110 protein-coding genes, 1 tRNA gene and 9 pseudogenes (2 of these 120 running past the window's edge) are annotated in these 113,992 nt (G+C 63.6%); 61 read left to right on the top strand and 59 right to left on the bottom strand.

Annotation, left to right across the window (positions count from 1 at the left end):
• From queE to U5S82_07445, 14 genes are all read right to left on the bottom strand, one after another.
• Positions 1-152: the beginning of a 7-carboxy-7-deazaguanine synthase QueE gene (gene queE / locus U5S82_07510; protein MDZ7751494.1), read on the bottom strand. The gene continues 514 nt to the left of window position 1, outside the view; 152 of the gene's 666 nt are visible here — the first part of the coding sequence; the start codon lies at positions 150-152; the stop codon falls past the left edge of the window.
• A gap of 13 nt (positions 153-165) precedes the next feature.
• On the bottom strand, positions 166-927 hold the full coding sequence (ybgF, locus tag U5S82_07505) for a tol-pal system protein YbgF (GenBank protein ID MDZ7751493.1): 762 nt from the start codon (positions 925-927) through the stop codon (positions 166-168).
• A gap of 2 nt (positions 928-929) precedes the next feature.
• Positions 930-1,502, bottom strand: coding sequence for a peptidoglycan-associated lipoprotein Pal (gene pal, locus U5S82_07500; GenBank protein ID MDZ7751492.1), 573 nt, complete (start codon positions 1,500-1,502; stop codon positions 930-932).
• Positions 1,503-1,546: 44 nt separating this feature from the next.
• A complete protein-coding gene (gene tolB, locus U5S82_07495; protein MDZ7751491.1) occupies positions 1,547-2,854 on the bottom strand; it encodes a Tol-Pal system beta propeller repeat protein TolB in 1,308 nt (435 codons plus the stop codon).
• Positions 2,855-2,857: 3 nt separating this feature from the next.
• On the bottom strand, positions 2,858-4,000 hold the full coding sequence (tolA, locus tag U5S82_07490; GenBank protein MDZ7751490.1) for a cell envelope integrity protein TolA: 1,143 nt from the start codon (positions 3,998-4,000) through the stop codon (positions 2,858-2,860).
• Complete coding sequence (gene tolR, locus U5S82_07485; GenBank protein MDZ7751489.1) at positions 3,997-4,425, bottom strand: protein TolR; 429 nt, start codon at positions 4,423-4,425, stop codon at positions 3,997-3,999. The genes tolA and tolR overlap by 4 nt, the downstream gene beginning before the upstream one ends.
• A gap of 23 nt (positions 4,426-4,448) precedes the next feature.
• Positions 4,449-5,129, bottom strand: coding sequence for a protein TolQ (tolQ, locus tag U5S82_07480; protein ID MDZ7751488.1), 681 nt, complete (start codon positions 5,127-5,129; stop codon positions 4,449-4,451).
• A complete protein-coding gene (ybgC, locus tag U5S82_07475; protein MDZ7751487.1) occupies positions 5,119-5,535 on the bottom strand; it encodes a tol-pal system-associated acyl-CoA thioesterase in 417 nt (138 codons plus the stop codon). Before ybgC ends, tolQ begins: the two co-directional genes overlap by 11 nt.
• Positions 5,532-6,587, bottom strand: coding sequence for a Holliday junction branch migration DNA helicase RuvB (gene ruvB, locus U5S82_07470; protein MDZ7751486.1), 1,056 nt, complete (start codon positions 6,585-6,587; stop codon positions 5,532-5,534). Before ruvB ends, ybgC begins: the two co-directional genes overlap by 4 nt.
• Positions 6,584-7,186 carry a Holliday junction branch migration protein RuvA gene (gene ruvA, locus U5S82_07465; GenBank protein ID MDZ7751485.1) on the bottom strand — a complete coding sequence of 201 codons (603 nt, stop codon included), beginning with the start codon at positions 7,184-7,186 and terminating at the stop codon, positions 6,584-6,586. Before ruvA ends, ruvB begins: the two co-directional genes overlap by 4 nt.
• Positions 7,183-7,713, bottom strand: a complete 531-nt coding sequence (gene ruvC / locus U5S82_07460) for a crossover junction endodeoxyribonuclease RuvC (GenBank protein MDZ7751484.1) — start codon at positions 7,711-7,713, stop codon at positions 7,183-7,185. Before ruvC ends, ruvA begins: the two co-directional genes overlap by 4 nt.
• Before the next feature lie 214 nt (positions 7,714-7,927).
• Entirely contained in the window at positions 7,928-8,674 is a 747-nt protein-coding gene (locus U5S82_07455) for a YebC/PmpR family DNA-binding transcriptional regulator (GenBank protein ID MDZ7751483.1), read from the bottom strand.
• Positions 8,675-8,761: 87 nt separating this feature from the next.
• Positions 8,762-9,772, bottom strand: coding sequence for a glycosyltransferase family 1 protein (locus U5S82_07450; protein MDZ7751482.1), 1,011 nt, complete (start codon positions 9,770-9,772; stop codon positions 8,762-8,764).
• Positions 9,729-10,541, bottom strand: coding sequence for a UDP-2,3-diacylglucosamine diphosphatase (locus U5S82_07445; GenBank protein MDZ7751481.1), 813 nt, complete (start codon positions 10,539-10,541; stop codon positions 9,729-9,731). The genes U5S82_07450 and U5S82_07445 overlap by 44 nt, the downstream gene beginning before the upstream one ends.
• Positions 10,542-10,739: 198 nt before the next feature.
• Here U5S82_07445 and U5S82_07440 point away from each other — a divergent pair, with 198 nt between their 5' ends.
• On the top strand, positions 10,740-11,132 hold the full coding sequence (locus U5S82_07440) for a diacylglycerol kinase (protein ID MDZ7751480.1): 393 nt from the start codon (positions 10,740-10,742) through the stop codon (positions 11,130-11,132).
• Between the two features lie 19 nt (positions 11,133-11,151).
• Here the strand turns inward: U5S82_07440 and U5S82_07435 are convergent, their stop codons facing one another.
• The 3 genes from U5S82_07435 to U5S82_07425 all read right to left on the bottom strand — a co-directional run bounded on the left by U5S82_07435 (position 11,152) and on the right by U5S82_07425 (position 14,452).
• On the bottom strand, positions 11,152-12,063 hold the full coding sequence (locus U5S82_07435; GenBank protein MDZ7751479.1) for a PfkB family carbohydrate kinase: 912 nt from the start codon (positions 12,061-12,063) through the stop codon (positions 11,152-11,154).
• A gap of 155 nt (positions 12,064-12,218) precedes the next feature.
• The gene (aspS, locus tag U5S82_07430; GenBank protein MDZ7751478.1) at positions 12,219-13,991 is read right to left on the bottom strand and encodes an aspartate--tRNA ligase; all 1,773 of its coding nucleotides are present in this window, start codon (positions 13,989-13,991) and stop codon (positions 12,219-12,221) included.
• Positions 13,992-14,113: 122 nt separating this feature from the next.
• Entirely contained in the window at positions 14,114-14,452 is a 339-nt protein-coding gene (locus tag U5S82_07425) for a zinc ribbon domain-containing protein (protein MDZ7751477.1), read from the bottom strand.
• A gap of 145 nt (positions 14,453-14,597) precedes the next feature.
• Between U5S82_07425 and U5S82_07420 the strand changes: the two genes are divergently transcribed.
• From U5S82_07420 to U5S82_07400, 5 genes are all read left to right on the top strand, one after another.
• Positions 14,598-14,673, top strand: a tRNA-Lys gene (locus U5S82_07420).
• Between the two features lie 181 nt (positions 14,674-14,854).
• Positions 14,855-15,085 carry a hypothetical protein gene (locus U5S82_07415; protein MDZ7751476.1) on the top strand — a complete coding sequence of 77 codons (231 nt, stop codon included), beginning with the start codon at positions 14,855-14,857 and terminating at the stop codon, positions 15,083-15,085.
• Between the two features lie 426 nt (positions 15,086-15,511).
• Positions 15,512-15,850 carry a thermonuclease family protein gene (locus U5S82_07410; GenBank protein MDZ7751475.1) on the top strand — a complete coding sequence of 113 codons (339 nt, stop codon included), beginning with the start codon at positions 15,512-15,514 and terminating at the stop codon, positions 15,848-15,850.
• Positions 15,851-15,892: 42 nt separating this feature from the next.
• Positions 15,893-16,099 (top strand): carbon storage regulator CsrA, encoded by a 207-nt coding sequence (gene csrA / locus U5S82_07405; protein ID MDZ7751474.1) that lies wholly within the window; start codon positions 15,893-15,895, stop codon positions 16,097-16,099.
• A 226-nt stretch (positions 16,100-16,325) separates the two neighbouring features.
• Positions 16,326-17,330, top strand: a complete 1,005-nt coding sequence (locus U5S82_07400) for a PIN domain-containing protein (GenBank protein ID MDZ7751473.1) — start codon at positions 16,326-16,328, stop codon at positions 17,328-17,330.
• Positions 17,331-17,843: 513 nt separating this feature from the next.
• Here U5S82_07400 and U5S82_07395 read toward each other — a convergent pair.
• Positions 17,844-18,035, bottom strand: a complete 192-nt coding sequence (locus U5S82_07395) for a hypothetical protein (GenBank protein MDZ7751472.1) — start codon at positions 18,033-18,035, stop codon at positions 17,844-17,846.
• A 342-nt stretch (positions 18,036-18,377) separates the two neighbouring features.
• Here U5S82_07395 and U5S82_07390 point away from each other — a divergent pair, with 342 nt between their 5' ends.
• From U5S82_07390 to U5S82_07375, 4 genes are all read left to right on the top strand, one after another.
• A complete protein-coding gene (locus tag U5S82_07390) occupies positions 18,378-18,914 on the top strand; it encodes a hypothetical protein (protein MDZ7751471.1) in 537 nt (178 codons plus the stop codon).
• Between the two features lie 140 nt (positions 18,915-19,054).
• Positions 19,055-21,040, top strand: a complete 1,986-nt coding sequence (locus tag U5S82_07385) for a TRAFs-binding domain-containing protein (GenBank protein ID MDZ7751470.1) — start codon at positions 19,055-19,057, stop codon at positions 21,038-21,040.
• A 149-nt stretch (positions 21,041-21,189) separates the two neighbouring features.
• A complete protein-coding gene (locus tag U5S82_07380; GenBank protein MDZ7751469.1) occupies positions 21,190-22,368 on the top strand; it encodes a patatin-like phospholipase family protein in 1,179 nt (392 codons plus the stop codon).
• A 139-nt stretch (positions 22,369-22,507) separates the two neighbouring features.
• On the top strand, positions 22,508-23,896 hold the full coding sequence (locus U5S82_07375; protein ID MDZ7751468.1) for an IS66 family transposase: 1,389 nt from the start codon (positions 22,508-22,510) through the stop codon (positions 23,894-23,896).
• Between the two features lie 47 nt (positions 23,897-23,943).
• Here U5S82_07375 and U5S82_07370 read toward each other — a convergent pair.
• From U5S82_07370 to U5S82_07345, 6 genes and pseudogenes are all read right to left on the bottom strand, one after another.
• A pseudogene (locus tag U5S82_07370) lies at positions 23,944-24,135 on the bottom strand (transposase).
• A 799-nt stretch (positions 24,136-24,934) separates the two neighbouring features.
• Positions 24,935-27,727: an SUMF1/EgtB/PvdO family nonheme iron enzyme gene (locus U5S82_07365; GenBank protein ID MDZ7751467.1), complete on the bottom strand. Its 2,793-nt coding sequence runs from the start codon at positions 27,725-27,727 to the stop codon at positions 24,935-24,937.
• A complete protein-coding gene (locus U5S82_07360; protein ID MDZ7751466.1) occupies positions 27,699-27,968 on the bottom strand; it encodes a helix-turn-helix domain-containing protein in 270 nt (89 codons plus the stop codon). Before U5S82_07360 ends, U5S82_07365 begins: the two co-directional genes overlap by 29 nt.
• Positions 27,969-28,192: 224 nt before the next feature.
• Positions 28,193-28,774, bottom strand: coding sequence for a methyltransferase domain-containing protein (locus U5S82_07355; protein ID MDZ7751465.1), 582 nt, complete (start codon positions 28,772-28,774; stop codon positions 28,193-28,195).
• 758 nt (positions 28,775-29,532) lie between these two features.
• Complete coding sequence (locus U5S82_07350) at positions 29,533-30,153, bottom strand: FlhC family transcriptional regulator (GenBank protein ID MDZ7751464.1); 621 nt, start codon at positions 30,151-30,153, stop codon at positions 29,533-29,535.
• Between the two features lie 44 nt (positions 30,154-30,197).
• Positions 30,198-30,494, bottom strand: a complete 297-nt coding sequence (locus U5S82_07345; GenBank protein ID MDZ7751463.1) for a flagellar transcriptional regulator FlhD — start codon at positions 30,492-30,494, stop codon at positions 30,198-30,200.
• A gap of 136 nt (positions 30,495-30,630) precedes the next feature.
• Here U5S82_07345 and U5S82_07340 point away from each other — a divergent pair, with 136 nt between their 5' ends.
• The 16 genes from U5S82_07340 to U5S82_07265 all read left to right on the top strand — a co-directional run bounded on the left by U5S82_07340 (position 30,631) and on the right by U5S82_07265 (position 42,431).
• Positions 30,631-31,005 (top strand): helix-turn-helix transcriptional regulator, encoded by a 375-nt coding sequence (locus U5S82_07340; protein ID MDZ7751462.1) that lies wholly within the window; start codon positions 30,631-30,633, stop codon positions 31,003-31,005.
• 11 nt (positions 31,006-31,016) lie between these two features.
• On the top strand, positions 31,017-31,802 hold the full coding sequence (locus U5S82_07335; GenBank protein MDZ7751461.1) for an HDOD domain-containing protein: 786 nt from the start codon (positions 31,017-31,019) through the stop codon (positions 31,800-31,802).
• Positions 31,799-32,476: a response regulator transcription factor gene (locus U5S82_07330; protein MDZ7751460.1), complete on the top strand. Its 678-nt coding sequence runs from the start codon at positions 31,799-31,801 to the stop codon at positions 32,474-32,476. Before U5S82_07335 ends, U5S82_07330 begins: the two co-directional genes overlap by 4 nt.
• Before the next feature lie 845 nt (positions 32,477-33,321).
• Complete coding sequence (locus U5S82_07325; protein MDZ7751459.1) at positions 33,322-33,606, top strand: hypothetical protein; 285 nt, start codon at positions 33,322-33,324, stop codon at positions 33,604-33,606.
• A 54-nt stretch (positions 33,607-33,660) separates the two neighbouring features.
• Positions 33,661-33,954 carry a hypothetical protein gene (locus U5S82_07320; protein MDZ7751458.1) on the top strand — a complete coding sequence of 98 codons (294 nt, stop codon included), beginning with the start codon at positions 33,661-33,663 and terminating at the stop codon, positions 33,952-33,954.
• A 12-nt stretch (positions 33,955-33,966) separates the two neighbouring features.
• Entirely contained in the window at positions 33,967-34,626 is a 660-nt protein-coding gene (locus tag U5S82_07315) for a FlhC family transcriptional regulator (protein MDZ7751457.1), read from the top strand.
• On the top strand, positions 34,623-35,693 hold the full coding sequence (locus tag U5S82_07310; protein ID MDZ7751456.1) for a ParB family protein: 1,071 nt from the start codon (positions 34,623-34,625) through the stop codon (positions 35,691-35,693). The genes U5S82_07315 and U5S82_07310 overlap by 4 nt, the downstream gene beginning before the upstream one ends.
• The gene (locus tag U5S82_07305; GenBank protein ID MDZ7751455.1) at positions 35,662-36,270 is read left to right on the top strand and encodes a hypothetical protein; all 609 of its coding nucleotides are present in this window, start codon (positions 35,662-35,664) and stop codon (positions 36,268-36,270) included. The genes U5S82_07310 and U5S82_07305 overlap by 32 nt, the downstream gene beginning before the upstream one ends.
• A complete protein-coding gene (locus U5S82_07300) occupies positions 36,267-36,902 on the top strand; it encodes a DUF2857 domain-containing protein (GenBank protein ID MDZ7751454.1) in 636 nt (211 codons plus the stop codon). The genes U5S82_07305 and U5S82_07300 overlap by 4 nt, the downstream gene beginning before the upstream one ends.
• 9 nt (positions 36,903-36,911) lie before the next feature.
• Complete coding sequence (locus U5S82_07295) at positions 36,912-38,144, top strand: STY4528 family pathogenicity island replication protein (protein MDZ7751453.1); 1,233 nt, start codon at positions 36,912-36,914, stop codon at positions 38,142-38,144.
• Between the two features lie 218 nt (positions 38,145-38,362).
• On the top strand, positions 38,363-39,130 hold the full coding sequence (locus tag U5S82_07290) for a TIGR03761 family integrating conjugative element protein (GenBank protein MDZ7751452.1): 768 nt from the start codon (positions 38,363-38,365) through the stop codon (positions 39,128-39,130).
• 105 nt (positions 39,131-39,235) lie between these two features.
• Positions 39,236-39,628 carry a hypothetical protein gene (locus U5S82_07285; protein MDZ7751451.1) on the top strand — a complete coding sequence of 131 codons (393 nt, stop codon included), beginning with the start codon at positions 39,236-39,238 and terminating at the stop codon, positions 39,626-39,628.
• 27 nt (positions 39,629-39,655) lie between these two features.
• Positions 39,656-40,675 (top strand): ParM/StbA family protein, encoded by a 1,020-nt coding sequence (locus tag U5S82_07280; protein ID MDZ7751450.1) that lies wholly within the window; start codon positions 39,656-39,658, stop codon positions 40,673-40,675.
• Positions 40,676-40,900: 225 nt separating this feature from the next.
• The gene (locus tag U5S82_07275; protein ID MDZ7751449.1) at positions 40,901-41,296 is read left to right on the top strand and encodes an STY4534 family ICE replication protein; all 396 of its coding nucleotides are present in this window, start codon (positions 40,901-40,903) and stop codon (positions 41,294-41,296) included.
• 104 nt (positions 41,297-41,400) lie between these two features.
• On the top strand, positions 41,401-41,916 hold the full coding sequence (locus tag U5S82_07270) for a JAB domain-containing protein (protein ID MDZ7751448.1): 516 nt from the start codon (positions 41,401-41,403) through the stop codon (positions 41,914-41,916).
• Between the two features lie 86 nt (positions 41,917-42,002).
• The gene (locus U5S82_07265; GenBank protein MDZ7751447.1) at positions 42,003-42,431 is read left to right on the top strand and encodes a DUF6573 family protein; all 429 of its coding nucleotides are present in this window, start codon (positions 42,003-42,005) and stop codon (positions 42,429-42,431) included.
• 351 nt (positions 42,432-42,782) lie between these two features.
• Here the strand turns inward: U5S82_07265 and U5S82_07260 are convergent, their stop codons facing one another.
• Complete coding sequence (locus U5S82_07260; protein MDZ7751446.1) at positions 42,783-43,880, bottom strand: PepSY-associated TM helix domain-containing protein; 1,098 nt, start codon at positions 43,878-43,880, stop codon at positions 42,783-42,785.
• Positions 43,868-45,937: a TonB-dependent receptor gene (locus tag U5S82_07255; GenBank protein ID MDZ7751445.1), complete on the bottom strand. Its 2,070-nt coding sequence runs from the start codon at positions 45,935-45,937 to the stop codon at positions 43,868-43,870. The genes U5S82_07260 and U5S82_07255 overlap by 13 nt, the downstream gene beginning before the upstream one ends.
• 318 nt (positions 45,938-46,255) lie before the next feature.
• On the opposite strand from U5S82_07255, the pseudogene U5S82_07250 reads away from it, so the two are divergent.
• From U5S82_07250 to U5S82_07180, 15 genes and pseudogenes are all read left to right on the top strand, one after another.
• Positions 46,256-46,647, top strand: a pseudogene (locus tag U5S82_07250) (hypothetical protein).
• A gap of 59 nt (positions 46,648-46,706) precedes the next feature.
• On the top strand, positions 46,707-47,009 hold the full coding sequence (locus U5S82_07245) for a Na+/H+ antiporter subunit E (GenBank protein MDZ7751444.1): 303 nt from the start codon (positions 46,707-46,709) through the stop codon (positions 47,007-47,009).
• A gap of 277 nt (positions 47,010-47,286) precedes the next feature.
• Positions 47,287-47,568, top strand: a complete 282-nt coding sequence (locus U5S82_07240) for a type II toxin-antitoxin system Phd/YefM family antitoxin (protein MDZ7751443.1) — start codon at positions 47,287-47,289, stop codon at positions 47,566-47,568.
• On the top strand, positions 47,565-47,867 hold the full coding sequence (locus tag U5S82_07235; protein MDZ7751442.1) for a type II toxin-antitoxin system RelE/ParE family toxin: 303 nt from the start codon (positions 47,565-47,567) through the stop codon (positions 47,865-47,867). The genes U5S82_07240 and U5S82_07235 overlap by 4 nt, the downstream gene beginning before the upstream one ends.
• Positions 47,868-47,924: 57 nt before the next feature.
• Positions 47,925-48,089 (top strand): annotated as a pseudogene (locus U5S82_07230) (prevent-host-death family protein).
• Between the two features lie 358 nt (positions 48,090-48,447).
• On the top strand, positions 48,448-48,732 hold the full coding sequence (locus U5S82_07225; protein MDZ7751441.1) for a CopG family transcriptional regulator: 285 nt from the start codon (positions 48,448-48,450) through the stop codon (positions 48,730-48,732).
• Positions 48,733-48,744: 12 nt separating this feature from the next.
• On the top strand, positions 48,745-49,041 hold the full coding sequence (locus U5S82_07220; protein MDZ7751440.1) for a type II toxin-antitoxin system RelE/ParE family toxin: 297 nt from the start codon (positions 48,745-48,747) through the stop codon (positions 49,039-49,041).
• Between the two features lie 1,489 nt (positions 49,042-50,530).
• Positions 50,531-51,397 carry a phage integrase N-terminal domain-containing protein gene (locus tag U5S82_07215; protein ID MDZ7751439.1) on the top strand — a complete coding sequence of 289 codons (867 nt, stop codon included), beginning with the start codon at positions 50,531-50,533 and terminating at the stop codon, positions 51,395-51,397.
• A 91-nt stretch (positions 51,398-51,488) separates the two neighbouring features.
• A complete protein-coding gene (locus U5S82_07210; protein MDZ7751438.1) occupies positions 51,489-51,935 on the top strand; it encodes a pili assembly chaperone in 447 nt (148 codons plus the stop codon).
• A gap of 2 nt (positions 51,936-51,937) precedes the next feature.
• Positions 51,938-52,180, top strand: coding sequence for a hypothetical protein (locus U5S82_07205; protein MDZ7751437.1), 243 nt, complete (start codon positions 51,938-51,940; stop codon positions 52,178-52,180).
• Complete coding sequence (locus U5S82_07200) at positions 52,173-52,952, top strand: TIGR03759 family integrating conjugative element protein (protein MDZ7751436.1); 780 nt, start codon at positions 52,173-52,175, stop codon at positions 52,950-52,952. The genes U5S82_07205 and U5S82_07200 overlap by 8 nt, the downstream gene beginning before the upstream one ends.
• Positions 52,953-53,041: 89 nt before the next feature.
• Positions 53,042-53,506, top strand: a complete 465-nt coding sequence (locus U5S82_07195) for a lytic transglycosylase domain-containing protein (GenBank protein MDZ7751435.1) — start codon at positions 53,042-53,044, stop codon at positions 53,504-53,506.
• A gap of 7 nt (positions 53,507-53,513) precedes the next feature.
• Positions 53,514-54,047 carry an integrating conjugative element protein gene (locus tag U5S82_07190; protein MDZ7751434.1) on the top strand — a complete coding sequence of 178 codons (534 nt, stop codon included), beginning with the start codon at positions 53,514-53,516 and terminating at the stop codon, positions 54,045-54,047.
• Positions 54,044-56,170, top strand: coding sequence for a type IV conjugative transfer system coupling protein TraD (gene traD / locus U5S82_07185; GenBank protein MDZ7751433.1), 2,127 nt, complete (start codon positions 54,044-54,046; stop codon positions 56,168-56,170). The genes U5S82_07190 and traD overlap by 4 nt, the downstream gene beginning before the upstream one ends.
• Before the next feature lie 28 nt (positions 56,171-56,198).
• Complete coding sequence (locus U5S82_07180) at positions 56,199-56,897, top strand: TIGR03747 family integrating conjugative element membrane protein (protein ID MDZ7751432.1); 699 nt, start codon at positions 56,199-56,201, stop codon at positions 56,895-56,897.
• A 741-nt stretch (positions 56,898-57,638) separates the two neighbouring features.
• Here the strand turns inward: U5S82_07180 and U5S82_07175 are convergent.
• Together U5S82_07175 and U5S82_07170 are read right to left on the bottom strand one after the other, a co-directional pair.
• Positions 57,639-57,884, bottom strand: a complete 246-nt coding sequence (locus U5S82_07175; GenBank protein MDZ7751431.1) for an amphi-Trp domain-containing protein — start codon at positions 57,882-57,884, stop codon at positions 57,639-57,641.
• A 50-nt stretch (positions 57,885-57,934) separates the two neighbouring features.
• Entirely contained in the window at positions 57,935-58,192 is a 258-nt protein-coding gene (locus tag U5S82_07170; protein MDZ7751430.1) for a DUF533 domain-containing protein, read from the bottom strand.
• 255 nt (positions 58,193-58,447) lie between these two features.
• On the opposite strand from U5S82_07170, the gene U5S82_07165 reads away from it, so the two are divergent.
• The 6 genes from U5S82_07165 (at position 58,448) to U5S82_07140 (ending at position 68,459) form a co-directional block, all read left to right on the top strand.
• On the top strand, positions 58,448-60,055 hold the full coding sequence (locus U5S82_07165) for an AAA family ATPase (protein MDZ7751429.1): 1,608 nt from the start codon (positions 58,448-58,450) through the stop codon (positions 60,053-60,055).
• A complete protein-coding gene (locus U5S82_07160; GenBank protein MDZ7751428.1) occupies positions 60,042-61,094 on the top strand; it encodes a UvrD-helicase domain-containing protein in 1,053 nt (350 codons plus the stop codon). Before U5S82_07165 ends, U5S82_07160 begins: the two co-directional genes overlap by 14 nt.
• Positions 61,095-62,118: 1,024 nt before the next feature.
• Positions 62,119-65,451, top strand: coding sequence for a toll/interleukin-1 receptor domain-containing protein (locus tag U5S82_07155; GenBank protein ID MDZ7751427.1), 3,333 nt, complete (start codon positions 62,119-62,121; stop codon positions 65,449-65,451).
• A 344-nt stretch (positions 65,452-65,795) separates the two neighbouring features.
• A complete protein-coding gene (locus tag U5S82_07150) occupies positions 65,796-67,067 on the top strand; it encodes an IS4 family transposase (protein MDZ7751426.1) in 1,272 nt (423 codons plus the stop codon).
• A 442-nt stretch (positions 67,068-67,509) separates the two neighbouring features.
• The gene (locus tag U5S82_07145) at positions 67,510-68,013 is read left to right on the top strand and encodes a TIR domain-containing protein (GenBank protein ID MDZ7751425.1); all 504 of its coding nucleotides are present in this window, start codon (positions 67,510-67,512) and stop codon (positions 68,011-68,013) included.
• Between the two features lie 5 nt (positions 68,014-68,018).
• Positions 68,019-68,459 (top strand): DUF4231 domain-containing protein, encoded by a 441-nt coding sequence (locus U5S82_07140; GenBank protein MDZ7751424.1) that lies wholly within the window; start codon positions 68,019-68,021, stop codon positions 68,457-68,459.
• A gap of 11 nt (positions 68,460-68,470) precedes the next feature.
• Here the strand turns inward: U5S82_07140 and U5S82_07135 are convergent, their stop codons facing one another.
• The 3 genes from U5S82_07135 to U5S82_07125 all read right to left on the bottom strand — a co-directional run bounded on the left by U5S82_07135 (position 68,471) and on the right by U5S82_07125 (position 70,426).
• Positions 68,471-68,836, bottom strand: a complete 366-nt coding sequence (locus tag U5S82_07135) for a transposase (GenBank protein ID MDZ7751423.1) — start codon at positions 68,834-68,836, stop codon at positions 68,471-68,473.
• A 32-nt stretch (positions 68,837-68,868) separates the two neighbouring features.
• Complete coding sequence (locus U5S82_07130; GenBank protein ID MDZ7751422.1) at positions 68,869-68,991, bottom strand: hypothetical protein; 123 nt, start codon at positions 68,989-68,991, stop codon at positions 68,869-68,871.
• A 157-nt stretch (positions 68,992-69,148) separates the two neighbouring features.
• Positions 69,149-70,426, bottom strand: coding sequence for a tyrosine-type recombinase/integrase (locus U5S82_07125; protein ID MDZ7751421.1), 1,278 nt, complete (start codon positions 70,424-70,426; stop codon positions 69,149-69,151).
• Between the two features lie 470 nt (positions 70,427-70,896).
• On the opposite strand from U5S82_07125, the gene U5S82_07120 reads away from it, so the two are divergent.
• The 5 genes and pseudogenes from U5S82_07120 (at position 70,897) to U5S82_07100 (ending at position 75,853) form a co-directional block, all read left to right on the top strand.
• Positions 70,897-73,737, top strand: a complete 2,841-nt coding sequence (locus tag U5S82_07120) for a type I restriction-modification enzyme R subunit C-terminal domain-containing protein (GenBank protein MDZ7751420.1) — start codon at positions 70,897-70,899, stop codon at positions 73,735-73,737.
• 55 nt (positions 73,738-73,792) lie between these two features.
• Positions 73,793-74,125, top strand: coding sequence for a type II toxin-antitoxin system RelE/ParE family toxin (locus tag U5S82_07115; protein ID MDZ7751419.1), 333 nt, complete (start codon positions 73,793-73,795; stop codon positions 74,123-74,125).
• Positions 74,126-74,130: 5 nt separating this feature from the next.
• Complete coding sequence (locus tag U5S82_07110) at positions 74,131-74,457, top strand: transcriptional regulator (protein ID MDZ7751418.1); 327 nt, start codon at positions 74,131-74,133, stop codon at positions 74,455-74,457.
• A gap of 140 nt (positions 74,458-74,597) precedes the next feature.
• Positions 74,598-75,617 (top strand): ATP-binding protein, encoded by a 1,020-nt coding sequence (locus tag U5S82_07105; protein MDZ7751417.1) that lies wholly within the window; start codon positions 74,598-74,600, stop codon positions 75,615-75,617.
• Positions 75,614-75,853: pseudogene (locus U5S82_07100) on the top strand (type I restriction-modification system subunit M N-terminal domain-containing protein). The gene U5S82_07105 and the pseudogene U5S82_07100 overlap by 4 nt, the downstream one beginning before the upstream one ends.
• 76 nt (positions 75,854-75,929) lie before the next feature.
• On the opposite strand, the gene U5S82_07095 reads toward U5S82_07100, so the two are convergent.
• On the bottom strand, positions 75,930-77,174 hold the full coding sequence (locus tag U5S82_07095) for a Fic family protein (GenBank protein ID MDZ7751416.1): 1,245 nt from the start codon (positions 77,172-77,174) through the stop codon (positions 75,930-75,932).
• 457 nt (positions 77,175-77,631) lie between these two features.
• On the opposite strand from U5S82_07095, the gene U5S82_07090 reads away from it, so the two are divergent.
• A complete protein-coding gene (locus tag U5S82_07090) occupies positions 77,632-77,988 on the top strand; it encodes a hypothetical protein (GenBank protein ID MDZ7751415.1) in 357 nt (118 codons plus the stop codon).
• Positions 77,988-79,241 carry a type II toxin-antitoxin system HipA family toxin gene (locus tag U5S82_07085; GenBank protein ID MDZ7751414.1) on the top strand — a complete coding sequence of 418 codons (1,254 nt, stop codon included), beginning with the start codon at positions 77,988-77,990 and terminating at the stop codon, positions 79,239-79,241. The genes U5S82_07090 and U5S82_07085 overlap by 1 nt, the downstream gene beginning before the upstream one ends.
• Before the next feature lie 211 nt (positions 79,242-79,452).
• Here the strand turns inward: U5S82_07085 and U5S82_07080 are convergent, their stop codons facing one another.
• The 7 genes from U5S82_07080 to U5S82_07050 all read right to left on the bottom strand — a co-directional run bounded on the left by U5S82_07080 (position 79,453) and on the right by U5S82_07050 (position 88,399).
• Complete coding sequence (locus U5S82_07080) at positions 79,453-81,558, bottom strand: DEAD/DEAH box helicase (GenBank protein MDZ7751413.1); 2,106 nt, start codon at positions 81,556-81,558, stop codon at positions 79,453-79,455.
• Positions 81,555-82,862, bottom strand: coding sequence for a BREX system ATP-binding protein BrxD (gene brxD, locus U5S82_07075; protein MDZ7751412.1), 1,308 nt, complete (start codon positions 82,860-82,862; stop codon positions 81,555-81,557). The genes U5S82_07080 and brxD overlap by 4 nt, the downstream gene beginning before the upstream one ends.
• A 4-nt stretch (positions 82,863-82,866) precedes the next feature.
• The gene (pglZ, locus tag U5S82_07070) at positions 82,867-83,757 is read right to left on the bottom strand and encodes a BREX-2 system phosphatase PglZ (protein ID MDZ7751411.1); all 891 of its coding nucleotides are present in this window, start codon (positions 83,755-83,757) and stop codon (positions 82,867-82,869) included.
• 999 nt (positions 83,758-84,756) lie between these two features.
• Positions 84,757-86,859: a hypothetical protein gene (locus U5S82_07065; GenBank protein ID MDZ7751410.1), complete on the bottom strand. Its 2,103-nt coding sequence runs from the start codon at positions 86,857-86,859 to the stop codon at positions 84,757-84,759.
• Positions 86,790-87,362, bottom strand: a complete 573-nt coding sequence (locus U5S82_07060; protein ID MDZ7751409.1) for a hypothetical protein — start codon at positions 87,360-87,362, stop codon at positions 86,790-86,792. The genes U5S82_07065 and U5S82_07060 overlap by 70 nt, the downstream gene beginning before the upstream one ends.
• Positions 87,337-87,843, bottom strand: coding sequence for a DUF6079 family protein (locus U5S82_07055; protein MDZ7751408.1), 507 nt, complete (start codon positions 87,841-87,843; stop codon positions 87,337-87,339). The genes U5S82_07060 and U5S82_07055 overlap by 26 nt, the downstream gene beginning before the upstream one ends.
• A gap of 433 nt (positions 87,844-88,276) precedes the next feature.
• The gene (locus U5S82_07050) at positions 88,277-88,399 is read right to left on the bottom strand and encodes a hypothetical protein (GenBank protein MDZ7751407.1); all 123 of its coding nucleotides are present in this window, start codon (positions 88,397-88,399) and stop codon (positions 88,277-88,279) included.
• Between the two features lie 212 nt (positions 88,400-88,611).
• Between U5S82_07050 and U5S82_07045 the strand changes: the two genes are divergently transcribed.
• Entirely contained in the window at positions 88,612-88,806 is a 195-nt protein-coding gene (locus tag U5S82_07045) for a type II toxin-antitoxin system VapB family antitoxin (GenBank protein MDZ7751406.1), read from the top strand.
• Positions 88,803-89,227, top strand: a pseudogene (locus U5S82_07040) (PIN domain nuclease). The gene U5S82_07045 and the pseudogene U5S82_07040 overlap by 4 nt, the downstream one beginning before the upstream one ends.
• A 54-nt stretch (positions 89,228-89,281) precedes the next feature.
• Here U5S82_07040 and U5S82_07035 read toward each other — a convergent pair.
• The 6 genes and pseudogenes from U5S82_07035 to U5S82_07010 all read right to left on the bottom strand — a co-directional run bounded on the left by U5S82_07035 (position 89,282) and on the right by U5S82_07010 (position 91,472).
• The gene (locus tag U5S82_07035) at positions 89,282-89,470 is read right to left on the bottom strand and encodes a type II toxin-antitoxin system HicA family toxin (GenBank protein ID MDZ7751405.1); all 189 of its coding nucleotides are present in this window, start codon (positions 89,468-89,470) and stop codon (positions 89,282-89,284) included.
• Positions 89,467-89,679, bottom strand: a complete 213-nt coding sequence (locus U5S82_07030; GenBank protein ID MDZ7751404.1) for a type II toxin-antitoxin system HicB family antitoxin — start codon at positions 89,677-89,679, stop codon at positions 89,467-89,469. Before U5S82_07030 ends, U5S82_07035 begins: the two co-directional genes overlap by 4 nt.
• A 78-nt stretch (positions 89,680-89,757) precedes the next feature.
• Positions 89,758-90,057: a hypothetical protein gene (locus U5S82_07025; GenBank protein ID MDZ7751403.1), complete on the bottom strand. Its 300-nt coding sequence runs from the start codon at positions 90,055-90,057 to the stop codon at positions 89,758-89,760.
• Complete coding sequence (locus U5S82_07020) at positions 90,047-90,313, bottom strand: BrnT family toxin (protein MDZ7751402.1); 267 nt, start codon at positions 90,311-90,313, stop codon at positions 90,047-90,049. Before U5S82_07020 ends, U5S82_07025 begins: the two co-directional genes overlap by 11 nt.
• A gap of 419 nt (positions 90,314-90,732) precedes the next feature.
• Positions 90,733-91,119 carry a hypothetical protein gene (locus U5S82_07015; GenBank protein ID MDZ7751401.1) on the bottom strand — a complete coding sequence of 129 codons (387 nt, stop codon included), beginning with the start codon at positions 91,117-91,119 and terminating at the stop codon, positions 90,733-90,735.
• A 68-nt stretch (positions 91,120-91,187) separates the two neighbouring features.
• Positions 91,188-91,472: pseudogene (locus U5S82_07010) on the bottom strand (transposase).
• Positions 91,473-91,872: 400 nt separating this feature from the next.
• Between U5S82_07010 and U5S82_07005 the strand changes: the two are divergent.
• From U5S82_07005 to U5S82_06995, 3 genes are read left to right on the top strand one after another with little or no spacing between them, the layout of a single operon-like run.
• A complete protein-coding gene (locus U5S82_07005; protein ID MDZ7751400.1) occupies positions 91,873-92,718 on the top strand; it encodes a TIGR04255 family protein in 846 nt (281 codons plus the stop codon).
• Positions 92,705-93,205, top strand: coding sequence for a hypothetical protein (locus U5S82_07000; GenBank protein ID MDZ7751399.1), 501 nt, complete (start codon positions 92,705-92,707; stop codon positions 93,203-93,205). Before U5S82_07005 ends, U5S82_07000 begins: the two co-directional genes overlap by 14 nt.
• A gap of 42 nt (positions 93,206-93,247) precedes the next feature.
• Positions 93,248-93,592, top strand: coding sequence for a hypothetical protein (locus U5S82_06995; GenBank protein ID MDZ7751398.1), 345 nt, complete (start codon positions 93,248-93,250; stop codon positions 93,590-93,592).
• A 480-nt stretch (positions 93,593-94,072) separates the two neighbouring features.
• Here the strand turns inward: U5S82_06995 and U5S82_06990 are convergent, their stop codons facing one another.
• From U5S82_06990 to gltB, 4 genes are all read right to left on the bottom strand, one after another.
• Positions 94,073-94,987, bottom strand: coding sequence for a DUF368 domain-containing protein (locus U5S82_06990; protein MDZ7751397.1), 915 nt, complete (start codon positions 94,985-94,987; stop codon positions 94,073-94,075).
• Between the two features lie 368 nt (positions 94,988-95,355).
• Entirely contained in the window at positions 95,356-96,429 is a 1,074-nt protein-coding gene (gene hemE, locus U5S82_06985; protein MDZ7751396.1) for a uroporphyrinogen decarboxylase, read from the bottom strand.
• A gap of 144 nt (positions 96,430-96,573) precedes the next feature.
• A complete protein-coding gene (locus U5S82_06980) occupies positions 96,574-98,016 on the bottom strand; it encodes a glutamate synthase subunit beta (GenBank protein MDZ7751395.1) in 1,443 nt (480 codons plus the stop codon).
• A 2-nt stretch (positions 98,017-98,018) separates the two neighbouring features.
• The gene (gene gltB / locus U5S82_06975) at positions 98,019-102,659 is read right to left on the bottom strand and encodes a glutamate synthase large subunit (GenBank protein ID MDZ7751394.1); all 4,641 of its coding nucleotides are present in this window, start codon (positions 102,657-102,659) and stop codon (positions 98,019-98,021) included.
• A 291-nt stretch (positions 102,660-102,950) separates the two neighbouring features.
• Between gltB and U5S82_06970 the strand changes: the two genes are divergently transcribed.
• Both U5S82_06970 and U5S82_06965 read left to right on the top strand, forming a co-directional pair.
• The gene (locus U5S82_06970; protein MDZ7751393.1) at positions 102,951-104,057 is read left to right on the top strand and encodes a DUF4338 domain-containing protein; all 1,107 of its coding nucleotides are present in this window, start codon (positions 102,951-102,953) and stop codon (positions 104,055-104,057) included.
• Positions 104,058-104,095: 38 nt separating this feature from the next.
• The gene (locus U5S82_06965) at positions 104,096-104,773 is read left to right on the top strand and encodes an ISAs1 family transposase (protein MDZ7751392.1); all 678 of its coding nucleotides are present in this window, start codon (positions 104,096-104,098) and stop codon (positions 104,771-104,773) included.
• Between the two features lie 119 nt (positions 104,774-104,892).
• On the opposite strand, the gene U5S82_06960 is transcribed toward U5S82_06965, so the two are convergent.
• The 10 genes and pseudogenes from U5S82_06960 to U5S82_06915 form a co-directional block, all read right to left on the bottom strand.
• The gene (locus U5S82_06960) at positions 104,893-105,360 is read right to left on the bottom strand and encodes an SPOR domain-containing protein (protein ID MDZ7751391.1); all 468 of its coding nucleotides are present in this window, start codon (positions 105,358-105,360) and stop codon (positions 104,893-104,895) included.
• Entirely contained in the window at positions 105,357-106,538 is a 1,182-nt protein-coding gene (locus U5S82_06955; protein ID MDZ7751390.1) for an AAA family ATPase, read from the bottom strand. The genes U5S82_06960 and U5S82_06955 overlap by 4 nt, the downstream gene beginning before the upstream one ends.
• A gap of 113 nt (positions 106,539-106,651) precedes the next feature.
• Positions 106,652-107,811 (bottom strand): annotated as a pseudogene (locus U5S82_06950) (deoxyguanosinetriphosphate triphosphohydrolase).
• Positions 107,811-108,927, bottom strand: a pseudogene (gene aroB / locus U5S82_06945) (3-dehydroquinate synthase). Before aroB ends, U5S82_06950 begins: the two co-directional pseudogenes overlap by 1 nt.
• Positions 108,924-109,408 (bottom strand): annotated as a pseudogene (gene aroK, locus U5S82_06940) (shikimate kinase AroK). The pseudogenes aroB and aroK overlap by 4 nt, the downstream one beginning before the upstream one ends.
• Positions 109,409-109,819: 411 nt before the next feature.
• Positions 109,820-111,619: a type IV pilus secretin PilQ gene (pilQ, locus tag U5S82_06935; protein MDZ7751389.1), complete on the bottom strand. Its 1,800-nt coding sequence runs from the start codon at positions 111,617-111,619 to the stop codon at positions 109,820-109,822.
• A 35-nt stretch (positions 111,620-111,654) separates the two neighbouring features.
• Positions 111,655-112,218: a pilus assembly protein PilP gene (locus tag U5S82_06930; protein MDZ7751388.1), complete on the bottom strand. Its 564-nt coding sequence runs from the start codon at positions 112,216-112,218 to the stop codon at positions 111,655-111,657.
• 17 nt (positions 112,219-112,235) lie between these two features.
• On the bottom strand, positions 112,236-112,829 hold the full coding sequence (gene pilO / locus U5S82_06925; GenBank protein ID MDZ7751387.1) for a type 4a pilus biogenesis protein PilO: 594 nt from the start codon (positions 112,827-112,829) through the stop codon (positions 112,236-112,238).
• Positions 112,826-113,410 carry a PilN domain-containing protein gene (locus U5S82_06920; GenBank protein MDZ7751386.1) on the bottom strand — a complete coding sequence of 195 codons (585 nt, stop codon included), beginning with the start codon at positions 113,408-113,410 and terminating at the stop codon, positions 112,826-112,828. The genes pilO and U5S82_06920 overlap by 4 nt, the downstream gene beginning before the upstream one ends.
• Positions 113,410-113,992, bottom strand: partial view of a pilus assembly protein PilM gene (locus tag U5S82_06915; GenBank protein ID MDZ7751385.1) — the 3' portion only. It continues 479 nt past the right edge of the window; only the last 583 of its 1,062 coding nucleotides appear in the window; the start codon falls outside the window, past its right edge; it ends in the stop codon at positions 113,410-113,412. The genes U5S82_06920 and U5S82_06915 overlap by 1 nt, the downstream gene beginning before the upstream one ends.

Raw genomic sequence — 113,992 nt, 5'->3', positions numbered from 1 at the left:
TAGGCGGTGTCGCAGTAGCCGCAGCGCAAAGGGCAGCCGGTGAGGCGCACGAAGGTGGTGGGGATCCCCACGCTGCTGCTCTCCCCCTGGAGGGAGAAGAAGATCTCGGTGATCCTGACTCGCTCCTCCGGCCGCGGCCTATGCTCCGCCATGCCCGCTCCCGGACTAGCCGCGCTCGGCGCGGATCCGCTTGAGGCGCTCGTGGGCGAGTCGGGCGGCGGTGCTGTCGGGATGCCCCTTCACCAGCTCCGTGAGCACCTCTTCGGCCTGGTCCAGTGCGCCCTGTTCGTGGAGGATGTAGCCGATCTTGAGCCGGGCGTGGGTGGTCTTGTCGCTGTTTGGGTGCTCCGCCACCACCCGGCGGAAGGCGGCCGCCGCGGCATCGAAGTCGCGGATGACATAGTGGCTCTCCCCCAGCCAGTAGAGGGCGTTGTCGGCGTAACCGCTGGCGGGATACTCGTCGAGAAAACGATTGAAGGCCTCGCCCGCGCGCTTGTAGCGGCCGTCCCGCAACAGCCCGAAGGCCCCCTCGTAGGCCGCCTGCTCCTCCAGGGGGTCCACCGCGGCCGCGGGGGCGGGCGCGCGGTCCGCCGGCTTCGCGGGGGCGACGGGCGTGGTGGGGGGCACCGGCTCGGCCGTGGCAACGGGCCGGCCCGCTTCCATGCGCTGCAGGCGCCGGTCCACATCCACGTAGAGCTGTTTCTGGCGCTCGCCCATCTGGGACAGGCGGTGGCCCTGCTCTTCCACCTGGCCGCGCAGCTCCCGCACCTCTTTCTGCAGGCCCTCCACGCGCTCCAGGAGTTCCATCAGGGCACCGCTGGAGGCCATGCGTTCCAGGCGTTCCAGCCTCTCCTGCACGCTGCCCTGGGCCCAGGCGGAAGCCGGGGCCAGGGCCAGGCACACTAAGATCGTGGTGAGTCTGTTCATGGCTAGCGGGATTTATAGATGATCTCGACCCGGCGATTGGCGGCCCAGGCCGCCTCGTCGTGGCCGAACTCGGCGGGTTGCTCCTCGCCGTAGCTCACCACCCGCAGCTGGGCCGGGGAGGCCCCGAGGAGTTCCATCACCCGCTGCACCGACTGGGCCCGGCGCTCGCCGAGGGCGAGGTTGTACTCCCGGGAGCCGCGCTCGTCCGTATGGCCCTCGAGGGTCACCGAGGCCCCGCCGTTGCGGGCCAGGTAGGCGGCATGGGCGTCGACGATATCCCGGTACTCGTTTTTGATCTCGGCGCGGTCGAAGTCAAAGTAGATGGTGCGCTGGGCCAACGGCCCTTCCGGGTTGTCCAGGGGATGGCCCTGGAAGGCGCCACCGCCGGTCATGGCGCCGGCGCTGGCCCCTTCGGCCTCCATCTCATCGGCCGTGAGGCCCCGGTCTTCCACCGTCGCCGCGCCCGCGGCGGCATCGTCGTCCCTGCCCCCCATGGTCTCGCAGCCGGTCAGCAGGGCGAGGGCCAGGCCGGCGGCCAGCAGCGACCGCAGCAGTGTGTAAGGTGATGGACCCATGGTGTTGTTCTCCGGCATTGGTGGTGACGAGGATGGCAGAATGTCTATTCGATGAACGGCGACCACGCGGGCTCCCTGACCCGTCCTTGTTGTACCGACAGGCGCTGGCGGGTGCGGCCGTCCACGGACACGGCGGCCAGCACGGCCCCCGAGGCGTCGTTGGTGGCGTAGATGACCATGCTGCCGTTGGGGGCGAAGCTGGGTGTCTCGTCCAGGGACGAGTCGGAGAGGATCCGCAGGCTGCCGGTAGCCATGTCCATGATGGCCACATGATAGGCGCCTTTGAGGCCGTGGACCATGGCCAGGCGCTCGCCGTCCGGGGAGTGGCGGGGGCGGGCGTTGTAGTCACCCTCGAAGGTGATGCGCGCGGGTCGTCCACCGCCCGCGGCGACGCGGTAGATCTGGGCGCGGCCGCCGCGATCCGAGGTGAACACGATATGGCGGCCGTCGGGGGACCAGTTGGGTTCCGTATCGATGGCACCGTGGTCGGTGATGCGCCGGAAGGTGCCGCCGTCGAGGGCCAGGGTGTAGATCTCCGGGTTACCGTCCCTGGACAGGGTGAGGGCCAGAAAGCGGCCGTCCGGGGACCAGGCGGGGGCGCTGTTGATGCCCTCGAAGCCCGCTACCTGCTCCCGCTCGCCCGTCCTCACCTTTTGAACGTAGACCGCCGAGTTGCCGGACTCGAAGGAGACGTACGCCAGGCGGCTGCCGTCGGGGGACCAGGCGGGTGACATGATGGGCTGGCCGGAGGTGAGCAGGGTCTGGGGGTTGGCGCCGTCGCTGTCGGCCACCTCCAGGGTGTAGCGCCGCTTGCCGGCGGGATCCTGGTCCTCGGTGACGTAGGCGATGTAGGTGGCGAAGGCGCCGCGCTCGCCGGTGAGTTTCTGATAGATGATGTCGCTGATGCGGTGGGCGGTGAGGCGCAGGTCCTCCCCCGCCACGGGGATGCTGTAGCCGGCGAGCTGGGTCCCCTTGTAGACGTCGAAGAGCTGGAACTCCACCCGGTAGCGGCCGCCGGGCTGGGCCTGGAGACGCCCCACCACCAGATTGTCCACCCCGAGCTTGCGCCAGGTGCCGAAATCCACCTCGCTGCCCTGGTGGGGGCGCGCGGGCAGGTCGCTCTCCGCCACGGGCCGGAAGCGCCCGCTGCGCCTGAGATCATCGCCGATGATGGCGTGGAAGCGCTGGGGCGGCACGCTGGTGGCGCCCTGCCACTGGAAGGGCACCACGGCGATGGGCAGGGCCCCCTCCGTACCCTGGGTGATCTTCACCGTCAGCACCGCCTGGGCGGGGGCCCAGGCCAGGCACAGCAGGAGGATGGCCGTCAGCGGGCCTGGGGTTTTATGGAACAAGGGTCATCCCTCCGGTTCGAAAACAAACTTGAGTTCACGCTGGAACAGACTGGGGTTGCCGGGCTGGGGCAGGGGCGAGGCCTTGGCCAGGGCCTTCTCCACTGAGCTGTCGAAGGCAATGTTGCCACTGCTACGGGTGATCCGGTAATTGATGATTTCCCCCCCGGGGATCTGGGTCACCCGTACCTCCACCTTGAGACCATCGGGGGTGCCCGGAGGTTTCAGCCAGAAGCGCTCCACGCGATCGGCGATGGCCTGGCGGTACTCATCCAGTTCCCGGGCCTCCAGGCTCTGGCGGCGGCGCGCCAGTTCGCCCTCCTCCGCGGCCAGGATGGCCTGCATGCGCTCTTCTTCTTCTTTGCGCCGGGCCGTCTCTTCGCGGCGGCGTTGCTCCTCGGCGCGGCGCCTGGCCTCGGCCTCCTCGCGTTTCTTCTCCTGCGCCTTGCGTTTGGCCTCGGCCTCCCGCTGCTTGCGTTCCTCCGCCAGGCGCATGGCCGCCGCCTCACGCAGGCGCTGCTCCTCGGCCTCACGCCTGGCCTCCTCCTCCTGGCGTCGTTGCTGCGCGGCGAGGCGGGCCTGCTCCGCCTCCTGGCGCCGCTGCTCCTCGGCCCGGCGCGCGGCCTCGGCCTGTTGCAGCTTCTGTTCCTCGGCGCGTCGTTTCGCCTCCTCTTCCCGGCGCCGCTGCTCCGCGGCCCGTTGCGCCGCCTCGGCCTGCTCGCGTTTCTGCTCCTCGGCGGCGCGCCGGGCCTCGGCCTGTCGGGCCTGTTCCACGGCGGCCTGCTGTCTGGCCTCGTCCGCCTTGCGTTGGGCCTCGGCGGCGCGGCGGCGCTCCTCCTCTTGTCGGCGCTCGGCGGCTGCTTCTGCAAGCTTGCGCTCCTCGGCGAGGCGGGCCTCGCGGGCGCGGGCGGTCTCGGCGGCCAGCTCGTCCTTGCGTTTTTGCTCCAGGTCCTCGAGGCGTTGCACCTCCTGTTCCACCCGCTTGCTGTCCACCGCCACCGCCTTGATGGGCTCGCCCGTGGGCGGGCCGGCGGCGGGTGGATCCGGGGTCCACTCCAGGCTCACCACCAGCACCGCCAGCACGGCCAGGTGGATGCCGACGGCCAGCACCACGGCGCGGGCCTTGTCCCAGGGACCGACGGTGGTCATCGCGGCTCGGGATCGGGCGGGTCGGTCATGAGGCCGATGCCCTTGGCACCGGCTCCCTGGAGCAGGCTCATGACCCGCACCACGGCACCGTAGGCGGTGCCCTCGTCGCCCTTCACCAGTACCGGGATGTCGGGCTGGTTGCGCAACAACGCGGCCACGCGCGCCATCAGGGTCTCCTCGCCGATGGGAGTGTCCTGGTCGTCGCCGTAATTGACGAACACCCGGCCCTCGCGATCCACGGTGACGATGAGGGGCTCGCGCTCGCTGGGGGGCAGGGGCTCCGAGGCCACTTTGGGCAGGTCTACCTTGACCCCCTGGCTCAGCAGCGGCGCGGTGATCATGAATATCACCAGCAGCACCAGCATGACGTCGATGTAGGGCACGACGTTGATCTCGGACATGGGGCGGCGGCGCTGTCTTCGCATGGGGACTTCCGGCACTCGAGGGCTTATTGCGGGTCGTGGACCTTGCGGTGGAGGAGGTTGGAGAACTCCTCCATGAAGGTGTCGTAGCGGTTCAGGAGGCGGTCCACGTCGTGGCTGAAACGGTTATAGGCGATGACCGCCGGGATGGCGGCGAACAGGCCCATGGCGGTGGCGATGAGGGCCTCGGCGATGCCCGGCGCCACCATGGCGATGGTGGCCTGGTGGACGTTCCCGAGGGCGCGAAAGGAGTTCATGATGCCCCACACGGTACCGAACAGGCCGACGTAGGGGCTGGTGGAGCCCACCGTGGCCAGGAAGCTCAGGGAACTCTCCAGGGCGTCTACCTCCCGCGACAGCGCGATACGCATGGCCCGCTGGGAATTGTCGAGGATGGCGTTAGGCTCCAGGCCCGGCTGCTTGCGCAGGCGCGCGAACTCGCGAAAGCCGGCCTCGAAGATGCGCGCCATGCCGTCCGAACGCACGTGGCTGGCGGACACGCCGTTGTACAGGCGCACCAGGTCCTTGCCCGACCAGAAGCGGTCCTCGAACTGCACCGCCGCGGCGCGGGCACGGCGCAGGGTGATGTACTTGAGGATGATCATGGACCAGGAGACCACCGAGGCCAGCAGCAGCAATAGCATCACCAGCTGCACCAGCAGGCTGGCTTCGGCCACCAGGTGGAAGAGGGATAGATCAGTGCTCACGCGTTACTTCCTGTCGGATGGCGGGCGGAATGGCCCGGGGTTTCAGGGTCTGGTTGTGGACGCAGGCGATGCGCACGCGGCCGTGGCACAGGATGCGGCCGGCGGGTGGCCCCCACACCGCCTGGCTGAGTTCGAAACTAGCCCGCGCCAGGCGTTCGAGTTTAACACCCACGTCCAAGCGGTCATTGAAACGGGCGGGGGCCAGGTAGTCCACGGCGATGTGCGCCACCATGAACAGCACCCCTTCGGCCGCCAGCCGGTCCTGTTCGAAGCCCAGGACCCGCAGCCATTCGGTGCGCGCCCGTTCCATAAATTTCAGGTAATTGGCGTAGTAGACCACGCCGCCGGCATCGGTATCCTCGTAGTAGACCCGCACCGGCCACAGGAACTCCGCGGCCGCCGTCACGGCTCCTCGCCCCGGGGGGGCGGGGCCCCGAACAGATCCCCCGGGGTGCCCTCGCCCGCCGCCAGGCCGAAGTGGCGCCAGGCGTGGGCCGTGGCCACCCGTCCCCGGGGCGTGCGCATCAGGTAGCCCTGCTGGATCAGGTAAGGCTCGAGCACGTCCTCGATGGTGCCCCGTTCCTCGCCGATGGCCGCGGCCAGGCTGTCCACCCCCACCGGTCCGCCGTCGAATTTCTCGATGATGGCGAGCAGCAGCTTGCGGTCCATGACATCGAAGCCCAGGGGGTCGACGTCCAGCATGTCCAGGGCCGCCCGCGCCACCGGCGCGGTGACGCGACCGTCGGCCCGCACCTCGGCGTAGTCCCGCACCCGGCGCAGCAGGCGGTTGGCGATGCGCGGCGTGCCGCGGGAGCGCCGCGCCAGCTCGTGGGCGCCGTCCTCCGCCAGGTGGATGCCGAGGATGGAGGCGGAGCGCCGGGCGATGGTGGCCAGTTCCTCGTGGCTGTAGAACTCCAGGCGCTGGACGATGCCGAAGCGGTCCCGCAGGGGCGATGTCAGGAGGCCGGCGCGGGTGGTGGCCCCCACCAGGGTGAAGGGGGGGAGGTCCAGCTTGATGGAGCGGGCGGCGGGGCCCTCGCCGATCATGATGTCGATCTGGTAATCCTCCATGGCCGGGTAGAGCACCTCCTCCACCATGGGACTCAGGCGATGGATCTCATCCACGAACAGGACGTCGTTGGGCTCCAGGTTGGTGAGGATGGCGGCCAGGTCCCCGGCCTTCTCCAGCACCGGCCCCGAGGTCTGGCGCAGGGCTACCCCCATCTCCTCGGCCACGATGTGGGCGAGGGTGGTCTTGCCGAGGCCCGGCGGCCCGAACAGCAGCACATGGTCCAGGGCCTCGGCGCGGCCACGGGCGGCGGTGATGAAAATGGTCATCTGCTCGCGCACCGCTTCCTGGCCCACGTAATGGTCCAGCAGGCGGGGGCGCAAGGCGCGGTCCACCGCGCGGTCGTTGCCGTCGGCGCTGGCGGCCACCAGGCGGTCGGGCTCGATCACGGGTTACGCTCCTTGAGGGCCTGGCGGATGAGGTCCTCGCAGGCGAGGCCGGGGGCGGTGACGGCGTTGATGCGCCGGCTCGCCTCCTGGGGCTTGTAGCCGAGGGCCACCAGGGCGTTGATGGCGTCCCCCACCGGGTCGTCCGCCTCCAGGGCGGTGGTGGCCGCGGGCCCCATCACCGGCGGCGCGTCGGCCAGGGTGTCCAGGCGGTCCCGCACCTCCATGATGAGGCGCTCGGCGGTCTTCTTCCCGACCCCGGGGAGGCGGGTCAGGGCGGCCACGTCGCCGGCGTGGACGCACAGGGAGAACTGGCGGTGGTCCATCCCCGAGAGGATGGCCAGGGCCAGCTTGGGTCCCACGTTGCTGATGCGGATGAGAGTGCGAAAGAGGGCCCGGTCGGGCTCCCGGAGGAAGCCGTACAGCAGTTGGGCGTCCTCCCGTACCACGTGATGGATGTGGAGCTCCACGGGCTCTCCCAGGTTGGGAAGCTCGTAGATGGTGGTCATGGGGGCCTCCACCTCGTAGCCGATGCCGTGGACATCGATGAGCAGCAGGGGCGGGTGCTTGGCCCGCAGGATGCCGTGGATGCGCCCGATCACCGCCAGCGCCTCCCGCTGGGCACCTTGATCTGGGGCAGGCGGGCGAAGGTGGCCTCGGTGTTGCCATGGCACAGGGCCACCGCCAGGGCATCGGCGGCGTCCTCCTGGGGGGCCTCGGAGAGCCCGAGCAGATGTCGCACCATGTGTTGCACCTGTTCCTTGCTCGCCCGGCCGCTGCCCACCACTGCCTGCTTTATCTGGCTGGGGGAGTATTCGAACACCGGCTGCTGATGGAGCATGGCGGTGAGGATGGCGCCGCCGCGGGCCTGGCCCAGCTTGAGGGCGCTGCCGGCGTTGCGATGGACGTAGATCTGCTCGATGGCGGTGGCATCCGGTTGGTAGCGGGCGAGCACCGTTTCCAGGCCCTCGTGGATCAGCAGCAGGCGCCGGGGCATGTCCGTGACCGCGGTGCGGATGCAGCCGCTGGCCACATAGCCGTTGCCCCCCTTGTGGACGTCGATGATGCCATAACCCGTGATGCGGGAACCGGGGTCGATGCCCAGGATGCGGGATGCCTCCGCGCTCACGCGCGGCCCAACTTAACGTGAAAGACGTGCCGCAGGCACACTACCGCCCCCTCTCCCTCTGGGACAAATCCGTCGGGAACGGATTTGAACGCGCCCTGGCGCGGCCCGCAGGGCGAAGGGCAGGATGCCCGGAGTACAGGGATGGGGTGAGGGAACGAGCCGGGGCGAGGTGGCCTTTCATCTCTTTGGTATGGGGCGCCTCGCCCCATGCGCGTCAGGCGACGGCCTCAAAGGCCTCGTCCGGGATGTCCGCATTGGAGTACACCTGCTGGACGTCGTCCAGGTCTTCCAGGGTGTCCAGCAGGCGCAGCATCTTCGCGCCGTCGTCGGCGTCGAGGACACTGGCGGTGGTGGCCCGCATGGTGACCTCCGCCTCCTCCGTCGCCAGCCCCGCCGCTTTAAGCGCGTCCCGCACGGCGGCGAAGGCGTCGGGGGACGTGATGACTTCGATGGAGCCGTCCTCGTTGCCGATGACGTCTTCGGCGCCGGCCTCCAGGGCCACCTCCATCACGGTGTCCTCGTCGTTGCCGGGGGCCAGGCTGATCTGGCCCACATGGTTGAACAGGAAGGCCACCGAGCCGTCGGTGCCGAGGTTGCCGCCGGCCTTGGAGAAGGCGTGGCGCACCTCGGCCACGGTGCGGTTGCGGTTGTCCGTGAGGCAATCCACCATCACCGCCGTACCGCCGGGGCCGTATCCCTCGTAGCGCACCTCCTCGAGATTGTCGCTGTCCTGGTCGCCGGCGCCGCGCTTGATGGCGCGCTCGATGGTGTCCTTGGTCATGTTGCCGGCCAGGGCCTTGTCCACGGCGAGGCGCAGGCGCGGATTGGTCTCTATGTCACCGCCGCCGTGGCGGGCCGCCACGCTGATCTCGCGAATGAGCTTGGTGAAGAGCTTGCCGCGCTTGGCGTCCTGCGCCTTCTTGCGATGCTGGATATTGGCCCACTTGCTGTGTCCCGCCATGGCGTCCTCGAACCCTCGCTGTAAAGCGCAGGATTCTAACACCGGCGCGGGGGGCCCCCAAACGTCCGGCGCGGGCGGCGGCGGGCATTACACCGCGGCGGTCACGCGGGGAGCGAGGTTGGCGAGGAACTGGCGGGTGCTGGCCTCCCAGGAATAGCCCTCGGCGAAGCCGCGGCAGGCGTCCCTGTCCACCTCCAGGGCGGCCAGGGCGGCGGCCCTCAGGTCCTCTCCCACGCAGCCGTTGACGCCGTCCCGCACCAGGTCCCGGGGGCCGGGGACGGGAAAGGCCGCCACCGGCACGCCGCTGGCCATGGCCTCCAGCAGCACCAGCCCGAAGGTGTCCGTGAGGCTGGGGAACACCATGACGTCCGCGGAGCCCACATGGGCGGCCAGTTCCTCGCCCATCTTGTAGCCCGTGAAGTGGGTGTCCGGATGGCGCCGCCGCAACTCCGCCAGGGCCGGGCCGTCCCCCACCACCACCTTGGTGCCCGGCAGGTCGAGGGCCAGGAAGGCCTCGATGTTCTTTTCCACCGCCACCCGCCCCACATACATGAACAGCGGCCGGGGCAGGTCCAGCACCGGCGACTCGCGGGGGCGGAACAGGGAGATGTCCACCCCCCGGGTCCAGCGCACCAGGTGGCGGAAGCCCCAGGCCTCGAGTTCCTGCTCCATGGAGCGAGTGGCCACCATGGTGCGGGCCGCGCGGCCATGGAACCAACCCATGAAACGGTAGCTCCAGGCCAGGGGCACGGGCGCCCGCAGCCGCAGGTACTCGGGGAAGCGGGTGTGATAGGAGGTGGTGAAGGGATGGCCCTGCCTCACGCACCAGCGCCGCGCCGCCAGGCCGATGGGGCCCTCGGTGGCGATGTGTATGGCCCCGGGGTCGAAGGCCCGAATGGCCCGGGGCACGCCGTGGCCCGCCCCCAGGGCCAGGCGGATCTCCGGATAGGTGGGGCAGGGAATGGTGCGGAAGCGCTGCGGCGCCACCACCTCCACCTCGTGACCCAGGTCGCCGAGGATCCCTGCGGTGGTGGAGAGGGTGCGTACGACGCCGTTAACCTGCGGGAACCACGCGTCCGTCGCTATCAATATTCTCATGGTTCTGCAGGTCGTCCAGCAGTCGGGCGCTGTCCGTGACCCAGTGGATGAGGGTCAGCTCGCCATCCTCGCGCTCGGCCAGGGCGGTGCAGCTCTCCACCCAGTCGCCGCTGTTGGCATAGAGCATGTCGCCGTACTGGGTGATGGTGGCGTGGTGGATGTGGCCGCAGATGACGCCGTGGGCGCCCTTGGCGCGGGCGGCCTTCACCACCGCCTGCTCGTAGTCGCCGATGTAGCTCACCGCCTCCTTGACCTTGTGCTTGAGGTACTGGGACAGGGACCAGTAGTGAAAACCCAGGCGGCGGCGCACCACGTTGTACCAGCGGTTGAGCCGCAGCAGCATGTCGTAGGCCCAGCTGCCGAGCTCCGCCAGCCAGCGGCTGTTCATCACCACGCAGTCGAAGACGTCGCCGTGGAGCACCAGCAACCGCCGGCCGTCGGCCGTCTCGTGGACCGCCTCCTCCATCATCTCGATGCCGCCGAACAGGTGGTCCGAGAAGTCCCGCAACAGCTCGTCATGGTTGCCCGGGATGTAGATCACCCGCGTGCCCTTGCGGGCCTTCTTCATCACCAGCCGCATGATGTCGTTGTTGATGCGGGGCCAGTACCAGCGGGCCTTTAGTTTCCACATGTCGATGATGTCACCCACCAGGTAGAGGTAATCGGATTCGGTGTGGCGCAGAAAATCGTAGAGGTATTCCGTTTTGGCGTCCCGGGTGCCGAGATGGATATCGGACAGCCAGATGGAACGGTAGCGCAGGGTTTCCATGTCGGTGTTCACCATGTGCGGACATGGATATGGTATATACCCGTCATATGAAGCTTGGGTTGCAGTTCGGTGATGCTTTTCTTGCCATGTGTCCGTTGGCCGTTTCCGGGCGCCGATCTTTGCCGTTCCGTGGCCCATTAATGAAAGTTTCATGAAGGTCCGATAGTTTCACCACCCTGGCATGACGACGAGAGGCCCATGAACGTACCGGACGGGGAGAGGGATGCGTTGCGCAAACCCGGGTACAAGGGACTGACCCGGCTGCGCAATGCCTGCGGCTGGTCCCTGGCAGGCCTGATCTCGGCCTGGCGTTTCGAGGAGGCCTTCAGGGTGGAGGTGGTATTGAGCGCCATCCTCGTGCCCCTGGGCCTGTGGCTGGGGGAGGGGGGCGTGGAGAAGGCGCTGCTGCTCACCAGTCTGTTGCTGGTGCTGGCGGTGGAACTGGTGAACTCGTCGGTGGAGTCCGTCGTCGACCGCATCAGCAACGAGCATCACGTGCTGTCCAAGCGGGCCAAGGACATCGGCTCGGCGGCGGTGTTCGTCGCCCTGGTGAACGTGGCTGTGGTGTGGGGGCTGGTACTGGCCTTCTGAGGCGATGGCCGGGGTGGGATCAGGGCTGCGCGGGCTTGTCCGTCGTCACCAGGCGATGGTAATTGGCCAGCAGGTCCTCGAGACCCTCCTGGGCGCACTTCACGCCGGCCAGCTGGCAGCCGAAGGGCAGCACCCGGTTCAGGGGCTGCTGGTTCACCAGACCATGGATGACGCCGGCGTTGAGCACGTCCCCGGCGCCGATGGTATCCACCACGGCGCCGTAACTGCAGGCCGGGCTGTGGAACTCCTCGCCCTCGTAGGTGCGGGCCCAGGCGCCGGCCTCGCCCCAGGCACACACCAGCAGCGCCCGCGGCGCCCGGGGGGCGACCTCGGCCAGCAGGCTGCCGGGTTCTTCGAAGCCCCGGGCGCGGGCATACTGGCGGGAGAACAACAGCACGTCCGCCAACTCGAACAGCTCCTCGATGCCCTCCCGGGGCTTCTCCACCTCGAGGGAACACGGCAGGGCGGAGTGCTGGCCCCGGTAGTGGGCGAGCATGCACCGGGTCTCCGCCACGTTACGCCCCTCGAAATGGAGCCAGTCGTAGCGCCGCAGGTCGAGGCGGCGGAAATCCTCGAAATTGAATTCGGGGAGGTCGCGGTGGTGGATGATGGTGCGGGATCCGCTGGCCACGCTGTTGAGGATGTAGGACACGGGGAGGGCGCCGTCGCGTTGCACGGCGATGCCGCCCGACTTGACGCCCGCGCGAGCCAGGTCGCGGGTGATGAAGTCGCCGTTGCCATCGGTGCTGACGGAGCCCGCCCAACTGGTATCGTGGCCCAGCTGGCTGAGGACCACCGCGGTATTGGCGGCGTTGCCGCCGCGCCGGGTGGTCACCCCCCGGGCCCGCATCTTGACGTCTTCCCGGGGAAAGTCGTCCACGCTGATCACCACGTCCAGGGTGGCCACGCCCACGGTGAGAATTCGTGCCATCGGAACCGACTCCACGGGTTATGCGCCAGGAACAGACATCGAACACTTACTCCATGACCCGGCGCCGTGGCCATGGGAGCATCACATGCTTGACTTCCGGCGGTCTCGAGTCAACCGATTCCGCCGCCCTCGCCCGGCCGCGGCCCGCCTGCGGCCTACTTTTCCTTGTGGCGCAGGCGGATGTTCAGGTCGCGTAGCTGGCTGTCGGGCACCGGCGCCGGCGCCGCGGTGAGCATGCAGGCCGCCGTCTGGGTCTTGGGGAAGGCGATGACATCGCGGATGGACGGCGACCCCGTCATCAGCATGGCGATGCGGTCGAGGCCGAAGGCGATGCCGCCGTGGGGCGGGCAGCCATACTCCAGGGCGTCCACCAGGAAGCCGAATTTCTCCCGGGCCTCGTCCTCCTCGATGCCCAGCAGCTTGAAGATGGCCATCTGGGTCGCGGGCTGGTGGATACGGATGGAACCGCCCCCCAGCTCGGTGCCGTTTAGCACCAGGTCGTAGGCCCGGGACAGGGCCCGGTGGGGCTCCTGGGCAAGTACCGTCATGTCCGGATCCCGGGGTGCCGTGAAGGGGTGGTGCAGGGCATACCAGCGCCGGCTGGCGTCGTCCCATTCGAACATGGGGAAATCCACCACCCACACCGGTCGCCAACCGGGGTTGACCAACCCCACGTCCTCGGCCACCTTGAGGCGCAGGGCCCCCAAGGCCTCGTTGACCACCCCCGCCTTGTCGGCGCCGAAGAAGACAAGATCGCCGGTGGTGGCGCCGCTGCGCTCCATGATGGCGGTGACGGCATCGTCGGGCAGGAACTTCAGGATGGGTGACTGCAGGCCCTCCCGTCCCGCGCCATGGTCGTTGACCTTGATATAGGCCAGGCCCTTGGCGCCGTAGATCCCCACGAAGCGGGTGTAGTCGTCGATCTGGGAGCGGGTGAGACGCCCGCCGCCGGGCACCCGTAGGGCCGCCACTCGGCCGTCGGCGTCGCGGGCGGGGCCGGAGAAGACCTTGAAGTCCACGTCCACCATGACATCGCCCACGTCCACCAGCTCCAGATCCACCCGCAGGTCGGGTCGGTCGCTGCCGAAGCGCGTCATGGCCTCGGCATAGCTCATGCGCGGAAACGGCTCGGGCAGGGCGGTATCCAGCACCGTCGCGAAGAGCTCCCGCACCATGTCCTCCACCAGGGCCATGATGTCGTCCTCGTCCATGAAGGACGTCTCAATGTCCAGCTGGGTGAACTCCGGCTGGCGATCGGCCCGCAGGTCCTCGTCGCGGAAGCAGCGGGCGATCTGATAGTAGCGGTCCATGCCCGACATCATGAGCAGTTGTTTGAACAGCTGGGGGGACTGGGGCAGCGCGAAGAAGCTGCCGCCGTGGGTGCGGCTGGGTACCAAATAGTCCCGCGCCCCCTCGGGCGTCGCCCGGGTGAGCATGGGGGTCTCGATGTCCAGAAAGCCGCGGGCATCCAGGAAGGCCCGCAGGGTGCGGGTGATGAGGGTCCGGGTGCGCAGCCGCTGCTGCATCTCGGGTCGCCGCAAATCCACGTAACGATAGCGCAGGCGGTTTTCCTCATGGACATCCTCGTCGTCCAGCTGGAACGGCGGGGTCTTGGCGGTGTTGAGGATCTCCAGCTCCTTGCCCAGCACCTCTACCATGCCCGTGGGCAGTTCCCTGTTCTCGGTGCCCGCGGGGCGCCGGCGCACCCGGCCCGTGATGCGCAGCACGTATTCGCTGCGCACCTGCTCCGCCAGGGCGAATGCCTCGGGGGTATCGGGATCGATCACCACCTGGGCCACGCCCTCACGGTCCCGCAGGTCGATGAAAATGACCCCGCCGTGGTCCCGCCGCCGATGAACCCAACCGCACAGGGTTATCCCCTGGTCCAAATGGGTTTCGTTGAGATCACCACAATAATGGCTGCGCATGGACTGAGGATTCCGGCTGGTAAAAAGCGGGAAGGTTACGTAAGGACGGGGGGCCGTGCAACAAATCCGACCGGGCCTTTGCCGCCACGGTACGGCTTACCGGCTCGGCGGCCGGGGTCCCCTCAACCGCCTTTGTTGCTGGAGCCCTGGGTGCCGCTACCGGACCCGGCAGTGGCGCCGGCCCCTTTGTCCGAGCCGCCTGCCTTAGAGGAGTCGGGCCCATCCTTGGTCGATTTGGCGCCACCGCTTTTGGTGCCATTCCCCCCGGGCTTCTTGCCCTTGTCACGAAAATCGGTGACATACCATCCGCTTCCCTTGAGATGAAAACCGGCCGCCGAGACGAGCTTGCGCAAAGCGGCCTCGCCGCAGGCGGGACACTCGATGAGCGGGTCGTCACTCATTTTCTGTATGGCCTCCATCTCGTGGCCGCATTTATCGCATCGGTATTCATAGATTGGCATCGTCGGCGTCCTCGGCACGCATCTTGCAAACTAGGTAGGCAACATAGGGCTATGGTGCCACAAATTCAAGGTCACGGCGGTGCCCGATTTTGGGTTGCGGGCGCCTTATGGGCTATCATCCGCGTCCCCGGCAAATACAGAACACGGGCCGTTAGCTCAGTTGGTAGAGCATCTGACTTTTAATCAGGTGGTCGTTGGTTCGAATCCAACACGGCCCACCAAAAAACAAAGAGTTACGGAAAAGAAAATTAGTAAATACTAAACTGGCTACCAAACTGGCTACCGGTCAACGTCGTCAGATAGCCCAACGAAAGGAGGCGCGCCCACGCTCAGCCGCAGCATCGGGCCCAACCTTGTCCTCGGGACCCTCACCCTGGCGGCTCACGCCGCCCATACTGTGATATGCGGGGCCAAGTGGCCCGGGTGGTAGATGGCGACACCCGCCACCTGGCAGAGAGCCTCCAAGCGCGGTCGGTGAAGCTCCGGCTCGCCGACATCGACACCTCAGAACGCGATCAGCCTTACGGCCGCGATGCCACCCAGCTGCTGGCCCGGCTCGCCTTCGGCCGTTCTTTGTGTGCGACCACCACCGTGGACCGTGGCGCAATTTCACGCTGGCGACGAATGGAATAACCGCGAGCTCGTGGCGGCTGGTGTCGCCTGGGTCAATCAGAAACACCGCGCCACCCAACCGCCGGCCGCGTCTTCGAGGCGGAGTCGGAGCCCAGCAGGGGTTCTCTAGACGCTTACGCACCTATGACGACCGTTGGGCAAACGCGTCCCGGTATTCCCTGAATGAGATCAAAGCGGGACGAGAAACAACGTCTTAGCAGGGCACCCTCTGGCGATCTTGGCCGCCACTATCCCCGTGGGGTACTCTCTCCGAACCACAGCCAGCAAGGACGCCAGCATGCCCTTCCGCACCACCAGCGCCTTTCTCCTCTGGGCCCTCTCCCTGGCGGCCCAGGCTGCCCCGCAGTGCGACATGCGCGGCACAAGGTAGCGCGGGTGGTGTACGGCGACACCCTGCACTTGGCAGAGACTCCCCAGGCGCAGCCAGTGAAGATTAGCCTCGCCGACATCGATACCCCCGAACGCGATCAGCCCTACGGCCGCGAGGCCACCAAGTTACTGGCCCGGCTCGCTTATGACCGCATCCTGTGCGCGACTACCATCACGGTAGACCGCTACGGCCGAACCGTGGCCCACCTTTACGATGGCGAAGACTGGATTAACCTCGAGCTCGTGGCGGACGGCGCCGCCTGGGTCTACCGGAAGTACGCCAAGGCTCCCTATCGCCAGCCGCTCCTTAAGGCGGAGGCCTCTGCCCGGGAGGCCGGCAGGGGATTGTGGGAGGCATCCAACCCGCTCCCACAGTGGGAATGGTGTCGGAGGTAGCGGCCGCGATCCCAGAGCAACGCAACAGCCAAGGAGGCAACCATGCTTATACTCACCCGCCGCGTAGGCGAAGCCCTGCGCATCAACGACAACATCACCGTGACCGTGCTCGGGGTGAAGGCGAATCAGGTGCGAATTGGGGTGGAGGCACCCCGGGACGTCCAGGTGCATCGGGAGGAGATTTATCAACGCATCCAGACAGGCGCGCCGTGGCTGGTGCCCGATGATGGTCCGCCAGCGCCCCGATGAGTACGCGGGTAGAAAGGCATTCCTGAAAGGTTTCGCTAGTTCTAGAACCGAAACTTGGACCGGGGCACGTCCTGTCTTGAGTTAGAACCAGGCGGTGGGGCATGCTTGACATGCTCGTTTCCTTACCGGACGGCTCAATACGCGGCGAATCGGACGGGGGCTCATACGACACATGTGGCCTACTATCGAATTGTTTTTGCAATAGGATTTAGTGCCAAAGTACAAAATGTATATCGTCCTCGACACAAACATTTGGTATGCGGAACTTGGCTTGAGCTCGGCCCGGGGTGCGGCACTGAAGTACTTTGCTAATCAAAAAGGCGCAGTGATCGCCCTTCCTGAAGTCATTAAGCGTGAGGTGATATTTAACTTGCGCAAGTCCCTCAATGAGGCGCGTGGCAATATCGATAAGAACCATACAACGTTATTATCGGTTTTTGGGAGACTAAAAGAAGTCGTGCTTCCAACGCCTGATGAGATCGACGACAAAGTCAATGCGCTATTCGATGATCTCGGAGTCAAGTTGGCGGACGTGCCATTTACATTACAAAGCGCGGAGCGCGCTCTGTCGGCAGTCATTGCCGGTGAGCCACCGAACGGTCCGAAGGACCAGCAATTTAAGGATAGTGTTGTATGGGCGGACTGTTTAGAATTGTTAGAGAGAGATCATGTCGCATTAGTTACGGCGGACAAGGGATTTTACTCGGGACGGAACTACCACAGTGGGCTTGCGCCGAATCTTCGCGCAGGATCGGATATGGGAGAAAATGAACTAACAATTTATCCATCATTGAACGATCTGCTGGAGAAAATCACAGAACCAGCGCAATTGAATCACGAGGCCCTAGTTCATCAGTTTCTCGTTGAAACAAGGGAGTCTGTCGACAATATGCTGGAGCGAAATGGATTCGCCATTGAAGGTGATCCAACGCTACAGACCGCGTCTTTCGTCACCGAGGATCCGCGGGCGCTGTATGTGGATTTTCAAATTACGTACAACGCATCGGATAAGAGCGGAGCAGGACGGACGAATGGGATCCTGACCCTAAAAGGCGATGCAATGTACGACCCGGGCACGAACGCATTTAGTAATATCCGAAATAAGGGCGAAGAGCTGACCTTCAAGGATGAAGATGGGGAGCAGAACAAAAGGAACGTAGTTCTGCTGGCTGGGAACGTGGTGATCGGACACCGTACGGTCGAGCACACCATCCGACACGAGATTGATTGAAAGGCATGACGTTGCGCTAGTACCGACGTTCGCACACTTCCGCGAGTCAGCCCCGCGTTAGGTCACGCTTTTCCCATAAGCGCAACTATTTACGACCCGGCTTCCTATGAAGGCGTGCGCTGGCGTCGAAGGTCGATCTAAGGCGCAGGAGACGTCGTTGGCTCATCCTCCTCGCAGAACCACTCCTGGAGGATGGCGGTTCCGTTTGCGTGCTCAATACCCCGCATCCGCAGGGAGGTTGGGCCGACAGGCACCTGGACGGGCTCGTAAAGCGGGGGGAGCAGCGCATCGCCGGCGGATGCGAGAGGGTTCTTCAAGGTCGCGACTCGGACAGGCACTCCAGCCTTCGATGACTGAACGTGGGTGAGAAGCACACCGACGAAGGGCTCGGAGTTCGTCACGTCGCGCCAGCGCCGACGGCGGCCTCGATAGCGAAGGGGATGAACACGAAACTGCATGGATGGGTCCAGAAGTCGTATATACATACAGTATGTCCTGAGCGGGCCTCATCGGCTACTCCGCTACCATCCTCTGGACGACGCTGACGCCAACCCCAAGCTCCCGGGCGATCTTCAGAATCCCCTTGCCCTCGACCCTGGCGACACGTATGGCCTCCTCGACCTGGGGCTGGACGTTGGGCCGGCTCAACTGCTTGCCCTGGTTCTTAGCGCGCTCCAGGCCTGCCCTGACCCTGTCCTGGATCATCGCGCGCTCGAACTAGGCGAACACTCCCAGCATCTGGAACATGGCCTCTCCTGCGGGGGTGGTGGTTTCCACGCCCCTGCTGGTAGAGGAAGAGCTCCGCCGTGCAGAAACTCACCCTTAATCCGAGGGTCCTCATTCCGGGAGATTGCGGCTTAGTGTGAAGTCCAAGACCCATGCTTTCCATCGCCGACAGCCATGCGTAGCCTGCCTCTAGCCTTGTGGGATGGTGTCAGACATAGCAGAATTGATCATTATGCGATTTGGAGATCCAGGAAGGGGAATGTAGTGCTCAGCCCGCGAACACGATCGCGAAGGCGCATAGGAGCTCCTGGAGGGAGCAAGGTGGAGGGAGGAGAAATGCGGAAATGGAATCCCATAACCAGCACGCTGCTGGTAATCCAGGCGGCGGTACTGTCGGTATCCTTTGCAAACGTCGAGAAGGGCATGATCACAGTTAGCGATGCCGTGGCCTCCCCCTACTTCGTCATCGGTAGACGCGACGCAAATATCACGTCCGAGGCCGCCGAGACCGAGCAGGCCTCCCGGTTTACTCAGCAAGTCCTCTTTACCGCGAAGTCCTCGGGTATCCCCCTCGATGAGAAAACCGAGCCCTACGCTCGGGCAAGGTGCGTCTTCGACAGGTCGCTGCCGGTGGCCCACCGCCAGCACCTTCCGTGGGGGCTGCACGTCCTCTATAAAGACACTTGGAACGCTTTCACCGTCAAGCCCCTCCCTGCGGTTATAGGCCCGGGAGTGCACGAGCCCTTCGGTCTGCGCAAAAATATGCAGCGCCTCGATATTAGCTTCACTTCATCCGGCGTCGGCGTCTGCATCGAGCTCGCCGAGCGGCTGTTGAAGGAGCCGTCAGTCAGGGGTTGAGGCAATGCTCCATTGCCCGGCGACCGCTCACCGTGACTACGACCCGCCCTGAACCGAGCCTCTCACAGAACGCATGGGCGAAGGCCCCGTAGCTTTGCCAACTGGAGGCGAGGGGGCATAGCCCTGCAGGGAAGATGACCATGAAGCTGCACGCATTCATCGCAATGCCTTTCGGCATGAAAACGAACCGGCAGGGTGCCGAGGTCGATTTCAACCGCGTCTACAAGGAGCTTATCCGGCCTGCCCTCGAGGCCGCGGGCCTTGAGGTTTTCCGCGCCGACCAGGAACAGCGGGCTGGCGACATCCGCGCGGACATGTTCCAGGAACTGCTGATCGCGGACCTGGTGGTCGCGGACCTCAGCGCGGACAACCCCAATGTCTGGTACGAGCTGGGGGTGCGGCACGGCCTGCGCGCCCGCGGCGTGGTGCTGATCTCCAGTGGGGCGATCCCTACGGCTTTCGACGTCTACACCGACCGCAAGCTGCGCTACGGGCTCAAGGACGGCGCGCCGGACCCGGTGACGGTTGAGGAGGACAAGGCAAAGCTCAAGGGTATGGTCGAGAAGACTCTCGAGTCCTGGCACGGCCGCAAGCAGAGCCCGGTCTATCATTTGCTGCCACATCTGCAGGAGCCCGACTGGAAGACTTTGCGGATCGGCGACGCGCGCGACTTCTGGGAGCGCTATGACGACTGGGAGCTCCGGGTGGAGTTGGCCTGTAAGTACCGCTGCGTGGGGGACATTCTCGTGCTGGCGGACGAGGCGCCGGTCGCCGCATTCCGTGCCGAAGCCTGGATCCGCGCCGGGCAGGCGCTGCGCAAAGTTAGTCACTTCGACTTTGCTCTTGAGCAGCTCGAGCGCGGGTTGAAGATCGAGCCGGATAACCTAACGGGGCTGGAGGAGCAGGGCATGTGCCTCCAGCGGCTCGCATTGGCTGGTGCACATGGTCACTCGCCGGAACGCGCGCGCGCCCACTACCGAGGCGCTTTGGCGAAACACCCGGAGCACGTGGAGTTTTGGGCCCTGTTGGGACGGGTAGACAAGGATACCTGGACCAGGGTCTGGCGCCAGCACGGCCGCACGGAGGAGGAGATGCGCGGCGACGCCGCCTACGAGGATGCGCTGCTGCGCGCGGCCATTTACAGCTACACCCAGGGCTTTCGCGCCGATCCCCGCCACTACTACTCGGGCATTAATGCGCTCACGCTCATGCACCTGTACCGGGACCTCACCGGCGATGCACGGTACGCGCCGGAGATGAGCGCGCTGGCCGGGGCGGTGCGCTTCGCCGCGATGAACGAGCCGGACGAGCACAAGCATTTCTGGGCACTGGCAACCCTTGGGGATCTCGAGGTGCTGATAGGGACCCCGGAGAAGGTTACTGCGGCTTACAAAGAGGCGATCGCGCGCAACGACAAGGACTGGTTCGCCTTGGACTCCAGCCGCTCGCAGCTGGAGCTCCTGGTTGATCTTGGCTTTCGCCCCGCTGCTGTTGAGGCCGGCCGGGCTGCTTTCGAGCGCGCAATGGAACGCCTCACCAAGCCGAACTCCGAGTGGACACCCCGGCGGGTATTCTTGTTCAGCGGGCACATGATCGACGCCCCGGATCGCCTGGAGCCGCGTTTTTCGCCCGAGAAGGGGCCCGCCGCAGCGCAACGCATCGCCGAGGCTCTGGACGCACATGGGGCCGGCCCTGCGGATCTGGCATTGACCCAGGGCGCCTGCGGAGGCGACCTGCTCTTTACCGAGGCTTGCCAAGCGCGCGGTACAAAGGTGCACTGGCTTCAGCCGTTCCGGGAGCCGGAGTTCATTCAGAAATCCGTGGTGCGTGGCGGCGAAACGTGGCGCGGCCGTTACCTGGAAGCCAGGAAGCACCTCGCGGCAGCCATCCGCGCCGCGCCCGAGGCACTCGGCGAGATTCCGAAAGGCGTAGGAAAGGGCTACCCCTACGAGCGCTGCAACCTCTGGCTCCTCTATACAGCGCTGGCCTGGGGGCTGGACAGGCTGCATTTCATTTGTCTCTGGAACGGCGCTGGAGGCGACGAGCCGGGGGGCACGGAGCATTTGTACAACGAGGTCAAGGAGCGTACGGGGGAGGTGACTTGGATCGATGCCCGGAAGTTGTGATCAGGTGCGGAAGCGTGCCAAGGGATCGTGGGCACGCGGCGTCTTAGAAGTCGATGGTCGGCAGAGGTAGCCACGGCCCCCCCGAGACGTTCACCCTTAAATGAGAGATTCGGTTACTTTGACCCACGCAGTTTCCGGAAGCCCCGGTTATGAATGAGCATGTGAAAAGCTGTTTGGAATCCGATGGTCCCAAAAAGATCCTCGCCTGTGACGGCGGCGGTATCCTGGGGCTCATCAGCGTGGAGATCCTCGCGAAACTGGAATCGGATCTGCGCGCCCAACTCGACAAGGCGGACTTGGTTCTGTCGGACTGGTTCGACTTTGTATGCGGTACCAGCACAGGAGCAGTGATTGCGACCTGCGTCTCCACTGGAATGTCAATGGATCAGATCCGCACCTTCTACGTGAGCAGCGGGCAGCAGATGTTTGATAAGGCGTCTCTCTTCAATCGGCTGCGCTACAGCTACAACGATGAGCCACTTGCCAGGATGCTGCGCGCAGAGCTCAACAAAGCCCTCGGCTACGCGAGCGACACGCTGCCCGCCACCCTGGGCGACCCAGGTCTGCGCACTCTGCTCATGATGGTTCTGCGGAATCACACGACTGACTCTCCGTGGCCAGTCTCCAACAATCCTCGGGCCATGTACAACCAGCGCCAGCGCCTGGACTGCAATTTGGACCTGCCCCTCTGGCAGCTGGTGCGGGCGAGTACGGCCGCCCCAACCTTTTTCCCCCCGGAAGTCGTGACCTTCGCTCCCGGAACCAACCAGGAGTACCCGTTCATCTTCGTTGACGGAGGCGTGACGAGCTACAACAATCCGGCATTCCTAGCCTTCCAGATGGCGACCGCCGCTCCCTACAAGGTCGATTGGCCGATGGGTACGGACCGGCTTCTGGTGGTCTCTGTAGGAACCGGCGCCGCCGCCAAGGCGCGTCCTGATCTGCAGGCGCGTGATCTCTGGCTGCTCGACCACGCGAAGAACATTCCTTCGGCACTTATGAATGCGGCCAGCGCGGGCTGGGACATGGCGTGCCGAATGCTGGGCGAATGTCGGTTCGGTCCGGTCCTAGACCGCGAAATCGGGGATATGGTGGCACCCGAGAAGGGGTTACCGAACTGGACGGGTCAGAAACTGTTCACATATGTTCGTTATGATCCGGACGTAAGCCAGTCTGGACTGGACGCTCTGAACCTGTCAGACATCGACCCGGAGCACGTGCAGGTCATGGACTCCGTGCAGCACATCCTGGACATCCAGAAGGTTGGCCAGGCGTACGCGGTAAAGCATGTGTGCGCCGTATCACAGTTGAGTCGCTTTTTATCTTGAATGCTCGGCTGATAGCAGCCGGTGTCGAGACGGATGCGGGGAGACAGGCAGTCGCAAGGCCGGAAGCGACATTCGGCGCCGATTGGTGGGGCCACTCCGGCAAGGGAGGTGAACCTGAAGCGCCCGGGTGAGGGCCGTCGTGAGGGTCGTGGAAGGGCTTCTCACGGGGAGTAAGGCGACCCTTACTGAGCTGGGGCGTCACTTGGGGCCAGCCCCCGAGGCACCGGCCGATGAGGCCGTCACGGTGCCGGCCCATGCCCGTAAGAAGCCCGGTCGTCAACGCTTGCCTGATGCGCTCCCGCGGGTGGACATCGTCCACGATGTGCCGGACGCGGAAAAACAGTGCCCCTGTGGTTGCGGTGAGATGGTCCCCATCGGCGAGGATGTCAGCGAGCAGCTCGACATCATCCCCGCCAAGATCCAGGTCCTGCGCCACGTCCGCCCCCGCTACGCCTGTCCGCAGTGCCAAGCGGGGGGCGTGGCCCAGGCAGCGATGCCGCCCCAGCCCATCCCGAAGTCCCTGGCCAGCCCCGGCCTGCTGGCCTACGTGGCCACCGCCAAATACGTGGATGCCCTGCCGCTCTATCGCCAGCACGCGCTCCTGGGACGGGCCGGCATCGAGCTGTCACGGACCACTCTGGCTTACTGGATGGTGGCCTGCGGGGCCCTCGTCCAGCCCCTCATCAACCTGCTGCGGGACACCCTGTTGGGCTACGATGTCCTGCAGATGGATGAGACCACCGTACAAGTGCTCAAGGAGCCCGGCCGGAGCGCCCAATCCCAATCTTACCTCTGGGTACAGCGGGGCGGGCCACCGGGCCGGCCCGTCATCCTCTACGATTACGATCCCTCACGCAGCAGCGCCGTGCCCCAGCGCGTGCTGGCCGATTACCAGGGCTATCTACAGACCGATGGCTACGCGGTTTATCGCGCCGTGGCCCGCGTCCCCGGCATCACCGCCGTCGGCTGCTTCGCCCATGCGCGGCGGAAATTCGACGAGGCTATCCGCGCCCAGGGCAAGGGCGCCAAGGCCCGCACCGGCAAGGCTCACCAAGGACTCGCCTTCATCCAGAAACTCTATTGTATCGAGCGCGCATGGAAGGATGCCTCGCCTGAGGACCGCCATGCCGCCCACCAGGCCGAAGCCCGGCCCGTCATCCATGAACTCAAAGCCTGGCTGGACAAATCCTTGCCCCAAGTACCCGAGAAGTCCGCCACCGGCACGGCCCTCGGCTACCTCGCCCACCAATGGCCCGGCCTCATCCGCTATCTTGAAGACGGCCGCCTCGCCACCGACAACAACCGCTGCGAGAACGCCATCCGCCCCTTCGTCATCGGCAAAAACTGGCTCTTCTCCAACACCCCCAAAGGCGCCAACGCCAGCGCCAACCTCTACGCCCTCATCGAGACCGCCAAAGCCAACGGCCTCGAGCCCTACACCTACCTGCGCCACGTCTTTGCCGAACTCCCCAGGGCCACTACCGTCGAGGCCTTCGAGGCACTGCTGCCGTGGAACGTGATCCCCTAAAACACCGTGACGCGGTGATCAACACTGGGGATCGCTAGGCGCTTACCTTGCTCCGGCGTCAGCTTGCCATTGCCACGGAAGGCCCGGCCATCTTCAGATTCTCGGTGTTCTTTCACCCACCGACCCAGCATCTGTTCGTTGATGTCCAGACTTCTCGCCGCCTCTCTCCGGGTATGCCCCTGGTCCAGAACCAGGCTCACCGCATCCAACTTGAATTCTTTCGAGTACTTCTTTCGGGTCGTCGTTGTTTCTCATCCTCAGTTAAGTCAATCTTACTTAACTGGGGTGTACCAGCCTATTGGACCACGTCATGTCATTACCAAAGGAAACTGGCGGACTAATTACCGGCGTCGGCAGAACCCGTGAATGTCCGGGTGCATCACAGCACGAGAAAGCAATTGGGAGCTGGCGGGCGAATGTCCATCAAGGTCACATGCTGACAGGCGTGAGAGACCGGATATACGTTAGCAGTCGTACCTCAGCACTATACGATCAGCTTGCTTGCAAACGAGGAGGAGTCCGTATATGGACGTTCGCGGTAGATCTGACGCAGTGCCGGTACCTGCGGATTAGAACGCGATTAAGCCGTCAACAAACTGTGCAAGAGACCCTGACACAACGACCTGCACATCTTGACTCTTATCCTCGTGCGATGATCTGAGGTCATGCGTTGGCTTGATCCAGGTAATACGATCAACTACAGATTGTCAAGTGGTGATCAATGACGGCGATGCCAGCGTTCGGTTTCGGCAAGCAAAAAACAAACATTTGATGCCGATTGAGCACTCGCGGTCGTGCGTTACTCGCTTCTGCGGGCGTACAGAAGATTCCCCAGTGCAACCCTGCAATCTAACGAGCGAACGCATAGATTATGCGGACAGGATGTCGCACGTTTGGCTGTTTAGTCAACCAATCGATCATTTTTACAGGGGCTGTATCCCCGGCAATCACGACGGTGTCAACGGCGGGATTAGCGTCGCCTGGTGCAGAATAATGACAAGCCTACATGTGCTCCCACGTGCAGAAACCGCGCGGCTCTCAGAGTTTAGTGCCCAAACATGGGGTCGAGCACATAACCCGAAACCCCACGAAGCTAAAGCGACGCAAGTCCGTGTAACGCCCATAGCGGTAGGTGGGGCACGCGAAGGCCAGATAGTTGCCCCAGGATCCACCGCGGAGCACCCGACGGTCCTGGTCGCCACCTGGTAAACTGTTGTCATCGGGGTCTTCGAAGGCATTCAGACACCATTCCCAGACCGTTCCAGCCATGTCGAACACGCCGGCGGTGGAGGCCCCGAGGGGATAAAGCCCGACTGCCGTCGAGCGGTGGAGTTCGCTGTCGGTGGTATTGGCGCGCCAGGGCTCGCATTGCTGGTCACAATCCGTGCCCCACGGATAGATTTTCTCGGGCTTGCCCCGTCGAGTGTTTGCACCGATCGCCGCGCATTGCCACTCGTATTCGGTCGGGAGCCGTACATCGTATCCGATGCGTATGCTTAGCCATTGGCAGAAGGCCATGGCATCCCACCAGTTGACCATGTCCGCCGGGTGGTTGCCGTAGCGCGCTCGGTGCTTGGGCGGCGGATTGTTTTTCAGCAAGCTGATAGGAACCCCATCTGGTAGATGCCACTTACACGTCTGATCGTCGCCTTTCCGAAAGCACTCCACGACAAAAGTCTGGAATTGCGTGATCGTCACCGGGTAACGGGCTATCCAGAATGGGTTGACGGCTTGCGTTACCGTATCGGCGACTTCCGAGTTGGGATCATCCGGATTAACGCGGATCTCGATGGTCACCTCCCCTCCGTCGATTCGACACCAATCGATGTCGGGCAAACCGTCAGGACGCAGACCGACCCCGGGGCGGTGGTCGTCGAGAATTGCTAGGCGCACGCCAACGCTGGATCGGGCCGCATGGCTGAGTGGTAGGTGCCAGGCATCTCCGAAGGGGCCGCTGCCTCGCTCGCTATCCTGACCCGTACTCAGGGCCGGCAACTGCGTCAGGATATCTGGATCGGTGGGGCCTGCAAAGGCGCGCACAAGCTTAGGGTCTGCCACGTCCTCTAACGACACGCCGCTGCGAGCGATCTTGCTCACGGAGTCCAGGATGCGCTCCTCCGGCCAGAGAAGCTGAGCGTGGATCTCCGGCCGCGGTTCCACGCTCCACGCGGTAGCGGCCTCTTCTATCTGGGCGCGCAGACTGAGAGCACTGCGGTCCTGCAGCAGCCAACAATGGAGCGTATTCCAGACGCGGAACAGGGCCTCGTGGGCGACGCTGAGGATCGGTTCGCCACTGGCGCTGCTCGACACCAGCAATCGCTCGTTGACTAAGCGATTTAGAATGGTGTCGCAGGAGGCGGGCATACGCGACCAGCGGGCGATGCGGCGGGTGAACCGGCCTTCCTCGCCCACCTGGGCCAAGCTGTAGAAGGCCCGTCGCAGGTCGCGCATCCTAGGATCCGATTGTGTCAAGTCTTTGTATCCCGTCTCATACAGGATGCTGTCCGCAGCGTGCTCGATGGCGCCGGAGACACCGCCGAGCGCCTGATAGGCGGCTAAGGTCAGCCGGCCCTGCCTTTTGCATTGCCCATAAAGTTTCCGCACGGTGAAGGCGAGCAGCGGTAGGGCGTCGCTGTAGGCGGTGTCCTGCACCATGCGCGTAGCAAGTCCGGGATCGAGGTCGAGGCCGAAACGCTCGGCCGGGCCCTCAATCACTTGCCCGAAGTGGTCGCGGCGCATCGGATCGAGTGTGACCGCCTCGTAGCGGTCCGCCGCTCCTTCGAAGAGCTGGAACGCGTTAAGGAAGTCTGACCGCATGGTGGCCAGGACAACGAGGGGGCTGCCGAAGTCAGCGCTTGCCTCCAGCAGCAGCGCCAGGGCCGCTCGAACATGGGATTCCTCTGGGGTGTCCAAAACCTCCTCGAGCTGGTCCAGGACGAGCAGGACGCTGCCGTTCGCTGCGTGGTGGGCGTCGAGTAGTTCGCCTGCGAGCAGCCGCAGATCGCCGGAGCTGGTCATTCGTCCGCGAACGTCTTGCAATGCTCGCGGCTTCTCGGCACGCCGGAAGGCGTCCGCGAACGCGAGGGCAAGCCCTTCGATCCCTCGGCCGGCGAGAACTGGGGGAGCAACGATCCAGCGTGGACCAGCCGCCTCGTCCTTGCCTGCGCGGCGCAGCTGCGGGATCACGCCGGCGCGCACCAGAGACGACTTGCCGCAGCCCGAAGCTCCAAGGAGAAGCACAAATCCTTTGGCGTCGCCCTTGCGGCGGCGGTGCAGTCGATCAATAACGTGGTCGGTGTCATCATCGCGGCCGAAGAAGACGGCGGCGTCCGTCTCCTGGAAGGGCGCCAGGCCGGGGTAGGGTCGCTCGGGCAGCTTGAAGTCTTGCTTCTTCAGGCCCTCCCTTTCCAGCCCTTGCAGCAGTCGCTGGACGGCCTCCTTCTCTGTGAGTCCGGCGAGACTGACGAACTGCCTGTCCGTCAGAAATTCTGGGATCGTCGGGGCCCCTTCTTGATCACCCTTCGCTTGGCGCCTGTCAACGATGTCATCCGCGGCGACCAGGAAGACGCGCCGCTTGCGCCCCCGAGCCATTATCGCCTCGGCAACACACCAGGGGGAGCTGAGCCAGTTGGCGGTACAGAGCACGATCACTCCACGGCTCTGGCGTAGACGTTGGTAGAGCATGCGCTCCCAGTCGGCGCCGGCGTGGATGCCGTCGTCGGGGTGCGAGTCCAGAAACAGGCACTGATAACCGGCGTCGGACAGCGCCTGATGCACGCGCTGAGCCCAGGCCTTGTCCTTGCTACTGTGGCTGATGAATAGTGTGGTCACCGTCCGCTCCCTGGGCCACCGCCGACTTCAGCCGGCCGATCTCCTTGACCTGGTCGTGCTCTGCGCCACGTCCGGCCAGCGCCAGCTTCCTCGCGCTGAAGAACTCCTCACGCCAACGGTACAAGGTCTGCTCCGAGATCCCGGCACGCGGCGCGATCTGCGCGGCCGGCTCTTCTTTGCTCAGCATCCGCAGCACTAGCGCCGCACGCTGGTCGGGGGTTAACGCCGGTTTCTTACCCATCTCTAATCTCCTTCCGTACACGTCTAGTATCACTTAATACCGTGTCCATCGAAATCGGAGCTATACAGGCGCTCCCACTACAATGCCATTCGGTCGCATTCCAGCCTCCATGACATGACACCACGCGAATTCAAGGCGACACTGATTCAATCAACCAACGAGGGCGCTAGAGTCCAGTAATCCATGGCCCGAAAAACCCGGCAGGTCACATTATCCATGTGCACTTAGTCGGCAAAAGCGGTCAAGAATGCGGACGAAAGTGTTTTGGCGACCCGCGGCCGAGAAGGCGTGCGAACGTCTACGATCAGAGTATGGCTCAGGTGCGTTGGCACGATTTCGGCAGCGATATTCGACGGGAAATGACCTACAAGATCAGTACCTACCTCCACCGAGTCGACGAAACCTGCTTTTCCAAGAACCTCTTCGAGCGAAACTAAATCATAGATCATCTTATGATCGAACATAACCGATATTCCTAGGCGGCGGTTCCAGGTCTTCACGCGCGAGAACCACGGCTTCTCAAAGTCGCATTCGGCATAAAATGATTTTGGATCATCAAGATAGAATCGTGCAATCTTATCGAAGTCTGGAACCGCTATACGCAGCACAGGACCGCGCCGGAGAACACGGCGACATTCGGTAAGAAAATCCTCGCACTCATTAAACGGATCGAGATGCTCTAGAAAATGGCTCGAATAAGCATAGCCTACGCCTTCGTTGGGCAACGGAACACCTTGCCGAAGGTCAGCCACTACATTGCGAAATTCAAGCGTATCCTGATCTGGCGGAGTTGCTCGGTTTCCCAATTACATGTCGGACCGACCAACACCCTGGACGTTTGGCCTTGGTTGCCTCGCAAAGTTTATGGCGTTGTTCCAGGATGAGGCCATCCTACCGATGATGGCGTTGCGCCGGTGTCACGAATCTCAGGTCGCTATGGCGGTGGACCTCGTTGTACATATGCTGGAGTCCGACCCGACGAACCAGTCACGAGCTTGCTGGAGGCTGTCAAAAGACTTGTCGGGGTACACCCGGGAGCTACTTCAAGTTCTTGAACAGCGCCTCTGAGTAGAGCTTGTGCTCCAGCACCGTCTCATCCAGCTAATGCGCCTGTGGCCAAGACAAGCCCGATCGCTTGAAGCGGGCCATGCACTCCGCGAAAGTCGTTTTGCCGATCCCCCGGCTTCGGGGCAATCTGGCGCTGGTCCTGACCGGCCCTAGACTGCAGTCTTAGACTCTCTTTAGACTCAAGTGCTTGTCTTCGATTGGAGCCGGGCTGTCGGACAACCCATCTCCACGCGGATTACGGCCGCCTGCGCCACGATGGCGGACACCAGTTTGGCAAACTGGTCAATTGGGGGAACATTCCAGCCAGTCGCGCAGGTGCTCGCTCAGGAGTTCCCCGAACTCGGAATGGATGTCGAAGGGGACGTCACCCATTATTGCCACAATATCAGTTGGCGCGAGGCCTCAGTGATAGACCCGCCAGGCGCAAAGGCCCACCAGCCTTCTCCATTGAAGATCTAAGCAGGTACCAACCGCCGCAGTCATCGGAACCAATTTTTCATGGATCCCGCGCCGCCCCACAATGCCGGCAGGTCGCGGGGCGGCGACCTCTGCGCAGCCCCTCTGCTCGCCCGCCACAGTACCGGCAGCGAAAGCGATGATGCAGTCGACAGCCGGGGCAGCTCGCGTCGGTTTCCTCGACGGGCGAAATAAACTCGGTCAAACAACGCGGGCATTGTCGCTCGTGCCAGAGTTGCATCTCCAGGATGCGCGGGACGAAGGCGACCTGGGAGATCCCGAGGAGATCCTCCTGGATGATCTGCCGGTAGATCTCGTAGACGTCGATCAGAATGCGGGCGGGGCGGCTGTTGGTTTCTCGCAGGTGTTTGTGAATACGCCAGACGATAGCGGCGTGAAGCATCCGCCGCTCGCTTTTCAGAAACCAGGCGTCGCTGAACGGGAACTGCCCGGGCGGAGAGGGTCGACCGTAGATCTGCCGGTACAGTCGATTCGCGGTCTTCCTGTCCAGCTTCGTCAAGTGACAGATCAACCCAGTCCGGGCCCCCAATTCCATGAGCCGGGTCGCATCGAGGACCGCCACCGTCTTTTTCCAGGCCGGATCGGCGGCGAGTCGGACGTTGATGTTCCGTTCCGGACCATGGGCAGCGATGGAATCCATTCCTGTGCCCATGAGGGTCGCTGGCTGCAGGGAATGGGTATGGGCTAGCCGGCTGTAATCAGGCTGGCGTGCTCGAGGACTGCTTGGAGTTCGTCGCCATCGCCGTCGGTCAACGCTGTAAGCAGTCGCTCCCACCACCAGTCGCCCAGCCTGGGGGACACCAGCGGTGGCTTGAACGCCGCGACGCGAGACAGGCCGGCCGGTGTGACATCCGCGAGGCGCGCGGCGAGCTCTTCGGGGATCCCCAGGAGCAAGGCACAGCCGTGCAGGTTTTGCCGTGCCAGATCGCGCGCCTGGATCAAATACTCCAGATTCAGGTGTGAGAAATCGTACTCTGTCATCTGCCAATTCCGTGTCGTTTTTCTCGACTAGCACTGGACCCACTACAATCCTAGACAGGCCCTGTTGGATCGGGACCGGCCGGGCGTTGCGATAGGATCTCAAAGTTTGTAATAATTACAAGGCGGATAAGATACTTTGAGCGGGAGGAGCAAACAGATACTAGGGGATTCGCCCATCGGGTTAGTTCTAAGGGCGCTACGGGTTACTCGGGGCGTGTCGTTGGAGGAGACGGCACGTCTGGCGGACGTATCGGCGGCGAACCTGTCGCGCACCGAGCGGGGCTTGCCGGGAGGTGTTCACCCACGCCATCTCGAGCGCATTTCCGGCGTGTTCGGCACCAGCGTCGTCGCCCTTTACGCGCTGGCCGAAGCGGTCGCTGAGAAACCCGATCTGCTGGACGATCCGGCTGAGGTCGCGGCACTCACCGACCGACTCGCCGAGTTGCAGCGGGCTTACCTTCGGGCGTCTCCGGATCGACGCGACGAAGTGGACCGGATCCTGGGGCTTTGACGAAGCGCGGCATGGACATTGGCCAGCTCGTCTGTAGTACTCGGCTTCCGTCACCGGCGCCCGTGGTGCTCAAGCTCTTCGACGAGATCGAGAGCGGTGGCGCAGACGATTTCGCCCGCATCATCGAATCGGATCCGGCAATAACGGCGCGCCTCTTGCGACTCGCGAACTCGGCCTTCTACGTCAAGACGCCGGTGGGTTCGGTCCGTGAGGCGGTGGTGAGGGTAGGGACCCTGGACGTCGCGGGCCTGGTGCTCTCAACCGAGGTGGTGCGGATCTTCAGGGGGATCTCTGAAAGGGCGTTCAGCATGGAGACATTCTGGGACCACAGCTTGTTGACCGCCTGTTACGCCAATGCCCTGATGCGGCCGGGAGTGCAGCAAAAGGCGGCGCCGATCTGGGTGTGCGGCCTGCTACACGATATCGGCAAGTTGTGCCTGGTACGCCAGGCGCCCAATGCATACCGGACGGTGCTCGACCGGGTCGAGGCCGGGACCCCACTGCTGGAGGCCGAGAACGAGATCCTGGGAGTCACCCACGCAACGATCGGTGGCGTGCTGCTTCAGGAGTGGCGGCTCCCGGCGGTATTGGCGGCCTGTGCAGAGGGACATCACGCGGGTTATGACGGGCTCGATTCGCCCAGTAGCGTCGTGGCGGCCGCCAACGAAGTGGCGAATCAGGAAAAGGAGGTGAAAGACCTCCCGGGCAGGACGGAGGCAGAGGCTGAGCAGGTGACTGCGGGTGCTCGGCGGCTCTACGACGGATACCGGCAGTTATTTTCGGAGTACTGGATATGATCGAGATCCTAGTGGCAGACGACCAGGGGATGATGCGCACCCTGCTCAGCGGGGTGTGCAATAACGCCGAGGACATGACGGTCGTCGGTGCGGCCAAGTCGGGGGAGGAGGCCATCAAGATGGCGCATGCGATGAAGCCGGACATCGCATTGGTCGATATCAAGCTGCCCGGCATTTCGGGTCTCGAGGTCACGCGCCGCCTGTCGCGCCAGCTCCCGGAGATACGGATCATCGTCCTCACCGGACTGGTAGAACGCGGCTTCGCCGTACGCGCCGTGGCGGCGGGTGCGAAAGGGTTTCTGACCAAGCAGGCCGTTGTTCATGAGCTCGTGCGGACCATTCGAGCGGTCTACGCGGGCGACTGTTACGTGGATTCCGGCCTGGCACAACAGATCGCCCTGGACTACGTGCATCGGGAGGATGCCTGCGTCGATTCCTTGTCCGATCGGGAAATGGACGTCCTGTTATTGATGCTCCGCGGTCAGACAGCCGCCGAGATCTCCGACCGACTTGCCCTGGCAGCGAAGACGGTCGAGCACCATCGGCGCAGTATCCGGCGTAAGCTCAATGTCGCGACCGATGCACAGCTCGGCATTGTCGCGGCACGTTACGGTTTGGATCCGATGGTAGAGGGGGGCGGCGGATCGATGGGCTTGAACGGGGTATTGCCGTGACTGAATAGATGCATGACTCAGGCTCGGAGCCGTGGTTCGTGGAAGCCAGGGACCACCCGCGGGGTGAGCGATGCAATAGGGGATCGAGGTTGAGCGAGACACCGCGATGCCGGCATTCCACGATACGGTTGAAGTACGGTCCCCTATTCGGTGTTGGCGTGATCCTTGGCCGACGCCAAGTCATCCAGCCCCGAAGCGCGATCTGAGCGTGAAGGAGAGCGGATCCCCGGCCCCCGGGTCATGGCGGGCTCCTGGACCGAGGGGACTCGACGTCCCACCCACACCCCGCCGCTGTTTCTCTACGACATACGCAATCTCCACGGCGGAGAGCGACATCGTTCATGGTGGTCATCGGCCAGAACGTCCGCAAACCCGAGCGACGGCCTCGAAACGACCACGCAGCCATCGTCACCCATCGCAACAGCCCTCGCGAAACCCTGGTCCCGTTGACGCCCTGTCCCCAACGGTCGCCGGGCAAGCGCCGTCCCATTGTGGCTGCGGACAATTTCCGGGCCAACCGTAGGCGCGCGTGACGTCCTTCTAGATCCAGAGGCCAGGCCAGGCTCACCCAAGGGCGCGGCCCTGTTCTTCCCTTCCCTTTGCGGCGTGTTCGCGGGCGAAGCCCTGGTGTGATCGGGCGAGCCCAGCACGTAACTGACGCCGCGTGAAGTCTCCTCGAGCGCGCTGGACGAGGGGGATACCTCCCGGCATGGCCATGATCCGCAGGCTTGACGCTTGGACCATCGACCATTGACGGCATGCGGCCGAAATAGGCGGGAAAGCCCCTTGTTCAAGTGCCGCTTTCGGACAGGTTAAACCCCCAGCCACGGACTAGGATCGAGACCATGAAAGGACACACCAGTACTCAGGACGGACCAGGGATCGATACCGGGACCTACCATTACCTGCTGCAGCACTTCGGGCCACTCATGAAGGTCGAGCACGTGGCCACGGTTCTGCACACCACGCCCAAGGGACTGCGCATGGCCCTCGATCGCCGCTCCCATCCCTTCACCGAGGCGCTGGCCAACGCGCGGCGTCGCCACGGGCGCCGGGTCTACTTCGATTCGCGGCTCGTCGCCGAACTCATCAACAACGTCCACGGCCCGATGGCCGAAGGCGATCGGTGAGCCGGTGCGTCGCGCGCACGGGCCAGCCGCCACCACAGCGAAGAGTAGCGCGCCATGAATACGGACTTTTCGAAACTCAATCTTCAATACCTCATCCAGGCCCGCGATCTCGCGCACCAGGCACCCCAGTGCGCCGGTGCGTTGATGGGCGTGCCGATCCAGTGGGTGGAACAGATCGGGGCCCTGAAGCCCGACGATCTGGCCCGCTCCATCGACATCCGGATCCCACTCCTCGTACCCCGCCGCGAATCCTGGTGGTGGACACGGCTGTTCCAGGCTCTCCAGTCGGGCAGGACCGCCGAGGTGGACGCGGTGCTGGCCCACGCCGGCCTGTTGGCCGCACCCTGAGGGGGGACGGCGATGGCCCTGGATCCCCTGGCGATGGCAGCCCCGGCAGGGCCGGTGCCCACACCCACCGAAAGCCGCTGCCGGATCGAGGCCGAGGCGCTCAAGCTGATCCGCTGCGGCGCCCGCGCCGGCCTGGTGCAGCAACTGACCGGCCTGTCCCAGGCCCGGATTGGCCGGATGTATCGTGAGGTACATCATCGCCATTCGCCGCCCGGGCTCGCACCCTACACGGATACCTGGCTGATGAAGTCCCTGATGCGGCGACTGCACGCCAGCATCGTATGGCGCTATCACCACGCCCTGGTGGACCATGCCCTCGCCCCGGCCGCCCATCTCATCGCCCTCAATACCCTCTACCACCAGGCCGTGCGCGAGCCCCTGCTCGACATCGCGCGGATCCACAGCATCCCGGTGCTGGTTCAGAGCGGGATCTGGCAGGCCCAGCATTGTGTCGAGTGCGGCGTCCGCTCCGTGGGCCCGGCCGGTGAGCCCCACAGTCTGTGCCCCGCCTGCCTGCTCTATCGGCGCCATCGCTGCCCGACTTGCGGCAGGCCATGGCCCGGCCATCTCACCGGCCGAATGCCCTCCCGGTGCCATGACTGTGGCAAGGCCACCGTCCAAAACGGGCCGGCGAGACAGCGGCGCGCCGGGCCGGCGAGGAGACGGCCATGACCGACGGAGACACGGGCGCCGGCCGGGATGGCACGGTAGCGGCGGTGGAGGAGGGGGCCACCCTGCTGGCGCTCGATGTCCGTGAGATCCGGCGCTATGACCGGGATCCACGCCAGCAGCCCAACCCGGAGTATCTCCGCATCAAGGCCTCCATACGGGCCGAAGGCCTGGATCAGCCGCTGGTGGTGACCCGACGTCCCGGTGAATCCGACTACATGATCCATGGTGGCGGTAACACGCGACTGCGGATCCTGCTGGAGCTCTACGAGGAGACGGGCGAGGCACGCTTTCGCGACATCACCTGCCTCTATCGGCCATGGACCGGGGAGACCGACGTCCTGCTGGCCCACCTGCGTGAAAACGATCTGCGGGGCCCGCTCAACTTTCTGGACAAGGCCCTGGCCGTGGACGAGGCGAAGCGCTTGATCGAAGGGGAAGCGGGTACGGGTGTGATCACCCAGGCCGAGTTGTCTGCGGCACTCAAGGATCGGGGCTACGGGCTCAGCCAGGGGCTGATCTCCCAGATGCAATATGCCGTCGAGCGGCTGCTGCCGCTGTTGCCGGCGGCGCTGCTGTCCGGCCTGGGCCGGCCCCAGGTCGAACGGATCCGCCAGCTGGAGCGTGCGGTCCGCGCCATCTGGCTCGAGCGCGCGGTGGACACCGAGGCGGTGTTCGACCAGACCTTCGGTGCCCTGTGTCGGCGCTATGACGATCCGGACTGGGACATCGGCCACCTGCGCCGCGCCCTGGAGGCCGAGATCGCCGAGCAGGCGGAGGTGAGCATCCAGGCGGTGAGCATGATGCTGGAGACTCGGCTCGCCGGGCGCCACGGCGAGGCGGGGCCGGCAGCGCAAACCGAAACCGCGGCCGCTCCGGTTGCCGTCGTCGGCCGGCGCGAACCGAAACCGCAGCCGTCGGTTGCCGTTACGGCCGGCAGCGAAACCGAAATCGCGCCGCTCCAGTTGCCGTTACGTCGCAGCCAGCATGACGCGCGAAGCCCCATCGGACACCCCGCGCCGGACGCCGGCGAAGAACATGACCGTGACTCCCGCAACCACCCCCGCTGACGGGACGGAGCCAACGGCGACCAGCGACGGCGATGGTCCCCCGGGGGGAGAGATACCGTCTTCCGAGGCCATCGAGCATACCGGGACGGACAATCCGGACGCCGCCCCCGGCCCCGGGGACATCAAGTCCCTGCGGGCCCGGGCCTGGACCCTGGCCAGCCTGCTGGCCCAACGCAATGGTCTCAGCGAATTGATTCAGCCGCTCCCCGGTCGAGGGCTGGGGTTCCTGCTCACGGACGTGCCCGATCCGGCCCTCGTGGATCAGCTGGACGAGGATACCCTGGCCCAGATCTCCATGGTCTGGTGGTATCTCGCGGCGGTGGCGGAGATGACGGTGGCCCCCGTGGACGAGATCCTCCCCAACCTGACCGAGAGCTCCGTCCTGCGCCGTGCCCTCGAGGATCAGGACGCCGGCCTGTTGTTCTCCAGTGTGTGGACTTTGGATCCCGGCCACATGGGGTTCAGGCTGTGGCGCCGCTTGGACGGGCGGACCTGGCGGGACCTGGTGGCGCTCATGGAGACCTACCGGGACCTCCATCAGGCCGCCGAGGCCGCCGGCACGGCGCTGTGGCCATGAGCACCGCCACCGGGACCAAGGAATCCGAGCTGGTGCGGGCGGTCCTGCTGTATGCCATCCGCTGCCTGGCGGAGGGCGATCAGCATGCCCTGCGCGGCATGAACTTCGGGCCGGAGGAGGTGGCCGCCCTGCGCGACGTCAACCTGGCCGATCTCTACCGGATAGGCGCCCTGCAGGCCCACTGTCTCGACATCCGGCTCAATCGCGAGATCTACTGGCCGCTGCTGGGCCACCTGCGCCGGGAACGGGAACTGGAGGATCTACAACGGGACTTCATCCAGGCCGACGCCCCGCTGGAGATGATGCGCCGACTCTTCGGCGTGGGCTCGCGGGAGTACACGCGGCTGCGCCGCGTCCTCACCGCCGAACCCGCCACCGGCAGGCCGCCCGAGCCCGACGAGGCCACCTCCCACACCCTGTGGCACGCCTGGTGCCAGCGCACGGCCCCCGATCCGACGGCGCCCCTGGCCCCGGAAGTCTACCTCGAACTCAGCCGGGAGACGGGGGCATCGCTTCGCGCCGTGTGGGTGCTCACCCAGCGCTGGGCCGAGTATGGTGACTTGTCGCCGGCCGGCCCCGCCCCGGTAACGATGGAAGACTCAGACGCCAACCGGCCACCGGCCGGACGCTGAGCCGCGCCCATGGGCCGGCACGAGGGGGATGTCCGACCGGCCACCCGTGCCCTCGACACCCTGATCCGCGAGACCGTCTCGCAGGCTTGCCGGCAGACCACCGACGGGAGCGGGGATGCCCTGCTGTTCCTCGGCAACCGGCACCAGGCCTTTCCGCTGCTGCTGGTGCAGGATCCCGTCCTGGAGCCGGTGGACAAGGTGGTGTGGATGGTGATCTGCCAGCAGGGCCGGGCCATCCCTACCGGCACCGCGTTTCCCCGCTACGACGCCATCGCCCGCCACGCCAACATCGCCTCCACCTCCACGGTGTCCCGCGCCATCGCCATCCTGCGGGTGACCCGCTGGCTGTCCCTGTGCGCGCGAGTCAGGGACGACGGTGGCCGCTATCGGGGCAACGTCTATGCCCTGCACGACGAGCCCCTGCCCCTGGCCGATGCGCTGCACCTCGATGCCGAGTACATGGCCTTCCTGAGGGCGGTGGGCCGGCACCACCACGCCCGGGTCCGCAAGGTGGCAGCGGCCGTGTTGGCCTCCCTCGACGAGGAGATTGCCACCGGCGTCGACGTGCTGGCACCCACCAATGGGATGGAGCGCCGCCTCGAGGCCGCGCAAGCGGTGCACCAGGCCGGCGCGCGACGCTACTTCAGCTTCAGCGCCGCTGTCCTGGCCCGGCTCACCAACCAGGACCAAAAATCAAAGGCGGTTGGGGACCGCCTTCGAATTTTGAGCCCTCAAATATCGAAGTCGGTTCGTAGTAGTAGTAGTTATATAAATAAAACAACAACAACAACGGATCCCACGTCGGCATCGAATGCCGACGCCGGGTGCGCGCCGTTGATCTATCCGCACCGGCTCTCCGCCAACCAGCTCGACATCGCCGCCCGCTACCTCGAGCGCGTCGACGCGGGGCAGCGCCAGGCCGTGCTCGACGAGCTCGAAGGGCGCTTTCGCGCCGAGCGGCAGGGCGCCAGGCCGATCTACGACGAACTCCGCTATCTCCATCACCTCTGCAGCCGGGCCCACAGCGGCGGTTTCCAGCCCAACCTCGGGATCAAGGTCCGGGAGGCCCGCGAACGGGACGCCGCGGCGGCGGCGCACCAGCGCCAGGAGGCCGCGGCCCGGGCACGGGATCATCGGCGGCGTCTGGAGCAGGTACGGGCGGGTGGGGAGAGCCCGCTGGCCGAAGCCCGCAGGCTCCTGGGGATGCCGCCACGGGGTGCCAAGCCGGATCGCCGGTCCTGATCGAAGCGACCGCTGTCGGATTATTACAGTGTAATAATTTGTCCGGGCCCTGCGCCCGGCCAGTCACCGTCACCCCCCCCGCCCCAGTGAACCGGTGCGTGCCCACGGAACCACGCGACCACCCGACGCCCTTTCTCCTTCCCGCGATTCCCCGCTCACCCTCAAGGTGGATGTCCACGGCCAAATCCCGCCGGTGACCACCCACAGGAGCCACGATCGTGAATCAGCAGGCCACGGAGATCCCCCGAACAGATCCCGACTCGCGTACCGTCCCGTCCCCGGAGGCCGATCGGCCCGGGGTCCTGCGCGGCGTGGTGACCCTCACCCTCGAGACCCGTCAGGCCCAGCGCCTGGTGAAGGGACGCCCCGGTACCCCGGACAAGCCGGCCATCATCGGACTCATCGGCTTCGCGAACCTGCTCCGCGCCATCTGGCACGGGGTGAGGGCCGACGATCCCTATGCCGACTGGTGGCTGCTCAAGGTTCACGATGCCCTCGAAGCGGCCGATCAGGCGCTGGCCGCGGCCATCGAAACGGTGGAGACCGGCCTGAATGCCTCGGCGGCCATCCGTGCGACGCCGGCGGCATCGGTACGCCCGACCCACACACCGCTGCGCTTCAGCAATCCCTACGCCTTCCGCGGCGCCCAGCTGGTGGCGGCCTACGATCGGCTCGTGCGCGCCGTGCTCACCGCCCGGCATATCGGCGTCATCACCGCTGACGACGGCGAGCGCACCGCGTCCCTGGGTGGTCGCGCGTTGCGCCGTGCCTTCCAGAGCCCCCTGGGATACCGCCCCACGGGGCTGATCCGTGCGGAGGTGCTGCAGGGGACCGCCCGCGCGACCGAGGCGCAGGCGCAGCTGGGCACGATCCCCGAGGCCGTGATCGCCGGTACCCGGCGGGCGCCCCACGGGCCGCTGCGGCCCATGCCGGAGAGCGCCACGTCTCGGCACCTCGACCTCCACGCGCAAGCCCCGCGGTCGTGAGTGCCGCCGTCATGAAACGATCCCACCCGGGGCCGCGGATTGTGGATCCCTGCCGCCATCGCCGGGTCCAGCATCCGGCCCCAGGACCAAGCCGACGGAGTCCCTGTGTCGACCACCCCCTCACCGCGTGCCGGGAAGCGGATCAGCGTATCGCTGGACTCTGCGATCCTGGTGGAGGCCCTGATCATGGCGCACCTGGAAGCGCTTCCCAAGCGCCGCCACCCCGACTGGATCCGCGCGTTGCTGGTCCAGGGTTTCCTGGCGGAACGACGCATCGCCCGCCAGCTGGACGGCGCGGCATCGCCCGGTCCGGACCGGGAACGCCAGACGCCGCAACCGCCGTACTTGCCGCAACGGGGCTTCGTGTTCTCCGCCGGCCTCGGCCAGGCCCCGAAGCCCCGGCCGAGCGGGGACACGCAGGCTCCGATGTCACCCGAAACGCCGCCCCGGCCGGCGACCGGGAAGCCCTTCGCCCACCTGCGCAAGGTGGTGGGGTGAGGCCACGATCGCGCGCGGAGGACACCGATGTCTGAGCACACCATGGATCCCGTCCCGGTGGGCCTCGACGACGGCTATGCGTTCACCAAGGTGGCGCTGCCGGACGGCCGCCTGGTGGCGACCCCCTCCCGGGCCCGGCTCGGACGGGCCAACGTGACCTGGATCGACGACGCCCGGCCGCGGATCTTCGAGTATGAGACCGCCGATCAGCCCTTCGCCGTGGGCGAGGTAGAGGGCGAGCCCACCTACTTCGATGGCTATCCCTTCTCCGGCCTCAACCGCGCTATCGTCCAGCACGCGCTGCAACAGGCGGGCCTCGGCGGGCGGTCGGTGCACGCCGTGTCCGGCCTGCCGGTGGGCAGCTTCTATCGCAAGGACGGCAGCCGCTGCGAGGACACCCTGGTGCGGAAACGGGACAGCCTCAAGCAGGCCGTATCACCCCTGGACGGCCGGCTGCCGGCGGCCATCGCCTTCCACGAGATCATCCCCGAGGCCCTGGCCGCCTGGTACGACCACGTCATCACCGAATCCAGGGACGGCGTGCAGCTCGAACCCGAGCGACTGCAGGCCCCGGTGGCGGTGGTGGACATCGGCGGGCGCACTACCGATTACGTGGTGGTGGCCGATCAGGCGGTCCTGCACGGTGGATCCGGATCGCTGCGCTGCGGGCTCCTCGACGTGAAACGCGACGTCCGGGACGCCATTCAGGGGCGATTCGATCTGGAGACCGTGAGCGAGCGCCTGGTGGAGGAGGCCCTCCAACGAGGCACCGTGCGACTGTTCGGGCAGACCCACGATGTCTCGCCCCTGGTGAAGGTGGCGGAGCGCCAGTTGGTCGAGCGGCTCCACGCCGAGACCCAGCGCCAGCTCGGGCGTGGCGCGGAGCTCGAGCGGATCCTGATCGTGGGGGGCGGGGCGGTGGCCCTGGCCCCGCACATCCGGGACTGGTTCCCGAACCAGGCGGTGGCCGAGCATCCGGCGTTCGCCAACGCCCGGGGCATGCTGAAGTACCTGCGCTACGTCTGCGACACCCCCGATGCGGCCTGAACCCGTCAACACCACAACCCGGTTTCATCCGTGGTCACTGCGGCCTCAGTGACACCCGATGCATCGTCGGGCTGTGAAACCGATGCACGCACCCGAGCCGCGAGGCAACGGTGTCAGCCCACAAGAGGTCGTTCGCGACCTCGACTCAACCCACCCTGCCGGGAATGTGCTCCCGACCGGGATGGCGCGTTCTCCGGATCCCGTTCCGTTTGAAGGAGAAACGTCATGTCCAACGAAGATACGAAGTATTTCGACCTCTACACCACCGGTATCGGTTATCTCAACCGGGCCCGGGAGGTGACGCCGAATGAAGGCTCGCCCTTCTGGAGTGTCACCATCGCCGCCCTGCGGGGCAGCGCCGACGACGCCCAGTACAGCTACTTCGAGTGTCGCGTGTCCGGCAAGCAGGCGCAGGAGATCGTGCGTCAACTCAAGCCGGCCGTCGAGGGCAAGCTCAAGGTGCTCGTGGGGTTCACGCTCAGCGATCTGTTCGCTGAAGCCTACACCTATAAGAACGGCGACAAGGCCGGTGAGACCGGGATCAGCTTGAAGGCTCGCCTGTTGCGAGTCAGCTGGGCCAAGGTCGACGGTCAACCGTTCTACACCGAGCAAGCCGCGTAAAGCCACATCAGACCGGGTGATCCCATCACCCGGTCCCCTTTCCACCCAACGGGGAGTCACTCCCCGGCGGGGCGAGTCTCCCCATCTCATCGAGGAGAACCGTCATGCCCCATCCCCTTCAACCCGACCTCCACGACGGCGGCGACCGTTTCGTGGATCTCAGACCATTGACCTTGAATGCCCGGGAGAAACAAACCGTGATCGCGCTGGCCCTGGCCATCCTCAAACAACGCCATTGTGCGGGACGAGCCTTCACTAAACCCGAGGACACTCGGGCCTATCTTCGTATCAGGCTCGCCGAACACAAGGCGGAACTGTTCGGGGCCTTCTTCCTCGACAACCGCCACCGCATCATCAAAGCGGTGGATCTGTTCCACGGCACCATCGACGGCGCATCCGTGTATCCGCGGATCGTCGTCCAGCGGGCACTGGAGGCTAACGCGGCCGCCATCGTCTGCTTTCACAACCACCCTTCGGGTGTCGCCGAGCCGAGTCATGCCGACGAGGCCATCACGCGCAGGCTGAAAGAGGCCCTCGCACTGGTGGACATCCGCCTGCTCGATCACTTCGTGGTCGCCGCCGGCGAAAGCGTGTCCTTTGCCGAGCGTGGCCTTCTCTGAGTCCACGCACCTTTTACCCACCCACCGGAGAGGTCCTTCCCATTCGGGGGAGTGCCTCTCCGACTCTTTCATCCAAGGAGAACACCATGTCAGACCCAACCATCAAGCCCATGGCCCACCCGATATTCGGCGAGGTCATCTCGACCTATACCCGAGCCCAGGCCCTCGAGGACGGTGTCCTGGTTGCCGCGGGGATCATCAACCTGGAATCCGGCTTTGCCGGTCCGGTGGCCCTGACCGCGGCGGCCTGGGCCGATTGCGTGGCCTGGACCCCGGACGACAGCCAGCGCCAGCTTGAACAGCGTGAAGGCGAGCGCCTGTGGAACGTGCTCTACTCCACCGCCTGTGCGATCCGGCTGGCGGACTATGAGGTCCATCAGTTGAACTACGAAGTCAGCCGTGTCGCGAGGGACGGCGTTTCCACCCGGCGCACGCTGGCAAGTCTGAAGTGCGTGGTGGGACCCGGTGACGACGGTGAACCCGTCATGACCATCTTGCTACCAAACGAGGACTGATCCCGCCGGCCGCTGCCGGCATCTTCTCCCTGGCCACTTGGGTAAAAGTGGCGCCTCTCCCTCTCCGGCCCACGGGCTCCAGCACTGTCTCAGTTGCAGCTGCGCAGCGCGCAGGGGCCGCCGAATGGACGGTGATCGTTCACCGCCACTGACCAGCCAGTTGGCCTTGCGGTACTGGAACTCGGTCATATTAGCCGCGATGCCTGTGCCGATCACGATCAGCAGGATACGGGCCGCAGCAAGGTCTGACTTAGCCACCACCAGGCACGACTGGCAGCAGTACCGAGCGCAAAGCACCGACTTGCTGTTCTAGATACAGGTCGTTCGGTGTAGAGAAAATTGCTTAGGCAATTAGCGGGCACGCCCTCGCCACCACAACCAAACGCCAGCGCTGATCTGCACGGCCAGCAGCATTGCAGCAATGAGGGCGGCAATTCTGCCCGGCGCACCAAGTACCGCCCCGGTGTGCAACGGCAAAGCCAGGTGTTTGACATGGTTCAATCCGCTCGCGGCGAGCCATCCCTCGCGACCTAGCAATCGACCATCAGAGGCCTCCACGTAGACTTGCTCTTCGGGGCGGTGCCAGATGCCGTGTTCAGGGTCGTGCCTGAAATCGACCCGGTAACGCGACTTGTCGCTTTCGATGCGAATCGATTCGAGCTGGTAATCACGTCCATTCCCGGGCAGGTTCGACCGTGCGGCGGTTGCGGCGGCTTCGAAACCGACCGGGTTACCGGCTTGCGTCGCCGACGCCACGCCGGGCTCGACAAAGATCCAGCCCTCGAATACGAGAACACTGGCGCTGGCGGAGAAGACGATTGCCGCCCCGGCCAGCCACAGGCCGCCGCCGCGGTGCAACTGATAGCTCGAACGAAAGCGCGTGATGCGCCATCCACGCGGCCATTTCGATCTGGAGCCCCCGCGTGGCAGACAGAGGACAATGCCCAGCGCCCCGGAGAGCAGCCACAGGATGGCTACCACGCCGAGGATGATTTTGCCGGTATCGCCTGCCAGAAGCTTGGTGTGCAACTCCTTGACCGTGGGCATCAGACTGGCGCGGCCCAGTCCGATCATCTTGTGCGGGCGCTCGCCGAGTATGCGGCCGTTGAAAGGGTCAATGAAGCGTTCAATTTCGCTGTTCGGATCGTGCCTGTTCCGGGCAAGGACCCGCGCGGGAGAACTAGAATTCGGCGATATCGACGGATAAATCCGCGTGACTTCCTGAACACCCGGGCTGCTGACTGCCCGGCGCGCCAGTTTATCCAGCCTAAGCCGAAGCGGCGCGCCCGCCGCTTGCCGTTTGACTTCAAGATCGAGAACAATCGGCTCCAGCTCGTCTTCGAACAGCAGCAACGAACCGGTCAGGCACTGCAGGACAAGGATCATGAACAGTGCCAGTCCGGCCCATCGATGTAGCCTTTTCAACCCAGAAATACTCAGAAGCGCCACTTCACGCGTGCGAATACGCTGCGATACGTGGGTTCTCGGGTAAGCGTAACGGCTTCGACCGCACCGGTTCCATCAAGCACCCGATCGACCCGGTCCTCGGTCTGGTCCAGAAGATTGGTTGCGCTGATAGACACGTCGAGCTTTTCAGTCACCTGAGTTTTGACCGACAGGTCCAGCCGGGTCCGTTCCTCTATCGATTGGTCGAGAAATCCCCCGTTGGCCAGGCGCTGAGTCTGATCGACCGAAGTTGTGTGATTGACGGAAAGCCCGAACGTCGTTTGCCAGGGCACGAAAAAGTAGTCGACGCCCAGATTTGCGACAGCATCCGGCTGATTCAGAAAACGCCTTGAACCGCCGCCAATTTCGTCGACGCGTGAATCGGTATAGGTCACATTGCCCCATAGAGTGGTGTTGTTGAAGCCGATCGCGTCCAGCGGCACGCGGCCCGCAACTTCGACCCCGGCGGCGCGAGCGTCTCCGACATTCTGCGGCGAGGCAACAAAACGCCCGCTGACCTGCGCGGTGACCAATTCGATCTTGTCTTCGAATTCACGCGCAAACAGATTTAGTGAAACGTAGCCGCGATCATTGGCGAAGTAATAGTCTACGCCAGCGTCCAGGCCCCAGATGGATTCGGGTTCCTGGTTCGGGTTGCCCTGTACATCCGGTTCGGCAGGAGTGCCGTCCTGCTCGTCAACCGCTGGCGAAAGCGTCCGCAGGTCGGGCCGGCGCAAGGTCCGCGCAACGCCGAGGCGCAGGTCGGTATTGGGTGTGGCAGCGAATACCACGTTCAGCGAAGGCAGCAGGAATGCGACGTCCTCCGAGGTGGTCGTACCGAAGAAATCGGTTGCTTCGGTATCCGAGCTTTCCAGGCGCAAGCCGCCGGTTGTGCTGAGACGTTCGTTGGCCTGCCAGATGTCTTCAGCGAAAGCGAACAACACGTCTTCGTCGATGTCGAAGATGCGATCCTCGCGCGGCGGGCGCAACGCGCCGTTGCGGATCTCGGAATTGGTCTCATCGTGTTCCCGCAGCTCGGCGCCGACGCCGAAGCTGATGTCGTGGGCGCCGGCGGCTATATTCAGGACGGCTTCCGGCCGGATCATCGAGAGCTCAATCAGCTCGGTGCGCTGCCGTTCGCGGTCGACACTGCCGTCGGCGTTGAAGCGGGTTTCATCACGATCGGTGTCGGTCTCACCCTGCTGCCAGTCGAAGCCCACGCGTAGCTGCGCGGATGCGCCGATGGCACGCTTCCAGTCGGCCCGAAAGCCGTAGCTTTCCCGGACTCTTTCGCGGCGCTCGTCGCTCACTCGATCGGTGGTTACCTGGTCGTCTTCCAGGTCGGTCTCGATATCGTCTCGAAACTCCTTGGTGCGCAGATAGAATGGCTCGAACTCGAAGCGACCGGCATATTCGGTTTCCAGTGCAAAACGCGGAATCAGGTTGACCTGGTCGAAACGCCGTTCGTTGAGCTCCAGCACGCCACCATCGGGCGTGCCGCCTGCGTCAAATTCTAACGCATCCTTGCTCTCGCTGCGCCGAAAGCGCTGCAGCGAACCGGCCAGCGCAGCTTCCAGGGGACCGATTCTCTCGCCGTGCGAAAACGTTACCTCGCCCATTTCATCGTTGTCTTCGAGATAGCCAACGCCTACCGCCAGCTCGCTATCCGACAGGGAATCAACGCCATTTTTCAGCACGATGTTGACGGTGCCGGCAGCACCCTGCCCGTTGTAGATAGCCCGTGGCGCACGGATCACTTCCACATGCTCGACCAGCCCGGTGGGTATCCGGTCGACCTCGAAGTTGCGCCGGGACTCGCCATCGATCAGCGGCCTGCCGTTGATCAGAACCTGCGTATATTCACCGGGCAAGCCACGCAACCGAACCTCGCGCGCGCGGTTGGCGCCGTCAAATGTGACGCCCGGCAGCCGCCGCAGCGCGTCGCCAAGCGCCTGCTCGTTGAACTGCTGGAGCTGCTCGGCGTCGATAACTTCCATCGCGTTGGGTGCGTCAGCTTTCCGCCGCACTGCCTCCTGGCTCGACGTTTCGATGCTGCCCACTATCGAGATCGGCTCTAACATAACCGCCCCTGTCTCGGCCTCGGATTCGATCGGCCTCTGGGGCTGCGCTGCCGTATTTCCGGTTAGCAGTGCTACCAAAATTAGCGTCATTGTGCAAGGCCAGGAAGGGCCGAACCGGGATTCTTCGTGCGTCATTATGCGTGGACTCCGAGAACAAAGATGAGAAGCGTTCGCATTATATTAAGTATTAACGGGTTTGCAATGTATTCGAGCCGCTCGACTTGATGGCGCACGCCCCTGTGCGCCACCCTGCCGGCGAACGGCGGTCGTGCAAATCGGCAGTCTTGCCGATTTGTCATTGCGCGGCGGGCAGCGCTGGTGCCGAAACCTCGGGTCAATCTCACCCGGCTATGCAGATCTCCGCATAGACCCGTTTCCACGGCGTGTTTGCGCCCAACAGCAAGTATCTCGCGCGGTTGACGCCGGCCCGGTGGGGCAAGGGAGGCGAACACGCCACGCCCACGGATCCGGAAGAGCCCACGCCCGCCGAACGCCGCGCTACGATGACTTGGGCGCAGCGTTTGAAGCGAGTCTTCGGGGTCGATATTGACAAATCGGCAGGAAAGCCGATTTGCACAGCCGAAGGCTGCCGCGAAGCGGTCGGGTACAGGGATGTACTCGAAAAGACCTATCCCGCTTGCGGCGGGGCAGTGCGGATCATCGCGTGCATCGAGGACCCGGAAGTCATCTAGAAGATCCTTACCTACCTCGATGTGAATGGGGTGAGCCCAAAGCCACCTGGCGGGCCTTGGACCCCCGCCTGCTCATTGCACCGGGGATCATCGACTATGGATTCAGGCCGCCCCTGGGCCTGCCCCGGGTGATGCTGGCCAACACCATATCCCTGCTGCCCGGAACCCTCGGCGCCGGCATGGAGGGCGACATCCTCAAGGTCCATGTGCTCGACGAAGAGCAGGATGTGGCCGGCGAGATAGCCGAGGTGGACGGAGAGGCCCAGGGATGGCAGCACCTCGCGGGGATCGAAGGTATCGGTGACCAGGGCGCTGCTCCATGTGGCAGCCTCCAGGATGTGTTTGTCCCGCGCCGATAGTCTGGTGTCCACGCCGAAGGCCTGCAGGGTCAGTCCCTCGGTGACGATGGACTAATCGGCCATGTCGGCATGGGCGTTTCCGGTCATGGCATCTTCTCCCTGGCCACTTGGGTAAAAGTGGCGCCTCTCTCTCTCCGGCCCACGGGCCCCACGACTGTCTCACCGAGTCGTCGGCTCGGAGAACCGGCAGGTGCCGGCCCATCGCCGGTCCGCTTGCGATCGGCTTGCCCTGAACGTACATTAAAGAGTACAAGTTAACGTACTTTTAGAGGTCGCCATGTCGAAAGTAAGAGTTGATGAGGATATCCGTCCCTTGTCTGAGTTTCGTGCCGAAGTGGCGTCGTTTGTAAAGCACATTCACGAGACGCGGCGACCGATGGTCTTGACCCAGCGAGGGCGCGGGGTCGCCGTCCTCATGGATGTCCATGAGTTCGAGTCGATGCAGGAACGACTGGAGATCCTCGAGGACATCTATGGCGCCGAGGAACAACTTGCCGCCGGCGGGGGCGTTCCCCACGATGAAGCGAGGGCGCGGGTCCTGAAAGGGATCGCGCGGTGAGGGTGGAGTGGTCTCCACTGGCACTGGATCGGGTATCTGATATCGCGCGCTACATCGCTAAAGACAACCCCAATGCCGCCGAGCGGTGGGTGGACGAACTGTTCGAATCGGTCGAGCGTCTGGCGGATTTTCCGGAGATCGGTCGCGTTGTTCCGGAAGTGGGTGTCAGGCGAATCAGAGAGCTGATCTTTGGCGCCTACCGCGTGATTTACAGCGTCAAGGACAAGGTCGAGATCCTCACGGTCCGCCGGGGAAGCCAGCTGCTGGATGTGAGCGAGATCGACGATGAACAGAAGTAACGAGACCATGGCACCGAAGGGCGTCGCCCAAGGCTGGCTGGCTTGACGCCTGCGAGAACCCGCCGCGGCCGGGACGTGGCAGATGTGAAGTCGGTGACTGACTCGGCGATGGCCCAAGACGAACGGGCGTTCATGCGAGCCGTCATCGCCGGTCTTGCCGACCTCAAGGCCGGACGGGAACTGCCGCTCGCGGAGGCCAAAGCGCGGTTGGGCTTGAAGTAGACTCATGCCGAAACGCGCCGACTCGGATCGAATAGGTGCATCGGTCCGGCCGCGGCGTTGCCAAAGCACACCGTCGACGAGCCGCCCGGAAGCCGGCCACCAAATTATTACAGTGTAATAATTCCTGCGGATGGCTATTGGTGGCCGCTTTCGACCTCGGTTGCCGGTCAGGTAGCGACCTCTTCGAGTTCAACGTACGTTCAGACGCATAGCCGAACCTACTTCGAGGTAGCCCCTGTCAAGATCGGTGATGGCGCGGACCACCGGTGGAGCGATGGCATCAACCCGTACGGGTCATCTTGGATAGTAGCACTTATGTGCTACAATTTCGCCAAAGCAATGCTTGGGAGCCTGCATGATGCCGACGACGACCGTTCGTTTGCCCGATGATCTCAAAAATCGTATTGCGCGTGCCGCAGAGCGGGCAGGCATGACCTCGCACGCGTTCATCCTCGATGCGATTGCTGAACGCGTGGATGGGGAAGAGCGACGCAACGAATTCCACGAGACGGCAGGAGATCGCTATGCTCAGATCGTCGCATCGGGAGAGACGATCCCTTGGTCGGAGATGCGTACCTATCTGGAAGATCGCGTAGCCGGTAAGAAGTCGACTCCTCCGGTGGCACGTAAGCTTTCCCGCTGATCATTCGTCGCGATGGCGCGCATTGAGCTGGCGGCGCGTGTTGCCGACGATTTCGATCGAATACTGGAACACCTCGCACAAAACGAAGTCGCGGAGGCAGCTGCGCGTATCGATCAGATCATCCAGGCAATCAATGTGCTTGAATCCAATCCCCTGCTGGGACGCCCAACTCGCCACGATACCCGGGAACTGATCATCGGTCGGCAATCTCGCGGTTATGTTGCCCTCTACCGCTATGTTCCTGAGGTCGATACCGTCTTCGTGTTGGCGGTCAGAAGCCAGCGCGAGGCGGGTTACAAATTCCTGTAACGGACGAAGGAATAAATTCTCGCGCAGCTGTCCACAGAGTCCACAGGCCTTGCCCGCCCTTGGCAAAGCGAGCCTTCCCACTCGCGTCGCCAGGGCGGGACCGCGCTTGCGCGGTCCCTGTGGGCCCCTGTGGTCAGGTGAAGCCGCGACGCCGCTCGTGTCACTAGTGAGCGCAAGCGTGGTAGTGACGCGGGCGGCGCTACCGTAAACGGCTGGGCTCGAAGTAGGAGCATGGCGAAGGTTGCCATTCGGATCACCGAATCCGCACTTAGCGATCTGGAATTTGATACGGACCTGGTACGCGGATTCGTGTCGTTCGAGTCTGGCGTAGCGAGCGCCTGCTCGACGTGCCGGACGAAGACTCGCCCTGACGTGCCGCCTCGGCAGATTATTACACTGTAATAATCGCCCGCCCGCCGCTCGAAGTCTCCCCTTATTCCCGAACTCGAGACCGGAAGGGAACTGCCGCTTGTGGAGGCCAAAGTGCGGTTGGGCTTGAAGTAGAGTCGTGCCGAACTGCGCCCGCCCACCATACTGGGCGCCGATGCGCCCTGACGTGCCCCCTCGGCAAATTATTACAGTGTAATAATCGCCCGCCGGTCGGCCGCTCGAAGTCGCCTCTTATTCCCGAATCAGCTGTCCACAGAGTCCACAGGCCTTGTCCGCCCTTGGCAAAGCGAGCCTTCTTACTCGCGTCGCCAAGGGCGGGACCGCGCTTGCGCGGTGCCTGTGGGCCCCTGTGGTCAGGTGAAGCCGCGCCGCAGGCCCGCGGGAGCCTCTCGATGCAGCCCCTGTGCCAGGCGCATGCCTGGCATAGGGGCTGCTCCGCCGCGAAGTCGCCCGTGTCACTAGCGAGCGTAAGCGGGGTAGTGACGCGGGCGGCGCTACCGTAAACGGCGCGGCGTGAGGGCCGATTTTCCCGATGACGCGCGAATGACGCGTTCCTAAACTGGCGCCCACGATCGATTTCATCCGTGGCCACTGCGGCTCAGTGGCAAAGAGGGCGCCCACCCTCGACCGCTTAGGTCAAATCGGGCATGCGCGCCAAGGACCGGATCCAGCGCGCCGACCTCACGGTCGCCGGTCCATCGTCAAAATCGTCGGCCCTCCGGTCGACTCATCCGGTGAGCTCCCAGCTCGCCATTCCACGATCTGCCCGATCCGGCCGCCGCAGGGCGCTTCGACGGGTGTTCTCTCAACATCGCGAAGATCCCATTCGCCCAACTCAACGGAGGTAATGCGTTACAGCAAGACCATTCATTCAACTCAAGCAACACGAAGGAGGTGATGCGTTATCGAAGAGCGGCCCACAACGGGCCAGTTGGTCTGCACCGGACCGATCCCCCACAGGGGAGAACCGGTGTTGCCTGCAACCAGGCATCTTCAGGTTGAACGGGAGTGGTGTCCCGTGACCCGTGCCTTGATCTAAGGACCTGGCCGGCTACGGCCTGCCAGGTGGTCAGAAACACTTACCAGAGCATCGAACACTTTGAGAGACCTGAACTACCAACTCAAACAGCTGTGTCGCCACAACCGTGACGGTGGCTATGCGACCCAGCGCAACCGCGAGCGCCTGCTGTCGCTGATCGCCGACCAACTCCATGCGCTGGGCTTCCGGGGCATGGGCGCGCAGTCGCTGAAACCGAAACATGTGGAAGCGCTGGTGAACCGGTGGCAGACCGAGTCGCTCTCCATCGGCACCATCAAGAACCGGATGACGGTGTTGCGCTGGTGGGCGCAGAAGGTGAACCGGCAGAACGTCATCGCCCGCCAGAACGACCACTACGGGATCCCGGAGCGGACGTTCGTCAGCACCGAGTCGAAGGCGCGCCAGGTCGACGGCGCGGCCCTCGATTGCGTCAAGGACGCCCACGTCCGGATGAGCCTCGAGCTGCAGCAGGCCTTCGGTCTCCGGCGCGAGGAAGCCATCAAGTTCCAACCCAGCTACGCGGATCGGGGCGATCACCTGGTGCTAAAGGACAGCTGGACCAAGGGCGGCAAGGCCCGCGAGATCCCCGTGCGCACCCCGGCGCAGCGGGTGATCCTGGATCGCGCCCATCGCCTCGCGGGCCGCGGCTCGCTGATCCCGGCCGAGCGCAACTACCGGCAGCAGCTACGCGTGTACGAGCGCCATACCGCAAACGCCGGGCTCTCGAAACTGCACGGCCTCCGGCACGCCTATGCCCAGGGACGTTACGAGGAGCTCACCGGCTGGAAGGCACCCGCGGCAGGGGGCCCGACCTCGAGTTCGTTCACGCGAGAGCAGCGCGCTATCGACCGCGCGGCGCGGCTCGTCATCAGCCGAGAGCTCGGCCACGGACGCGAGCAGATATTGACCGTATATTTGTCGCGCTGAAAGGAACGCGTAACCTGCGAGAGTTTCCCGTTTCGCGAGGACGGCGCGCTCAGCAAACTCGGACGCAGGTTTTGAACTCGCCCGGGCACTCATGAAACGAACCTACGCGCATCGCCATCACCTTTTTCCCGTCTCCGCCTGCATGCTGGGGGCGCTGATTGCGTCCCTCGATGCCAATACGGCCGAGCTCACCGTCGCGCGCTACTCGACGGTGCAGCCGGCGCCGAGCCTGGCGCAACGGGATCCCCTCGCAGCCCCGGTGGTCTCGGTATTGCCGGCGTCTGTGATCCGGATCGGAGACGCGGTCGAGACGCTGCTCGAGTCGTCCGGCTATCGTCTGTCGCCACCCCTTGCCGCCGACGCGGACCGAGCCGAACTTTTGGATCTGCCGTTGCCGGAAGCCCACCGCGCGCTCGGTCCGCTGCCGCTGCGCACGGCCTTGAGGATCCTCGCCGGACCCGCCTTCACGCTGGTCGAAGATCCCGTGCATCGGCTGATCTCGTTCGAGCGGTGCGACCAAGGAACGGGAAAGCGCTGACCATGGAAGCCTTCATCGCCATTCTGATCATCCTCGGCATTTTGTCCGCAAGCGGCGTGCCGCCCGATAAATCCCCACCACCGGCCAACCAACAGACGCAGCCGTCTGCCCTGGAGATGTCTGAGCCAGTGGTCCGCCCGGCTTGTAATCAACACGACCCGGCGTATCGCGACCTCACCGTGCCTTACCAGCGACGGACGAGTAGCGACCCGGCCGGCAACATGGAGGCCGCGTGCGATGAATAGGACCTTCGTCTTCGCCACGGTGGGCACGATGCTGTCGCTGATCGCGAGCCCAAGCTGGGCCGCCGATCCGGCCAACACCCCATCAGGGAACACCACGACGAGTGCGACCCTCCTGGAGCGCACGCCGCTCACCGAGCACGAGCGGGCCCGGGCCGGGCTCTGGGACTTGTCGGCAGCCGAGTGGCAGCGCTATCGGACGCTCATGGAAGGGATCCGCGGCAGCATCAGCCCCGGGACCATCTCGCCGATAGAGGTCCTCGGCATCCACGCACGCGATGAGGCCGAGCGCCGCCAGTACGCCGAGCAGTGGGCCGTGATGATGCGTGAGGACGCCGAGCGTATCCTCGCCTTCCAGCGGGCCTACGACGACGCGGCGCGCCTGCTGTTCCCGAACCAGACCCTCATCGACGTCGCGCGCCTGCCGGTTCAGACCGACGGTGACGAGGAACTACGGCGCACCGATCGGGTGTTGCTGTTCGCGCGTCCGGACTGTGCCGCCTGCGATGCGTTGCTCGCGCGGGTGCTGGCGAGACTCGACCGCCTGGACGGCGTCGATGTCTTCTTGAGCGAGATCGCAGTGGGCGACGAAAGTGCCATTCGGAACTGGGCAATCGAGCGCGGGATCCGTCCCGAGTGGGTCACCACGCGACGCGTGACTTTGAACTTCGACGGGGGCGCCCTCAAGCGCGTCGCGCCCGGGCGAGGTGATCTCCCCGTCCTGATGCGCCGCCGGGGTGAGTCCGTCACGCCACTGTCGGGATCGGCGTTGTGAGACCGCACGCCCGCTCCTTTCTTGCGCTGGTGGCGATCGGGGTGGCGTCACCTTCGGCCCTCGCCGCCACCCCTGTTTCGGAAAACGGCGTGCCCGAAGGGTACCGCCGCGTCGCGGTGGCCCATGGGATCCCGAGCGCGCTGTTCTACGCCGTCGCGCTCGCCGAGAGTGGCCAACACGTCGAACACCTGCGCACCACCCGGCCGTGGCCCTGGACCCTCAACATACAGGGCAAGGGGCGCTACTTTCCCACTCGCCAGGCGGCGGTGGTCGCCGCGCGCGAGGCGCTCGCCGAAGGGCGCCGATCGGTCGATATCGGCCTCATGCAGATCAATTGGGCATACCACAAGGCAGCTTTGCGCTCGGTCGAGGCGGCCATCGATCCCTACCATAACCTCGCCGTAGGCGCGGGGGTCCTCGCCGACTGTTACCGGGCACGGGGCGACTGGTGGGCGGCGGTCGGCTGCTATCACGCGCCGAATGATGCCGATCGGGCGGCCCGCTACCGTGAGCGGGTGGAGCGGATCTGGTCCCGCGTCACGGCGATGGGGTAATCCCCGGATGCGAATGGCGCGAACGGTAAGGATCCTCCCGGCGACCCTCGGCCTGTGGTCCGCTGTCGCCTGCGCAGAACTCACGGTCATCTACGACAGCGGCGCCACCGCGCCCCTCGCACCGTACCTGGAGGCCTTCAGTGAGCGGCCGCCGGCAGCCCCGGTCCAGGCACAGCCCGAAGTCAGTCTGGGCGCGGCCGATCTGACGCGCCTGCTCCCGATCCGCACGCCGGCGCTGACACCAGGGCCGGTGTCACCGCGTCCGTTATCTCTCCCCAATGGGGCGACGCTGCCGCGACCACTCTTCCTGATCGGCGCCGATCCCCTGTCGCGCCAGTGGCTGGAGACGCATCGGGAGCGGCTCGCGGCGATCCATGGGGTCGGCTTGCTGGTCAATGCGGAGTCCGCGGCAGATCTCGAGGCCATCGCCACCATCGCGCGGGGCCTGCCGATCCTGCCGGCGTCCGCGACGGACATCGCGGAGATCCTGGGCCTGAAGCACATCCCGGTCCTGATCTCCCGGCGCGGCATCGAGCAATGAGTCCGCATCCCGTCGAGGCGCTGCTGCGCCCGCCGGTGGAACTCTGGTCGGCCCTGGTCGCGGCAGCAACGGGAATGATGGCCCTGCTGGCGCCCTGGGCATTGATGATGCCGCCGGGTGTCGCCATGGCCGCGGCTGCGGCATTGTTCCTCTTGGCGTTTGTGCGTACCCGCCAGGCGTGGCGGGTCCTGCGCTACCAGCGCAACATGCGCCGCCTGCCGAGCTACACGCTCCGGGCCCATCGCATTCCCCTCAGCCGCCACAAGCTGTTTCTCGGGCGCGGCTTTCGCTGGACCCAGCGCCACACCCAGCGCCTGCGCGACACCCTCCGTCCCGAAGTGCAGCACTACGTGCAGCCGGGTCCGCTCTACCAGTGGGCGCGGCGGAAAGAGGTGGCCTGGGAATCGGTGCCGGTACTCAAGGTCGTGGCCTGGCTGCTGCGCCAGCCCAGAGGGTGGAATCCCCTCAAGCCCCTGCCGGCGGTCGGCGGCACGCCGGCACTGCATGCCGTCGAGCCCGACGAGCAGGACGTCTGGATGGATCTCGGCGAGCGCGTCGGTCACACCCTGGTGCTCGGTACGACCCGGGTCGGCAAGACCCGGCTCGCCGAGATCCTCATCACCCAGGATATCCGCCGCGGTGACGTCGTCATCGTCTTCGATCCGAAGGGTGATGCCGACTTGCTGCGCCGTGTCTACGCCGAGGCCAGGCGGGCCGGACGCGCCAGGGACTTCACCCTGTTTCATCTCGGCTTCCCTCAAACTTCGGCGCGGTACAATGCCATCGGCAGCTTCTCGCGGATCACCGAGGTGGCGACCCGGATCGCGAACCAGCTGCCCAGCGAGGGCAACTCGGCCGCCTTCAAGGAATTCGCCTGGCGCTTCGTCAATATCATCGCGCGGGCGCTGGTGGCACTCGGGCGTCGGCCGGACTACCAGCAGATCCGTCGCTACATCAATGACATCGAGCCCCTGTTCGTCGAGTATGCGCGCGAGCACCTGCGGCGCAACGGTGAGGAGAGCTGGTCCGAGGCGGTTGAGGAGATCGCGGGCAAGATCAGTGAGCGCAACCTCTCATCGGCGCTGAAAGGGCGAGACCGGGACGCAATCGCCCTGATGCGCTACCTGCAGGCGCAGGATTTCTATGATCCGGTTCTCGATGGCCTCGTGTCCGCATTCAAGTACGACAAGACCTACTTCGACAAGATCGTGAGCTCCGTCGGCCCGCTGATGGAGAAATTGACCACCGGCAAGATCGCCGAGCTCATCTCGCCCGATTACCTGAACGGCGACGACAGCCGGCCGATCTTCGAGTGGCTGGACGTGATCCATCGCAAGGGGATCGTCTACGTCGGCCTCGATGCACTCACTGATACGACCGTCGCGAGTGCCGTAGGCAACTCCATGTTCGCCGATCTGGTCTCCGTGGCCGGTCACATCTACAAGCACGGTATTCACGACCCGGCCGAGGAAGGTGCCGCGCCGCAAACGGTCCATTTGCCGACGATCTCGATGCACGCCGACGAGTTCAACGAACTGATCGGGGACGAGTTCGTCCCCTTACTGAACAAGGCGGGTGGCGCCGGCTTTCAGGTGACCGCCTACACCCAGACCTGGTCCGACGTGGAGGCGAAGATCGGCAGCCGTGCCAAGGCGGGGCAGGTGGCCGGTAATTTCAACACCCTGATCATGCTGCGGGTCAAGGAACTCGCGACGGCCGAGATGCTTACCGACCAGCTGCCCCGGGTCGAAGCGTTCACGCTCATGAACGTCTCCGGCGTCAACGACTCGTCGGATCCCATGTCCGGCGTCGATTTCCAGTCGCGCAACGAGGATCGCATCAGCGTGTCCGAGGTGCCGATGCTCACGCCTGCCGAACTCGTCCGACTCCCGAAGGGCCAGGCCTTCGCGCTGCTCGAAGGCGGAGGACTCTGGAAGATCCGCATGCCGTTACCCGATGACAAAGGCGATCCAGCGATGCCGGCGAACCTGACGGCCATCGCCGATGAGATGGAGCGTACCTACATCACCAACGACCACTGGTATCGGGCCAACGAGACCTGGTGGCACGCGGTTACCGATGGCGACCCTCCCGTCGCGGGGGAGGGCGACCGTGGGATCTGAGGCCGCCGCAGATCCAAGACGCCGGGAGGTGCGCCAAGGGCTGTTATCAACTCTCCTGACTACCGTCGCTCAGGGCATCAAATGGCTCATCCTGTCGCTGGTGTTCTCGGTGATCATCGAATGGGTGGGCATGGTCTTCTGGTGGCCGGACGAGGGCCTCGAGCACAGCCGCGACATGCTGGCTGCCGAGATCGGCTACCTCCAGGCGGACTTCGGCCGCAGCCTGGTCAGTTCGGATCCCGCCCAGTTCACCAAGACCGTCGCGGACCAGACCTACTACGTCCTGTTCGAGTTTACCCGAGTCGCCGACTTCATCGAGTGGGTCGCCAGTGCCCCGGTGCCCGGCGAGTCGGGGCTGCGGTCACGGCTGCATGGCGCATTTCAGCCGGTCGCCGAGTACGTGCTCGCCGCGATGCAAGTGACGCAGGTCTTTTCGGTCCGGCTGGCTGTTCTGGCACTCGCCATGCCGGTGTTCGTGATGTTCACGCTGGTCGCCATCGTCGACGGCCTGGTGAAGCGGGATCTGCGGCGGTGGGGCGGGGGACGGGAGAGCTCTTTCGTCTATCACTGGGCGAAACGCTCGGCGCTGCCACTGCTCGTACTCACTTGGGTGATCTATCTGGCGCTGCCGTTCAGCCTGCACCCGAGCTTCGTCGTCCTGCCGTTCGCGACGCTGTTCGCGCTGAGCGTGGCGGTGACGGCGAGCACGTTTAAGAAGTACTTGTAGAGATAGCCACTCGGCCTGATAACCTGAGCCGCAGGACGACTTCGCAGGGATGCGATCACGTTGCCTTCGCCGGCTGGCAGGGAAGTCTACCAATTAAAGGCTCGCTGACAAATGTGAATCATTTACACTACTAAAGACTTCTCATTTGTCACCGACCCCTTTTCTGCGCGCAAGCGTTGTTTCAGGCTGAGAATGCCCGATTAAAGGCCGTTCAATGGGCCAATAACATTCATAACACATTGGTTTGTGTTGCTTTTTCGCAGGTCCGACCCTGTGGGCCCCTCCGGACGGGCCTACCTGAACTGGGATCAGTTCACGGGCCTGCTCCAGAGCCACCCTCTCCAGCCTGCACGCGTGGCTCACAGTGTGTACGCCCCGTAGCGTTTGCTACATCGAGGAGCCGGATGCCTGTGTGGGCACGTCCGGATCTGTGGGAGCCGCGGGTGAGCGATCACCCGTGGCCACCCGACTACCTACACATCAACCAGCCCGTTACCGGACTGACTGCAAGGCTCGTTACCGGGTTCCTGGCTAGCGGTTACCCTGGTGGGATTCCCCCCCCTAAAATGCCCGGCATTGCCAAGCCGCTGACGTCCCCTTTCCCCACGGTAAGTCGATGCGGCAGGTCGGCGAAGATGTAGGAAACAGAGGGACCATCACGTCCGGTAGGATGTGGTGCCGTGCTGCTAATCTTACTCCCGGCCGGCGCAGACAGGGTGAAACACATGGCGCCGGATCTTTTCAATCTGTCGAAGATGCACCGCCTTTCCGAGACCACTTGATCTGGAATTCGATCTCTTCCTCCTCTTCGCCGCGTTCGTGTTCGATGTTGAAGGTGGCACCCACCGGCACCGAGATGCGCTCCCCGGCGATCTGGATCTGAAAGCGCTGCCCGGTCTCCAGTGCATCGGCAAGGCGGCGCAACTTGTCGATGAACTCGGCGATCGGGTAGTCCTTTTCGATGTCGCGTTCGGGTTTCTGGATCATGGCATGCTCGCAATCTGGTTGGTGGATGGGGTTGCTCAAGTTTACAGCTTCTACGCGACCTGTGCGTCGAGATGGCTGACAAGAGCGTCTGGTAGCTGCAGCGCGCGCGACAGGCTTTGCAGGAAGGCTTTCTCGGCGACGTGCTCGGGATCGATAGCGACGCGCGCGGTAAGGTAGAGTTCGGCGGCCTGTTCCTGGTTCCCGGCTAGCCCCGCGATCTGGTCAGGTGACAGCGGCTTTTGCATGGCATCGAAAATGAAGGCCTTGTCTTCCGCATCGAGATCGCCCCGATTGGCCGCTTCTCCCAGGAGCGAAATATTTCAGCAGTTCATGAAATGCTGAAGGACCGGCGTTCCCTAAAGCGCTCGCTTCTTCTACTTGCGAAATCTGACCTTGCGCCCTTATTCAGCTAAAATCTCCACTCATGAGGGGCCCTGGCCATGTGCCATTCTTTTAGACACCGCCAACGTCATGCGACGGCTCGCCGCTGCCAACATGAAGATCTGATGGAAGTCGCTCGATCGCCAAAGACTGATTGCGACGCGTAGCGGATTGGAGAGAGCGTGCTTTCCAAAATCGTCATCAAGAACTACCGGTGCTACGAGGACTACACGCTCGACTTCAACAAGGGTCTCAACATCCTCGTCGGCGACAACGACAGCGGGAAGTCAACCCTCGTCGAGGCGATTGGCCTCGCCCTAACCGGGCGAGTCGGCGGCCGATCGATCATCACAGATCTCTCGCCGTTTCACTTCAACGGCAAGTCAACCGGCGCCTACTTCGCTGCGCTTCAAGCCCACCAGAAGGTGGAGCCTCCGGAGATCATCATCGATCTCTTCATGGAGAAGAACGAAGACACTGCGAAGCTTCAAGGAACGAACAACGCCCTTGGTGAAGATAGTCCGGGCATCCGAATCCGGATCTATCCCGACCCCGACCTGGCTGACGAGTTTCACGAGTTCATCCAAGACCCGACTGATCTTAAACTGATCCCCGTCGAGTACTACCGGGTCGACTGGCTCGGGTTCTCTGGCAATCCAATCAACGCAAGGGGCGTGCCAGCGACGGTGTCCATGATCGACGCCTCGACCATCCGGCTGCAGTCCGGTGCTGACTACTACCTACAGCAGATAATCGGAAGCACACTCACCAAGCCCGAGCGGGCGGAGCTCTCACGTCAGTACCGCAGCATCCGTGAAGCTTTCGCCGCGCAGGGGTCTGTCAATACCATCAATGAGAAGCTGACTGAGTCCCACGGCGACGTGTCGGACCGATGCCTCAGCCTCTCGATCGACATCTCTCATCGGTCAACCTGGGAGAGCAGCCTCGCACCACACCTCGACCAGCTCCCCCTTCCATACGTCGGTAAGGGAGAGCAAAGCCGACTGAAGGTTCTCCTGGCCTTGAGCCGTCAGGTTGACGACACGCACGTCATGTTGGTCGAGGAACCGGAGAACCACCTGTCCTTTGCGTCGCTGAATATCCTTCTGGAGAAGATCCTCGCAAAGTGCGAAGGCAAGCAAGTGTTCATCACCACGCACAGTTCCTACGTCCTCAATAAGCTCGGCCTCGCGAGCCTGATCCTGATGGGTGGGGATAGTACATCGCTCCGCATTACCGAGCTCAGTGCAGACTCCGAGGATTATTTTAAGAAGCTGCCCGGCTACGACACGCTCCGGCTCGTGCTTGCCCGGAAGGTCGTGCTTGTCGAGGGCCCCTCGGATGAGCTGATCCTTCAGCGGGCCTACAAAGACCGATACCAAAAGCTGCCTATCCACGACGGCGTCGACATCCTCAGTACGCGCGGACTGTCGTTCAAGCGCTTCCTGGATCTCGCCGTTCCGTTGCAGAGGCGCGTCGTGGTGGTGAGGGACAACGACGGTAAGGCTCACGCGGACGTCCTCGCCGGCTACGACCAGTACACCGAGCACGACTTCATCACCGTGCGGGTAGGCGCCGACACGACGCTCAAGACCCTCGAACCGCAGTTGCTCGCGGCCAGCAGCCTTGAAGCGCTCAACACTGTGCTCGGCCGCGCGGACACCACCGACGCCGACCTCCTGAAGTGGATGGAGGCAAACAAGACGTCCGCGGCACTAGCCATCTTCGAGTCCGAGAGCACTCTCACCATGCCGACGTACATTACCCAGGCGCTGGATGACCTCGCCTAGGCACACGGCCACCATCGGCGCCGCTGGGTCCGGCAAGACGCAGAGGCTTATCGACGGTGCCCTCGCCGCCGCGGCCGATGGCAAGCGCGTGCTCATCACTACCTATACCATCGAGAACCGCAATCATATCGAGCGTCGAGTTGCTCAGGCATGCGGCGTCGTGCCCCGGAACGTCGACATCCTCACGTGGTATCGGTTCCTGATCAACGAGCTCTGCCATCCGTACCAGCTGGCCTTCCTCGGCCAGATCGGCGTTGTGCGTTCGCTTTTCTTCGAAAACGCTCCGTGGCAGAAATTCGCCAAGAAGACTCAGCGGAGCTATTACCTCACGAAGCAGGGTGACGTATACAAGAACCGAGCCTCAGCTCTCGCACTAATCTGCAACGAGGACAGTGATGGCAAGGTGATGGAACGACTCGCCTCCATCTATAGCGAGATCTACATTGACGAAATGCAGGATCTTGCTGGCCACGATTTCGACCTACTGGACGTGCTGATGGCGACGCCTCCCACCGTGCACCTCGTGGGCGATCCCCGGCAGGCGCTATACTTCACCGACGACAGCAACAAGAACAAGAAGTACAAGGGGGCGTCCTTTGTAGCGTGGCTCGAAAAGCGGGCTGCGACCATCCAGATCGAGTGGCTGAATGAGAGTCACCGATGCTGCCAGGCGATCCTCGACTGGGCGGACGCTCTCTTCGAGGGATACGAGCCGACCACATCCCTCCACGATGAGGGCGAGGACGGCGATGGCGTCCACCTACTGACTCGCCTTCAACTACCCGGGTACCTCCAGATATACGGAGCCGAGGTCACTGTGCTGCGCAGGCAGAAGACCAACGACACCATGGGCCTTCCAGCGATTAACATCGGCGTCTCCAAGGGTGCGACCTATGAGCGGGTCGTGTTGTTTGGAAGCAGACCGATGGTCCGGGTTGCGTCCGGGAAAGACGGCCCGAACAAGCTCAGCCCCATTGAGCGAAACCGCTTATACGTTGCCGTGACCCGCGCGCGGCGGAGTGTCGTCATCGTCTTGTAGCGACGTGTCGCCAGGCCTGTGGTCCGCTCCGACTGCCGGGCGGTGTGTATGATGAGGTCAGTCGGAGCCGAGCCGCTTGTCCCCCCCCCCCGCCTTCCCGGTCGAACGCTGCGCCGCGATGACTTGGGCCCAGTGTTTGAAATGGGTCTTTGGCATCGAGGATCCTGAAGTCATTCAGAAGATCGCCACGCACCTCTATGTGATAGGGTGGGAGCCCAAAGCCACCTGGCGGTCACGGTACCAAGCGCTGCCGCAGCAGAGGCTGTACGACGTCCACCTAGAGACTTCGGGCTCAGCCCCCTATCACTTCCATACGGGTGATGTTCTTCTCCGAGATGGGTGGACTACTTTATTCGCGGCGATGTTCGCTTTTCCCAGAAGCGATCGCATCTGGGAACCTCAGTATTTCAGAATTCGCTGATGCGAACCTCGTTCTCTATTTGTTTCGCTTGTTCTAATAGCGCAACCATTCAGCCATAGCGGTTTGCTGCCTTAATCCTGTATCGGGAAATCCCCGACGCCCGCGTTGCCAGGACGACTGAAATACTGGCGATCGGTTGGTGACGGTGCGGTGAGCATGGAAAACCGTGGGAATCTTTGCTTAAGTTAAGAAGACCCCGATTCGCCTCAGTGACACCGTCACATGGACAAGGACCTAGCATCGTTCATCGACCGGATATACGGAGCCGCGCTGGAGCCGCGCCAGTGGAATGCGCTGCTGCCCGAACTCACGGACTGGCTGGATTGCTTCGCCGCGGACACGTCCGTGATCCGGCATGGTCAGGGGTATTGTGGCCAACCTTGGCGTCACGCCCCATTTCCACCGTCCTTCCTGAATACGTCGACTACTACTGGGCCATCAACCCGTGGGTTGAAAACGGTGCCGCGGCGAGGGTGGGACAGATCCTCTTGGACTGGAGTTGACCCGCTACTGGGTTTAAGAAAACGCCAGCGCGGCTCAGCCACGGACCCACCGCACATTGTTGTCTCATATTCATAGTCAACTGGTCCCAGGATATCCCCGATGAAATATCGCGCATTCATCAGCTACAGTCATCACGACAGGACGTTCGCTGGCTGGCTTCACAAGCAGCTCGAAAGATACACGCTTCCAAGAAACCTGAAGATTAACAAATCAGATGTTAAGGGCAGGACGGTTGCCCCCGTCTTTCTCGACACCGAAGAGTTTGGGGGGGCCCCAAGCCTCACGAATTCGGTCGTTGATGCGTTGCGGGCATCTGACACGTTACTAGTGATTGCCACCGAGAACTCGATTTCGTCAGAGTGGGTAAAGATGGAGTTGACCGAGTTCCGTCGGCAGGGGAAAGGCCACCGAATCCTGCCGATCAGACCAGGAAACGCGTCAAAGGATGTTATATCCCATCCTTCCTGGACTTCAGACGAAGTTAAGCTCCATGCCGAGTATCCTTCTGATCAGCCACTTTTCGTGCAGTTTGGCCCGACATGGCGGGAGAATAACGCTGCGCTTCTAAAAATCATCGCGTTCATCCTGGGTATTCGCTATGACGACCTTGCCCAGCGAGCACGTAAACGTCGAAATCGCAGGCTCTCTATGTTGGCCGCAGGGGCCGTGGGTCTGCTTGTCCTTATGACATATGTATGGCAAGAGATGGAACAACGTCGGTGGGATCAGTTGCGGGCGGATTCGATTGCCTTGACGTCAGCGGCCGAACGAGACATCCAGGCAGGCCGCTATGGGGCGGCGATACCCAAGCTCATATCCGCTTTGCCGGACGACCCGGAGTACGAGAACCGACCGATCGTTATAACTAGCGAGAGCTTACTATCAAAGGCTCTATACTTATCCACTGCCACGGCAACGATCCGCTCAAGCAAGGGTGTCAGTTCGTCAACGTTCGACGAAACGGGCCAGCAGCTCAGAGTATACACCAGCGACGGAAACGCCTATTCGGTGGATCTGATGGAGCAAACCGTCTCACGCGACGAAGGGTACGCTAGGAGCAGTGGAATTGCGCTGGGCGAGACCGAGGACGGCACCTTGCGCCTCGTGTGGCGGGGCGATTCCCTCCAGAAAAAGCTTGTCAGGCAAGGGCCCGCAGGTGCATCCGTTGTTATTTCGAACAACATCGTTCAGATCCTAGAGACGAAGGCCGGTAAGCAAATCTTGACCGTGGAGGCCAAGCACGCCAGCACCGCAGAATGCGAATCTTTGACATTCTCAAACATGGATGCCTGTCTGGTGACGTTACTGGTGGTGGTGCGTGACTGGGATACCGGAGCCATCAGTTTTCAGCAAGATCTGCAGACGAAAGATCTCATTCTTGCCTGCCACGGGGCAGAGTTCCTCTTGTTGGCACCGAGGAATCAACTAGGCATGACCGGCAGGATCACTATTTTTACCGCCGCTAAGGGTGGCTACGAGCGGTGGAAGGTCCTACAAGACGTTGCTGTGGACTGCCACAAAGATCGCAACGGCTTCGTCGTTGCCGAGAAAGCTGGGGGGGTCTATGAGATTAGCAAGGACGAGAAAGGGGCCCCTATCCAGGTGGAGTTGAGTACGGGCTTGGAGGCTGGTAGGCAGCTAAAGCCGCAACTGGCCACGCCGGACGTGCTTTTGCTGAAATCGGGGTCTACGGCCGGACAACACGGTGACGTGACCTTCGTTTTTCTGCGCGAGAAATATGAGCCATGGACAGTCAAAAACGTAAGCTCTTACGGTATCTCTACCGACGGGAAGTACTTGGCTGTATTGTCACGCGACGGCGTCCTCTATGTCCGGTTTCGGGATAAGCTGTTAGCGGAAATATCGCTTTTCGATCGGCCACTGCTTGCGAGCGAACTGGTGTTTTCGGAGGACACAAATCTCCTTGCAGTGAGCGTGCAATCCGAGTCTGTAACCAGGATCGTCACACTCGTCGTGGACCCGTGGTCGGAGGAGGTGTTGACCTCGTTTGAAACGCCGTACGACAGAGCTCTCGGCTCACGCTTCTCATTGCGCACACAGTTCTCACCTTCAAGCGACCTCGTGTCGGTAACCGGGAGTGAGATGGTAGTTGTCCATCGCACCAGGCCAGAACAGCCGGAAACTGTGGTCGAGACAGCCGCAGACAGCATTGTCGACCATAGATTAATCTCCGAAGCACAACTTGCGGTGCTGACAGAATCCGGGCTTAAAGTGTTCGAACTCTCGACCAATGAATTGCTCTTCGAGCATCCTCTCCCGCTTAAACTCGACTACGGGCAAGGACTTGCTCAATTGTTTGGCGGTGAGGAAAGGATCATTGCGGTCAACCATCGAGACGGCTATAGTGTATTTGACTCCATAACCTGGCGCCATTTGTGGGACGCACGGGCCTACCGCGTCGACCATATTGACATTGCGTCCAGGCTGATGCTAGTAGCCGCAGTGTCTAAAGAGGGCGTGTCGGAGTACACGCTCTACAAAGAAGCCAAGCCAGATCCAGTGTTTCAAGATCACTCGGCGTCGAAGACGAAGGGTTGCCGGCTCACGGCAACCGGCTCGACTGCATATTGTTTCTCCGACAAAACTTTGGTGGAGATTCCTGCTGAGACAGGGCAGATCGCGGCGCAACGTACGTTCGCACAGCCTATTTGCGCCGTATACCCCCTCTTTGACGGGCAACAACTTGCAGTATTCACCTTCGTGAAGGAGCTTCCGCTTCTCGGAAGCGCGTATTCGTCTGCGCCCGTGCTGCGATCAAGGCGATCCTGTCGCCTCAGCTGGTGGCGGAAGGGGCTTGTTGAATCGAGCGGTGTGAGTCTCCCCGAGAGCGGATATGAATTCAGCCTCTTCGAAGATGGGCGTCTCTTCACCTCGGACATTACGGAGAGCAACGACCAGCGTTTCCTGATCGTATGTGAAGAGGCAACGTGTCAAGTGAGTGGTGGTCCGGACCAAGTAACTGTGTTCCAGGTTGGGCCTCGTGCCCAACAAAGTATTCAACTCGACGCGGTCATCGAGTACCAGGACCAGCCGACTCTATACATTCTCGCGTTTAATGGCTTGGCTAAATACGTTGCGGGCCAGTCCCAGCCCGTGATCGACGTCGGGCTGGAGAAACTTGAAAACAAGTCCGTGAACGTGTCACGGACCCGACCCCTTGCCCTCTTGAACGGAAGGCGGCTGGATAGGACGGTGGTGGCACTGGTGGATACCGACGTTGGTAACGTGCTTTGGTCAAACGCAAAACTATATGGCGAAGGGGGACATCTCTCCGACGATGCGCAAGTAATCACAGTTGCTGACGTATTCGGGGTCATCGAATTGTGGAGAGTGTTACCTATCGGTGGGCGAGAGCTAATTGAGCTCGCAAAAGTTCGTGCGCCGTTCGAAGTCTCATTAGATTTCCTGTAAAATCAAGTAATGGGCTTAAAGCTGGACTAAGGTCACGTTGGGCAAGTCGTTCTTGATGTAACAGGCGTCGCCCTGCATGAGGCGGAAGGCGTCCCAGAAGATGTCTACGTCCCGCGTGTAGCTCATGTCGCCCGCTCCCCCGCGCCCGAAGGCCTCGTTGAACGCCGCCTCCAGGGGCGCCCAGACGCATTGGTGTTCGGATAGCGGCGTGATTCACTAGGAATCAAGAACTTGAAGATGGCCACGGCCTCTGATCTGATTGGAGTTGCTGAAGCTTCAACCGGCACAGAGGAGTGGCCGTAGCCCGAGCGAAGTCTACTGGGGTCCGAGAGACGTTGACCAGAGTGCTGCCGAAGGCGGAGATCGAGCGCCTCGCCTACGAGAGCGGGATGGTTCGCCGTCGCCGCAAGGTCGAACCGAGCGCGATGCTGTGGACGCTGGTGCTGGGTTACGCGACGGGACGAGAGCGTACCCTGGCAGGCCTTCGGCGGATGTATCAGTGCGCGACGGGCACTTCGCTGGTGCTGTCGGCGTTCTACGACCGGTTTACTCCGGAGCTGGTGCGATTCCTGCGGGCGGTGGTCACTGGGTGGTGCGGCCAGGTGGCCGAGCACGAGCCGGCGGTTCGCGGCCTGCTGGCGAAGTTTGCCGACGTGGTGGTCACCGATGCGAGCGTGGTGAAGCTGCATCGACTGCTCGCCCGGCGCTATCCGGGCACGCGCGCCAACGCCAACCCTGCGGCGGAGAAGCTGCATCTGGTGATGAGCGTGATGGGCGCGGGGCTGGAGAAGGTCAAGTTCACAGGAGAGCGTGCGAACGACCACCGCAGTCTGCGCATGGGGCGGTGGGTCGGGGGCCGATTGCTGCTCTTCGACCTCGGCTATCTCCGATACCAACTCTCTGATTGCATTGACGGAAACGGCGGGTACTTCCTCACCCGTGTGCCGGCGGGAGCGAATCCGCTCATCGTCGATGTGAACCGACTGTGGCGTGGGCGCAGCATCGCCCTCGAAGGCGACCGCCTCAATGGCGTCGCCGGCAAGTTGCGGCGCATTGCGCTCGACGTCGAGGTGGAAGTTCAGTTCAAGCGCGGGGTCTACGACGGTCAACGGGGTACCCATCGGCGCCGCTTTCGGCTGATTGGCGTGCGCGACCCGCACACGGCGGGCTACTGGTTCTACCTCACGAACATCCCGGCCGAGGAGTTCGATGCAGAGTCGCTGGTTCAGGTCTACGCCTGTCGCTGGCAGTTGGAGTTGATCTTCAAAGAACTGAAGTCGCATTACCGTCTCGCCGAGCTCCCAACCCGCAAGGCCTTGGTCGTAGAGGCGCTCGTCCTGTCGAACATCATCACGTTGCTGGTTAGCCGGCAGTTGCTTGATGCCGTGCGAAAACGTCTGCGCAGCCAACGGCATCGAGTCCCCAAGGGCCGTTGGGCATTGCTGTTCAGCGCCGCTGCATTGAACATCCTCGCTTTCATGATGATGCCCCTGCGCACGGCGAGAGCACTCGCGAAACGCCTCGAAGCGATGTTCCTGCACAAAGCGGTCGACCCGAACCGATCTCGGCTGCTCTTGCTCCAGCAAGTCGACCAGGGCGTCGCATGGGCTCGCTAACCGATCACGAATGCGCTGCGGCGGAAGATGTCCGTGCAACGGTGTGGACCACTGCTACGTTCGCCCCACGTACCGACATCGCAGACTTAGAACATCTAGGCGGCGTGTCCGACGCGGAGTGCATGCCCGCGATCAAAGTCAGGCGACTGAACTGCGCAGGAGCCAACCTTAGTCCGCTGAATACTGCCTCGCGGGCAGGGCTCATTGAGTGCGTGGGCATCAACCCAAGTGCGAGGTGGCATGGTCGCCTTCAGTTCAACCTATCCGCACGCTCTGGAGGTGTTCCAGAGTTGATGGTTTACATCAAGAGTCGTGATATCTCAGAGAATCAGTTGACAAGATTCGAGGACGAAATTTAATGGTGAGCCGCATGACGCCTAACCATCGGTTGCAGAGGCCCGTCGATGAACTGAAGCGTTATACCGATTAAGGGAGAACCACCATGGCAGTCCGACGAAAATGCTTTGTTTCGTACCACCAGGCGGACAAGCCGGTGGTCGATCGCTTTATCCAAACCTTTGGCGCAAATTTCATCCGACGCGGGATGGAGATGACTGATGACATCATCGGTTCTAATGATACCGACTATGTGATGCGTCGAATCCGCCAACTATATCTCGAAGACTCAACGGTAACATTGGTGTTGATCGGTCAATGCACATGTGCGCGCCGTTACGTGGATTGGGAGGTCCAGGCATCACTTCGGCAGCCAGCTGACGGTTTCCCTAACGGCCTCGTCGCCATTCAGCTCGCGGAAAGCTTCAGGTCTCTTCCAGAGCGAGTTCAGGCGAACGTCGACTCCGGATACGCTAAGTTCTACAAATACCCTAGTTCTCAGAGTGGATTCAATGGCATCGTAGAAGAGGCATTTGACGCAAGGACAACGCTCGCGAGAAAGATAGTGAACAAACGCGAGCGCTTTTCGAACAATAGAAAATGTCCGTAACGCATATGGACGAAGAGCATTATCTTCGCGATCGACTCGAAGATCAGATTGAGTGGTATGACGCCAAGAGTCAGTGGAATCAGAAATGGTTCAAGCGTCTTCAAGTGTTTCAACTGATTGCTGCCGCCTCAATTCCATTCTTGGCCGGATACATAGCGCCCGACGGCTTTTGGAGGAAATTCACTGTGGGAGTTCTTGGCTTAACCATCGCAGCCGCGGGCGCAGTCGCGGGATTTTACAAGTTCCAAGAAAATTGGATCGAATATCGCACTACTTGTGAAGCGCTTCGGCACGAAAAGTATCTTTTTCTCACCAAGACCGAACCGTACGACGCCGAGCGACCTTTCGATTTGTTGGTGAAGCGGGTAGAGGCGCAGATCTCAAAGGAAAACAGTAACTGGTCGCAGTACATTAAAATGCACAAGAAGCAGATCAAATCGGTATAATAATCGGCTCGTCAGTAAAAACTGTGGGCGAGTTTTGGCTCCGGCAACTTGCCAAGTGCATGATACAAGGCGATTTCTGTCGCTCGAAAGGTGCGGAATCCGTATGATTTTCTCATGGTGACTTTCGCCTTGTTGTTTAACCCCTCCACGACGCCGCTGGAGAATCGCTTTCGAGCGCGGAAATAATTCAACACTAGCTCGCGATGGGTACGCATGGTACGGGCAAACTTCTTCATCGGCTCGATCCGAGAGCGCATGGTCTGCGTGCACCAGGCGTCCAGGAACTTGCCGGCCCATACCGGGGATTGGTACCCCCACCGTTGCTGAAACTGCTCCTTGAGTAAGTAGGCGCGCACACTTTTGAGGTTGTATTTCAGCAGGTCGCGTAACTTTAGCTGTTGGTTGTCCGTCAGATTTCCTCCAGCACCACGGCGCGCTCGGGCAGCGCCCGCAGCAGCGCCTTCAGGCGCTCCAGGCTTTGGCTGATAGGGCACGCAGTGGCGTGACGGGTCTCGGCGTGAAATACTGGCATTGGGGCAGCCCTCCGCAGTGGTTTCGCTTTCTCACCGAACATTATTCCAGAGGTCCACTGCCCCTTCCTTATTCCTGCTGCGCTCCCCCTCACGACAAAGTGTCATCGGTATCGCCTGGGCAAATTCCAAGCCCGCGTGCAACTTGAAATAAATCGATCACTTACGTTGACTTGTTGAGGTCAGTTCGAGATCTACACCCACGCGTTTTAACGGTACCACCTTGCCCGGCTTCTGGTTCGTGGTGAGGCACTCGACGTGGCGCGCCCACTTTGCCAGGCCCTTCGCGCTTTCGACAGCGTAATTGTGGACGTTGTAGACCCGGGCGATCCCCGACACGATCCCCGACCGGTGATTCAAAGTTGCCTCAATGACGTGGGGTGGCACCTTGAGTGCGGCCATACCCGAGGCGGCGGTGCGGCGCAGATCGTGGAACCGCCAAGGCGCGATGGTGGTATCCGCCGCTTCCATGAAGGCATCCAAGCGGCGCTTGGCCCTCGAGAAACCCGACACGGGGTTTTTGCCTGCGCTCCCGGAAAAGACATAGGGCCCCGTGAAGCGGGGCAGAGGTTTCAGTATGTCCAGGGCCTGCTTCGGCAGGAAAACGCGGTGTATCGTACCGCGCTTGGTGTCGGGGATGGTCCAGACGCCACCGTCGATATCGGCCCACCGCATGTGGGCAAGCTCCGTCTCCCGCTGGCCGGTGAGCAGTAGTAGTTTGACAAAAGGCCCGAACGGATACTCCAGCGGCCCTGCAGCGGACCACACGGCCTTGATCTCGTCGTCGGTCAGGATCCGATCCCGCGGCGGCACCTTGGCCGGTGCCTTCAATCCGGCGATGGGCGACGCGTCGAGGATCCCCCGCTGAACGCACCAATTGAAGAATGACTTAAGGATGGCGTACACCAAGCGTGCCTGGGCGCCCTTGCCTTCCTTCACGAAGCCATCAGTGATGTCCAGCACATCGCGCCGGGAAATGGCGGTGATCGGTTTCTTGCCGAGCTTTGCAGCCACCCGATTCAGCTCGCCGCGGTAGGAGTCGGCGGTACGGGGTTTAAGCTTTGGCTTGGCGTGAAATTTGATGTAGTCATCCTTCACGGCCGCGAAGGTTTCCCGGACATGCTCGGGCAAGATCTCCGCGGGGCGCGCGCGGGGATCATCGCCATTGGCCGCCGCGACCAGCGCCTTCTTGGCGGCCTCCCGGGCCTCGCCCACCGTCATGCCGTGGCGCTCGTCTTCCTGGCAGGTGCGGGCCTTGCCTAGCGTCTCCCACTGCTTCCGGCCGGCCAGGGTATAGACCACGACCCATTGCCGGGTACGGGCCCCCACTCGCAAACACAGCCCGGTCACCAGGTCGTCAAAGATGGCCTCGCGGGGGCGACCTTGCTGCGGAGCGGCGGCCGCGACGGTCTTGTCCGTGATCCGTTTCGTGGGCATGGCTCGTTTTCCATCAGTACGTCCAAAGGTGGGGCTCGGTCGCTCGTTTGGAATCCATTCACGCGGTCCGAACAATATAAGGAAAGCGTGAACTGGCTACTTTTGGCTACCAGAATCCCGTCGTTAGGGGCAGTATGGACTTGGTAGCGCATGATAGGCAATAGCGGATAAAAGATGCGCAATAACATCTACTTACGATCACTCTGCGGTGCCTTCTGGCGTGCGCTTGAAAGAACAAGTTTTAACACGTTGATTGACTTTTAATCAGGTGGTCGTTGGTTCGAATCCAACACGGCCCACCATATTTCCCAGGGCCTTATTTCCCTGGGCCTTGGCCGCCCTCCCCGGCGAGGCGCGACTGCCCTTTCCCGGCCCCCGCTCCCGCCCCCGCGCCGAGTAGCTGCCAGGCCGCTTATGGATTAACGTCCACCAAGGCATGGCTACGCTTATCCCAGGACAAGCGCCACGGAATGACCGGAGAAGAAGAAAAAGCAAGGGAGGAGATCGACCGACTGCTGCGCGCCGCAGGCTGGATCGTCACCTACCCCTCTGAGGCCAACATCGTGGCCGGGCGCGGAGTCGCCGTGCGCGAGTTCCCGCTGAAATCGGGCCATGGCTTCGCCGACTATCTGTTCTACGTGGATGGCAAGGCCGCCGGGGTGCTTGAGGCCAAGAAGGCGGGGCACACCCTGACCGGCGTCGAGATCCAGTCGACGAAGTATTCGGAGGGTCTGCCCGACGGTCTGCCCGCCTGGCAGAAGCCGTTGCCTTTCGCCTACCAGTCCACCGGCGCGGAAACCAAATTCACCAACGGCCTCGACCCCGAGCCGCGCGCCCGGTCGACCTTCAGCTTCCACCGGCCGGACACCCTGGCCCAGTGGCTCGACGACGCCGCCCACGGAGTGAGGGAGGCGCCGGGCGATTACCTCGACCGGGGTCCCACCTTCCTGGCCCGGTTGCACGACCTGCCGCGCCTCATCGAGGAAGGCCTGTGGCCCGCCCAGATAACGGCTATCCGGAACCTGGAACAGTCCCTGAGGGAGAACCGCCCCCGCGCCCTCATCCAGATGGCCACCGGCTCGGGCAAGACCTTCACCGCCATCAACTTCATCTACCGCCTGATTAAGTTCGCCGGCGCCCGCCGGGTGCTGTTCCTGGTGGACCGCGGCAACCTGGGCGACCAGACCCTCAAGGAGTTCCAGCAGTACGTCTCGCCCTACAACAACTTCAAATTCAGCGAGGAGTACATCGTCCAGCGCCTGTCCAGCAACAACCTCGACACCACGGCGCGGGTCTGTATCAGCACCATCCAGCGCATGTACTCCATGCTCAGAGGCAAGGAACTGCCCGCGGAAGACGAAGAGATCTCCGTGCAGGGTCTGGAGGGCCTGTTCAAGGAGCAGCCGCCGATTGAGTACAACCCCGGTATTCCCATAGAAGCGTTCGACATCATCGTCACCGACGAATGTCACCGTTCCATTTACAACCTCTGGGCCCAGGTGCTCGAATACTTCGACGCCTACCTCATCGGCCTGACCGCCACCCCCAACAAGCAGACCTTCGGCTTCTTCCACCAGAACCTGGTCATGGAATACCCCCACGAGCAGGCCGTGGCGGACGGCGTCAACGTCAACTACGACGTCTACCGCATCAAGACCCAGATCACAGAGGGCGGCTCAAGGGTCGAGGCCGGTTACTACGTGGAGCAGCAGGACCGCGAGACCCGGCAGAAACGTTGGCAGGAACTGGACGAAGACCTGAGCTACGAGGCCAGGCAACTCGACCGCGACGTGGTCACGCCGGACCAGATCCGCACCGTGGTGCGCACCTTTAAGGAGAAGCTCCCGACTGAGATCTTCCCCGGGCGCACCGAGGTCCCCAAGACCCTGGTATTCGCCAAGGACGACAACCATGCCGAGAACATCGTCGAGATCCTGCGCGAGGAGTTCGGCAAGGGAAACGACTTCGCTCAGAAGATCACCTACCGTACCACCGGCGCTACACCCAAGCAGCTGATCAAGGACTTCCGTAACACCTATTTCCCGCGCATCGCCGTCACCGTGGACATGATCGCCACCGGCACGGACATCAAGCCCGTGGAGATCGTGGTCTTCATGCGCGCCGTCAAGTCCCGCTCCTTCTTCGAGCAGATGAAGGGCCGCGGCGTGCGGGTCATCCGGGGCGACGACCTCAGGGCCGTCACCCCGGACGCGGAAATAAAGAACCACTTCGTCATCGTGGACGCCGTCGGGGTCTGCGAGCAGGACAAGACGGACTCCCGGCCCCTGGACCAGAAAAAGTCAGTCTCCTTCGAAAAGCTGCTCCAGGCGGTGAGCTTCGGCAACACCGAAGAGGCCGTGCTCACCTCCATCGCCGGCCGTCTGGCCCGCATGGAGCATCGCTTGAGCGAGGACGACGACAACAAAATCCGCGAACTGGCCCAAGGCTTAGGGCTCAACGACCTCAGCCGCCGACTGGTGGAGGCCATTAATCCCGACCGTCACCTGGAGCAGGCCAGGGCCGACCTGGGGTTACCGCCGGACAGCGACCAGCCCGTCAGCAACGAGATCCTGCAGGCCGCCAGGGACAAGATCATCCAGCAGGCCGTCAAGCCCCTGTACGACCCCGGGCTGCGAGCGCTGCTGGTCGACGTGAAGAAGAAAAACGAGATCACCCTCGACCACGTCAGCCAGGACGAGGTCATCGAGGCCGGCTTCAGCGCGGAGGCCACCGAGCGCGCCCGGGGCGTCGTCCAGTCCTTCGAGCAGTTCATCGAGGACCACAAGGACGAGATCACCGCCCTGCAGATCCTCTACAGCAAACCCTACAGGGCCCGCCTGAACTTCGACGACATCAAGGAACTGGCCGACCAGATTCAGGCCCCGCCCCACCTGTGGACCGAATCCCAGCTATGGCAGGCCTATGCCGCTTTGGAAAACACCAGGGTCAAGGGCGCCGGCGGCAGGCGCATCCTCACCGACCTGGTGTCCCTGGTGCGCTTCGCCATCCACCAGGACAACGAACTGATCCCCTTCCCCGAGCGGGTGCAGGCCAACTTCAATGCCTGGCTGGCGACGCAACAACAAACACGTCATTCCGGCGAAGGCCGGAATCCAGAACCGTTCAGCCCGGAGCAAATTCACTGGCTGGAGATGATCCGGGACCACATCGCCGCGAATCTGGGCATCGAGCCGGATGATTTCGAGTACGCGCCCTTCGCCCAGGAGGGCGGCTTGGGAAGGGTCCACCAATTGTTCGGCAATGAGCTCGAGACGATCATCGAGCAGCTGAACGAGGGCCTCGCCGCGTGAGGCGTGCGCCACGCCAATTTAAGCGGGTTGACATTAGTAACCGATAAGTTACCTTATGATTTCGACAAGGAAAGTCGTCGAATACCTGGACCCGGACGGGGCCTCGCCGTTTGCCAGGTGGTTTGCCCGGCTCGACCCCGCGGCGGCGGCAAAGGTCACCACGGCCCTGTACCGCATGGAGCAGGGCAACCTCTCCAACGTGAAGCCGGTGGGCCAGGGCGTGGCCGAGTACCGGATCCACGCCGGTCCCGGCTACCGCATCTACATCGGCCAGCAGGGCGGCCGGCTGGTCATACTGCTCGGCGGCGGGACCAAGAAAGGCCAGGGCGCCGACATCCGCCTGGCCCAACGACGCTGGCGCGACTACAAGGCGCGCGACAAGAGGTGAACGCCATGGCCGTCACTCGCGAATTCCGCCACACCATCCAGGCCCGTGCCCGGGCAGACGCGCGCTACCGCGCCGCCATGCTCACCGAGGCCATCAACGAGCTCCTCGCCGGCGACCTCGCCACCGGCAAGGCGATGCTGCGCGACTACGTCAACGCCACCATCACCTTCGACCGCCTGGCGGAGGCCACCGGCATCCCCCCCAAGAGCCTGCAGCGCATGCTCGGCCCCAAAGGCAACCCCACGGCGGGAAACCTCTTCGCCGTCATCAAGGCCCTTCAGGATGCCGAGCACATCACCCTGGCGGTCAAGCCGACGAGGCATGCCGCGTGAGAGCAAAGGAACACGTCGCTGCAGAACAGGCATGCCACCAACAATGTACCAGGACAACGAGTTAATCCCCTTTCCGGAGCGGGTACAGGCCAACTTCAATGCCTGGTTGGCCTCCCAACCCCTTCTCCTATGAGCGCCTTGTGGAGGGGCTCAATGTGCCCTTCAGGCTGGACAGCGAGTCGGTCAGGGTAGGGGAGACCCATTTGCACCAGGCGTTGCGCGAGGCCCTGGTCAATACCCTTGCGCACGCGGACCACGAGGCAGCACAAGGCATCATCGTCACCAAGCGACCGGATGCGTTCGTGTTCCGAAATGCCGGCCGGCTGCGCGTGCCGGTCGAGAGACTGTATGAAGGCGGCGTCAGCGACCCGCGCAATCCGAGCTTGCAGAAGATGTTTCAGATGCTCGGCCTAGGTGAGAAGTCGGGCTCGGGCTTCCCCAAGATTCTACGTGCCTGGCGCGAGCAGCAGTGGTTGATTCCCCTGGTGTCAGAGGCGCTGGATCTGGAGATAACCAGCCTGACCTTGCCCCTTGCCAGCCTGATTCCGGAGGCCGTGGAGCGGGAGTTGCGCGAACTCGTCGGGAATGCGTATGCGCAGTTGCCGGAGTTGGATCGGATCATCCTGCTACTGGCCCATCGCTTCGGTGAGATCGGCAATGCCGATGTTCAGCCTTACTGCCGGGAGCATCCCCGGGATATCGGCACGCATCTGAAATCGTTGGTGGATCATGGCTGGCTCAGCAGAAGTGGCCAGGCCCGTGGCACGCGTTACCGACTGCCGGGCCACCTCGAAACCGGGCAGTTATTCCCGGATGCAGACCCGGAAGAGGCAAGCTCCGAACATAAGGACGCCGACTCCGAACATTATGAGCCCGACTCCGAACAATACGAGGAACTTATGGCGATGGCGGCGCCGGTGCGGGAAAAAGGTCGTGCCGACAAAGCCTTAGTGAGGGACACCATCGTTAGTTTGTGTGCTGGGCGATTCCTCAGCCTCCGAACACTGGCGGAATTGTTGAACAGAGAGCCCGATAGCGTGCGCAACCACTACATCACACCCATGCTGCGGGTGGGGTTGATCCGGGCGCGGTTCCCGGAGCATCCCAACCACCCTCAGCAGGCGTACAGCGCCGTAGACACCCCAGGGGCACCGAAATGAGTCCTGCGGGAATTACGAACAAGTTCTGGAACTACTGCAACGTCCTGCGCGACGACGTCATGAGCTACAGCGACTACGTCGAGCAGCTCACCTATGTGCTGTTTCTCAAGATGGCCGACGAACGTACCCAGGCGCCTTACAATCAAGCCAGCATCGTGCCGCAGCCGTACAGCTGGTCCAGCCTCATCAAGAAGGACGGCGACGAGCTGTTCGACCACTACCGCCATGCCCTGGATGCGTTGGGCAAGGATTGGCCAGAACCGGCTCAGTTCTGGCGGCCCTTGACAGCACGGGCCATATGTCATGGCCGTTCTAGGTCTGTTCAGGAAACAGCCCTGGCAGCCAGCGAGACGCGAGTTTCGCCGGGAACGCCAGGCGCAGGGGGGCCCGGGGGCTCGCGGAGGTCAATACGTCCGCCTCCAGTAGTGCGGACACGATACGGCGGGCCTGCCTGTCGCCTGTACCAACGATGCCGGCGGTATCGCCGCGCGGGACCTCGCCCCGGTAAAGGACCGTCTCCAGGAGAGCGCCTGCCTTGTCCGGCAGCCGGCCGCCCCGGCTCTCTTCCTCCGCCCACAGCAGGATGCGATTGCGCAGACGGTCAGGCTGGACGAGTCCTTCCATGAAGATAACCTGGTCAAGGCAGGTGTCCAGAAAGAAAGCGGTGAACGATGCCAGCCCTTCCTCGCTGAGATGCCCGCGGCCGTCCAGATCGTTGCGGCGCGGCAAATCGCATCCCATCAGGTGGCCCTTGTAAGCACGCACGTTGCGTGCGAGGCCGCGGGCGACCGACCACACACCGCCGGTATCGAGTACGTCGAGCAGGGTGGCGTGGGACATGAGCCGGGCGACCCTGCCGTTGCCGTCCAGGAACGGGTGTATCCAGAGCAGGCGGTGGTGGGCAGCGGCGGCGGCCAGGATGGCCTCCGATTTCCCGAGTCCGCTGTAAACGCTCTCGAAGCGCTCCAGAAAGCGCGGGAGAGCGCCGGGGCTGACAGATACGTGACGGCCGACCTTCACGTCGCGCAGGCGCAGCTCGCCAGGCGTCATTGCCTGGGTCTCGCCTGTGTCCGGGTCTTCGACAACCAGAAGGTCCCCGGGCAGTAGCTCGCCGAAGCGGCGGTGAATCTCGCAAAGCCCGTCTGCGGTCGTCGCTTTTCCTCGCAGTCCTCCTCCGTCGATCCAGCGCTGCACCTCGATATGCGCGCGTGCCTCCATCTGGAGATCCCGCTTTTCCTCGTTCTGGCTGTAATCGTCCTGTAGGGCGCGTTCGATATCGATCGGGTGGGTATCGTGCCCCTCGATCAGGTTGCTGTAGTAGCAGTTCATGGCCCGCACGAGGTCGGCAAGGGCCGTCAGGAAGCCCTCGGGCAGGCTCCGGCGAAATCCGGCGGAGCGGGCCGCAAGCTCCAACACGAGGTCGGTCAGGTACTCCCGGTGGCGGGATGCGTCCGGTATCCTCATCGGCTCCATCAGACAAACCTGCTCGCCCCGGTCGGGAAGCCCCTTTCCGGCCGCTTTAATGTCCGCTTTTTTGTCCGTTTTCAAGTCGCTCATAACGCCATTTATAACAGTGCGTTATGTGCGCAGCAAGGCGTTTTGCGTCCGGCCTGATGACCGCTAATATGGCGCTTTGGTCGGTTACTTCGGGTTTACCTGGCCACCACTTTCCCCCTCTTCTGCCGGATTCCTCAGGCGCCCTGACTTTCCAGCCGGTGGGCGAGGCCTAGTAACGGGCTGCCTGCATCTCCACCCTATCGTCGGGGCCCAAGGGTGCCGAGAGCCGAAAGGCCGGCTGGTAGCTATCGGTACCGATTCCGGTGCTCCTGGATTTGATGCAGACGACGTAGCTGCCAAGATAGTATTTCGTGGCGTTCATTAAAATGCATATTAAGCACGATTAAGTTCATTATCGTGGACTTTGGTATTGCTGGAGCGTTTCGTTTTTCCTTGCCCTAATGTATAGTGTTGTATACGTTATAATTTGTAACGTTTGTAAAAATGGACACAAGCCATGGAAAAGCGCCGGACGACAAAGCCCCTGCCTCTCCCCGTTCAGCGAGTCCTGCGCAAACTGGGAGGCGACATTCGTGACGCCCGGCTGCGGCGGCGCATTCCCACGGCGGTGATGGCCGAGCGGGCCTCGATCAGCCGCACGACACTGAACAAGGTAGAAAAGGGCGCGCCCGGAGTCTCGCTCGGGAATTACGCCACGGTGCTGTTTGTCCTCGGCCTTGCGGAAAAGCTCGGCGAACTCGGGGACATCCGCAACGACACCGTCGGGCTGGAGCTCGAAGATGAAGACTTGCCCAAGCGTATTCGCCGTTCCGGCAAGAAGCGCCCGACGCGGGACCGGAAAGGAACCGAGTGATGGACACGGAAGCGCTTGTTTACCTCGACCTTGATGGAACGCCAACGCTTGTCGGCCGCCTCTGGGCACGCGAGCGCCGGGGACGGGAGAGCGCGACCTTTGAATATGATGACGGCTGGCTGGCACATCCGGCCAGGTTCTCGCTGGAGCCTGCCCTCCAGCTTGGTCCCGGCCCGTTTCACACGCCGGCGGGCAAGCCACTTTTCGGGGCCATCGGTGATTCCGCTCCGGACAGGTGGGGCCGCGTGCTCATGCGCCGTGCCGAGCGGCGGCGCGCGGACCAGGTTGGGCAGACGCCCCGCACCCTGCGGGAAATCGATTATCTGCTGACGGTCAATGACGAGGCCCGGCAGGGAGCGCTGCGGTTCGCGTTGGAGCCTGGTGGCCGGTTCCTGGCGGCGGACGACGCCACGCCTATTCCGCCGCTCGTCGAGCTGCCGCGGTTGCTTTCCGCCGCCGACCATGTCGCCGCCGATTCCGACAGCGATGAGGATCTGCGCCTGCTCCTCGCGCCGGGCTCGTCCCTGGGCGGCGCGCGTCCCAAGGCGTCCGTGCGCGACAGCGACGGCGCGCTGGCCATTGCCAAGTTTCCGCAGCGGGATGACGAGATTGACACGGTGCGCTGGGAAGCCGTCGCGCTTGCCCTGGCGGAAAAGGCGTCCCTGCCGGTGCCGGAATGGCGGCTTGAAGCCATTGCAGGCAAGCCTGTGCTGTTGCTGCGCCGGTTCGACCGTGCCGGGGATGTGCGCATCCCCTTCCTGTCGGCCATGAGCATGCTCGGCGCTTCCGATAATAAAACTCACAGTTACCTGGAGTTCGTGGACGCCTTGCGCCAGTACGGCGCATCGCCAAAGAAAGATATGCACCTGCTGTGGCGGCGCATCGTCTTCAATATCCTGATTTCCAATACCGATGATCACCTGCGCAATCACGGTTTTCTCTACGAGGGCACCGACGGCTGGCGGCTCGCGCCGGCCTACGACCTCAATCCCGTGCCCGTGGACATCAAGCCCCGCGTGCTAAGCACCGCCATCGATCTGGAGGACGGGACGGCCTCCCTTGATCTTGCGCAGGAGGTGGCAGGGTATTTCGAGCTTGACGCCGGGCGGGCCGCCGCTATCGCCAAAGAGGTGGCCGAGGCTGTTTCCACCTGGCGGCAGGAGGCCGCCCGTATCGGACTGGATCAGGCCCGGATAAACCGTATGGCAAGCGCCTTCGAGCATGACGACCTGCAAGCTGCCCGGGCCCTGTAAGATCCAAGACGAAGGGCATGACCTGGCGCTGCAGACCATCGTTACCCAGCAGTACGACAGCCTGTGGTACCCGTCGGCCTCCGGCCAGATGGTACGCAAAGAGATCCACACTGCCGGTGGCGAGAGCGGCTGGTCCATCGTGGGTCCGGCCCCACTACCGTTACGCCAGCCTCTACTTCGAAGAAAACGCCGCTGTGGACGCGAGGGCGGTTCATAGCGTGTTCATCACCAGGCGGATACCCGCGTGTCGCAGTCGCTCAAGAGCGCTGCTGTCCGTGTATCGGGCACCTTGAACCTCGGATAACGTAGCGGCAGGCAGCGTCTCGCTGAACTTGAGCGGAGGCAGGCGTTCATCCTCGCCTATATCGGGGCGTGCCGGGTCAGCCATCGCCCATAAGCGAGAGCGAACCTCCTCGGGGTTACCAGGACAGGCCAAATCTACATAGAACTGTTGTGGCTGGCCGGCGGTGCAGTCCGTCAACGTAGCGATGGCCTGTCGGAGCAAGGCGTTGGCCAGTCCGCCCATGAACGTCCAGAGCCGCAGACGGCCGTTGGGCAAGACTTCCAGGGGCACGTCGCCATCCGGCTCGAGCCATGCGAAGTCGTCGCGGAGTTCTGCAAACAGGGTCGTCGCCCGGCGGGAGAGCAGGTGCGATGGAATTTCTCCGGCCAGGACTTCACGCGCGGCGGTGCAGTGTTCATTGCGCAGGTGCCGCGAGCTGCCAAGCCAGCGGGATTTACCGGTGGCATCTGTGGATTCCACGAATACCACCCGCCGGTTGTGGTCGGATCGAGTCACCCGCCAACTCCGCGCTCCCAGGGTCAGAACGGGCGGGGCCTCGTCCTTGCCCGCCAGACTCGAGCCATGGACCTGGCCGATCTCCCGGCGGCCGTGCAGCACAGTGAACAACTCCGGCGCACTGAATACCGATAGCAGGTCGGTGAAACGCTTGCCCCTAAAACGGGCCTCCGCCTTGTCGCCCAGCCACAACCGCCCATCAAGGTGGCGCAGCCAACCCTCCTCCTGCAGCCAAGCAAGCAGCTCTTCGGCACGGCTTCCCCGCAACCGTGAGGCATCCAGGAAGCCTCGAAGCCACTCACTCAGATCCGCTTCTCGTAAGTTACTTTCCTGATGAACGAGGGCGAATATCTGCTGGGCCAAGACGTGGATCGGCAATGGGGGCGGGTGTAGCGGCTCCACCCATCCCTGCCGCCACAGGTGAAGAAGTGCAAGGGTGCGGATGAGGGCATCGGCGTCCGTGGCGAGGAACAGGCAGTTGCGGGAAGTGCCTGCACGCCGGCCGGTACGCCCTAGGCGTTGAAGAAAAGCGGCCACGGTACTCGGTGCATCGACCTGGATGACGCGGTCCAGGTCACCCACGTCTATACCCAGCTCCAGGGTGCTGGTGGCGACAATGACGCAATTACTGGATTCGGCGAAGGCTCGCTCGGCGAGCTGGCGGGCCTCCGCGCTCAGGCTGCTATGGGAAGCGTGGGCCTCGATCTGGCGTTCCCGGAGCAGGTAAGCCAGCTCTTCCACCCGTGCCCGGCTATCGCAGAACACCAGGCGTTTCTCGCCCGAGTGTAGTGATGCGATGACCTGGGCGGCATTCTCCAGATTCTCGACGTAGTCCACCTTGATTTCCGGCGGGCTCGAGGTTTCCGTTGGTGGTTGGATGACGACGCCGGGATCATTGCCCGCCGTGAACCATTGCAGTAACGCTTCAGGATTGCCGACGGTGGCGCTGAGGCCCACCCGTTGCAATGCGCCCGTCGTCAGGTGCTGGAGGCGGTCCAGTAGGGCCAGGAGCTGCCAGCCGCGGTCATCGCCTGCGAAGGCGTGTAGTTCATCTACGACGACCACCCGCAGGTTCTCGAAGAGGGCACGGTGGTCCGTCCGGGAGCCGCACAGGATCCCCTCCACTGCTTCCGGCGTGACCAGCAGCAGATCCGTCTGCTCCCGTGTCACGGCCCGCCGCTGGCCCTGGCCGATATCTCCATGCCACAGGGCCACCCGCCGGCCGAGCATCCCGGCCAACTGGTTCAATCGAGGCTCCAGATTGTTGGCCAGGGCGCGCAGGGGGGAGATGTAGAGAACGGACAGTCCGCGCCAGTCCTCGCTTAGCATGCGGGAAAGAATGGGCAGGAGCGCCGCCTCGGTCTTGCCGCCGGCAGTAGGCGCGATAAGCAGCGCCGAACGCCCTTCGGTCAATGGTCCGGACGCCAGCTCTTGCAGGGGGCGGAGCCCCGGCCAGCCCAGGGTGTTGGCGACATGGTACTGCACCGCGGAGTGCAGCCGCTGGAATCCGTCGTTCACAGATCCAGCCGCACGTCGTCCACGTCGGTCAGGGCTTGCCGTTCGCTGTCCGTGAGGTCCCGGGCGGCAACCGTCGGCGCGTAGTGTTCCCGGGGGTCGAAGTCCGGGTACTGCTCCACACGGTCCAGGACGTCGGCCACCAGCTTGCGCAAAAAGATGCGCGGCGCGAGGCCGGCCTTGCCCCCGAGGCGGCCCGCTACGGCCGTGGCCAGATCCGCCAGGTAGGCGTCATCTACATGCTGGTGAATGCGTGCTTCGGCCTCCGAGCCCAGGGCGAACAAGCCCCGAACCCGGGCACCCACCGCCTCCAGGCGCGGCAGATCGAAGGGTTGCAGGCGCACTTGCACCGCCCGGGGGTTATCGAAGCGGGTGTCCGCCGAGAAATCCACCTGCAGGCGCTGGGCGAGGGGCGCAAGACGTTGAACCCCGTAGGGGCCTTCGAAGAAGGCGGGTGTGCCGGTGATGAAGAGATACAAGCCTGGAAAACGTCCCCGGTCGATCTCGTCCATGAGCTGGCGCAGGGCGTTCAGGCTCTTGTCACGGGCATCGCTGCGCATGCGCTGCAGGGTCTCCACTTCGTCCAGCACCATCACCAGGCCCGGGTGCCCGGCATCCCGTATCAGCGCCAGGAACCCCTGTAGCAGTCCCAGTGCCCCGAAGTGGTCCACGTCTCCCTTGAGGCCCGCCCCGCGCTTCACTGACGCCGACACGTTGGGTTGCCCGGCCAGCCAGGCCACCAGCCCCTCAGCCATGGCGCGGTCACCGGCAAGCAGTGCGCGGCGATAGGCCCGCAGGGAAGCGGTGAAAGCGGGTGCCACCTTGGCCACGGTAGCCAGCCGGGACTCCATCAGGGCCTCGGTCCGCCGTAGAAGTGTTTGCTCGTCCAGCTCGGGGTTGCTGGCCAGCACATCCTCTTCCAGGGTGAAGAACCAGCCGTCGATGACCTGGCGCAGTGCCCCTTGGGGTTGGTCCGCGGTAGCGAGGTGCTCCATCAGGCGACGGTAGACGGTCTCGAGACGGTGTAGCGGGGTCTCGGTTTCGGAGATCTGTACCTCGGCGGTGACGAAGCCCCGCTGGCGGGCCTGATCCTGGAACCAGCGGGCCAGGAAGGTCTTGCCGCATCCATAGTCACCCCTTACGGCCTTGAATGCGGCCTGGCCGGATGCCACTTGGTCCAGCTCATCGAGGAGGGTGGGGGTAAGCCACTCCAGGCCGACGGCGAATGCATCCAGAGCGCGTGCCGGCACCGTGCCGCGACGCAGCGCGGCGATGATCTCCTGGCGGCGTTGGGGACTCACTGCCATGTCCTTAGTTCACCTCGAACTGTTTCGTGGCGAGGGCCACATCGAGGCGAACCTCTTCGGCACCAGGGTCATGGGAGAGGACCGGGTAGCCGTCGAGATTCAGCACCGACTGCAGGTTGGCGATGAGGCCGGCGAGACGGAAAGGCGGCAGGCCGAAGACCTCGGCCAGGCGCAGGTCGGGTACGGGACCACCTTGCTGGGCGTCGAGGGTTTCCAGCAACACCCGCAGCCGCTCGAGCCCCGGGTCCCGGCGGCCGAGCCGCTGGCGCTGGCGCGCCAGGTTGGGGCTGGCCAACAGTCCATCGATCCAGCTCGCGCCATCATTCACCCCGGGTGATGCGTCTACCTGGAACAGCGAGCGCTGCTTGTCGGCCGCCTGCTTGCGGCTAACTCGCTTCGGTGGGGGCGCGGGCGCCTCCTGTCGCGGCTCCCACCAATGGGGGCGGTGCTGGGGAGTGATATGCCAGCCCTCCGGCGCATCTTCTCCCAGGGGCAGCCAGACCTGGAAGGGGGCCAGCACCTCCTGGGGTGTCGCGCCACCGTGGTAGCCGTGGCGTCTATGGCCGGCGGTGGCATAGCGGGCCCGCTCCACCGCGGGTAGGACGACCGCGCGCCGGCCATGCAGTGCCCGCTCCCGGGGCCCATGAAAGAGTCGTTCATCTGCGGCCGGGGTCTCTTCGCCGTCACCATAGCGCCAGCGTTCCCCTTCACCGCCGGGAAGGACTGTCGTACTGTTCTCCAGGACATGGCCATGGTCGGCCGTCAGGATGACCAGGCGGCGGGCGGATTCGGCCTCGGCCAGCAGGCTCTGCAGGTACCGTACGGTGCCGAGCTTCCAGCTGAGCTGGAGCTGGTCCGACTTGGCAAGGTGGTCGTCGATGGCGTTGATGACCATGCCCACCACTCGCTGCTGAGGGGTGGAGATGGCGGTGCGCACCGCAACCCGCGGGCAGGACCAGGCTGTCTGCCGCCAGCTCCTCGGCATGCAGCTCGCGCAGCAATTGCTCGGCGGCATAGGTGGCCCGTTGCCGCTCGTCCTGCTCCAGCCCGGAAACCACCCCCCGGGCCGCCTCGGCCCACGTTTGTCCTGCCTTGGGGCCGAGGGGAAGCGCGCCCAGCAACGGCTCAAGGCGCGCCGCGGCCTGATGGTGCAGGGCGCGGCGTTGGCGGCCCTCGGGGAAAACCACCTCGCATGCGAGGCCGATGGCCAGCAGGTGCTCGCCCCACCCTGCGCCCAGGGCGCCGAGGAGTCCGTCACCCAGGGATCCGAGGCCGCTCTTGAGGTGCCTGGAGATGCCGGCCTGGATGGCCTCGGGCAACTCGGCCCACGCCTTGAGGGCGCCGGACCGGGTCGACCAGCGCACCAGGTCCCGGGCATCGGGACGTGGTCCGGCCAGGCCCAGCAGGCCCTGCAACACCCGGTTCCAGGCGGTGTCGGCATCCAGGTAACCGGTCACCAGGGGCGTGCCGCCGTCGGGCGGCAGGGCCTGGAGCAGGGCGTCGGCCATCCAGCGCTCGCCGCGGATGCGCGGATCCAGCTCCCGCGCCCCCATGATGTTCATGACGCTCTGCCAGGCATCCAGCTCGTGCACCGTGTAGCGGGCGAGGCGGGCCCGGATGTCCATGGGGACGCTGCCATTGTGCAGGGGGGTCAGCACCACCGTGCAGCCGGTTTCCTCCGAGGTGCCCAGGTAATGGCCCTCGGCGTCGGATAGCGCTTCCCGCAGGGCAAGGTTGCTGGGGCACACCCGGACCCGGGCGGGCCCGAGGGAAGTGGACAACTCCTCCGGTCCCGTCCTCGGCGAATCGCAGCGCAGGGCGACGACCCGCGGCCGCGGGCCGCGCCGCCCCACCCGGTTCACCATATGAATGATCTCTGCCGGAGAGAGGGCGCTCATGGACGGGTGTTGCCGGTGCGGATCACGAGGGTGAGGTCGATGGTGACGACGTCGTCCTGAGTGCGCGTCAGGACGGCTTCCACCTCCGCCTTCAGCTGGGCCGGAGACAGAGCGGTCTTCTGGATGTTTTCGACGCGTTCCCCATTATCCGGGGGCGTAACGGAGCCCGGTCCGGGTGGGGCTCCCGGCTCCGGCTGCAACGCGTCGCGAATGAGTTGATGGGCCTGGGTCTGGGCGTCACGCAGGCGCTGGCGCAGCGCGACCACGTGCTCGTCGTTGCCGAGGGCCTCGTTGATCCCCTCGTGTAACGCCAAGGCCTGCTGGCCGTAGGGCTCGCGCAGGCTACGAGCCGTCTCGAAGAGCTGCCAGTCGACATCTTCCAGCGCCCGCGCCAGTGCTTCGCCGTCGTGCATGGCCTTGGCCATGGCGCTCGCGCTGGTGGTCAGGCGCGCTTCGTTGAGGGCAGTCACCCGGGCGTTGCCCTCGGCGCTGGCCATGACATTCATGAGGGCCTGGGCGGCACGGGCGGTCTCGAGGCGGGCGGAGTCTTTGATGCCCCTGGAGTCCAGCCGCTCCTCCAGCACCCGGGCGTAGCGCTCCGTGGGGGCGTGATAGGCCTTGATAATGTCGTCCAGGGCCCGCTGGAGCCGGGCGGCATTGGGGGCGTTGCGCACCGCCGGCGTATCGCTGCGACCGAACAGGGTGGCCAGGCGGTCACGGGCCTCCTCCCAGGCCTCCGCCTCGGGCAGATCCGCCTCCTGCAATTCGAGAACGTCGTCCAGGTGGCCGAGGGTCGGCTCCTCCGGTCCACCGTGGCGGTAAAACACGCGGTTGGTCTGGACCGCGAAGGTGAGGATCACCAGATCCTGCACCTCCCGGACGAGGCCCCGCGGCTCGGGCTCGTCGCTCCAGGCCCGCAACTGGCCCACGGTGAGGGGGCCGGGGTTTCCCGCCTCGCGCAGCAGGCGCTGGAAGTGCTCCCGCCAGTGGTCGTCGAGGACGAAGTGGGTCTCGCCCATCTCGCCCAGGGCGAGGGGCACGGCGATGCGCCTCATCTCGTCCCGCTGGGTCCTGTCGATGGCCGCCCGCCGGTCGGGATCGGCGGCCGCCGCGAGCACGTTCTGGAGCACCCGCTTGAGGGCGGCGGGCCGTACCTCGTCGGCACCGAAATCCGGGTGCTGCGGGTACTGGAAGCGCAGGGCCTGGTCCAGCAGGCCGACGGCACATGCCCGGAAGTTTCCCCCCACCGGCGGGCGGGGGGCGAAGCCCGTGGCCAGGGATTCGAAGTGCTGGTCCAGGGCATGGGCCTGGTCCAGGTCGTCCCGGCGGCTGGTGCTGAGGCCGTAGGCGCTCATGAGCTGGTCCTTCAGCTGCTGGCGCAGTTGGTTGCGCTGGTTGTCCAGGAGCAGGCGCGCCTGCTGTCGGTCCTGGGGCGACAGGTTGCCGCCGTAACGCTCGAGGTTGTCGCCAGTGAGCAGGCGCTCCAGGATCACCAGGCGCCCGAGGTTCTGCTGCGCCCGGTCGTTGAGGAAGGAGGGCAGCCACACCAGGGTGAAGGTCGAGTCGCGGGACGAGCGGTAGTCGTTCACCACCGCCCGGTCGTCTGCCGGGCTGTGGTCTCCGTCGTCGAAGGGGTAGTCGATGACCAGGCGCCACTCGTCCCCGGATTCCAGGTCCTCCAGGCGCATATCGCGCACGTTGCGGAAAAGCACCCGGCAGCTGCGCCGGCTACCCCGCCACGTGAAGTGGTAATCGTCCTCCTGGAGCATGGCCACCTGGTCGTCCACCAGTCCGAGGTCGCCGAACAGGGTGTCCCGCACCAATCGGATGCGGTTGCCGGTGTTGTCCAGTTCCTTGGCGTTCTGGACGATGCTCTCCGTATCCACCCCGGTGAGCTGCAGGCTCACCACCGGGCTGGGACCTTCATCGGAGAACTTGATCTCGCCCATCTGGGAGGCCCAGTTGCGCAGGCGGCTGAGCACCGTGGTGCCTTCGGCCCCCGGTACGGGGGAACGCACGCTGCCGTGGTTCAGGGCCGCCAGCCGTTGGGGGGTGAGGCCCTTGAGGGCCTCCACCTCGGGGGCCAGGGCCGCCAGCACCAGGGTCTTGGCGAGGCGGGCGTCGTTGGTGAAGGCGCGGGCTTTTCTTCCGGCGCGGCGCCGCGGGCAACGTCATACTCGGTCACGCCGTGCTGCATCTCCAGGTGGGGGCGGAGCTTCTCGCGGTACAGGCGCTTGGCGGTCTCGAATTGGGCCCGGATCACCTGGGAGAAGGGCTCGTCCCCCTCGGACACCACGTCGAACAGGTCGCCCACGGGGATGATCTGCCCGAGTTGGAAGCCCTCACGCCGGTCCACCAGCAGCTGCTGCATCAGCTTCAGGGCGGTGCGCTCGCGCTGGAGCAGGGAGGATACGACCACCAGGGTCTGCACCAGGGCCGGGCTGAAGGGGTAGACCAGGCGGAACATCTCCTTGTCCCCGTCGCGGGTGAGCAGGGTGTCCAGCACCCCCTGGCGTACCTGGCTCGCCTGCTCGAAGGCCTGGGCCAGGGCCCGGGCAGCGGCCTCGTCCTTGGGCTTAAGCAGGCGCTCGTTGGCGATCACCGGCAGGTTGCGGTCTTAAGGCGGGGGCCGGCTTGTCCGGGTGATGCCGGCGGGCCCACTCGGCGTAGCCGCCGAGGATGGCGGACTCCATGCTGGTGACGCCGATCATGTGGTAGGGCAGCACCAGCACCCGGCGCTCCTGCAGCCAGGAGGCATGGTGGTTCACCACCGGGGCCAGGCGGGGGATGCGGCGGGCCGCGGTGTTGCCGGAGAGCAGCAGGCTCAGCACCGCCATGAAGTGGCTCTTGCCGCTGCCGAAGCTGCCATGGAGGAAGGCCGCCTTGCTGCGGTTGGTCTCGAGGGCGGACTGGATGAGGTCGAGGGCGAGGCGAAAGGATTCCGCCAGCTGGTCCGTGACCACGTACTGGGCGAGGGTGGCCTCGGGGTGCGCCACCCCGTCGGTGAGCTTCAACACCAGGTCCCCCTGGTAGACCCGCTCCGGGATGTCGAAGATGTCGCCGAGGTTGAGCTGCTCAGCCATGGGTGAAGGGAGTCCTTGTTGTTGTCGCGGCCCGGGGTTTTTTCTCGGCCAGGGGCCGGCAAGCGGCCGCGGTACCCGGGTCGTAGGATGCCCTATTCTGCCTCACGAGGCAGAAATGTCAGCCCTCCGGACAGCGGAACGCGCCAATGGAGGCCGGCACGTGTTGGAACCGGGCTCCGACGGTCACCAACTAATAAGCATTTATCCGCCGTGCGCAGCATGGCTGATAAATGTCTGTTGGACTAAGCCGCCCATCAGACCGGCGCGGTCTGATCTATAGGGAAATGTATTGCGCAGGGTGGGCGCGGTGCACCGGGGGTGGCCAGCCCCTCACTCCTGATGCCGTGACTGAACTCCGCCATCGCCAGCACCTAGACGTGATCGGTCATCCAAACATAGGCATGAATGACCAGACCGTGCCTGGCGGCCGCCTTCACCAGCGCGTGCCTGAAAACCGGTAGTTCGCATCCGCGGCGAAAATCACCTGGCGGTTGTTCCCCTGCTGAATAATGTGCTGCGGCTGACCGGGAATGACGTAGCGGGCAAGACGGGCCATGGGTGGCTCTCACCTGAAGACGTCGTGCTAGATAGCTAACACAATATCGTGTCTGACCCCGTTAGTGCGTTCTCTCTCGCCGAACGCCCGGCTCACGCGCCGGTTTGGAGCCGCGAAGCGGCGGAAAATCGGTCGCTGTGCAGCCGATTGTTATGTTTCCTTGCTCGCGCTAAAGTGTGTATAAGACCTAAATATATACACATAGGTGCACCATGAGAACCAACATTGTAATAGACGATAAACTAATGGCCGACGCCCTTGAGGCATCAGGGTATGCAACAAAAAAAGAAGCTGTAGAACAAGGGCTTAAACTGCTGGTGCGTCGAAGCCAACAGCAGGAAGTCCGCAAACTGCGCGGCAAAATCAAATGGGAAGGCGACCTCGACGAGATGAGGGATGGTAAATGATACTGGTCGATACCAGTGTCTGGATCGATTATCTCAATGGTATTCAAAGTAGGTACACAGACGCGCTCGATTTGGGTATCGTCGAAGGCGTTGTCGCAATGGGTGACTTGATCTTTCTGGAAATCCTTCAAGGCATTCGTAACCGTAACGACCGTGGTTTTCGCAAAACAAGGCAAACCCTTTTGACCCTGGACCAGTACGGGATGTTCGGTAAAGGAATGGCTGAAAAGTGCGCCGATAATTACCGTGCATTGCGCAAGAAGGGATTCACGATACGCAAGACCGCCGATGTCACAAGACCGCCGATGTCATAATCGCGACGTTCTGCATCGAGAAAAAAATGCCATTGCTCTTTCTTGATCGAGACTTCATTCCCTTCGTCGATCATCTTGGCCTACGCTCTGTGTTAACGGAAACATAACGTCAAAGCTGAGTGGCGCGCGTCAGCGCGTCCGCTCGAGCGCCTCGTTAGCGGCTACTTTACCGGCTCTATACCAAGGTCTTTGCATATCTTCTTCGCCAGGATATCTTTGATCTCTGGATGTCGAGGGATCGCTGAGCGTTTATTCTGCGCGGGATTATGCCACCATGAATGTTTCCCGCCTTCTCGTAAAAGTTCGCATCCTTGGTTACGCAAGTACTTGAGAAGTTCATTTCTCTTCATATTGCGATTTTTTCTTCCTTGTAATCGCCACCAGCAGCAGTCAACGCATCTTGGCGATTAAACTCCAAAGCCTCTCTTAGCGTGACTTCCAAAGTTTCCTTCAATTCCTCGCAAGTTTTTTCCTGGCAATTCACTCCAGGAACTTCCTCAATCCATCCCACCCACCAATCATCTTCCTGTTTCACAACAGCGGTATATTCGTTTTTCATCGTCATCACCTCCTTACTTGTTCTGTTGTTGCCGCTAACGCCGCGGCTCATGGGCCGTAGGCCCCATGGAGCCGATTGTTATGCCGTTTCTTTATGAACTGCTTCGGCTAACGCTTCTTCAATCACTGACTCCTTGACGCCACGTTTTTTAAGACCGGATATCAGAGCCTTAACCGTATCAGTATCATTTTCCAGACGATCAAGATCCTGCCTGAGTCCCTGGCCTACGTAAGCACGAATCAGTGGTTGGTAACCTGAAAACCCGAGAACAGGGGCAATTCTCTTTAGATCCTCGACCACATCTTCGGGCATACGAATCGTTACCGATGACATCGGGCGGTTTCGAGCAAGACGTTTTTTTAGCTGTTCAAGACTCATAGAGCTTTCTCTCGCTTGGCGTTGCCTTACGTGCAGAGATGAGTCGGATCGCATCCTCTTCAAGCACGATATGGACAACAAAAAGTAGGTTCCAACGTTCATCCATACCGATCACCGCGTCTCGAGCTTCTTGGTCGGTATCTGCATCGGTGACGCGGAGAAACGGATCAAAGAAGGCCTGAGCAGCTTGTGCAAAAGTAACGCCGTGTTTCGCTAGGTTGGTTTGCGCCTTGTTTGAATCCCAAACAAAGGTGATTCCCTTCAGTTCGTAACGCTCATCCGCGCGAACAGTCTACAAATAAGTATGTACAGTGTCAATACGCTTTAAGTCTCTGGATTTAAGGCATAGCTAATAAGCATTTATCCGCCGCGCGCAGCATGGCGAATAAATGTCTGTTGGACTAAGCCGCCCATCAGACCGGCGCGGTCTGATCTATAGGGAAATGTATTGCGCAGGGTGGGCGCGGTGCGCCGGGGGTGGCGCTGATCGGGGCGGTGGTCGTGGCCGGCGAGGCCTCTTCGTCCATGTCTTCGGTCCCTGCGACGTGCGATGGGTGGTCGTTCTCTCGCCATTTCTGCGCAAAATCCAATGGCCGGACGAGCGCAACCGCGGCCCCGCAGCGGGGCCGTCCCCCCCTCGGTCAAGACAGCGGGTCTTTATCCTGTTCTACGGCCTCAGTGTCGCGTATCGGGCGGCCTCCAGGATGCACGACCGGGCGCAATCTGCGCGATTATGTACAGCCGCCCGGTCCGACACTGCGGGCAGGGATAGTCGACACCGTCGTGGTGCGCAGCGGCATCACCTGCGTCGGGCGGGGATGGGGGTGGCCAGCCCCTCACTCCTGATGCCGTGAGTGAACTCCGCCTCGCCAGCACGTGGACGTGAATGGTCATCCAAACATAGGAATGAATGGCCAGACCGTGCCTGGCGGCCGCCTCCACCAGCGCGTGCCTGAAAAACCGGTAGTCCGCATCCGCGGCGAAAATCACCTGGCGGTTGTTCCCCTGCTGAATAATGTGCTGCGGCTGACCGGGAATGACGTAGCCGGCAAGACGGGCCATGGGTGGTGGCTCTCACCTGAAGACTCCGTGCTAGATGGCTAACACAATATCGTGTCTGACTCCGTTAATGCGCGTCGGTAGGTCCGGTTGACGTACTGGACATACCGCTGCCCCAACCGTTTCATTATCTCCCCCACTCCCCCGGACGTTAGTGACGAGACCAGGAGGTGAACATGGTTGGTCATGAGCACATAGGCATATATTGCACAACAAGTCTCCCGCGCATACGTTTGCAGCTAGTCCAGATAGAACCGGTAGTCATCGTCGGCGTAAAAGCACGCTTGCCGGTTGTTTCCCCGCTGAATCAAATGCATCGGGACACCGGGCAGCACCACTCTGGGTCGCCGTGGCATGGTCGCTCGTCATCCTGCCTTTATTGAATAATTGATAGTAAAAAAACCGGGGTCTGTCCCCTATTATTGACACAGATTTTGCTAGGATTTCTCAGTATCATGTCGAGGAAGCCGAACAAGATGGACAGCGAGAGAGTCTTTATCACTCTCTCGGCGCAGAATGCCTCCTATCTCGAGGATTTGGCCCAGATTGGGATCCATGGAGTTACCCCTTCGGAGGTGGCGAAGCATTTCGTGGAGAATGGAATCGAAAGAATGGTCCGAGAAGGCTTCTTGAAACTGAAACCCGTCCAAAAGGCGGGTCGAAGGCAACGAAGGGTACCGAAGCTAGTGACCGTGTAAGCGGGGTACGTATAGTGCTAGTCGGAGCGGAATGTAAGGCAGTCAGGAAATGAGAGAGATGGGCGGCGAAGAGGATAGGTTGCCGGATTTTGAGCGCCCGCCGCTGGTTGAAGTTGCGCTGTCGGTTCAGTTTAAGCCTCTACGCTCTCTGCATACGCCGCACTTTGGGCTTATGTGGATGGAGCTCAGAAATCGGTTCCCGAGCGTAGAGGAGCATTCTCCCCTTAATCCAGTGATCGAAACTCTTGGGGCTCGCGGTTCATCGAAAGCCTCGATCAAACTGGAGATGGTCGGAACGCCTCCAGTACCACGCGTTTGGTTTGTCAATGAGCTTGGAACGGAACTAATCCAAGTTCAACAAGACCGATTCATTCATAATTGGAAAAAGGCCTCTGACAACGAGGAATATCCGTGCTATCCCAACGTTCGAAAGACATTCAAAGACGAGTTAGAGATTTTTCGAGCGTTCATAAAAAAGGAGGGGCTCGGAGAACTAGAACCAAACCAATGTGAAGTTACCTACGTAAATCATATTGTTTCTGGTGTCGAATGGGAGCGGTTTGACCAGATTGGAAATGTATTCAAATACTGGAATGGGCTAGACGAAGAGCCGAACATTGACGAGGCAGAAGATATTAGGGTTCAATCTCGTCATTTAATCAAAGATGCCAACGGAGAATTTGCGGGCCGGTTACACATCTCATTGGAGCCGGCATTTCGCGCTGTCGATAACAGCCCACTTTTCCTATTGAAACTTACGGCTCGTGGTCGTCCGATAGGAAAAGGTGTAGACGGAGTAACTACATTTCTTGATCTTGGCCGAAAGCGCATCGTAAACGGCTTCGCTGCAATCACAACCGAGAAGATGCACAACGCATGGGGACGAAAGGATGCCAGCAAATAAGCTAGCGTTAGATCCTACGGGCGGCAGTGACTTTTCCTCCTTACTAACGGGACGTTATGCTTATGAGTTGATTCGTGCTAGAGATACGACATCGCTTGACAACCAAGCGACCCTTTCCGTGGCAAGTCAACCGGGTTGGTTGCAGGAGATAACAGAGCGACTTAATGAGTTGATTAACCTACCCGAAAACTGGGATTCCTATGGTGCGAAACCGGTATATGTTGAGTGTGCCATTCATACCCTTCGGCTACTCTCGGAAATTTCAAAACCGCAAACACCAATTCCTACTGTAATACCTACAAGTGAGGGCAACCTGCAGGTTGAGTGGCATTTAAACGGAATCGACCTAGAAGTAAAGGTGCTTGCAATTGATAGGTTAGAAGTATTCTTTGAAGATGAGGCGTCGCAGGGCCCCGAGTGGGAAGGAGAATTATCTTATGATCTCTCACCACTCTCCCACTTCATTGAGTGTATTAGTAGAAGATGATTATCTCTCGGCAGCATTAAGAATGTTTCCGGGGCGAACGCCATGGATGATTGCGATGATGATACCTCGATCGAAGATGGTTGTGAGCTATACAGAAGAATTCCTCCCTACCAAGTAGTATCAGATGACTCTACTGAGGGCGTCGGGCCATCGTCGGCAAATTTTGATGACCAAGAACTGTCGGTCGCAGCCGAGGACAAACTGATTGAAGCTGGACGCGAGCCTATAGATATCCTAATGGGCCATGCCGGTTTTGGGTTGGTCGGCTTTAAGGCGGGACTGGCGCGCGAATGCGAGTTAAAGATCGTTAGAGATCCAAAGAAAGAAGAGCCGGCTCATGCACTCGTCGTTGGAAAAAAGACCGGGAAAAAAAGAAGCATCTTTTGAAAGGATCTAGGTGGATAGTCCTCCCTTCCAATCATTCGTAGTGGAGGCATTTTCGAAGTTGTCATCTGCGCCGTGGCTTCCGGCCCTCCTACACCTGCTAGTTCAGCATCTCCTTGTAGCATGGGTCGAAGGGCTTTCGCTTGGGCTCAGGGTCGTTGCCTGCAGGCTCTGGGTGACGCCTCTCGCGGAAACTTCATCATCAGCTGTGTCAGCGCAGTTTCCTCGGCGGCCTTTCTGGGAGCATTTAGGCGCTGGAAGTGGGTCAGGTGGGTCCTTTTTACCAATGAGAGTGCGCATCGCCTCCCGGACGACTTCCTCGATTTACTGCCGTATTTCGTTCTCGGCCTCCGCAGGCCTGCGCCTCGAGGCAGCCGCCGGCGGCCACCAAGCGAGCGTAGAGCTTGAGGGTGCTCGTATCACCCGGACTGCCCGTTTATAATTTACATTTCGCGCCTTTCGCGTATCTCGTGGTCCCAAAACTCAGGGCGCAACATGGCGCCGGGACAGGCGGTGGATGGCCATTACCGCCAGGAAACCGGTCAAGCCCAGGGCGACGGCCCACAGCAGGCCCCTGTCGAGGTCCGTGGGCAGTATCGGGCTCGAACTCACCAGCCGCGCCTTGCCCCGCACGGTCTCGTAGACCCGCTCCTGGAAGGGCCACAGCACCCACAGAGATCCCACCAGGATGCCGCAGATGGCCAATACCATGACACGGTGGAAATGGTGCAGCAGCCACACCAGCAGGCGGCTGAATACCATCAGGCCCGTCACCGCGCCGAGGGCGAAGGGGATGATGACGGCCATGTCCAGACGCCCCAGGGCGTCGAAGACGTAGGCGTACTTGCGCAGCATGAGCAGGATGAAGGAACCCGATATCCCCGGCAGGATCATGGCGCAGATGGCCAGGGCGCCGGAGAGGAAGACGAACCAGGCGGTCTCCGGGGTTTGGGCCGGCACCATGTTGGCCACCCCCAGGCCGAGGGCGGTGCCCAGGGCGAGAGGCACCAGGTCCCGCGGGCCGAGATCCTCCAGTTCCGCAAGCAGTACTGCCACGGATGCCACCACGAGGCCGAAGAACAGCCCGTAGACGGGTTCCGGGTGGGTATGGATCAGGGTGGGCAGAGGCACCAGCCGGGTGAAGAAGAACACGGCCATGGCGATGCCGAGGCCGAGAAAGGCGAGGAACACCAGATCGGTGTGGTCCACGGCGGCCCGCACCCGGCCCCGGCCCAGCAGGCCCAGCAGGCGCAGATCAAAGGAGCGGATGGCCTCCAGCAGGCGCTGGTAGATGCCGAGGATGAAGGCCATGGTGCCGCCGCTGACCCCCGGCACCACATCGGCACTGCCCATGCAGAAGCCCTTCGCCACCACCAGCAGCGACTCGCGCGGCGTCATGCCCGGCCTTGGGGAAGAGCTGTTTTTAACCACGAAATTAAGAGAAGAGACGGCTTTTTTAAACTACGAAATACGCGAAAGGCGCGAAAAGGGGTGCGCCGGGGGGCGCAACGGGGCGGGTGATCGGATGCCAGGCTGTATGCCCGCACAGGCGTGTAACGATCATGGGGTATATGTTGAGTTGGGTGGTTTACCGGCCAGGACGGGAGAATAGCGATCGGCAGCCGGTGACTTTCCAGCCATGAAGATGACCGCGAAAGCTGATTCCTTCGCGCCGGCGCCGGCGCCGGGAGGTGGCTGGGGGCCCTTGGATTCATTTCGCGCCTTTCGCGTCTTTCGTAGTTAATGCTTTTCGTAGTTAACGCTTTTCAACCACCGCCCGCATGATAAGGCACACTCAGGCGGTGCACCGCGTCCACCAGGGCGGCGACGTGGTCGGGGTCGATCTCCGGGTGGACGCCGTGGCCGAGGTTGAAGACATGGCCGGGGCCGGGGCCGTAGCTGGCCAGCAGGCGGGCCACCTCGGCCTCGATCTTGTCGGCGGAGCTGTAGAGCACGCTGGGATCCAGGTTGCCCTGGAGGGCCACCGTCTCGCCCACCCGGCGGCGTGCCGCGCCGAGTTCCGTGCTCCAGTCCAGCCCCAGGGCATCACAACCGGTGGCGGCCATGGCCTCCAGCCAGCCGCCGCCGCCCTTGGTGAAGAGGATGACGGGCACCCGCGCGCCCTCGGCCTCCCGGGTCAGGCCGTCGACGATGCGCTGCATATAGCCCAGCGAGAACTCCTGGTAGGCCGGCGTGGTGAGGGTCCCGCCCCAGGTATCGAAGATCATCACCGCCTGGGCACCTGCCGCCACCTGGGCGTTGAGGTACAGCCGCACCGCGTCGGCGACCCGCTCCAGCATGCGATGCAGGAGTTCCGGGCGGTCGTAGAGCATGGCCTTGATGTGGCGGAAGTTCTTGGAGGTGCCGCCCTCCACCATGTAGGTGGCCAGGGTCCAGGGGCTGCCGGAGAAGCCGATGAGGGGCACTCGGTTGTCCAGGGCCCCGCGGATGGTGCGCACGGCCTTCATTACATAGCCGAGGGTATCCTCGGGGTCCGGCACCGGCAGGCGCGCCACGTCCGCCTCGGTGCGCACCGGGTGCTGGAAGTAGGGGCCCTCGCCCTCCGCGAAGCCGAGGCCCAAGCCCATGGCGTCCGGCACCGTGAGGATATCCGAGAACAGGATGGCGGCGTCGAGGTCGTAGCGTTCCAGGGGCTGCAGGGTCACCTCGCAGGCCAGATCGGCGTTCTTGCACAGGTCCAGGAAGCTCCCCGCCTGCTTGCGGGTGGCGCGGTATTCCGGCAGATAACGTCCCGCCTGGCGCATCAGCCAGATGGGAGTACGGTCCACGGGTTGCCGTAGCAGGGCGCGTAAGAAGCGGTCGTTGGTTGGTTTGGTCATCCGCACCTTTTACCTGATGGCAGGGTGGGGGACAAGGCGGATGATGTCCTGCCGGCGGCGCCAGGGCCTCTTCATCCGCGGATGACTTTATGCGGTGGTGGTGTTCGCCCGACGGCGGCCCGGGGCCACCAGCAATGGGGAGCGCTAGCGCGGCAGTTCGGTGCTGCCCATGAGGTATTCGTCCACGGCCCGGGCGCACTGGCGGCCCTCGCGGATGGCCCATACCACCAGGGACTGGCCGCGGCGCATGTCGCCGGCGGTGAACACCTTGTCGAGGCTGGTCCGGTAGCGGTCGGTGTCGGCCAGCACGTTACCGCGGGGGTCCTGCTCCACGTTGAGGGCCTCCAGCATGCCCTCGTGCACGGGGTGCACGAAGCCCATGGCCAGCAGCACCAGGTCGGCCTGGATCTCGAAGCCGCTGCCCTCCACCTCGCTCATCTGCCAGCGCCCGGCGTCGTCCTTGAGCCACTCCACGCGCACGGCATCCAGCTTGCGCACCCGCCCGCCGTCGCCCCGGAAGGCCTTGGTGGCCACGCCCCAGTCGCGGGCACAGCCCTCCTCCTGGGAGGAAGAGGTGCGCAGCTTGGTGGGCCAGTCGGGCCACGTCATGGCCTTATCCTCGTGCTCGGGGGGGCGCGGCAGGATCTCGATCTGGGCCACCGAGGCCGCCTCCTGGCGGATGGAGGTGCCGATGCAGTCCGATCCGGTATCGCCGCCGCCGATGACTACCACGTGCTTGCCCTTGGCGGTGATGACTTCTGCCGGGTCCACGGGGTCGCCGACCACCCGGCGGTTCTGCTGGGTGAGGAAGTCCATGGCGAAATGGACCCCCGCCAGCTCCCGGCCCGGCACCGGCAGGTCCCGGGGCTGCTCGGCGCCACCCGCCAGCACCACGGCATCGAAGCCCTCCAGCAGCTGCTCCACCGGCAGGTTCACGCCGACATGGCTGTTGGGATGGAAATGTACGCCCTCGGCCCGCATCTGGGCCATGCGGCGGTCGATGTGGGACTTTTCCATCTTGAAGTCGGGGATGCCGTAGCGCATGAGGCCGCCGATGCGGTTGTTCTTCTCGTAGAGCTGCACCTCGTGGCCGGCGCGCGCCAGCTGCTGGGCGCAGGCAAGCCCAGCGGGCCCCGATCCCACCACGGCCACCCGTTTGCCGGTCGCGGTGTCGGCGATCTCAGGCTCGATCCATCCCTGATCCCAGCCCTTGTCGATGATGGCGCACTCGATGGTCTTGATGGTCACCGGCTCGTCCGTGAGGTTCAGGGTGCAGGACTCCTGACAGGGCGCGGGACAGATACGGCCGGTGAACTCGGGGAAGTTGTTGGTGGAATGGAGCACCTCCAGGGCTTCGCGCCAGCGCCCGCGATACACCAGGTCGTTCCAGTCCGGGATGATGTTGTTCACCGGACAGCCCGTGTGGCAGTAGGGGATGCCGCAATCCATGCAGCGTGCGCCCTGGCGGGCGAGTTCGCCCTCGTCGAGGGGGATGACGAACTCCTTCCAGTTACGGATGCGGTCGCCGGGGGCCAGGTAACCGCGGTCGTGGCGGGGGATCTCCAGGAATCCGGTAGGCTTTCCCATGTTCAGACCCCCTCGCCGACGGGCTGGGTGGCCGCCTTGGAGGCCTTCATCGCCTCGAGGGCGCGCCGGTAGTCCACGGGCATGACTTTCACGAATTTGGGCAGGTAAGTCTGCCAGTTATCCAGGATGGTCCGCGCCCGCGCGCTGTCGGTGTAGTGCATGTGCTTCTCGATGAGGCCCTTGAGGCGCCGGGCGTCGAAACGGGTCATGTCGTGGCTGATGTCCACCCGGCCATGGGTCTCCAGGTCGCCACCCTGGTGTTCCAGATGCTCCAGGGCCTCGTCCTCCTCGGTGACGGGTTCCAGCTCCACCATGGCCAAGTTGCAGTGGCGCTCGAAGTCCCCCTCCTCGTCCAGCACGTAGGCCACGCCGCCGGACATGCCGGCGGCGAAGTTGCGGCCGGTGCGGCCCAGTACCACTACCACGCCGCCGGTCATGTACTCACAGCCGTGGTCGCCCACCCCCTCCACCACCGCCCGGGCGCCGGAGTTGCGTACCGCGAAGCGTTCGCCCGCCACGCCGCGGAAGTAACACTCACCGGAGATGGCGCCGTAGAGCACGGTGTTGCCGACGATGATGTTCTCCTCCGGGACGATGGGGCTCTCGGTGGGAGGGTAGATCACCAGGCGGCCACCCGACAGGCCCTTGCCGACGTAGTCGTTGGCCTCGCCGATGAGTTCCACGCTGATGCCGTGGGCCAGCCAGGCGCCGAAGCTCTGGCCGGCGGTACCGCGGGCGGTGATGACGATGGTGTCCTCGGGCAGGCCGCGATGGCCGTAGCGCTTGGCCACCTCGCCGGACAGCATGGCGCCGAAGGTGCGGTTGATGTTGCGGATGGGGGTGTCGATGCGCACCGGCTGGCCCTCCTCCAGGGCCGCTCGGGCCTCGCGGATGAGGGCCTTGTCGAGGGCACGTTCCAGCCCATGGTCCTGGCGCTCGCAGTTGTGGATGGCCACGCCGGGGCCGGCCTCGGGTTTGGTGAGCACACGGCTGAAGTCGAGGCCCCTGGCCTTCCAGTGGGCGAGAGCGCGGTGCATGTCGAGGCGGTCGGCCTGGCCGATCATGTCGTCGAAGCGCCGGAAGCCGAGGCGCGCCATCAGCTCGCGCACCTCCTCGGCGACGAAGAAGAAGTAGTTCACCACGTGCTCGGGCTGGCCGGTGAAGCGCTTGCGCAGCTCCGGGTCCTGGGTGGCGACGCCCACCGGGCAGGTGTTGAGGTGGCATTTGCGCATCATGATGCAGCCCTCGGCAATGAGGGGGGCGGTGGCGAAGCCGAACTCGTCGGCGCCCAGCAGGGCCCCCACCACGACGTCGCGGCCGGTGCGCATGCCGCCGTCCACCTGCACCGCGATGCGCCCGCGCAGGCGGTTGAGCACGAGGGTCTGGTGGGTCTCGGCCAGGCCGATCTCCCAGGGGCTCCCGGCGTGCTTGATGGAGGTCAGGGGCGAGGCCCCGGTGCCGCCGTCGTGGCCGGCGATGGTGACGTGGTCGGCGTGGGCCTTGGAGACCCCCGCCGCCACCGTGCCCACACCCACCTCGGACACCAGCTTGACGCTGATGCGGGCCGCGGGGTTGACGTTCTTGAGGTCGTGGATGAGCTGGGCCAGGTCCTCGATGGAGTAGATGTCATGATGGGGCGGCGGCGAGATGAGGCCCACCCCCGGCGTGGAATGGCGCACCCGGGCGATGGTGGCATCCACCTTGTGGCCCGGCAGCTGGCCGCCCTCGCCGGGCTTGGCGCCCTGGGCCATCTTGATCTGGATGTCGTCGGCGTTCACCAGGTACTCGGTGGTGACGCCGAAGCGCCCCGACGCCACCTGTTTGATGGCGGAGCGCTTGGAGTCGCCGTTGGGCAGGGGCTTGAAGCGTTCCGGCTCCTCGCCGCCCTCACCGGTGTTGGACTTGCCGCCGATGCGGTTCATGGCCACCGCCAGGGTGGTATGGGCCTCGTGGGAGATGGCGCCGAAGGACATGGCGCCGGTGGCGAAGCGTTTCACGATCTCCTTGGCCGGCTCCACCTCGTCCAGGGGTACGGGCTCGGGGGCCCATTTCATCTCGAACAGGCCGCGCAGGGTCAGCAGGCGCTCGGTCTGCTCGTTGATGGCCCTGGCGAAGGCCCGATAGTCCTCGGCCACGTTGCCGCGTACCGCATGCTGCAGCCTGGCGATGGTCTCGGGGGTCCACACATGGTCCTCGCCCCGCAACCGGTAGGCGTAGTCGCCGCCCACGTCCAGGGCGTTGGCGTAGATGGGGTTGTCACCGAAGGCGTCGCTGTGCCAGCGCACCGCTTCGCGGCCCACTTCCGTGACGCCGATGCCCTCGATCATGGAGGCGGTGCCCTCGAAATACGTCTCCACGAATGCACTGGCGAGCCCCACGGCGTCGAAGATCTGGGCGCCACAGTAGGACTGGTAGGTGGAGATCCCCATCTTGGACATGATCTTCAACAGGCCCTTGCCGATGGCCTTGATGTAGCGTTTCTGGATCTCCTCCTCGCTCAACGGTTCGGGCAGCTCGTGGCGGGCGGCGAGGAGAGTGTCGAAGGCCAGGTAGGGGTTGATGGCCTCGGCGCCGTAGCCGGCCAGGACGGCGAAGTGGTGGGTCTCGCGGGCGGCGCCGGTCTCCACCACCAGGCCCGACTCGGTGCGCAGGCCGGTGCGCACCAGGTGGTGATGCACGGCGGAGGTGGCCAGCAGGGCCGGGATGGGGACGCGTTCGGCGCTGACACCGCGGTCCGACAGGATGAGGATGTTGTAGCCCTCGCGCACCGCGGCCTCGGCATCCGCGCACAGCCGCTCCAGGGCCGGGGCCATGCCCTCGGCACCTTCGTCGGCCCGCCAGCAGATGTCCAGGGTGTGGGTGCGGAAAGCGCCGCCGGTGTAGTCCTCGATGTGGCGGATACGCCCCAGGTCGGCGTTGCTGAGGATGGGCTGGGACACCTCCAGTCGATGATGGTCGCCGCCGGTGTCGTCGAGTCCGAGCAGGTTGGGCCGCGGGCCGATGAGGGACACCAGGGACATCACCAGCTCTTCGCGGATGGGGTCGATGGGCGGATTGGTGACCTGGGCGAAGTTCTGCTTGAAGTAGTTGAACAGGGGCTTGGCCTTGGAGGACAGCACCGCTACCGGGTTGTCCGCGCCCATGGAGCCCACCGCCTCCTGACCCGTCACCGCCATGGGCGTCATGAGGAACCTGAGGTCTTCCTGGGTGAAGCCGAAGGCCTGCTGGCGGTCCAGCAGGGTGCGGCTGCCCGGGGCCATGGGGGCCACCTCGGGGGGCAGGGAGGTGAGCCGGATCTGGCTCGCATCCAGCCAGCGCTGGTAGGGGTGCATTCCGGCCAGCTCGGCCTTGAGTTCGCCGTCGTCGATGATGCGGCCCTGTTCCACGTCGATGAGGAACATGCGCCCGGGCTGGAGACGCCATTTCTTGACGATGCGCTCCTCGGGGACGTCAAGCACCCCCATCTCGGAGCCCATCACCACCATGTCATCGTCGGTGATGAGGTAGCGGGCGGGCCGCAGGCCGTTGCGGTCCAGGGTGGCGCCGATCTGACGGCCGTCGGTGAAGGCCACGGCGGCGGGTCCGTCCCAGGGTTCCATGAGGGCGGCGTGGTACTCGTAGAAGGCGCGGCGCTTGTCATCCATCAGCGGGTTGCCGGACCAGGCCTCGGGGATCAGCATCATCATGGCGTGGGACAGGGAATAGCCCCCTGCCACCAGCAGCTCGAGGGCGCCGTCGAAGCTGGCGGAATCCGACTGGCCCTCGCGAATGAGAGGCCACAGCTTCTTGAGGTCGTCGCCGAGGAGTTCGGAGGCCATGGAGTGGCGGCGCGCGTTCATCCAGTTGATGTTGCCGCGCAGGGTGTTGATCTCGCCGTTGTGGGCGATCATGCGGAAAGGCTGTGCCAGGTCCCAGGAGGGGAAGGTATTGGTGGAGAAGCGCTGGTGCACCAGCGCCAGGGCCGTCTCCATGCGCTCATCGTTGAGGTCCGCGTAGTAGCTGTCGACCTGGTCCGCCAGCAGCATACCCTTGTAGGCCAGGGTGCGGCAGGACAGGGAGCAGACGTAGAACTGTTCGGCGCCCTCCATGGCGGACTCCGCCACCGCGTTCTCGACCTGCTTGCGGATGACGAACAGCTTACGCTCGAAGGCATCGCCATCGCCGGTGTCGTCGCCGCGGGCCACGAACACCTGGCGCACCACGGGCTCCAGGGGCAGCACGCTCTCTCCCAGGCAGGCATTGTCCACCGGCACGTCGCGCCAACCCAAGAGCCCCTGACCTTCCCGGACGATGGCCTCTTCCAGCAGGCGGGTGCAATGGTCCCGGCATCCGGCGTGGCGGGGCAGGAACACCATGCCCACGCCGTAGTGCTCGGGGCCGGGCAACTCGATGCCGATGGAGGCGCACTCGGCGCGCAGGAAGGCATCGGGGATCTGGAACAGGATCCCCGCCCCGTCGCCGGCGCGGGGATCCGCCCCGACCGCCCCCCGATGGGTGAGGTTTTCGAGGATCTTCAGGCCCTGTCTGACGATGGCGTGGCTCTTGCGCCCCTTGATATTGGCGACAAAGCCGACGCCGCAGGCGTCGTGCTCGTTGGCGGGGTCGTAGAGACCCTGCTTGGGTGGCAAAGCCCCGTAGCTCATGGCGGACTCTCGATTATGACGTCTTGGAAATCAACGCGGGCCCGTGGTGGCGCCTCGTCTGGAACTTGCAGTGTGGGTACGGGGCCGCTCCTCATTAACCCCGGGCCCACAGGGGATTGGAGCGGCGCCATCGTAGCGCCGAACCTCGCAGAATACCGAGTAATTGGTGTCCTGCCAAGGTTGAGGCGGACCGGGTCCAGGGCGAATTTGTCCTCCCAAGTTTCTTGGGTGAAGCTAATAACTTAGCCTCTACCGCTGGACAAGACCGAAAAAGCCCGGTATAACGGGCGCATGAACTCATCAACGATTTTCCAAGGCCAATGCCTGTCCGAACTGATCCTTCGCCCGGTCACGCGCAGCGAACAGGCGCGCTATCAAGCGCAGATGGCCCGGCACCGCTACCTGGGCGATCTGCCCAAGATCGGCGAGACGCTGTGGTACGTGGCAACCTGGCGCGAGCAATGGGTCGCGTTGCTCAGCGTCTCGGCGGCGGCGCTCAAATGTGGCGTGCGGGATCGCTGGATCGGCTGGGACTTCCGGCTTCAGTACGACCGGCTCAAGCTGGTCGCTAACAATAGCCGCTTTCTGATCCTGCCTGAAGGCCGCTGGCCGAATGTGGGCTCGAAGGTGCTGTCGCTGCTGGAGCGGCGCATCGGTGCCGATTGGCAGTGCCAGTTCGGGCATCCGCTGCTGTTGCTCGAAACATTTGTCGATCCGCGCCGCTTCCATGGCGGTGTCTACCGCGCCGCGAACTGGCTTGAACTCGGGCTGACGCGCGGCTACCGACGTACGCGCGAGGGCTACTCGACCGAGGCCTGTGCCCCCAAACGGGTATTCGTGCGGCCGCTGTGCCGCAATGTCCCGGCTCGCCTGAACCATCCCGATCGTGCCCACCTGGGCCTTGCTGGAGTCCCCAAGATGCAACTCAATGCCGAACAAATGTACTCGCTGCCTCACTGTTTTGCCTCGATCCCCGATCCACGCCGTGCCCACGGGCGCCGTCATCGCCTGCCAGTGGTGTTGGCGCTCGCGGCCGGCGCAAGCCTGTGTGGCATGCGCGGCTACAAGGCCATGGCCGATTGGGCCAAAGGGCTTGGCCAGGGCGCACGATCCCGCTTCGGCTGCCGCCGCACCCGCGTCAACGGCAAGGTCCATTACGAGGTGCCCAGCGAGTACGTGATCCGTGACTGTCTGGTGCGCATCGAACCGGGCGCGCTCGAATGGGCGCTCGATGCCTGGAACCAGGCCTGGGCGGCCAAGGAGGAGGCGCTGGCCATCGATGGCAAGACGATGAAGAACGCCATCAATGAAGCCGGAGAACAAACGCATATCATGAGCGTCGTTGGCCATGAGTCCGGACACTGCTACACCCAAAAAAAGTCGGCTCGCTGCCGGTAACGGGAAGCGACGCGCTCAAACGGACCAATGAAATCGGCATGGCGACCCCGCTGCTCGCGCAATGCGAGATTGCGGGCCGCGACATCACCGCCGATGCGCTCCTGACACAACGCGCACTCGCCGCGTACATCGTCGAGCGCCAAGCGCACTACCACTTCACGGTCAAAGGCAATCAGCCCACCCTCGCAAACGACATCGCGCTGCACTTCGAGCGGCGCGGCGCGCCAGACTTCGCCGAGCCACCCACCCTGGCGCATGGGCGGATCGAGACGCGGCGGATCTGGGCGAGCACGGCACTGAACGGCTACCTCGATTTCCCCCATGTCGGACAGGTCTTTCTGATCGAGCGCGAGGTGCTCATCAAGAAAACCGCAAAGCGCAGCTGCGAAATCGCCCTCGGCATCACCAGCCGTTCGCCACAGCAGGCATCGCCCGAGCGCCTGCTCGCGATCAATCGCGAACACTGGCGCATCGAGAGCACCCACTACATCATCGACTGGAATTACGACGAGGATCGCAGCCGCATACGCACCGGTTATGGCCCGGAGAACGTCACGCGCCTGCGCCGCTTCGCGGTGGGGATCTTGAAGTCGTTCCAGAAACCCCGCCAGTCGATCGCGCAAATGATGCGCCAACTTGCCTCCAGTTCTCGAAGGATCCTCGACTACCTGCGCCTGACCGACAACTCACTCGGTTCGGCTCGAGCGGCAGGGTGAGAACAAATTTGCCGTGGGACCGGGTCCTAGGAAAAGGTGTCAGGAACCTTTTCTGGGAACCTTTGCTGCCAGAAAAGGTTCCTGACACCTTTGGTTTCGCCTGCCCGCCGGGGCCGCCGTCACGGCGGGTGTGGGGAAAGGTTGGCGCGCAGGCTGGCCACGGAGCGTGCCCAGGGGCGCAGGGCGCGCAGTTCCGGTGCCAGCCGGCGGATGGCACCGACCGCCTCATCGCGACTGGCGTAGGCCCCGTGGATCAGCACATACCAGGGCCGCCCCTCGTGCACCAGATCCACCACGGCGCTCGGATCCTCCAGCTCGTGCCGGGTGATCAGGCGCGCCACGGACGCGCGCTCGTGACTGCCCATGAGTTGCAATACGTAGCGGTCCTCGGCGAGGTTGAAGGGCCACGACGGCGGCGGCGCCGGCCGTGGGCGAGGCGGGCGCGGTGGTGGCGTTTCGGAGGTCGGCGCGGCCTCGCTATCCGCCGGTGGGGGCGCCGGCGGCGTCTCGGCGGTGGGCGCCGGGGGCTCCTCGACCGGCTCCCGCGGTGCGGCCGGTTCTTGTGGCGGCGGCTGGGTTCTGGCTATCGGCTCCGCCTCGGAGTCCCTGGCGGTTGGATCCGCGGTCTGTGCGGGGGTCTCTGGCGCCGGGACTTCAGGGGCTGCGCCGGGGGCTGGCCCTGTCTGCCCGTCCGCGCCGGCGGACGGTCCGGGGGACGGTGGGTCGGGTGCGGCCTCATCCACGGGGGTGGTGGTCCGGGTAGCTGGCGCCGTGGTTGCCTGGGGCGTCGTCTCCGGATCAGGGGCAGAGACGGCCCTCTCGGTCGCGGCGGGGGCCGGCAGGGGACGGGTGAGGCCCGTATCCCGTTCGTCGCTGCCCTCGGCAACAGGGCGGTGATGGCCAGGGTCAGCAGGAGGGCGGCGCCCCCGATGACCGCCAGCAGGCGGCGGTTGCCGCGGGCGCTGCGTGCCATCGTGCGGGTCCGCGTTGGGGGCGCGGTCCGGGGGGCGCGGGTGGCGGCCGGGGTGGCAGGGCGCGCCGGTTTCTCGATGATGCGCGCGGCCAGCCGGTTGAGGGGACCCGGGTAGCCACCGCTGTCCTTCCACAGCCGGTCCACCCGTTCGGCGGTGAAGAGGTCGTGGGCGGGGGTTCCGGATCTATCGAGGCGCATGGTGATGTAGTGCATGCACTGTTCCTGTCCGAACGGGGGCAGTTCCACCAGATGGAAGATGGTCTCGCCGAGGGCGCCGGCCACCCGGTCGGCGAAGGCCGGATCCCCCACCAGCAGCAGCCGCAGGCCCGGATAGTCCGGATGACGGGCCAGCCTCAGCAGCAGTTTCAGCACCGGCGCCGCCAGGAACTGCGCGTCGTCCACCACCAGCAGTGTGGGGAGGCCGCCCCTGGCGGCCGCCGCCAGGTGGGTCTGGAGGGCATCCAGGCCGTCCTTTTCCGTGATGATCGAGCCATGGACGTCGAGGCCGGCGAGGGCGCGGGCCAGCAGCTGCTCGGCGCTGGTCTCCACGTGGGCCTCGACCACGGTGGCACGCCAGGCATTCTGACCCTCGCGCAGCAGCCGATCCGTGAGAGTGGTCTTGCCGCTGCCCTCGGGGCCTGTGAGCACCATGACCTGGTCGCTGTAGCGGCCGAGGTGATGGAGCAGATTGAGGCGCTGGGTGATCTGGGCCGTGGCGTAGAAGAAGTCATCATCCCCCGGCGCCAGGAAGGGATTGGTGCCACGGGCCGGTGAGTGGTCGCGATGGGGCATGCTAGGCCTCACCCTGGCAGACCGCCGGCCGGTAGCGCCGCGCCGGGGGATCCGCTGCGGCGAACCCTGGAGGTCGGTACGGGGGCCCCGGATGTACGGATCCACTGGCGGCTTCAGGTGAGTTCGGTGGGGTTGAACAGGCGCTGGTACTCGTTGATGGCGAAGCGGTCGGTCATGCCGGCGATGTAGTCCGCCACCCCCGCGCGCGCCCGGCCCGGCCCTGGTCGTCTTCGTAATGGTGCACCTTGTCCTGGAAATCCGGGGGCAGGGTCCGCGGGTCGTCCATGAAGGCCTGGAACAGGCCGCGCACGATGTGGCCGGCCTTGATGGTCATGCGGTGCACCCGGTAGTGGCGGTACAGGTGTTCCCGCAGGAAGCGTTTGAGTTCCAGATGTTGCTCGCGCAGGGCGTCGCTGGCGCGCACCAGGGGCTCGCCCGCCTGACGGACCTCGTCGATGGTGGCGGGACCGGCGGCGGCGATGGCCGCCCGGGTGGTCTCCACCAGGTCCACCACCTGGCGGTTGATCATGCGCCGGATCACCTCGTGGATGGTGCGCCGAATGCTGAGGCCGGGCCAGCGGCCCATGACCTCGTCGTGCTGCTCGCGAAACAGCGCCACCTCCCGCAACTGCTCGATGGTGATGAATTCGGCCCGCAGGCCGTCGTCCACGTCGTGATTGTTGTAGGCGATCTCGTCCGCCAGGTTGGTCACCTGAGCCTCCAGGGAAGGCTGGCCGCCGTCCACGAAGCGCGCCGCCACCAGCCCGAGGGCTCGCGCCTTGGCGGGGGCGCAGTGCTTGAGGATCCCCTCGCGGGTCTCGAAGGTGAGGTTGAGGCCGGTGAACTGCGCGTACTTCTCCTCCAGCAAGTCCACCACCCGCAGGGATTGGAGATTATGCTCGAAGCCGCCGTAGTCCTTCATGCAGTGGTTGAGGGCGTCCTGGCCGGCGTGCCCGAAGGGGGTGTGGCCGAGATCGTGGGCCAGGGCGATGCCTTCCGACAGATCCTCGTGCAGGTTCAGCAGGCGGGCCACGGTGCGGGTGATCTGGGCCACCTCCACGGAATGGGTGAGGCGGGTGCGGAACATGTCGCCTTCGTGGTTGACGAACACCTGGGTCTTGTATTCCAGCCGGCGAAAGGCGGCCGAATGGACGATGCGGTCGCGATCGCGCTGGAACTCGCCGCGGTAGCGCGGTGCCTCCTCCGGGAAGGTCCGGCCGCGGCTCTCGTCGTCGCGGGCCGCGTAGGGCGCGAGGTTGAGGGTTTGATCCATCAGTCGCCGTCCGCGGTCGCCATCGCCGCGGCCTCACCATCACTGGAGGCCTCCCAAGTGGCGGTGATGTCCCGGGGCGAGAATTCACCCGTCACCACGGCCTCGCCGATGCCCCGCAGCAGCACCAGCCTGAGTTGACCATCCTGCACCTTCTTGTCCACCGCCATGAGGTCCAGGGCGCGGGCGGCGGGCAGGGCCGCCGGCACGGTGGTGGGCAGGCCGGCGCGGCGCAGCAGGGCCTCGGTGCGCGCGGCCGCGGCCCCCGGCAGCCAGCCCAGGCGCACGGACATGCGCGCCGCCAGCATCATGCCGGCGGCCACCGCCTCGCCATGGAGCCAGGCCCCGTAGCCCATACCGGTCTCTATGGCGTGGCCGAAGGTGTGGCCGAGGTTGAGCAGGGCGCGCCGACCCGCCTCCCGTTCGTCCGCCGCCACCACCTCGGCCTTGTTCTCACAGGAACGTCGTATGGCCTCGGACATCAGGGATGGGTCCCGCTCCAGCAGGGCATCCATGTGCTGCTCCAGCCAGTCGAAGAAATCCCGGTCCCCGATGAGGCCATATTTGATCACTTCGGCCAGGCCGGCCCGTAGCTGGCGCCCGTCCAGGGTGTCCAGGGTGTCCGTATCGGCCACCACCACCCGCGGTTGGTGGAAGGCGCCGATCATGTTCTTGCCCAGGGGATGATTGACGCCGGTCTTGCCGCCCACGGACGAATCCACCTGGGCCAGCAGGGTGGTGGGGATCTGGATGAAGGCCACGCCCCGCTGGTAGCAGGCGGCGGCGAAACCCGTGATGTCCCCCACCACGCCGCCGCCGAGGGCGACCAGGGTGGTATGGCGATCATGGCGCTCGGCGAGGAGCTTGTCGAAGACCAGGTTGACGGTGTCCAGGGTCTTGAAGCGCTCGCCATCAGGCAGGACCACGTGGTGGTGGCGAACGCCCGCCAGGGACTCCAGCACCCGAATCCAGATAGAGGGGCGCCACGGTCTCGTTGGTGACCACCAGGGCCTGATGGCCGGCGAGATGGGGCCGGATCCACTGGGGATCTCCCACCAGGCCGGCGCCGATATGGATGGGGTAGGCCCGTTCTCCCAAGGCTACCTGCAGGGTTTTCATAGCTCTTTCAATTTGTTACGGATCTGGCGGACGATGGCGCGGACTGTACGGCTATCGGTTTCCACGATCAAATCCGCGATGGAACGGTATAGAGGGTCCCGTTGTGCCATGAGTTCCTCTATGGCCTGGCGCGGGTTCTCCGTCTGCAACAGCGGCCGATTGCGGTCTCGCCGGGTGCGCTCGTAGAGCTGGTCCAGGGGCGCGGCGAGGTAGACCACCACCCCCCGGGACATGAGAGCGGCACGGTTCTCCGCCAGCAGGATGGCGCCGCCGCCGGTAGCAAGGACGATGTCCTCACGCTGGGTGACCTCGGCGATGACGGCGGCCTCCCGACGGCGGAAGCCCGCCTCGCCCTCGAGCTCGAAGATCAGAGGAATGTCGACGCCGGTGCGCGCCTCGATCTCCTTGTCGCTATCGACGAAGGCGCGCTTGAGCTCCCGCGGCGAGTTGCCGGCCGATGGTGGTACTTACCGGCCCCCATAGGGCCGACGAGGAAGAGGTTCGTCTGCGAATCAGTGGGCGGTAGGGTACACGCGCTGCCTGCAGTCGCTTTACAGTTCGCCGCTCGGCCTCCGCGGGCTCAGCTAAGGGGCGTCGCCAGAATGCACTGGCGGATGAACGCGTCTGTTTAGTATCCGCGGCAGGATCTGATAAATATCAGGACAGCTCACGACCAGTGCTCGTTCTTGTCTCTGTATGCTGTTGCGAAAGGCATGGCCAATTAACGGGAGCTCCCCGAAGAAAGGCACCCGCTGCACGTGTTGAAGCTCTTTGTCTTTTCGAAAACGCCGCCGAGACACCACCGTACTCTCCATTATCAACGAGCACTTTCGTTGAAACCTCCCGAGTGTCAATCTGTGGTTGACCATTTACAGTGTTTGCGAAGTTTGGTTCATTGCGGGTTACACTCAAGTCCATTGAGATCGAATCGTCCGGCGTGATTTGCGGAGTCACCGTGAGTGCAAAGGTCGGCGTCTTGACGAACTTGGTGTCGGTTCCGTCCTGCGAAGAGCCGTTGGGAAGGGTATTCTGGCTCCCTGTTTGATGGTCGCAGTATTTTGGTCACTGAGGTGATCACCCTTGGATTCGCAAGAACTTCTCCTCGCCCCTCGGCCTGGAGGGCTTGCAGTTCAAGCTGGAGAAGCCAAGAGTTAACCTTACCGATGGCGAGTCCGATAGAGCCCGCGTGGGCTACTCCGAGATCCGTAATAAACTCTTGCGGGTCACCAGCGGTACTTCCGCCCAGAAAAAACGATGTCTGGTCCTCGTCATCACGATTGATGCTGCGCGAATACCCGAAACGAACACCGAGATTCTGTGCGAAATTCCGCGTCGCAATCACGATGCGCGACTCCACAAGGACCTGTCTTACTGGCACATCGAGCCGGGCAACCAACCCACGCACCGCCTCAAGGTTTGCGGCAGTATCGCGAACGAGCAACGTGTTCGTTCTTTGATCGATGCTGACGTTACCGCGTTCGGAGAGCAGCGAGTTCTCCGCGCCCTTCAGCAACGTAGCCAAGTCCGAGGCCTTGGCGTAGTTGATCTGGACGAACTCGTTGTTCAGGGGGGCGAGCTCCTCGATCTGCTGCTGGGCCTCCAGCTCGAGCTTCTCCCGGGCGGCGATCTCTTCGGTGGGGGCCACCATGATGACGTTGCCGGTCTTGCGCATGCCGAGACCACGGGACTTGAGGATGATATCCATGGCCTGGTCCCAGGGCACGTTCTTGAGGCGCAGGGTGACATTGCCGGTGACGCTGTCGCTGGCCACCAGATTGAGGCCGGTGAAGTCGGCGAGGAGCTGCAGTACCGCGCGCACCTCGATGTTCTGGAAATTCAGGGACAGGCGTTCGCCGGTGAAGCCCACCCGCTCCTTCTTGCGCCGCTCGGCCTCCTCCTCCGTGACCGGCTTGAGTTCCAGGGTGAAGAGTGTATCGGACTGATAGGCCAGGTATTCGTAGGGCTCGTCGCCGGGGCGCACCACCATGCGCGTGTCGTTGTTCTGGGGGAAGGTATCCACCTGGTGCACCGGCGTGGCGAAATCCACCACGTCCAGCTTGCGTTCCAGGTTCCGGGGCAACGTGGTGTCGAGGAAGTCCACGATGAGCTTGTCACCCTCCTGGCGGGTGTCGATGACCACGCTGGCATCGGACAGGGTCACCAGCACCCGGCCCTCGCCTTCGGGGCCACGCCTGAAGTCGACGTTCTCCAGCGCCAGCGAATCCGGGGCGTCCGACCGTTTGCCTACGGTGTCCGGAAAGGCGCGGCCGCCCGCGGCGCCGGCGTTGTCCAGGGTCACCAGGATGGTGCTGCCCCGGGTCTCGATCTCGTAGGGCACCAGGCGTATGAGATTCAATACCACCCGCGTGCGGCCGGAGGCCTCCACGGCCGTTATGCTGCGGGCCATGCCGACGCCGATGGTTTGGCTCTTGCGTTCCAGGTTGAGGCCCACGCCGGGGAAGTCCAGCGCGACCCGGGCGGGATTGTCGACGGAAAAGGAGAGCGGTTCCGGCCCCGCCTCGGACAGCTGAAGCTTCACCTGCACCCGTTCTCCCGACAACTCCACGAAGCTGATGTCATCGAGGGTCTGTGCCATCGCCGCCATACCGATGGAGCAGAGCGCCAGGGCAGCCAACACACCGCCCCACAGAGGGCCCGCGCGTTCACCGATAAAAGGTTTGCTGATATTCATGACTCGACTCCCATAGATCCGGGCTGCAACCACCGTTATTCACTCAATCCCAGCTCGGCCGCTCGTTCCTGCCAGCCGCCCAGGTTGTCGGGCACGATCTCCGTGAGCATGACGCGGTTCTCTTCGATGGCGGTGATCTTGCCGTAGTTCCTGCCCATGTAATTGCCCGTCTGGACGCGGTGGACGGCCCCGTCCGGGTCGGTCACCAGGGCCCAGGACTCATCGTCCTGGGCCATGGTCCCCACCATGCGCAATGAGTCCAGGGGATAGTATTCCAGTTCCTCCTTGACGTGATTGGTAGGGGGCTGCACGCCGCCCGTCCCCGCGACCACCACGTCCGGCTCCGCGTCTGCCTGGATGAAGGGCACGAAGGGATCGGTACGACCGCCGGGTTCGTACACAAACACCTCCGCGATGCTGATCTCGGGCAGGGGTTCGATGCGCGAACTCTTGATTTGCTTCACCTGGCCGATATACGCATCCAGGTCGCTCATGTCGGTGTTGACGCAGCCCGTCACGCCGAGGGCGATGCAGGCCAGGCCCGCCATGCGGCGCCGCAGGGGCCTGGTGCTCATGAGCTTGGGTAACGTTGTGTGCACGACGCGTTGTCCTCCCATCACTCGCTGTCCAGGTAGCGGTAGGTCTTTGCCGTGGATTCCATGACGAGGGTGGGCTCGCCTTCCTCATTCCGGCCCTGGGGCCGGACGGAGATATCGTGCTGGGTGACGATGCGGGGCAGGGCGGCGACCCCACTGACGAACCTGCCGAATTCGTGGTAGGTCCCGGTCACGCGGATCTTGATGGGCTTTTCGGCATAGAAGTCCCGGCGCTGCTCCTGCATGGGCTGGAACAATTCGAACTCGAGGCCGCTGGCCAGGCCGGTCTGGGAGATATCCACCAACAGGGCCTCGATCTCGGACTTGTTGGGCAGCTGCCGGAGCATGGCGCCGAAGGAGTTCTTCATGTCCTCGAGCTGTTCCTTGAGGGGTTCGAGGTTGGCCGCCAGCTTCTGCTTCTGCTCGAATTCCGCGCGTTTCTTCTGCTCGGTGGCGCGCGCCTTCTCGAGGTCCGCGAGCTGGTGCTGGGTATGAAACCAGTAGCCACCCCCCAATACCAGTGCACACACCACGAGGATCACCAGGGCCTTGGCGGCCATGGGCCAGCTGCCGATGTTGTTGGGGTCGAGGTTTCGCAGGTCTTCGATTTTCATCGTGCAGTATCCTCTTCCGCCTGCGCACCCGGGCGCACCTGGGTGGCCGACAGGGTGAACTTGCTGAGGCGCACGGTGGTCGTTCCGCGTCTCATCTCCTCGGCCTGGATCATCTTGAGATCGGGCCGGTCCAGCCACTCCGAACCGTCCAGGGCGCGCATGAACGACGATACCCGGGCATTGGATTGTGCGTAGCCATCCAGGCTGAGGCTCTTGCCGCGCTGGGTGAGGCTCGTGAGGTAGACGCCTTCCGGCAGGATCTCGGCAAGTTCATCGAAGAGATGGACCACCTCCGGCCGACTGGTCTGGAGCCGTTCGACGATGCGCATGCGTGCCAGCAGGTTCTGTTTCTCCTTTTCCAGATCCTTGATCTCGGCAATCTTGCGGTCGAGCAGGGCGATCTCGCTGGTGAGCCGCTGGTTGCGCGCATTCTGATACTCGATCATCTTGTCGATCTGCAGGTGCACCAGGCCTACCACGGCCAGCATCGCCACCACCGCGATGCCCACCGTGATGCCGAAATCCTTCTGGCGCTTCTTGCGTAGTTCTTCGCGCCAGGGTAGCAGGTTGATACGCGCCATCAGTCGAAGCTCCTCAGGGCGAGTCCAGTGGCAATCATCAGCGCGGGCGCGTCGTTGGCGATGATTTCGCTCTTGACCTTGTTGGTGAGGGACATCTCGGCGAAGGGATTGGCCACCGTGACCGCCACACCGGTATGTTCCGCCACCGTCTTGTCGATGTTCTCGATGGAGGCGCAGCCTCCCGCGAGCACGATGTGATCCACCTGGTCCACCTGGCTCGACGAGTAGAAAAACTGCAGGGCGCGGTTGATCTGCTGCGCCATGGCCTCCTTGAAGGGCTCGAGCACCTCCGGCCCGTAATTGTCCGGCAGCCCGCCCTGGCGCTTGGCCAGCCCGGCCTCTTCGTAGGACAGGCCGTAACGTCGCTGGATATCTTCGGTGAGCTGCTTGCCGCCGAAGACCTGCTCGCGGCCGTAGATGATCTTGAGGTCACTGAGGACGCTGAGGTTGGTCATGGTGGCGCCGACGTCCACCATGGCGATGTTCTGCTCCACCCCTTGTTCGGGTAGGTGTCGCGCCAGCAGGCTGAAGGCGTTTTCCATACAGAAGGCCTCCACGTCCACGATGCGGGTGATCAGTCCG

It is taken from the genome of Gammaproteobacteria bacterium, assembly GCA_034522055.1.
Taxonomy (GTDB): Bacteria; Pseudomonadota; Gammaproteobacteria; order JAABTG01; family JAABTG01; genus JAABTG01.
Note: the sequence above shows the minus strand (reverse complement) of the source record. Positions and strands in the feature narration are given on the sequence as shown.

Bases quoted from the DNA above. Each gene is read 5' to 3' on its own strand.
- ybgF (MDZ7751493.1), bottom strand. From the start codon at position 927: ATGAACAGACTCACCACGATCTTAGTGTGCCTGGCCCTGGCCCCGGCT.
- pal (MDZ7751492.1), bottom strand. From the start codon at position 1,502: ATGGGTCCATCACCTTACACACTGCTGCGGTCGCTGCTGGCCGCCGGC.
- tolA (MDZ7751490.1), bottom strand. From the start codon at position 4,000: ATGACCACCGTCGGTCCCTGGGACAAGGCCCGCGCCGTGGTGCTGGCC.
- tolR (MDZ7751489.1), bottom strand. From the start codon at position 4,425: ATGCGAAGACAGCGCCGCCGCCCCATGTCCGAGATCAACGTCGTGCCC.
- U5S82_07455 (MDZ7751483.1), bottom strand. From the start codon at position 8,674: ATGGCGGGACACAGCAAGTGGGCCAATATCCAGCATCGCAAGAAGGCG.
- U5S82_07450 (MDZ7751482.1), bottom strand. From the start codon at position 9,772: ATGAGAATATTGATAGCGACGGACGCGTGGTTCCCGCAGGTTAACGGC.
- U5S82_07445 (MDZ7751481.1), bottom strand. From the start codon at position 10,541: ATGGAAACCCTGCGCTACCGTTCCATCTGGCTGTCCGATATCCATCTC.
- U5S82_07440 (MDZ7751480.1), top strand. From the start codon at position 10,740: ATGAACGTACCGGACGGGGAGAGGGATGCGTTGCGCAAACCCGGGTAC.
- U5S82_07435 (MDZ7751479.1), bottom strand. From the start codon at position 12,063: ATGGCACGAATTCTCACCGTGGGCGTGGCCACCCTGGACGTGGTGATC.
- aspS (MDZ7751478.1), bottom strand. From the start codon at position 13,991: ATGCGCAGCCATTATTGTGGTGATCTCAACGAAACCCATTTGGACCAG.
- U5S82_07425 (MDZ7751477.1), bottom strand. From the start codon at position 14,452: ATGCCAATCTATGAATACCGATGCGATAAATGCGGCCACGAGATGGAG.
- U5S82_07415 (MDZ7751476.1), top strand. From the start codon at position 14,855: ATGCGGGGCCAAGTGGCCCGGGTGGTAGATGGCGACACCCGCCACCTG.
- csrA (MDZ7751474.1), top strand. From the start codon at position 15,893: ATGCTTATACTCACCCGCCGCGTAGGCGAAGCCCTGCGCATCAACGAC.
- U5S82_07400 (MDZ7751473.1), top strand. From the start codon at position 16,326: ATGTATATCGTCCTCGACACAAACATTTGGTATGCGGAACTTGGCTTG.
- U5S82_07395 (MDZ7751472.1), bottom strand. From the start codon at position 18,035: ATGATCCAGGACAGGGTCAGGGCAGGCCTGGAGCGCGCTAAGAACCAG.
- U5S82_07385 (MDZ7751470.1), top strand. From the start codon at position 19,055: ATGAAGCTGCACGCATTCATCGCAATGCCTTTCGGCATGAAAACGAAC.
- U5S82_07380 (MDZ7751469.1), top strand. From the start codon at position 21,190: ATGAATGAGCATGTGAAAAGCTGTTTGGAATCCGATGGTCCCAAAAAG.
- U5S82_07360 (MDZ7751466.1), bottom strand. From the start codon at position 27,968: ATGGGTAAGAAACCGGCGTTAACCCCCGACCAGCGTGCGGCGCTAGTG.
- U5S82_07350 (MDZ7751464.1), bottom strand. From the start codon at position 30,153: ATGGATTCCATCGCTGCCCATGGTCCGGAACGGAACATCAACGTCCGA.
- U5S82_07345 (MDZ7751463.1), bottom strand. From the start codon at position 30,494: ATGACAGAGTACGATTTCTCACACCTGAATCTGGAGTATTTGATCCAG.
- U5S82_07335 (MDZ7751461.1), top strand. From the start codon at position 31,017: ATGGACATTGGCCAGCTCGTCTGTAGTACTCGGCTTCCGTCACCGGCG.
- U5S82_07330 (MDZ7751460.1), top strand. From the start codon at position 31,799: ATGATCGAGATCCTAGTGGCAGACGACCAGGGGATGATGCGCACCCTG.
- U5S82_07325 (MDZ7751459.1), top strand. From the start codon at position 33,322: ATGAAAGGACACACCAGTACTCAGGACGGACCAGGGATCGATACCGGG.
- U5S82_07320 (MDZ7751458.1), top strand. From the start codon at position 33,661: ATGAATACGGACTTTTCGAAACTCAATCTTCAATACCTCATCCAGGCC.
- U5S82_07315 (MDZ7751457.1), top strand. From the start codon at position 33,967: ATGGCCCTGGATCCCCTGGCGATGGCAGCCCCGGCAGGGCCGGTGCCC.
- U5S82_07310 (MDZ7751456.1), top strand. From the start codon at position 34,623: ATGACCGACGGAGACACGGGCGCCGGCCGGGATGGCACGGTAGCGGCG.
- U5S82_07305 (MDZ7751455.1), top strand. From the start codon at position 35,662: ATGACCGTGACTCCCGCAACCACCCCCGCTGACGGGACGGAGCCAACG.
- U5S82_07300 (MDZ7751454.1), top strand. From the start codon at position 36,267: ATGAGCACCGCCACCGGGACCAAGGAATCCGAGCTGGTGCGGGCGGTC.
- U5S82_07295 (MDZ7751453.1), top strand. From the start codon at position 36,912: ATGGGCCGGCACGAGGGGGATGTCCGACCGGCCACCCGTGCCCTCGAC.
- U5S82_07280 (MDZ7751450.1), top strand. From the start codon at position 39,656: ATGTCTGAGCACACCATGGATCCCGTCCCGGTGGGCCTCGACGACGGC.
- U5S82_07275 (MDZ7751449.1), top strand. From the start codon at position 40,901: ATGTCCAACGAAGATACGAAGTATTTCGACCTCTACACCACCGGTATC.
- U5S82_07270 (MDZ7751448.1), top strand. From the start codon at position 41,401: ATGCCCCATCCCCTTCAACCCGACCTCCACGACGGCGGCGACCGTTTC.
- U5S82_07265 (MDZ7751447.1), top strand. From the start codon at position 42,003: ATGTCAGACCCAACCATCAAGCCCATGGCCCACCCGATATTCGGCGAG.
- U5S82_07240 (MDZ7751443.1), top strand. From the start codon at position 47,287: ATGTCGAAAGTAAGAGTTGATGAGGATATCCGTCCCTTGTCTGAGTTT.
- U5S82_07225 (MDZ7751441.1), top strand. From the start codon at position 48,448: ATGCCGACGACGACCGTTCGTTTGCCCGATGATCTCAAAAATCGTATT.
- U5S82_07220 (MDZ7751440.1), top strand. From the start codon at position 48,745: ATGGCGCGCATTGAGCTGGCGGCGCGTGTTGCCGACGATTTCGATCGA.
- U5S82_07210 (MDZ7751438.1), top strand. From the start codon at position 51,489: ATGAAACGAACCTACGCGCATCGCCATCACCTTTTTCCCGTCTCCGCC.
- U5S82_07205 (MDZ7751437.1), top strand. From the start codon at position 51,938: ATGGAAGCCTTCATCGCCATTCTGATCATCCTCGGCATTTTGTCCGCA.
- U5S82_07200 (MDZ7751436.1), top strand. From the start codon at position 52,173: ATGAATAGGACCTTCGTCTTCGCCACGGTGGGCACGATGCTGTCGCTG.
- U5S82_07190 (MDZ7751434.1), top strand. From the start codon at position 53,514: ATGCGAATGGCGCGAACGGTAAGGATCCTCCCGGCGACCCTCGGCCTG.
- traD (MDZ7751433.1), top strand. From the start codon at position 54,044: ATGAGTCCGCATCCCGTCGAGGCGCTGCTGCGCCCGCCGGTGGAACTC.
- U5S82_07175 (MDZ7751431.1), bottom strand. From the start codon at position 57,884: ATGATCCAGAAACCCGAACGCGACATCGAAAAGGACTACCCGATCGCC.
- U5S82_07160 (MDZ7751428.1), top strand. From the start codon at position 60,042: ATGACCTCGCCTAGGCACACGGCCACCATCGGCGCCGCTGGGTCCGGC.
- U5S82_07155 (MDZ7751427.1), top strand. From the start codon at position 62,119: ATGAAATATCGCGCATTCATCAGCTACAGTCATCACGACAGGACGTTC.
- U5S82_07145 (MDZ7751425.1), top strand. From the start codon at position 67,510: ATGGCAGTCCGACGAAAATGCTTTGTTTCGTACCACCAGGCGGACAAG.
- U5S82_07140 (MDZ7751424.1), top strand. From the start codon at position 68,019: ATGGACGAAGAGCATTATCTTCGCGATCGACTCGAAGATCAGATTGAG.
- U5S82_07130 (MDZ7751422.1), bottom strand. From the start codon at position 68,991: ATGCCAGTATTTCACGCCGAGACCCGTCACGCCACTGCGTGCCCTATC.
- U5S82_07125 (MDZ7751421.1), bottom strand. From the start codon at position 70,426: ATGCCCACGAAACGGATCACGGACAAGACCGTCGCGGCCGCCGCTCCG.
- U5S82_07120 (MDZ7751420.1), top strand. From the start codon at position 70,897: ATGACCGGAGAAGAAGAAAAAGCAAGGGAGGAGATCGACCGACTGCTG.
- U5S82_07115 (MDZ7751419.1), top strand. From the start codon at position 73,793: ATGATTTCGACAAGGAAAGTCGTCGAATACCTGGACCCGGACGGGGCC.
- U5S82_07110 (MDZ7751418.1), top strand. From the start codon at position 74,131: ATGGCCGTCACTCGCGAATTCCGCCACACCATCCAGGCCCGTGCCCGG.
- U5S82_07095 (MDZ7751416.1), bottom strand. From the start codon at position 77,174: ATGAGCGACTTGAAAACGGACAAAAAAGCGGACATTAAAGCGGCCGGA.
- U5S82_07090 (MDZ7751415.1), top strand. From the start codon at position 77,632: ATGGAAAAGCGCCGGACGACAAAGCCCCTGCCTCTCCCCGTTCAGCGA.
- U5S82_07085 (MDZ7751414.1), top strand. From the start codon at position 77,988: ATGGACACGGAAGCGCTTGTTTACCTCGACCTTGATGGAACGCCAACG.
- brxD (MDZ7751412.1), bottom strand. From the start codon at position 82,862: ATGGCAGTGAGTCCCCAACGCCGCCAGGAGATCATCGCCGCGCTGCGT.
- pglZ (MDZ7751411.1), bottom strand. From the start codon at position 83,757: ATGGTCATCAACGCCATCGACGACCACCTTGCCAAGTCGGACCAGCTC.
- U5S82_07055 (MDZ7751408.1), bottom strand. From the start codon at position 87,843: ATGGCTGAGCAGCTCAACCTCGGCGACATCTTCGACATCCCGGAGCGG.
- U5S82_07050 (MDZ7751407.1), bottom strand. From the start codon at position 88,399: ATGGCCCGTCTTGCCCGCTACGTCATTCCCGGTCAGCCGCAGCACATT.
- U5S82_07045 (MDZ7751406.1), top strand. From the start codon at position 88,612: ATGAGAACCAACATTGTAATAGACGATAAACTAATGGCCGACGCCCTT.
- U5S82_07035 (MDZ7751405.1), bottom strand. From the start codon at position 89,470: ATGAAGAGAAATGAACTTCTCAAGTACTTGCGTAACCAAGGATGCGAA.
- U5S82_07030 (MDZ7751404.1), bottom strand. From the start codon at position 89,679: ATGAAAAACGAATATACCGCTGTTGTGAAACAGGAAGATGATTGGTGG.
- U5S82_07025 (MDZ7751403.1), bottom strand. From the start codon at position 90,057: ATGAGTCTTGAACAGCTAAAAAAACGTCTTGCTCGAAACCGCCCGATG.
- U5S82_07015 (MDZ7751401.1), bottom strand. From the start codon at position 91,119: ATGGCCCGTCTTGCCGGCTACGTCATTCCCGGTCAGCCGCAGCACATT.
- U5S82_07005 (MDZ7751400.1), top strand. From the start codon at position 91,873: ATGGGCGGCGAAGAGGATAGGTTGCCGGATTTTGAGCGCCCGCCGCTG.
- U5S82_07000 (MDZ7751399.1), top strand. From the start codon at position 92,705: ATGCCAGCAAATAAGCTAGCGTTAGATCCTACGGGCGGCAGTGACTTT.
- U5S82_06995 (MDZ7751398.1), top strand. From the start codon at position 93,248: ATGGATGATTGCGATGATGATACCTCGATCGAAGATGGTTGTGAGCTA.
- U5S82_06990 (MDZ7751397.1), bottom strand. From the start codon at position 94,987: ATGACGCCGCGCGAGTCGCTGCTGGTGGTGGCGAAGGGCTTCTGCATG.
- hemE (MDZ7751396.1), bottom strand. From the start codon at position 96,429: ATGACCAAACCAACCAACGACCGCTTCTTACGCGCCCTGCTACGGCAA.
- U5S82_06980 (MDZ7751395.1), bottom strand. From the start codon at position 98,016: ATGGGAAAGCCTACCGGATTCCTGGAGATCCCCCGCCACGACCGCGGT.
- gltB (MDZ7751394.1), bottom strand. From the start codon at position 102,659: ATGAGCTACGGGGCTTTGCCACCCAAGCAGGGTCTCTACGACCCCGCC.
- U5S82_06970 (MDZ7751393.1), top strand. From the start codon at position 102,951: ATGAACTCATCAACGATTTTCCAAGGCCAATGCCTGTCCGAACTGATC.
- U5S82_06965 (MDZ7751392.1), top strand. From the start codon at position 104,096: ATGGCGACCCCGCTGCTCGCGCAATGCGAGATTGCGGGCCGCGACATC.
- U5S82_06955 (MDZ7751390.1), bottom strand. From the start codon at position 106,538: ATGCCCCATCGCGACCACTCACCGGCCCGTGGCACCAATCCCTTCCTG.
- pilQ (MDZ7751389.1), bottom strand. From the start codon at position 111,619: ATGAATATCAGCAAACCTTTTATCGGTGAACGCGCGGGCCCTCTGTGG.
- pilO (MDZ7751387.1), bottom strand. From the start codon at position 112,829: ATGAAAATCGAAGACCTGCGAAACCTCGACCCCAACAACATCGGCAGC.
- U5S82_06920 (MDZ7751386.1), bottom strand. From the start codon at position 113,410: ATGGCGCGTATCAACCTGCTACCCTGGCGCGAAGAACTACGCAAGAAG.